Origin of the sequence: Pseudomonas sp. E45-MNA-CIBAN-0222 (assembly GCF_040310405.1) — a bacterium.
GTDB classification, from domain to species: Bacteria; Pseudomonadota; Gammaproteobacteria; order Pseudomonadales; family Pseudomonadaceae; genus Stutzerimonas; species Stutzerimonas stutzeri_AC.
This window is the reverse complement of the sequence record NZ_JBEOPU010000001.1, coordinates 1-115,011: the sequence shown is the minus strand read 5'-3', so window position 1 is coordinate 115,011 and position 115,011 is coordinate 1. Positions and strand designations below refer to the sequence as shown.

105 protein-coding genes and 2 pseudogenes (1 of these 107 only partly in view) are annotated in these 115,011 nt (G+C 60.3%); 40 read left to right on the top strand and 67 right to left on the bottom strand.

Annotation, left to right across the window (positions count from 1 at the left end):
- Both glgP and AAEZ08_RS00530 read left to right on the top strand, forming a co-directional pair.
- Nucleotides 1-371 carry the 3' portion of an alpha-glucan family phosphorylase gene (gene glgP, locus AAEZ08_RS00535; protein ID WP_500123521.1) on the top strand. It extends 2,155 nt beyond the left edge of the window, so the window shows 371 of its 2,526 coding nt (coding positions 2,156-2,526); the start codon falls outside the window, past its left edge; its stop codon occupies nt 369-371.
- Nucleotides 372-436: 65 nt separating this feature from the next.
- Complete coding sequence (locus AAEZ08_RS00530) at nt 437-790, top strand: YgaP family membrane protein (RefSeq protein ID WP_003300491.1); 354 nt, start codon at nt 437-439, stop codon at nt 788-790.
- Nucleotides 791-908: 118 nt separating this feature from the next.
- Here AAEZ08_RS00530 and AAEZ08_RS00525 read toward each other — a convergent pair whose 3' ends face one another.
- Nucleotides 909-1,799 carry a LysR family transcriptional regulator gene (locus AAEZ08_RS00525; RefSeq protein WP_500123520.1) on the bottom strand — a complete coding sequence of 297 codons (891 nt, stop codon included), beginning with the start codon at nt 1,797-1,799 and terminating at the stop codon, nt 909-911.
- Between the two features lie 157 nt (nt 1,800-1,956).
- On the opposite strand from AAEZ08_RS00525, the gene AAEZ08_RS00520 reads away from it, so the two are divergent.
- The 5 genes from AAEZ08_RS00520 to AAEZ08_RS00500 are packed head-to-tail and all read left to right on the top strand — an operon-like array spanning nt 1,957 to nt 7,503.
- On the top strand, nt 1,957-3,468 hold the full coding sequence (locus AAEZ08_RS00520) for a CoA-acylating methylmalonate-semialdehyde dehydrogenase (RefSeq protein ID WP_500123519.1): 1,512 nt from the start codon (nt 1,957-1,959) through the stop codon (nt 3,466-3,468).
- A gap of 47 nt (nt 3,469-3,515) precedes the next feature.
- Nucleotides 3,516-4,289 carry an enoyl-CoA hydratase gene (locus AAEZ08_RS00515; protein ID WP_200594117.1) on the top strand — a complete coding sequence of 258 codons (774 nt, stop codon included), beginning with the start codon at nt 3,516-3,518 and terminating at the stop codon, nt 4,287-4,289.
- A 36-nt stretch (nt 4,290-4,325) separates the two neighbouring features.
- Nucleotides 4,326-5,216 carry a 3-hydroxyisobutyrate dehydrogenase gene (mmsB, locus tag AAEZ08_RS00510; protein ID WP_020306202.1) on the top strand — a complete coding sequence of 297 codons (891 nt, stop codon included), beginning with the start codon at nt 4,326-4,328 and terminating at the stop codon, nt 5,214-5,216.
- A gap of 2 nt (nt 5,217-5,218) precedes the next feature.
- Nucleotides 5,219-6,313: an enoyl-CoA hydratase/isomerase family protein gene (locus AAEZ08_RS00505; protein ID WP_013982631.1), complete on the top strand. Its 1,095-nt coding sequence runs from the start codon at nt 5,219-5,221 to the stop codon at nt 6,311-6,313.
- Between the two features lie 38 nt (nt 6,314-6,351).
- Nucleotides 6,352-7,503 (top strand): acyl-CoA dehydrogenase family protein, encoded by a 1,152-nt coding sequence (locus AAEZ08_RS00500; protein ID WP_500123518.1) that lies wholly within the window; start codon nt 6,352-6,354, stop codon nt 7,501-7,503.
- 901 nt (nt 7,504-8,404) lie between these two features.
- Here AAEZ08_RS00500 and AAEZ08_RS00495 read toward each other — a convergent pair.
- From AAEZ08_RS00495 to AAEZ08_RS00455, 9 genes are all read right to left on the bottom strand, one after another.
- Entirely contained in the window at nt 8,405-8,623 is a 219-nt protein-coding gene (locus AAEZ08_RS00495) for a hypothetical protein (RefSeq protein WP_082332082.1), read from the bottom strand.
- Between the two features lie 311 nt (nt 8,624-8,934).
- Entirely contained in the window at nt 8,935-10,017 is a 1,083-nt protein-coding gene (locus AAEZ08_RS00490; RefSeq protein ID WP_500123517.1) for a CaiB/BaiF CoA transferase family protein, read from the bottom strand.
- 73 nt (nt 10,018-10,090) lie between these two features.
- Nucleotides 10,091-11,710, bottom strand: coding sequence for a long-chain fatty acid--CoA ligase (locus AAEZ08_RS00485; RefSeq protein ID WP_483032190.1), 1,620 nt, complete (start codon nt 11,708-11,710; stop codon nt 10,091-10,093).
- Between the two features lie 135 nt (nt 11,711-11,845).
- A complete protein-coding gene (locus tag AAEZ08_RS00480) occupies nt 11,846-12,985 on the bottom strand; it encodes an acyl-CoA dehydrogenase (RefSeq protein ID WP_312955105.1) in 1,140 nt (379 codons plus the stop codon).
- Between the two features lie 10 nt (nt 12,986-12,995).
- On the bottom strand, nt 12,996-14,180 hold the full coding sequence (locus AAEZ08_RS00475; protein WP_500123516.1) for an acetyl-CoA C-acyltransferase: 1,185 nt from the start codon (nt 14,178-14,180) through the stop codon (nt 12,996-12,998).
- Between the two features lie 11 nt (nt 14,181-14,191).
- Entirely contained in the window at nt 14,192-14,959 is a 768-nt protein-coding gene (locus AAEZ08_RS00470) for an SDR family NAD(P)-dependent oxidoreductase (RefSeq protein ID WP_500123515.1), read from the bottom strand.
- A 177-nt stretch (nt 14,960-15,136) separates the two neighbouring features.
- Entirely contained in the window at nt 15,137-16,204 is a 1,068-nt protein-coding gene (locus AAEZ08_RS00465) for an AraC family transcriptional regulator (RefSeq protein WP_500123514.1), read from the bottom strand.
- Between the two features lie 71 nt (nt 16,205-16,275).
- Nucleotides 16,276-16,713, bottom strand: a complete 438-nt coding sequence (locus tag AAEZ08_RS00460; protein WP_500123513.1) for a YqaA family protein — start codon at nt 16,711-16,713, stop codon at nt 16,276-16,278.
- A gap of 69 nt (nt 16,714-16,782) precedes the next feature.
- A complete protein-coding gene (locus tag AAEZ08_RS00455; protein ID WP_500123512.1) occupies nt 16,783-17,238 on the bottom strand; it encodes an ATPase in 456 nt (151 codons plus the stop codon).
- 415 nt (nt 17,239-17,653) lie between these two features.
- Between AAEZ08_RS00455 and AAEZ08_RS00450 the strand changes: the two genes are divergently transcribed.
- Nucleotides 17,654-18,199 carry a rhodanese-like domain-containing protein gene (locus AAEZ08_RS00450; RefSeq protein ID WP_058065982.1) on the top strand — a complete coding sequence of 182 codons (546 nt, stop codon included), beginning with the start codon at nt 17,654-17,656 and terminating at the stop codon, nt 18,197-18,199.
- A 91-nt stretch (nt 18,200-18,290) separates the two neighbouring features.
- Here AAEZ08_RS00450 and AAEZ08_RS00445 read toward each other — a convergent pair whose 3' ends face one another.
- The 7 genes from AAEZ08_RS00445 to selD form a co-directional block, all read right to left on the bottom strand.
- A complete protein-coding gene (locus tag AAEZ08_RS00445) occupies nt 18,291-19,088 on the bottom strand; it encodes an acyl-CoA thioesterase (RefSeq protein WP_058065981.1) in 798 nt (265 codons plus the stop codon).
- A gap of 120 nt (nt 19,089-19,208) precedes the next feature.
- Nucleotides 19,209-21,209: a transglutaminase TgpA family protein gene (locus tag AAEZ08_RS00440; RefSeq protein ID WP_500123511.1), complete on the bottom strand. Its 2,001-nt coding sequence runs from the start codon at nt 21,207-21,209 to the stop codon at nt 19,209-19,211.
- Entirely contained in the window at nt 21,206-22,168 is a 963-nt protein-coding gene (locus tag AAEZ08_RS00435; protein WP_427701830.1) for a DUF58 domain-containing protein, read from the bottom strand. The genes AAEZ08_RS00440 and AAEZ08_RS00435 overlap by 4 nt, the downstream gene beginning before the upstream one ends.
- A gap of 34 nt (nt 22,169-22,202) precedes the next feature.
- Nucleotides 22,203-23,120 carry an AAA family ATPase gene (locus AAEZ08_RS00430; RefSeq protein ID WP_500123510.1) on the bottom strand — a complete coding sequence of 306 codons (918 nt, stop codon included), beginning with the start codon at nt 23,118-23,120 and terminating at the stop codon, nt 22,203-22,205.
- Nucleotides 23,121-23,450: 330 nt separating this feature from the next.
- Nucleotides 23,451-23,729 (bottom strand): hypothetical protein, encoded by a 279-nt coding sequence (locus AAEZ08_RS00425; protein WP_003285403.1) that lies wholly within the window; start codon nt 23,727-23,729, stop codon nt 23,451-23,453.
- A 29-nt stretch (nt 23,730-23,758) separates the two neighbouring features.
- Entirely contained in the window at nt 23,759-24,865 is a 1,107-nt protein-coding gene (gene mnmH, locus AAEZ08_RS00420; protein WP_003285404.1) for a tRNA 2-selenouridine(34) synthase MnmH, read from the bottom strand.
- The gene (gene selD / locus AAEZ08_RS00415; RefSeq protein ID WP_003285405.1) at nt 24,865-25,899 is read right to left on the bottom strand and encodes a selenide, water dikinase SelD; all 1,035 of its coding nucleotides are present in this window, start codon (nt 25,897-25,899) and stop codon (nt 24,865-24,867) included. The genes mnmH and selD overlap by 1 nt, the downstream gene beginning before the upstream one ends.
- 178 nt (nt 25,900-26,077) lie before the next feature.
- On the opposite strand from selD, the gene AAEZ08_RS00410 reads away from it, so the two are divergent.
- Nucleotides 26,078-27,067, top strand: a complete 990-nt coding sequence (locus AAEZ08_RS00410) for a patatin-like phospholipase family protein (protein WP_003285406.1) — start codon at nt 26,078-26,080, stop codon at nt 27,065-27,067.
- Nucleotides 27,068-27,080: 13 nt separating this feature from the next.
- Here the strand turns inward: AAEZ08_RS00410 and AAEZ08_RS00405 are convergent, their stop codons facing one another.
- From AAEZ08_RS00405 to AAEZ08_RS00370, 8 genes are all read right to left on the bottom strand, one after another.
- A complete protein-coding gene (locus AAEZ08_RS00405; RefSeq protein WP_102819764.1) occupies nt 27,081-28,175 on the bottom strand; it encodes an AI-2E family transporter in 1,095 nt (364 codons plus the stop codon).
- Nucleotides 28,176-28,259: 84 nt separating this feature from the next.
- The gene (locus AAEZ08_RS00400) at nt 28,260-29,063 is read right to left on the bottom strand and encodes a DUF4892 domain-containing protein (RefSeq protein WP_003285408.1); all 804 of its coding nucleotides are present in this window, start codon (nt 29,061-29,063) and stop codon (nt 28,260-28,262) included.
- Nucleotides 29,064-29,290: 227 nt separating this feature from the next.
- Nucleotides 29,291-30,148: an alpha/beta fold hydrolase gene (locus AAEZ08_RS00395; RefSeq protein WP_003285409.1), complete on the bottom strand. Its 858-nt coding sequence runs from the start codon at nt 30,146-30,148 to the stop codon at nt 29,291-29,293.
- Complete coding sequence (locus tag AAEZ08_RS00390; protein ID WP_500123684.1) at nt 30,145-30,957, bottom strand: alpha/beta fold hydrolase; 813 nt, start codon at nt 30,955-30,957, stop codon at nt 30,145-30,147. Before AAEZ08_RS00390 ends, AAEZ08_RS00395 begins: the two co-directional genes overlap by 4 nt.
- Nucleotides 30,958-31,094: 137 nt before the next feature.
- Entirely contained in the window at nt 31,095-31,529 is a 435-nt protein-coding gene (locus AAEZ08_RS00385; protein WP_003285413.1) for a hotdog fold thioesterase, read from the bottom strand.
- A 77-nt stretch (nt 31,530-31,606) separates the two neighbouring features.
- Nucleotides 31,607-32,065 (bottom strand): phosphohistidine phosphatase SixA, encoded by a 459-nt coding sequence (gene sixA / locus AAEZ08_RS00380; protein ID WP_058065971.1) that lies wholly within the window; start codon nt 32,063-32,065, stop codon nt 31,607-31,609.
- The gene (locus AAEZ08_RS00375) at nt 32,062-32,418 is read right to left on the bottom strand and encodes a DUF4389 domain-containing protein (RefSeq protein ID WP_181066518.1); all 357 of its coding nucleotides are present in this window, start codon (nt 32,416-32,418) and stop codon (nt 32,062-32,064) included. Before AAEZ08_RS00375 ends, sixA begins: the two co-directional genes overlap by 4 nt.
- A gap of 22 nt (nt 32,419-32,440) precedes the next feature.
- A complete protein-coding gene (locus AAEZ08_RS00370; protein WP_058065969.1) occupies nt 32,441-33,463 on the bottom strand; it encodes an NAD(P)H-dependent glycerol-3-phosphate dehydrogenase in 1,023 nt (340 codons plus the stop codon).
- A gap of 430 nt (nt 33,464-33,893) precedes the next feature.
- On the opposite strand from AAEZ08_RS00370, the gene fabA reads away from it, so the two are divergent.
- On the top strand, nt 33,894-34,409 hold the full coding sequence (gene fabA / locus AAEZ08_RS00365; protein ID WP_038660800.1) for a 3-hydroxyacyl-[acyl-carrier-protein] dehydratase FabA: 516 nt from the start codon (nt 33,894-33,896) through the stop codon (nt 34,407-34,409).
- An 11-nt stretch (nt 34,410-34,420) separates the two neighbouring features.
- The gene (gene fabB / locus AAEZ08_RS00360; RefSeq protein WP_500123509.1) at nt 34,421-35,638 is read left to right on the top strand and encodes a beta-ketoacyl-ACP synthase I; all 1,218 of its coding nucleotides are present in this window, start codon (nt 34,421-34,423) and stop codon (nt 35,636-35,638) included.
- Between the two features lie 67 nt (nt 35,639-35,705).
- Here fabB and sstT read toward each other — a convergent pair whose 3' ends face one another.
- From sstT to AAEZ08_RS00335, 5 genes and pseudogenes are all read right to left on the bottom strand, one after another.
- Nucleotides 35,706-36,944, bottom strand: a complete 1,239-nt coding sequence (gene sstT, locus AAEZ08_RS00355; protein ID WP_500123508.1) for a serine/threonine transporter SstT — start codon at nt 36,942-36,944, stop codon at nt 35,706-35,708.
- A gap of 189 nt (nt 36,945-37,133) precedes the next feature.
- The gene (locus tag AAEZ08_RS00350) at nt 37,134-38,741 is read right to left on the bottom strand and encodes a methyl-accepting chemotaxis protein (RefSeq protein ID WP_500123507.1); all 1,608 of its coding nucleotides are present in this window, start codon (nt 38,739-38,741) and stop codon (nt 37,134-37,136) included.
- A gap of 141 nt (nt 38,742-38,882) precedes the next feature.
- Nucleotides 38,883-40,507, bottom strand: a pseudogene (locus tag AAEZ08_RS00345) (methyl-accepting chemotaxis protein).
- Between the two features lie 173 nt (nt 40,508-40,680).
- Entirely contained in the window at nt 40,681-41,148 is a 468-nt protein-coding gene (locus AAEZ08_RS00340) for a DUF3859 domain-containing protein (protein WP_003285423.1), read from the bottom strand.
- A gap of 66 nt (nt 41,149-41,214) precedes the next feature.
- Nucleotides 41,215-42,240, bottom strand: coding sequence for an amidohydrolase family protein (locus tag AAEZ08_RS00335; RefSeq protein ID WP_003285424.1), 1,026 nt, complete (start codon nt 42,238-42,240; stop codon nt 41,215-41,217).
- 239 nt (nt 42,241-42,479) lie between these two features.
- Between AAEZ08_RS00335 and AAEZ08_RS00330 the strand changes: the two genes are divergently transcribed.
- On the top strand, nt 42,480-42,914 hold the full coding sequence (locus tag AAEZ08_RS00330; RefSeq protein ID WP_500123506.1) for an OsmC family protein: 435 nt from the start codon (nt 42,480-42,482) through the stop codon (nt 42,912-42,914).
- Nucleotides 42,915-42,980: 66 nt separating this feature from the next.
- Here the strand turns inward: AAEZ08_RS00330 and htpG are convergent, their stop codons facing one another.
- From htpG to sdhC, 15 genes are all read right to left on the bottom strand, one after another.
- On the bottom strand, nt 42,981-44,885 hold the full coding sequence (gene htpG, locus AAEZ08_RS00325; protein ID WP_500123505.1) for a molecular chaperone HtpG: 1,905 nt from the start codon (nt 44,883-44,885) through the stop codon (nt 42,981-42,983).
- A 122-nt stretch (nt 44,886-45,007) separates the two neighbouring features.
- Nucleotides 45,008-46,249, bottom strand: a complete 1,242-nt coding sequence (locus tag AAEZ08_RS00320) for an MFS transporter (protein ID WP_500123504.1) — start codon at nt 46,247-46,249, stop codon at nt 45,008-45,010.
- A 69-nt stretch (nt 46,250-46,318) separates the two neighbouring features.
- Nucleotides 46,319-46,762: a PaaI family thioesterase gene (locus tag AAEZ08_RS00315; protein ID WP_058065963.1), complete on the bottom strand. Its 444-nt coding sequence runs from the start codon at nt 46,760-46,762 to the stop codon at nt 46,319-46,321.
- Nucleotides 46,759-47,211, bottom strand: a complete 453-nt coding sequence (locus AAEZ08_RS00310) for a PaaI family thioesterase (protein WP_058065962.1) — start codon at nt 47,209-47,211, stop codon at nt 46,759-46,761. The genes AAEZ08_RS00315 and AAEZ08_RS00310 overlap by 4 nt, the downstream gene beginning before the upstream one ends.
- 58 nt (nt 47,212-47,269) lie before the next feature.
- The gene (locus AAEZ08_RS00305; protein ID WP_003285433.1) at nt 47,270-47,995 is read right to left on the bottom strand and encodes a DUF599 domain-containing protein; all 726 of its coding nucleotides are present in this window, start codon (nt 47,993-47,995) and stop codon (nt 47,270-47,272) included.
- 117 nt (nt 47,996-48,112) lie between these two features.
- A complete protein-coding gene (brnQ, locus tag AAEZ08_RS00300; protein ID WP_003285435.1) occupies nt 48,113-49,432 on the bottom strand; it encodes a branched-chain amino acid transport system II carrier protein in 1,320 nt (439 codons plus the stop codon).
- A gap of 490 nt (nt 49,433-49,922) precedes the next feature.
- Nucleotides 49,923-50,807, bottom strand: coding sequence for a succinate--CoA ligase subunit alpha (gene sucD, locus AAEZ08_RS00295; protein WP_003285436.1), 885 nt, complete (start codon nt 50,805-50,807; stop codon nt 49,923-49,925).
- The gene (gene sucC / locus AAEZ08_RS00290) at nt 50,807-51,973 is read right to left on the bottom strand and encodes an ADP-forming succinate--CoA ligase subunit beta (RefSeq protein WP_003285437.1); all 1,167 of its coding nucleotides are present in this window, start codon (nt 51,971-51,973) and stop codon (nt 50,807-50,809) included. Before sucC ends, sucD begins: the two co-directional genes overlap by 1 nt.
- A gap of 192 nt (nt 51,974-52,165) precedes the next feature.
- Nucleotides 52,166-53,602, bottom strand: a complete 1,437-nt coding sequence (lpdA, locus tag AAEZ08_RS00285) for a dihydrolipoyl dehydrogenase (protein ID WP_058065961.1) — start codon at nt 53,600-53,602, stop codon at nt 52,166-52,168.
- A gap of 95 nt (nt 53,603-53,697) precedes the next feature.
- On the bottom strand, nt 53,698-54,924 hold the full coding sequence (odhB, locus tag AAEZ08_RS00280; RefSeq protein WP_181066523.1) for a 2-oxoglutarate dehydrogenase complex dihydrolipoyllysine-residue succinyltransferase: 1,227 nt from the start codon (nt 54,922-54,924) through the stop codon (nt 53,698-53,700).
- A gap of 70 nt (nt 54,925-54,994) precedes the next feature.
- The gene (locus tag AAEZ08_RS00275) at nt 54,995-57,826 is read right to left on the bottom strand and encodes a 2-oxoglutarate dehydrogenase E1 component (RefSeq protein WP_058065959.1); all 2,832 of its coding nucleotides are present in this window, start codon (nt 57,824-57,826) and stop codon (nt 54,995-54,997) included.
- A 291-nt stretch (nt 57,827-58,117) separates the two neighbouring features.
- The gene (locus AAEZ08_RS00270; RefSeq protein WP_003285442.1) at nt 58,118-58,822 is read right to left on the bottom strand and encodes a succinate dehydrogenase iron-sulfur subunit; all 705 of its coding nucleotides are present in this window, start codon (nt 58,820-58,822) and stop codon (nt 58,118-58,120) included.
- Between the two features lie 10 nt (nt 58,823-58,832).
- Entirely contained in the window at nt 58,833-60,605 is a 1,773-nt protein-coding gene (gene sdhA / locus AAEZ08_RS00265; RefSeq protein WP_058065957.1) for a succinate dehydrogenase flavoprotein subunit, read from the bottom strand.
- A 3-nt stretch (nt 60,606-60,608) separates the two neighbouring features.
- Complete coding sequence (gene sdhD, locus AAEZ08_RS00260) at nt 60,609-60,977, bottom strand: succinate dehydrogenase, hydrophobic membrane anchor protein (RefSeq protein ID WP_003285444.1); 369 nt, start codon at nt 60,975-60,977, stop codon at nt 60,609-60,611.
- The gene (sdhC, locus tag AAEZ08_RS00255) at nt 60,971-61,345 is read right to left on the bottom strand and encodes a succinate dehydrogenase, cytochrome b556 subunit (RefSeq protein ID WP_058065956.1); all 375 of its coding nucleotides are present in this window, start codon (nt 61,343-61,345) and stop codon (nt 60,971-60,973) included. Before sdhC ends, sdhD begins: the two co-directional genes overlap by 7 nt.
- Nucleotides 61,346-61,706: 361 nt before the next feature.
- On the opposite strand from sdhC, the gene gltA reads away from it, so the two are divergent.
- Nucleotides 61,707-62,978, top strand: a complete 1,272-nt coding sequence (gene gltA, locus AAEZ08_RS00250) for a citrate synthase (protein ID WP_090519742.1) — start codon at nt 61,707-61,709, stop codon at nt 62,976-62,978.
- A 460-nt stretch (nt 62,979-63,438) separates the two neighbouring features.
- Here gltA and AAEZ08_RS00245 read toward each other — a convergent pair whose 3' ends face one another.
- A complete protein-coding gene (locus tag AAEZ08_RS00245; RefSeq protein WP_500123503.1) occupies nt 63,439-63,690 on the bottom strand; it encodes a YkgJ family cysteine cluster protein in 252 nt (83 codons plus the stop codon).
- A 144-nt stretch (nt 63,691-63,834) separates the two neighbouring features.
- Between AAEZ08_RS00245 and AAEZ08_RS00240 the strand changes: the two genes are divergently transcribed.
- Nucleotides 63,835-64,176, top strand: coding sequence for a DMT family protein (locus AAEZ08_RS00240; RefSeq protein WP_090519739.1), 342 nt, complete (start codon nt 63,835-63,837; stop codon nt 64,174-64,176).
- A 118-nt stretch (nt 64,177-64,294) separates the two neighbouring features.
- A complete protein-coding gene (gene ppnP, locus AAEZ08_RS00235; RefSeq protein ID WP_090519737.1) occupies nt 64,295-64,576 on the top strand; it encodes a pyrimidine/purine nucleoside phosphorylase in 282 nt (93 codons plus the stop codon).
- 208 nt (nt 64,577-64,784) lie between these two features.
- Here the strand turns inward: ppnP and AAEZ08_RS00230 are convergent, their stop codons facing one another.
- The 9 genes from AAEZ08_RS00230 to moaA form a co-directional block, all read right to left on the bottom strand.
- Complete coding sequence (locus AAEZ08_RS00230; protein WP_500123502.1) at nt 64,785-65,078, bottom strand: flagellar protein FliT; 294 nt, start codon at nt 65,076-65,078, stop codon at nt 64,785-64,787.
- Nucleotides 65,079-65,146: 68 nt separating this feature from the next.
- Nucleotides 65,147-65,533, bottom strand: coding sequence for a flagellar export chaperone FliS (fliS, locus tag AAEZ08_RS00225; RefSeq protein WP_222908378.1), 387 nt, complete (start codon nt 65,531-65,533; stop codon nt 65,147-65,149).
- A gap of 400 nt (nt 65,534-65,933) precedes the next feature.
- Nucleotides 65,934-67,355, bottom strand: coding sequence for a flagellar filament capping protein FliD (fliD, locus tag AAEZ08_RS00220; protein ID WP_500123501.1), 1,422 nt, complete (start codon nt 67,353-67,355; stop codon nt 65,934-65,936).
- A 57-nt stretch (nt 67,356-67,412) separates the two neighbouring features.
- Nucleotides 67,413-67,772 (bottom strand): flagellar protein FlaG, encoded by a 360-nt coding sequence (locus AAEZ08_RS00215; RefSeq protein WP_500123500.1) that lies wholly within the window; start codon nt 67,770-67,772, stop codon nt 67,413-67,415.
- A gap of 69 nt (nt 67,773-67,841) precedes the next feature.
- The gene (locus AAEZ08_RS00210; RefSeq protein ID WP_500123499.1) at nt 67,842-68,675 is read right to left on the bottom strand and encodes a flagellin domain-containing protein; all 834 of its coding nucleotides are present in this window, start codon (nt 68,673-68,675) and stop codon (nt 67,842-67,844) included.
- A gap of 523 nt (nt 68,676-69,198) precedes the next feature.
- Nucleotides 69,199-71,565 carry an NAD-dependent DNA ligase LigA gene (gene ligA / locus AAEZ08_RS00205; RefSeq protein ID WP_500123498.1) on the bottom strand — a complete coding sequence of 789 codons (2,367 nt, stop codon included), beginning with the start codon at nt 71,563-71,565 and terminating at the stop codon, nt 69,199-69,201.
- Between the two features lie 518 nt (nt 71,566-72,083).
- The gene (gene zipA / locus AAEZ08_RS00200) at nt 72,084-72,905 is read right to left on the bottom strand and encodes a cell division protein ZipA (protein ID WP_003285469.1); all 822 of its coding nucleotides are present in this window, start codon (nt 72,903-72,905) and stop codon (nt 72,084-72,086) included.
- A gap of 182 nt (nt 72,906-73,087) precedes the next feature.
- Nucleotides 73,088-76,576, bottom strand: a complete 3,489-nt coding sequence (smc, locus tag AAEZ08_RS00195) for a chromosome segregation protein SMC (RefSeq protein WP_500123497.1) — start codon at nt 76,574-76,576, stop codon at nt 73,088-73,090.
- A gap of 227 nt (nt 76,577-76,803) precedes the next feature.
- Nucleotides 76,804-77,799, bottom strand: coding sequence for a GTP 3',8-cyclase MoaA (moaA, locus tag AAEZ08_RS00190; RefSeq protein WP_003285471.1), 996 nt, complete (start codon nt 77,797-77,799; stop codon nt 76,804-76,806).
- Nucleotides 77,800-77,979: 180 nt separating this feature from the next.
- Here moaA and AAEZ08_RS00185 point away from each other — a divergent pair, with 180 nt between their 5' ends.
- Nucleotides 77,980-78,822, top strand: coding sequence for an ion transporter (locus AAEZ08_RS00185; RefSeq protein ID WP_427701812.1), 843 nt, complete (start codon nt 77,980-77,982; stop codon nt 78,820-78,822).
- Between the two features lie 160 nt (nt 78,823-78,982).
- The gene (locus AAEZ08_RS00180) at nt 78,983-79,396 is read left to right on the top strand and encodes a CopD family protein (protein WP_102819778.1); all 414 of its coding nucleotides are present in this window, start codon (nt 78,983-78,985) and stop codon (nt 79,394-79,396) included.
- A 120-nt stretch (nt 79,397-79,516) separates the two neighbouring features.
- Here AAEZ08_RS00180 and AAEZ08_RS00175 read toward each other — a convergent pair whose 3' ends face one another.
- Nucleotides 79,517-79,993 (bottom strand): DUF2231 domain-containing protein, encoded by a 477-nt coding sequence (locus AAEZ08_RS00175; protein WP_058065945.1) that lies wholly within the window; start codon nt 79,991-79,993, stop codon nt 79,517-79,519.
- 138 nt (nt 79,994-80,131) lie between these two features.
- Here AAEZ08_RS00175 and coxB point away from each other — a divergent pair, with 138 nt between their 5' ends.
- The 4 genes from coxB to AAEZ08_RS00155 are packed head-to-tail and all read left to right on the top strand — an operon-like array spanning nt 80,132 to nt 84,745.
- Complete coding sequence (gene coxB / locus AAEZ08_RS00170; RefSeq protein WP_058065944.1) at nt 80,132-81,022, top strand: cytochrome c oxidase subunit II; 891 nt, start codon at nt 80,132-80,134, stop codon at nt 81,020-81,022.
- Nucleotides 81,019-83,547 (top strand): cytochrome c oxidase subunit I, encoded by a 2,529-nt coding sequence (gene ctaD, locus AAEZ08_RS00165; protein ID WP_500123496.1) that lies wholly within the window; start codon nt 81,019-81,021, stop codon nt 83,545-83,547. The genes coxB and ctaD overlap by 4 nt, the downstream gene beginning before the upstream one ends.
- Nucleotides 83,547-83,906: a hypothetical protein gene (locus tag AAEZ08_RS00160; RefSeq protein ID WP_500123495.1), complete on the top strand. Its 360-nt coding sequence runs from the start codon at nt 83,547-83,549 to the stop codon at nt 83,904-83,906. Before ctaD ends, AAEZ08_RS00160 begins: the two co-directional genes overlap by 1 nt.
- The gene (locus AAEZ08_RS00155; protein WP_003285479.1) at nt 83,897-84,745 is read left to right on the top strand and encodes a cytochrome c oxidase assembly protein; all 849 of its coding nucleotides are present in this window, start codon (nt 83,897-83,899) and stop codon (nt 84,743-84,745) included. Before AAEZ08_RS00160 ends, AAEZ08_RS00155 begins: the two co-directional genes overlap by 10 nt.
- A gap of 30 nt (nt 84,746-84,775) precedes the next feature.
- On the opposite strand, the gene tusA is transcribed toward AAEZ08_RS00155, so the two are convergent.
- Nucleotides 84,776-85,027 (bottom strand): sulfurtransferase TusA, encoded by a 252-nt coding sequence (tusA, locus tag AAEZ08_RS00150; protein ID WP_272710303.1) that lies wholly within the window; start codon nt 85,025-85,027, stop codon nt 84,776-84,778.
- A gap of 64 nt (nt 85,028-85,091) precedes the next feature.
- The gene (gene rlmM / locus AAEZ08_RS00145) at nt 85,092-86,141 is read right to left on the bottom strand and encodes a 23S rRNA (cytidine(2498)-2'-O)-methyltransferase RlmM (protein ID WP_003285482.1); all 1,050 of its coding nucleotides are present in this window, start codon (nt 86,139-86,141) and stop codon (nt 85,092-85,094) included.
- A 164-nt stretch (nt 86,142-86,305) separates the two neighbouring features.
- Here rlmM and acnA point away from each other — a divergent pair, with 164 nt between their 5' ends.
- From acnA to AAEZ08_RS00130, 3 genes and pseudogenes are all read left to right on the top strand, one after another.
- Nucleotides 86,306-88,981, top strand: coding sequence for an aconitate hydratase AcnA (acnA, locus tag AAEZ08_RS00140; RefSeq protein WP_500123494.1), 2,676 nt, complete (start codon nt 86,306-86,308; stop codon nt 88,979-88,981).
- A 343-nt stretch (nt 88,982-89,324) separates the two neighbouring features.
- Nucleotides 89,325-89,657, top strand: a pseudogene (locus AAEZ08_RS00135) (PAS domain-containing protein); the annotation flags it as partial.
- A 273-nt stretch (nt 89,658-89,930) separates the two neighbouring features.
- Nucleotides 89,931-90,893 (top strand): methyl-accepting chemotaxis protein, encoded by a 963-nt coding sequence (locus AAEZ08_RS00130; protein ID WP_500123683.1) that lies wholly within the window; start codon nt 89,931-89,933, stop codon nt 90,891-90,893.
- A 50-nt stretch (nt 90,894-90,943) separates the two neighbouring features.
- Here AAEZ08_RS00130 and AAEZ08_RS00125 read toward each other — a convergent pair whose 3' ends face one another.
- Nucleotides 90,944-91,633 (bottom strand): alpha/beta family hydrolase, encoded by a 690-nt coding sequence (locus tag AAEZ08_RS00125; protein WP_500123493.1) that lies wholly within the window; start codon nt 91,631-91,633, stop codon nt 90,944-90,946.
- 63 nt (nt 91,634-91,696) lie between these two features.
- Between AAEZ08_RS00125 and ccoN (AAEZ08_RS00120) the strand changes: the two genes are divergently transcribed.
- From ccoN (AAEZ08_RS00120) to AAEZ08_RS00065, 12 genes are all read left to right on the top strand, one after another.
- Nucleotides 91,697-93,121, top strand: a complete 1,425-nt coding sequence (ccoN, locus tag AAEZ08_RS00120; RefSeq protein ID WP_003285488.1) for a cytochrome-c oxidase, cbb3-type subunit I — start codon at nt 91,697-91,699, stop codon at nt 93,119-93,121.
- A gap of 13 nt (nt 93,122-93,134) precedes the next feature.
- Entirely contained in the window at nt 93,135-93,746 is a 612-nt protein-coding gene (gene ccoO / locus AAEZ08_RS00115; protein WP_013982574.1) for a cytochrome-c oxidase, cbb3-type subunit II, read from the top strand.
- A gap of 98 nt (nt 93,747-93,844) precedes the next feature.
- Nucleotides 93,845-94,780, top strand: coding sequence for a cytochrome-c oxidase, cbb3-type subunit III (ccoP, locus tag AAEZ08_RS00110; RefSeq protein ID WP_500123492.1), 936 nt, complete (start codon nt 93,845-93,847; stop codon nt 94,778-94,780).
- Nucleotides 94,781-95,132: 352 nt separating this feature from the next.
- Entirely contained in the window at nt 95,133-96,560 is a 1,428-nt protein-coding gene (gene ccoN / locus AAEZ08_RS00105) for a cytochrome-c oxidase, cbb3-type subunit I (protein ID WP_003285279.1), read from the top strand.
- 11 nt (nt 96,561-96,571) lie between these two features.
- Nucleotides 96,572-97,183, top strand: coding sequence for a cytochrome-c oxidase, cbb3-type subunit II (ccoO, locus tag AAEZ08_RS00100; protein ID WP_058065935.1), 612 nt, complete (start codon nt 96,572-96,574; stop codon nt 97,181-97,183).
- 6 nt (nt 97,184-97,189) lie between these two features.
- Entirely contained in the window at nt 97,190-97,375 is a 186-nt protein-coding gene (locus AAEZ08_RS00095; protein ID WP_003285368.1) for a CcoQ/FixQ family Cbb3-type cytochrome c oxidase assembly chaperone, read from the top strand.
- Nucleotides 97,376-98,293 carry a cytochrome-c oxidase, cbb3-type subunit III gene (gene ccoP / locus AAEZ08_RS00090; protein ID WP_003285367.1) on the top strand — a complete coding sequence of 306 codons (918 nt, stop codon included), beginning with the start codon at nt 97,376-97,378 and terminating at the stop codon, nt 98,291-98,293.
- 137 nt (nt 98,294-98,430) lie between these two features.
- Complete coding sequence (gene ccoG, locus AAEZ08_RS00085) at nt 98,431-99,843, top strand: cytochrome c oxidase accessory protein CcoG (protein ID WP_181067261.1); 1,413 nt, start codon at nt 98,431-98,433, stop codon at nt 99,841-99,843.
- 12 nt (nt 99,844-99,855) lie between these two features.
- Nucleotides 99,856-100,356 carry a FixH family protein gene (locus AAEZ08_RS00080; protein ID WP_003285363.1) on the top strand — a complete coding sequence of 167 codons (501 nt, stop codon included), beginning with the start codon at nt 99,856-99,858 and terminating at the stop codon, nt 100,354-100,356.
- A 7-nt stretch (nt 100,357-100,363) separates the two neighbouring features.
- On the top strand, nt 100,364-102,778 hold the full coding sequence (locus AAEZ08_RS00075; protein ID WP_181067262.1) for a heavy metal translocating P-type ATPase: 2,415 nt from the start codon (nt 100,364-100,366) through the stop codon (nt 102,776-102,778).
- A gap of 101 nt (nt 102,779-102,879) precedes the next feature.
- Nucleotides 102,880-103,092 (top strand): cbb3-type cytochrome oxidase assembly protein CcoS, encoded by a 213-nt coding sequence (gene ccoS, locus AAEZ08_RS00070; protein WP_003285359.1) that lies wholly within the window; start codon nt 102,880-102,882, stop codon nt 103,090-103,092.
- Entirely contained in the window at nt 103,085-103,804 is a 720-nt protein-coding gene (locus AAEZ08_RS00065; protein ID WP_003285358.1) for a sulfite exporter TauE/SafE family protein, read from the top strand. Before ccoS ends, AAEZ08_RS00065 begins: the two co-directional genes overlap by 8 nt.
- A gap of 14 nt (nt 103,805-103,818) precedes the next feature.
- Here AAEZ08_RS00065 and nadE read toward each other — a convergent pair whose 3' ends face one another.
- Nucleotides 103,819-104,646, bottom strand: coding sequence for an NAD(+) synthase (gene nadE, locus AAEZ08_RS00060; protein ID WP_482693265.1), 828 nt, complete (start codon nt 104,644-104,646; stop codon nt 103,819-103,821).
- 205 nt (nt 104,647-104,851) lie between these two features.
- Between nadE and hemN the strand changes: the two genes are divergently transcribed.
- The 4 genes from hemN (at nt 104,852) to AAEZ08_RS00040 (ending at nt 108,306) form a co-directional block, all read left to right on the top strand.
- Nucleotides 104,852-106,234, top strand: a complete 1,383-nt coding sequence (gene hemN, locus AAEZ08_RS00055; protein WP_500123491.1) for an oxygen-independent coproporphyrinogen III oxidase — start codon at nt 104,852-104,854, stop codon at nt 106,232-106,234.
- Nucleotides 106,235-106,347: 113 nt separating this feature from the next.
- The gene (fnr, locus tag AAEZ08_RS00050) at nt 106,348-107,082 is read left to right on the top strand and encodes a fumarate/nitrate reduction transcriptional regulator Fnr (RefSeq protein ID WP_003285353.1); all 735 of its coding nucleotides are present in this window, start codon (nt 106,348-106,350) and stop codon (nt 107,080-107,082) included.
- Nucleotides 107,083-107,105: 23 nt separating this feature from the next.
- The gene (locus AAEZ08_RS00045; protein WP_003285352.1) at nt 107,106-107,654 is read left to right on the top strand and encodes an adenine phosphoribosyltransferase; all 549 of its coding nucleotides are present in this window, start codon (nt 107,106-107,108) and stop codon (nt 107,652-107,654) included.
- A 37-nt stretch (nt 107,655-107,691) separates the two neighbouring features.
- Complete coding sequence (locus AAEZ08_RS00040; RefSeq protein WP_500123490.1) at nt 107,692-108,306, top strand: SCO family protein; 615 nt, start codon at nt 107,692-107,694, stop codon at nt 108,304-108,306.
- A 26-nt stretch (nt 108,307-108,332) separates the two neighbouring features.
- Here the strand turns inward: AAEZ08_RS00040 and AAEZ08_RS00035 are convergent, their stop codons facing one another.
- From AAEZ08_RS00035 to dnaX, 7 genes are all read right to left on the bottom strand, one after another.
- Nucleotides 108,333-109,034 carry a type 2 periplasmic-binding domain-containing protein gene (locus AAEZ08_RS00035; RefSeq protein ID WP_500123489.1) on the bottom strand — a complete coding sequence of 234 codons (702 nt, stop codon included), beginning with the start codon at nt 109,032-109,034 and terminating at the stop codon, nt 108,333-108,335.
- Nucleotides 109,035-109,044: 10 nt separating this feature from the next.
- Nucleotides 109,045-109,818 carry an ABC transporter permease gene (locus AAEZ08_RS00030; RefSeq protein ID WP_003285349.1) on the bottom strand — a complete coding sequence of 258 codons (774 nt, stop codon included), beginning with the start codon at nt 109,816-109,818 and terminating at the stop codon, nt 109,045-109,047.
- Complete coding sequence (locus AAEZ08_RS00025; protein ID WP_003285348.1) at nt 109,815-110,561, bottom strand: ABC transporter ATP-binding protein; 747 nt, start codon at nt 110,559-110,561, stop codon at nt 109,815-109,817. Before AAEZ08_RS00025 ends, AAEZ08_RS00030 begins: the two co-directional genes overlap by 4 nt.
- Before the next feature lie 102 nt (nt 110,562-110,663).
- Nucleotides 110,664-111,653 carry an ABC transporter substrate-binding protein gene (locus AAEZ08_RS00020; protein WP_427701798.1) on the bottom strand — a complete coding sequence of 330 codons (990 nt, stop codon included), beginning with the start codon at nt 111,651-111,653 and terminating at the stop codon, nt 110,664-110,666.
- 145 nt (nt 111,654-111,798) lie between these two features.
- Nucleotides 111,799-112,398, bottom strand: a complete 600-nt coding sequence (gene recR, locus AAEZ08_RS00015) for a recombination mediator RecR (RefSeq protein ID WP_500123488.1) — start codon at nt 112,396-112,398, stop codon at nt 111,799-111,801.
- Between the two features lie 156 nt (nt 112,399-112,554).
- Nucleotides 112,555-112,881, bottom strand: coding sequence for a YbaB/EbfC family nucleoid-associated protein (locus AAEZ08_RS00010; protein WP_003285344.1), 327 nt, complete (start codon nt 112,879-112,881; stop codon nt 112,555-112,557).
- A 19-nt stretch (nt 112,882-112,900) separates the two neighbouring features.
- Complete coding sequence (gene dnaX / locus AAEZ08_RS00005; RefSeq protein ID WP_500123487.1) at nt 112,901-114,910, bottom strand: DNA polymerase III subunit gamma/tau; 2,010 nt, start codon at nt 114,908-114,910, stop codon at nt 112,901-112,903.
- Between the last annotated feature and the right edge of the window lie 101 nt (nt 114,911-115,011).

The following is a 115,011-nucleotide window of genomic DNA, read 5'->3' as shown; positions in this document are numbered from 1 at the left end:
CGGATGGTTCTGCGTTGGCCACCGAGATGTCGCGCCGAATCACCAGCCTGCGCAGTTACTGGCACGAGCTGGCCTTCGAACAGCTTGAGTGGCGGCGCGAGGGCGATGCCCAGCACATCGAGGCTCGCCTGCACCTCGGCCGAATCGAACCGGAGCAGATAGCCGTACAGCTGTTCGCCGAATCGCAGGGAGCGGAGCCGGCCAACGTCCACACGTTGCAACTCCAGCACCACGAAGGCTCATACGCCACCTACCGGACCGAGCTGAGCACCCAGCGCCCTGAGGCCGACTACACCGCACGGGTCGTCCCCAGCCCCGCGCTGGGCCTGGCGGTGCCGCTGGAGCTGCCGCTCATTCTCTGGCAGCGATGAACAGCCGGAACGCTGCCCGCACGCCGCAGTCATCTATAAACCACCCCCATAGAGGATGCCGCGTCATGATCAAGCAAATGTTCGACAAAACCGCCCCACAGAACGTCCACGGCTGGGAGCGCGCCGCGTCGCTGGCGGGCGGCCTGGTGATGATGGGCAAGGGGCTACGCCGTGGCGGATTGATCGGGATCGCTGAGCTGGCCATGGGCGGTATGGCGCTGGCTCGTGGTATCAGCGGTCGCTGCGAGGCCAAGCGCATGCTCGCGGAGATGGAAAGCAAGCCGGCGCTGCCTAGCCAGCGCTACAGCCATATGCCGATGGATTCCGAAGTGCACAGTTCGGACTTCACCGATACCAGCGTACAAATGCCGGACTCCACCCCCATGGGCAACGAAAGCCGCACCACGCCGCGCGTCTGATCGACCGGGCAGCGCCTCGATGATGCGCTGCTCGCTAACAGCCCCTACAAGCGGCAAAAGTGCAAACCTCACGGCGCTCTAGCGGCGCCGTGGCTGCAATGCGGTCAATCATCGATAACTACTGACCCAACAATCGGTCCTGATTCTGCTGCGCCATTTCCTTCAGGTAATCCCAGGTCGTGCGCATGCGCGCCAGGTCCTTGAACTCGATCGGCATCAGCATCCAGAAGGTTCGGGTGAAGCTGACCTCCTCGGGCAGCAGCAGTCGCAACCGCGGATCGGCGTCGGCGGAAAACGCCGGCAGGATCGCGATCCCCGCCCCCATCGCCACGGCTTCCTGCTGCGCCAGCAGGCTGGTGCTGCGCAGGCCGACCGAGCGGGGATCGGCGATCCCATCGAGAAACAGCAGTTCCTTGCTGAACAGCAGATCATCCACGTAGCTGACGAAGCGATGCGCGGCCAGATCCTCGCGGCTGCGGATCGGCGGATGTTCATCGAGATACGCCGGCGACGCATACAACCGCAGCACGTAATCGGTGAGCCGGGTGATGATGAACGGACCGCGCTCCGGGCGTTCCAGGGTAATGACGATATCCGCCTCGTGACGCGACAGGCGCACCGCGCGCGGCAGTGCCAGCAGGTCGATGTTCAGATGCGGATAGCGCCGGCTGAGCCCGGTGAGCTGGCCGGCGAGCATCACCGTGCCGTAACCTTCCGTCGCGCCGATGCGCACCTGCCCGGAAAGGCCATCGGCCATGCTCGGCAACGAATGTTCGATGGCCACGCTGGCGCTTTCCATCGCTTCCACTCGCGGCAGCAGGTTGCGCCCGGCTTCGGTGAGCTTGTAGCCACCCGGCTCGCGCAGGAACAGCTGCAGGCCGATGCTTTTTTCCAGCGCCTGCAAACGACGGGACACGGTGGTGTGGTCCACGGCGAGCCGGCGCGCCGCGGTCGTCAGCCGCCCCGCTCGGGCGACCTCGAGGAAATAGCGCAGATTGTCCCAGTCCATGGTTGAAGCCTCCATCAGCCCGCTGTGCATTTATGCAGAACGACTCTGCAGTCGATCGCATTGTAATGTGGTTTTTTGCATTGCTACATTCGGTGCAACTGGTCGCAGCCGTCCGCGAGCCATAACAACAACAGTGCCTTCTCAGGCGGAGATCCTTATGACAACGTCCAGCTCCATTCCTACCGTCAAATTGCTGATCGACGGTGAATTTATCGAATCGACCACCCAGGACTGGCGCGATGTCGTCAACCCGGCGACCCAGGAAGTCCTGGCGCGCGTGCCGTTTGCGACCGGAGAGGAAATCGACCGCGCCGTCGCCAGCGCCCAGCAGGCCTTTAAGACCTGGCGCAAGACACCGATCGGCGCGCGGGCGCGCATCTTTCTCAAGTACCAGCAGCTGATTCGCGAAAACATGAAGGAGCTGGCGGCGATCCTCACCGCCGAACAGGGCAAGACCCTGGCCGATGCCGAGGGCGACGTGTTCCGCGGCCTGGAAGTGGTCGAGCACGCCGCCGGTATCGGCAACCTGCAGCTCGGCGAGCTGGCTAACAACGTCGCCGCCGGCGTCGATACCTATACCCTGCTGCAGCCGCTGGGCGTCTGCGCCGGCATCACCCCGTTCAACTTCCCGGCGATGATCCCGCTGTGGATGTTCCCGATGGCCATCGCCACCGGCAATACCTTCGTCCTCAAACCGTCCGAACAGGACCCGATGGTCACCATGCGCCTGTGCGAACTGGCACTGGAAGCCGGGGTGCCTCCGGGCGTGCTCAACGTGGTGCATGGCGGTGCGGACGCGGTAAATGCGATCTGCGACCACCCGGATATCAAGGCGGTTTCCTTCGTTGGCTCGACCAGGGTCGGCACCCATGTCTACAACCGCGCCAGCCAGGCCGGCAAGCGCGTGCAGTGCATGATGGGCGCGAAGAACCACGCCATCGTGCTGCCCGATGCGCACAAGGAACAGACCCTCAACAACCTCGCCGGTGCCGCCTTCGGTGCGGCCGGCCAGCGCTGCATGGCGCTGTCGGTGGTGGTGCTGGTGGGCGAGGCGCAGGCCTGGATTCCCGATCTGGTGGCCAAGGCGCAGACCCTCAAGGTCAACGCCGGTGTCGAGGCCGGCACCGATGTCGGTCCGCTGGTTTCCTGCGCGGCGCTGGATCGCGTCAGCGGGCTGATCGAACGCGGCGTACGCGAAGGCGCCAAGCTTGAGCTGGACGGCCGCAACCCGAGCGTCAGCGGCTACGAAAAGGGCAACTTCGTCGGCCCGACGATCTTCTCCGGCGTTACCCGCGAGATGAGCATCTATCAGGAAGAAATCTTCGGCCCGGTCCTCTGCGTCATGGCGGCGGCGACCATGGACGAAGCCATCGCGCTGATCAACGCCAACCCGAATGGCAACGGCACCGCCATCTTCACCCGCTCCGGCGCCGCGGCGCGGCACTTCCAGGAAGAGATCGACGTGGGTCAGGTGGGCATCAACGTACCGATCCCGGTGCCGGTGCCGATGTTCTCCTTCACCGGTTCGCGCGCTTCCAAGCTCGGCGACCTCGGCCCCTACGGCAAACAGGTGGTGCAGTTCTACACCCAGACCAAGACCATCACCGAGCGCTGGTTCGATGAAAACGAGGTCGGCGGCCCGGTCAACACCACCATCAACCTGAAGTGACATCACCCACCGGGCCGGCGGACGCGCCGGCCCTCAAGGACGCTGAAATGACATTCGAAACCCTGCTCGTCGACATCCAGGAGCGCGTTGCGCTGATCACCCTCAACCGGCCGCAGGCGCTCAATGCGCTCAATGCGCAGCTGATCAGCGAACTGAACCAGGCCCTGGGCCAGCTCGAGGCCGATCCGCAGATCGGCTGCATCGTGCTCACCGGCTCGGCCAAGGCGTTCGCCGCCGGCGCCGACATCAAGGAAATGGCCGAGCTGTCCTACCCGCAGGTCTATCTCGATGACCTCTTTGCCGAAGCCGACCGCATTGCCACGCGCCGCAAGCCGCTGATTGCCGCCGTCGCCGGTTACGCCCTGGGCGGCGGCTGCGAGCTGGCGTTGCTCTGCGACATGATCTTCGCCGCCGACAATGCGCGTTTCGGCCAGCCGGAAGTCAACCTCGGCGTGCTGCCAGGTATTGGCGGCACCCAACGCCTGACCCGCGCAGTGGGCAAGGCCAAGGCGATGGACATGTGCCTGACCGGTCGCCAGATGGACGCCGCCGAAGCCGAGCGCGCCGGCCTGGTCGCGCGCGTATTCCCGGCCGAAAGCCTGCTGGAGGAAACCCTCAAGGCCGCCCGGGTGATCGCCGAGAAATCCCTGCCGGCCACCATGATGATCAAGGAAAGCGTCAACCGCGCCTTCGAGACCACGCTGGCCGAAGGCATCCGCTTCGAGCGTCGTGTGTTCCACGCGGTGTTCGCCACTGCCGACCAGAAGGAAGGCATGGCCGCATTCAGCGAGAAGCGCAAGCCTGAGTTCACCCATCGCTAAGCCGCATCTGGCCATAACAACAAGAGGAATCACGCCATGCATATCGGATTCATCGGCCTGGGCAACATGGGCGCACCCATGGCCCACAACCTGCTCAAGGCAGGCCACCAGCTCAGCGTCTTCGACCTCAACGCCGCGGCCGTCGAAAACCTGGTCGGCGCCGGCGCGCTGCCGGTCGACTCCCCGACCGCCATCGCCCAGGGCAACGCCGAGCTGATCATCACCATGCTACCGGCCGCCGCCCATGTGAAGAGCGTGTACCTGGGCGAGAACGGCCTGATCGCCAGCAGCCGGGCCGGTGTGATGCTGATCGACTGTTCGACCATCGATCCGCACAGTGCCCGCGAAGTGGCCAAGGCCGCCGCCGAGCATGGCAACCCAATGCTCGACGCACCGGTTTCCGGCGGCACCGGCGGTGCAGCAGCCGGCACCCTGACCTTCATGGTCGGTGGCAGCGATGCGGACTTCGATCGTGCACAACCGATCCTCGCGGCCATGGGCAAGAACATCGTGCACTGCGGTGCAGCCGGCAACGGCCAGGTGGCCAAGGTCGCCAACAACATGCTCTTGGGCATTTCCATGATCGGCGTCGCCGAGGCGATGGCGCTGGGCGTCGCGCTGGGCATGGATGCCAAGACCCTGGCCGGGGTGATCAACACCTCCAGCGGCCGCTGCTGGAGCTCGGATACCTACAACCCCTTCCCCGGCGTGCTGGACAACGTACCGGCCTCCCGCGGCTACAGCGGCGGCTTCGGCAGCGACCTGATGCTCAAGGATCTGGGCCTGGCCACCGAGGCCGCCAAGCAGGTGCGTCAGCCGGTGATCCTCGGCGCGCTCGCCCAGCAGCTCTACCAGAGCTTCAGCGCCCAGGGTCATGGCGGCCTGGACTTCTCGGCGATCATCAATCAGTACCGCAAGGACACCTGACCATGAGTGCAACCGAACGCCCCGTGCTGGCCGCCGTACGCAACCACGTCGGCCACCTCACCCTCAACCGCCCGGCCGGGCTGAATGCGGTGACCCTGGAAATGGTCCGCCTGCTGCACCAGCAGCTCAGCGCCTGGGCTGCCGATCCGCAGATTCATGCCGTGGTACTGCGTGCCAATGGCGAAAAAGCCTTCTGCGCCGGCGGTGACATCCGTTCGCTGTACGACAGCTTCCAGCGCGGCGACACCGAGCACGAAACCTTCTTCGAGGAGGAATACGCCCTCGATCAGTACATCCATGCCTACCCGAAACCACTGCTGGCGCTGATGGACGGTTTCGTCCTCGGCGGCGGCATGGGCCTGGTTCAGGGCGCGTCGCTGCGGGTAGTCACCGAGCGCGTGCGCATGGGCATGCCGGAAGTCGGCATCGGCTATTTCCCGGATGTCGGCGGCAGCTATTTCCTCTCGCGCCTGCCGGGAGAGCTTGGCACCTACATGGGCATCACCGGCCTGCAGATCCGCGCCGCCGATGCGCTGCACGTGGGCCTGGCGGACTGGTGCGTCAGCCACGACCAGATTGCCGAGCTGGATCGCTGCCTGGACCGCATGAGCTGGTCGGTCCATCCCCAGGAGGCGCTACGCACCCTGGTGGCCACACTAGGCACCAACAGGCTGCCCGGTTCCGAACTCAAAGCGCTGCACCAGGCCATCGACGAGCATTTCGCCAAGCAGGACGTGGCATCGGTTCGTGCCTCGCTGGCAGCCGAGAACCGTCCCGAATTCAGCGACTGGGCCGCCGAAACCCTCAAGGTGCTCGACAGCCGCTCACCCCTGGCGATGTGCGTCACCCTGGAGATGCTGCGGCGCGGCCGCAATCTGCCCCTGGCCGACTGCTTCGCCCTGGAGTTACATCTGGACCGTCAATGGTTCGCCAAGGGCGACATCATGGAAGGCGTGCGCGCGCTGATCATCGACAAGGACAAGTCCCCACGCTGGAATCCGCCGACGCTGGCAGAGGTCACGCCGGAGCGCGTCCAGGCGTTCTTCGACGGCTTCAAGGCCACCACCGGCAAGACACGCCGCAGCGCCACGGCCTGAACCTCTTTTGCAGCACAACAACAAGAAGAGACCGCGCAATGCATGACCTCGAACTCAACGAAGACCAACGCATGATCCGCGACATGGCGCGCGACTTTGCCCGCCGCGAGATCGCCCCCCATGCACAGGCCTGGGAAAAAGCCGGCTGGATCGACGACGCCCTGGTCGCCCAGATGGGCGAGCTTGGCCTGCTCGGCATGGTCGTCCCGGAAGAATGGGGCGGCAGCTATATCGACTACGTCGCCTACGCCCTGGCCGTGGAGGAAATCTCCGCCGGCGACGGCGCCACCGGCGCGCTGATGAGCATCCATAACTCGGTAGGCTGCGGCCCGGTGCTGAACTACGGCTCGCAGGCGCAGAAGGACGAGTGGCTGGCCGAACTGGCCAGCGGTCGCGCCATCGGCTGCTTCGCCCTCACCGAACCGCAGGCCGGCTCCGAGGCGCACAACCTGCGCACCCGCGCCGAGCTGGTGGACGGCCAGTGGGTGCTCAACGGCAGCAAGCAGTTCTGCAGCAATGCCAAGCGGGCGAAGTTGGCCATCGTCTTCGCGGTGACCGATCCAGACCTCGGCAAGAAGGGTCTTTCCGCGTTTCTGGTGCCCACCGACACGCCCGGCTTCGCGGTGGAACGCAGCGAACACAAGATGGGCATCCGCGCCTCGGATACCTGCGCGGTCTCGCTCAGCGACAGCCGAATCCCAGAGGCCAACCTGCTTGGCGAGCGCGGCAAGGGCCTGGCGATTGCGCTGTCGAACCTCGAAGGCGGCCGTATCGGCATCGGTGCGCAGGCCCTGGGTATCGCCCGTGCGGCCTTCGAAGCGGCCCTGCTCTACGCCCGCGAGCGCGTACAGTTCGGCAAGCCGATCGCCGAGCACCAGAGCATCGCCAACATGCTCGCCGACATGCAGACCCAGCTGAATGCGGCGCGTCTGCTGATTCTGCATGCCGCGCGGCTGAAGAGCGCCGGCCTGCCGTGCCTGTCCGAAGCCTCGCAGGCCAAGCTGTTCGCATCGGAAATGGCGGAGAAGGTCTGTTCGCAGGCGGTGCAGATCCAAGGCGGCTACGGCTATCTCGAGGACTATCCGGTGGAGCGCTACTACCGCGATGCCCGTATCACGCAGATCTACGAGGGCTCGAGCGAAATCCAGCGGCTGTTGATCGCGCGGGAGCTGGCGAACTACGCCCTTTAGTAGGCACGCCGCGAGGCTGGGGGCGTGAAGCTGCTGGGATCAGCTGCGCTTGGTCTTCGCAGCGTTTGTTGGTGGGCTGAAGCCCACCCTACGGTGCATACACCAATGCAACGCCGGGTTCCCACCTAAGCGCCTACGGACTTGTAGGGCGGGCGTCAGCCCACCAATCCCGCCTCCGCCCCGCCGGTAATTCGCAACAACCGTAAACTGCGGCAAATAAAAAGGGGAGCCATAAGGCTCCCCTTCAGTGCGTGTTGCTTTGTTCTTCTTCTGCTGACGGGCTTGTTGTTCTTGTTGGCAGCCCGGTCGGACAACGTCCGCATAGCAGTCCCATAAGGGACATAAAGAACAAACGGATTATTTTGGTCGCTGATGTTGCCACTGCCCTCGCGGGCTCAACCGGTTCTGGAGCTGCCTTGAGGCAGTTTTATTGTTCTCGGTCCGGTCGACAGGAAATCTGTCGGGCAATTCCTCTCCAAAAGAATCAGTTTGCTACGCCTCCACATGCTTATTTTTATTGTGTTGGAGTCGCTACGTGTTGTTTTTGTTATTGGGTGTGCTTTCTTGTTCTTGTTATGCCAATAACAAAGCATTCGTCGTGCCAGTTTTTATAAATCGTTATTTTTCAATGGCTTGTGATTTTTTCCTGTCAGGCGGAGCGTAGAACTCGCGCCAGATTCGTTACCGCGCACCTCAGCGGCCGTTACGCTGTACGAAAGGAGTAACACCTTTGGGTAACCCCTCTGTGGTGGGCCACACGCGAAGCGCGATGGGTGCGGTGACCGGCAGACTGCCAACTCGCGGCTACACAATGCAGGACACCCCGGCAGTGGTCACTGTCAGGGTGTCTATCGCTCGATGGGCATAAGAAGGTTCTTCGGCTGGTTAGCGCCTGAATCGTTCAGGCGTCTGCTGTCTGTACAGCAGTTTCCTTGCGTCTTGCTAGATAATCGCACGCCATGATGGCGAGCAATGGAACGACCCCAACACTCAGGGCAGCATGCCAGGATCCGACAAGGGCCACGAAGAGCATCCCCACGACAACGATCGCGGCAACGCAGTGGGCCAGGAAACGGCACAGTTCAAGTGCAACTACTTGTTGTTCGGCATTAATGTTCATGACGTCTGACTCCCCGTTTTTGTTGTAATAAGCAGCCTCTCTTTCATAGTAGCCAGCTGGCGCCAAGTCGCAACCTTAACCGACGTGCGGCACGTCTAGCCCGCGGATTACAGGCTATACACACTACTTTGGTCGATACCAGATGATTACTTTGGACGGTGTTGCGACATAAGCGTTATATATTGTGGAATCGATTTCCTGACTACATGTCCAATAAAAAACGCGCTTTTAGGCAGCGGTAAGCGAACAGTTCTAACCGTCGCCGTATGGCGGTTTCCTGGAATCGCAGGCAGCCCAATGGCTGGGCCGGCTCAATCCCATCCCTCACCCCGGCTGCAGCGTAACGTACGCCTCGCTTTGCCAGGTGTGCGTGAAAAGCGCGGTGCAGGCGCCGCCTGCAGCATCCCATCCAACTCCTGATAAACACCTCGTTGGCGCATATGTGCATGTTGCGATGCCTCGGCCAGCTCAAGCACCGGCGCGAAACAGGCATCACTGCCCTCCAACAAGGCACACCACTCGGCTTGCGTACGGGTCAGGAACAGGCGCTCCAACAGTTCGGCCTGTTCAGGCCATCCCGCTGGATCCTCACAACCCGCCCACAGGGCTTCAGGGGCATCGAGGCGCTCCAGCAATTCCCGCCAGAACTGGGGCTCCAGCGGCCCGATTGAAATCTCGCGGCCATCGGCACAGCGATAGCACCGGTAGTTCGGTGCTGCACCGGCCAGCGGATTGCGCTCGCGCTGCATATCGATCTGTCCACTTGGCAGCAAGCCGGCAAAGAAGGTCATCAGCGATGACACGCCATCGACGATCGCCGCATCGATCACCTGGCCCTGCCCCGAACGTTCACGCTCCCACAACGCGGCGAGAATGCCGACCGCAAGATAGAGCGAACCACCACCGAAATCGCCGATCAGGTTCAACGGCGGTATCGCCGTTCCGCTCTCGCCGCGGATTGCCGCCAGCGCGCCGGTCAAGGCGATGTAGTTGATATCGTGCCCGGCGGCCCTGGCCAGCGGGCCGGTCTGGCCCCAACCGGTCACGCGTCCGTAGATCAGTTTCGGATTACGTTGCAGCAGTTCATCCGGGCCCAGCTCCAGCCGTTCCATCACCCCAGGCCGAAAACCCTCGATCAGCACGTCGGCGGTCTGCGCCAGCTCAAGGCAGCGCGCACGCCCTGCTTCGCTGCGGATATCCAGTATCAGCGTCTTGCGCCCACGATCGACCACCGGATTGGGCCAGCCATTGCCACCCTCGCGCTCGATGCGCAGCACTTCGGCGCCCATGTCCGCCAGCAACATTGCGCAGTGCGGGCCTGGACCGATCCCTGCGAATTCCAGCACGCGTAGCCCTTTCAACGGGCCCTGCCTTACTTCGACGCCCTCACTCATCTTGCTTCTCCTGATTCGCACGCACGGGCACGCACCGCGCCGCTGGGCACGGGGCGTACTTTCCAGCAAACGGTTACTGATTCGCGGCGGTCAGCTGGTTCTCGACCAGATGGTTGCGATAGCGCTCGCGAAGCACCTTCTTGTCGATCTTGCCCGTAGCGGTCAGCGGCACCGCGTCGAAGATCACCGCATCCGGCATCCACCACTTGACGATGTTCGGCTCCAGATGAGCGAGGATCTTCTCCACGGTGACTTCGGCATCGGCATGCGGCTCGATCACCAGTACCGGACGTTCTTCCCATTTGGGGTGGAACACGCCGACCACGGCTGCCACCTTCACACCGGGACAGGCCGCCGCGACGTTCTCGATATCGATGGAGCTGACCCATTCGCCGCCGGACTTGATCACGTCCTTACTGCGGTCGGTGATACGCATGAAGCCGTCAGCGTCCAGCGTGGCGATGTCTCCGGTGTCGAACCAGCCATCCTCATCCAGTGCGCTCACTTCGCTGCGGTAGTAGCGCTCCACCGTCCAGGGTCCGCGCACCTTGAGGCTGCCGGAACTGACGCCGTCGCATGGCAGCTCACGCCCCTCCTCGTCGACGATCTTGAGTTCGATGCCGAATTGCAGGCGCCCCTGGCGCGTCCAGATGGTGTCGTTGGTGGCCTGCTGGCCACGTTCGGCCAGTTTCGGCGTCGGCGTCGCCACCACGCCCAGGGGACTGGTTTCGGTCATGCCCCACAGCTGGCAGACCGCGACGCCGTACTTGGTCTGGAAGGTCTCGGCCATGGCCCGCGGCACGGCGGACCCACCAATCACCAGCCGTGCCAGGCTGCCGGAATCCTCACCACTGCGTTCCAGATGGGCGAGGTACATGGTCCAGATGGTCGGCACGCCGCCGGACAGGGTCACGCCCTCGGTCTTGATCAGTTCCTGCAGGCTTGCGCCATCCATCTTGTCGCACGGCAGCACGAACTTGCAGCCATTGATCGCCGCGGCAAATGGAATGCCCCAGGCGGTGCCGTGATAGAGCGACGAGCACGGCATGATGCAGTCGAAGGCGGACAGCCCGAACGCGCCGGACAACCCGGCGGCCATCGCATGCAGCACGACCGAACGGTGGCTGTAGAGCACGCCCTTGGGATCGCCGGTGGTGCCGGAGGTGTAGCAGAGCACCGCGCCGGCGTTCTCGTCGAACTGCGGCCACTCCAGCGGCTGCTCGGCAGCGATCAGCTGTTCGTAACTCAGCACACCTTCAAGGCCGGAACTTGGCTGCGCGGCCAGTTCGATGAAATGGCGGATATTGCCCAGCCGCGGCCGCAGCCGCGCGACGCAGGCGGCAAAGCTGCTATCGAACAGCAGCACCTGGCTGCCGGCGTGGTTGATGGTGTAGACGATCTGTTCGTCCGACAGCCGCGGGTTGGCCGTGTGCAGCACCGCGCCGATGCCGGGCACGGCGAAGAACAGCTCGTAATGGCGGTGGGTATTCCAGGCCAGTGACGACACGCAGTCGCCGGGGCCGACGCCGAGCTTGCCCAGCATGCTGGCGGCCTGCGCCGAACGGGCGGCGAGCCCGGCATAGTCATAGCGCCAGAGGGGTTCGTCGACCAGCCGCGAGACGATTTCGCGATCACCGTGAGCACGGGCGGCGTGGGTGACGATGCTGCTGATCAACAGGGGGGCGTTCTGCATCAATCCTGGTTGCATGTTTCCTACCTCTATCTTGTTTTTATTGTGCAAGTACCGGTCGAGGAAACGGCGTTCTACCGGCACCACTTGAAATCACGTATCGATGCGCCGCAGGGCACGCAGGCGCAGCTGCTTCGGTCAGGCCGGCCCTCCGAGGTTGCGCGCGATGACCAGGCGCTGAATATCGCTGGTGCCTTCGTAGATCTGGCAGACCCGCACGTCACGGTAGATACGCTCCACCGGGAAGTCGGACAGGTAGCCATAGCCGCCCAGGGTCTGTATCGCTGCCGAGCAGACCTTTTCCGCCATCTCCGAGGCGAACAGCTTGGCCATCGAGGCCTCCACCAAAGCCGGCCGTCCGGCCTCTCGCAGCGCCGCAGCGTGATGGACCATCTGCCGTGCCACAGCGATCTGCGTGGCCATGTCGGCCAGACGGAACGCCACGGCCTGATGCTCGATGATCGGCTTGCCGAAGGTCTCGCGGTCGCGGGCATAATCACGCGCCGCTTCGAACGCCGCGCGGGCCATGCCCACCGCCTGGGCGGCGATGCCGATGCGTCCCCCTTCCAGGTTTGCCAGGGCAATGCGGTAGCCTTCGCCCTCCTCGCCCAGACGGTTGGCCACCGGCACGCGCAGGTCCTCGAAGGCGATCTGGCAGGTATCCGAGGCGTGCTGGCCGAGCTTGTCCTCGACCCGCACCACCTGATAGCCGGGGCTGTCGGTAGGTACGATGAAGGCACTGATGCCGCGCTTGCCGGCATCCGGGTCGGTCACCGCAAAGACGATCACCGTGCCGGCATGCTTGCCCGACGTGATGAACTGCTTGGCGCCATTGAGCACGTAATGATCACCCTCGCGCCGGGCGCGGGTACGCAGGCTGCTGGCATCGGAACCGGCCTGCGGCTCGGTGAGGGCGAAGGCGCCGATCTGCTCGCCGCGTGCCAGTGGAGCAAGGAAGTCGCGCTTCTGCTGATCGTTGCCGAAACGCAGGATCGGCACGCAGCCCACCGAGTTGTGCACGCTCATGATGGTCGAGCAAGCGCCGTCACCGGCGGCAATCTCTTCCAGTGCCATGGCATAGGCCAGGTAGCCGGTGTCGCTGCCGCCCCACTGCTCCGGCACCAGCATGCCGAAGAAGCCAAGCGCGGCCATTTCGCCGATTGCCTCGGCGGGATAGCGATGCTCGCGGCTCCACTGTTCGGCGAACGGCTTCAGGCGTTCCTGAGCGAACTGGCGAGCCATCTCGGCGATCGCGTTTTGATCTTCATTGGGCAGCATGGACGCCTCCTCAGATCAGTTCGACGGCCATGGCGGTGGCTTCGCCGCCGCCGATGCAGATCGCCGCCACGCCACGGCGCAGACCGCGGGCACGAAGGGCCGAAAGCAGCGTCACCAGAATCCGCGCACCGGACGCACCGATCGGATGACCGAGCGCACAGGCGCCACCGTTGACGTTGACCTTGGCGTGGTCCAGGCCCAGCTCGCGGATGCTGGCCATGGCGACGACCGCGAAGGCTTCGTTGATCTCGAACAGATCCACGTCTCCGGTGGACCAGCCGGTGCGTTCCATCAGCTTGCGGATCGCGCCGATTGGCGCCGTGGTGAACAGATTCGGCGCATCGGCGTAGGCCGCGTGGCCGTGGATCACCGCCTGCGGCTGCAGGCCCCAGCGCTCGGCTTCGGAGCGGCGCATTAGCAGCAGCGCGGCGGCGCCGTCGGAGATCGAACTGGAGTTGGCCGCAGTCACCGTGCCGCCTTCGCGGAACGCCGGTTTCAGACTGGGAATCTTCTCCGGCATCGCCTTGGGCGGCTGCTCGTCATCGCGAATCTGCCGCTGCTGTTTGCCCTGGGTAACCTCCAGGGCAACGATCTCATCGGTGAAGCGCCCTTCGCTGATCGCCACCTGAGCGCGGCGCAGGGACTCGAGAGCGTATGCGTCTTGGGCTTCACGGCTGAAGCTGAACGCGTCGGCGCATTCTTCGGCGAAGGTGCCCATCAGCCGGCCTTTGTCGAACGAGTCTTCCAGGCCATCGAGGAACATGTGGTCGAGCACCCGCCCATGGCCCATGCGGTAGCCGCCACGGGCGCGGTCGAGCAGATAAGGCGCGTTGGACATGCTTTCCATGCCGCCGGCGACGACGATCTCCGCGCTGCCCGCCAGCAGCTGGTCGTGCGCCATGATCACCGTCTGCATGCCCGAGCCGCACATCTTGTTCACGGTGGTACAAGTGGTGGCGCGGGTCAGCCCGGCGCTCAACGCCGCCTGCCGTGCCGGTGCCTGGCCCTGGCCGGCGGGCAACACGCAGCCCATCAGCACGTCCTGCACGTTCTCGGCCGGCAGGCCGCTGCGTTCCACGGTGGCGCGGATGGCGGCAGCGCCGAGCTGCCATGCGGTCATGCCCTGCAGGTCGCCCTGAAAACCGCCCATGGGCGTGCGCGCGCTGCTGACGATTACGATCGGATCATCTTTCATCTCTGCTTCCTTCACTTGGCGGCCATGCGCAAGGCGCCGTCGAGGCGGATCACCTCACCGTTGAGCATGCTGTTCTCGAAGATGTGCCGCACCAGCGCGGCGTATTCGGCCGGGTGGCCCAGGCGTGGCGGAAACGGCACGCCGGCGGCCAGCGAGTCGCGGATTTCCTGGGTCATGCCGGCCATCATCGGCGTTTCGAACACGCCGGGGGCGATGGTCATCACGCGGATGCCGAAGCGCGCCAGCTCACGGGCGGCCGGCAGGGTCATGCTGACCACACCGCCCTTGGACGCGGCATAGGCCGCCTGGCCGATCTGCCCGTCGAAGGCGGCAATTGATGCCGTATTGATGATCGCGCCGCGCTCGCCGCCTTCGTCAGGTGTGTTCTCGGCCATGGCTTCGGCGGCCAGGCGCAGCATGTTGAAACTGCCGATCAGGTTGATACCAACGACGCGGCTGAAGCCGTCCAAACTGTGCGGGCCGTTGCGACCGAGGACCTTCTCGCCGCCGGCGACGCCGGCACAGTTGACCAGTCCGTGCAGCGCGCCGAAATGTTCGCGGGCGGTGACGACGGCATGCCGTGCGGCCTGTTCGTCACGAATGTCGGCAACGACGCCCAGCGCATTGGGGCCCAGCCCCTCGGCAGTGGCAATGGCCGCCGCTTCGTCCAGGTCGGCCAGCACAACCTTGCCACCCGCCTCGACCAGCGCCTGGGCCGCTGCAGCGCCAAGGCCGGAAGCGCCGCCCGTAATGAGGAATACCTTGTCGCGAATCTGCATGGCTCTCTCCCGTGCTTGTTGTTATTCGGTGCGAAGCCGGGGTTATCTTTGGACAGCCACACGGGCGCGGCAATGGTCGATGTTCTCAACCTGCCTGACCGTTTTGGCCAATGGCAAAACGCGACTACGCCAACGCCGCGGTGTGCGTCAGCGGGCTGAAGCTGCGAGGCGAGGGAATCAGCGCCGTGCCGGCGCCAGAATCAGATTGCGGTAGTGGCCCGGATTGATCCCTGTCCACTTGCGGAACGCCTTGTAGAACGAGCTGACATCGGCAAACCCAAGGCGCTCGGCGATTTCCCCGTAGCTGATGGCGGCATCGGCCAGCCACTCGGTCGCCATTTCCTGGCGCAAGCCGTCCTTGATCGCCTGATAAGGCTGCCCCGCCTCCGCCAGCCGGCGACGGAACGTCGAGGCCGAGATGCACAGCGTCTGTGCCAGCGTCTCGCTGTCCGGCCAGCGTTCGGCAGGCAGGCTGCGCAGATGCTGCTTGATGCGACTCGCGAGACTGGAATGATCACGGTAGCGCACCAGAATGTTCGCCGGGGCCTCGGCGAGAAACGCACGCAACTCCGCTTCGCTGCGACGGATCGGCAGGTCGAGCACTTCGGCAGCGAAAATGATCCGCGTCGAGGGTCTGCGGAAACGCAGGTTGTCGGAAAACATCACCCGGTAATCGTCCGTGTAGTCCGGCTCGGCACAACGCAACTCGACCGCCAGCAGCGGGATGCGCCGCCCTACCAGCCAGCAGGCCAGACCGTGCAGCAGCATCCAGAAGGTGAAGTAGCAGAAGGCTCGCGCCGGCTCGGCGTTGCGCTCGCGCAGCACCACCTCTGCCAGGCTCTGGCTGCGGATCAGCTTGCCGCGCAGGTTCTCCAGCCCCAGGCCGAGAAACTCCAGCGCGTGAGCCAGCGCTTTCTCCAGCGTGGGCTGTTGCAGGCAGCTGCGGCTGAGAAAAACGAAGCTGCCCGAGCGCAGCCGGCGCGGGTCCATGCCGAAGAATTCGTCGTCGAAGCGCCGCGCCAGACGCAGCCAGAGTTGCGAGTAGTCGCGCACGTCCATGCGGCCGTCGGGATCTTGCAGGCAGGCGGGGTCGAGACCGATTTCCTCCAGCAGTTGCTCGGCGCTCAGCCGCGGCCCGACGAAACTGAGCAGTGCCTCGGCCACCAAACGGACGCTGATGCTGTCACGGCTGGCACTGGCCGTGCCAACCGCTGCGTCTGCTGTCGTTTGTGCCTCGATGATCATGCCGCTCGGATTCCTGCCGGTTGTCGATGATGCATGATCAACCAGGCATAGTCGCGCTGTCAGCCCTTGCGTCACATCCAGCCGAGCGTCAGGCCCATCACGATCAGATAGCGTGCGGTCTTGGCCAAGGTAACGATCAGCAGAAAGCTCCATAGCGGCTCACGCATGACACCCGCGACCAGCGTAAGCGGGTCACCGATGATCGGCACCCAGCTGAGCAGCAAGGTCCAGCGACCGTAGCGATGGTAGCTGTGCTGCGCCTTCGCCAGCTGGCGTTCGTTGACTGGAAACCAGCGCTTGTGGCGAAAATGCTCGACGTAACGCCCGAGCAGCCAGTTCACCAGTGACCCCAGCACATTGCCCAGGCTGGCCACGGTGACCAGCGCCCAGACCGCGTAACGCTCCGAAAGCAGAAGACCGGCAAGCACCGCTTCGGACTGCATAGGCAATAGCGTAGCGGCGCCAAATGCCGCAATGAAAAGGCCGAGATAGCCGGAAAGCGCGAACATCCACCGCCCCGCGAGCAGCATCCTGATTGGTGCGGCAGTATGCTCGAAATGACCTGCCCACGCCTGTGCTTACATCTCGTGGATACGGGTCACCTGCCGCGCCAGCCGCATCGTTTCGTGCTCTTCAAGGTGCAAAAGGTCTTCTGCCAGGTTGCGCGCGCCGTCAATTTCGGCGCGACGGGCCAGCGATCGATACAGATCGATGACCTGATTGTGGATGGTGAAGATATCCAGCGAGATCTCCTCCACGGTCATGGTGTCGTACGCCTTGCATGCCTGATTGCGCAACACCGGATTGCGTGTCAGATAGTCATAGATCCAGGTGTGCAACGCCTTCGGATCGGCGTGTTTTTCGATCTTGTCGATCGTCTCAGCCAGGGCACGCTCGTGATCGGCTACATAGACCAGCAGCCATTTGGCTCGCGTTTCATCGTGCTTGTCGGAGCACCGCGCCATGCAACGCGCCAGCATGGCGTGGGTGTCGCGTGTCCAGTCGATCAGGTCTTCGAATCGTTCGATCTTCATCGCCAAATCTCCGCTGTACGCCAGCGTGCAGGAAGCCAGCCAGTTTGTTTTCACAACGCTCGATTCTGTCGCCGCTGACGTTTTTTTCCATGACTCCGGTTAAGAGACTAGTTCACGCTGCCTGGCTGTACCGCGAGACCACCGCTCGACCTTGCTACAGATCATTACCATCCAATCAGGCCGCCAGGCACGACACTTAACTGGCATGCCCCGACGCCACACCGTCAGTGCCATTTCGCGTTGCTGATGCTACTGATCAGGCGTATGCGCCTGATGACCGCGAACATGCCTACCAGAACGCAGCCCTCCAGTGCTGCAGGCATAAGAAACACACTAAAATTGACGACTGAATAAATACCCCCATGGGTATATGATGAACCCGCCTACTTTTACGCATAGATGCTGGAGCATTCCGATGAAATCACTGTTGATCGCTGCCTCCTTCGGCCTGCTAGCCGCCACCGCTCAGGCTGTGGAACTCGAAATATCGCCCCAAGACGCCTACGCCCGTTCTCAAGCGGAGAACGCGCAAGTTCTATTCGTCGATGTACGCGACCCGGTGGAAATCATGTTCGTCGGTTTCACCGATGCAGTGGACGTCAACGTTCCGTTCCTGCTGGTTGACCGCAATACCTGGAACGATGAGCGAGGAGTGTTCCAGACCAATCGCAATCCTCAGTTCATTGCACAGATTCGGGCCGAGCTGGACACGCGTGGGCTGAGCAATGATGCCGAGATCATCACCATGTGTCGCTCCGGTAGCGAGCGTGGCAAGCCAAGTGCTGATTTTCTGCGCGATAACGGCTTCCCCAACGCCCGCTACGTTGTCGACGGATTCCAGGGCTCAGCGATAAAGGAAGGGCCGCAAGCGGGTTTGCGTCTGCAGAACGGCTGGCAGAACGCCAACCTGCCGTGGAGCCCGAAGATGAATCCGGAGAAGATCTACCGCACTGACCGATAATGACGATTCAGCCGCGTGGCAGAGCGGACGCCCTGCCGCGCGCGCATTACGGCGCATTGATATGCGCGTACTGCCGAACCAGATCCAGTGGTTAGCCGAACACCGTTACTGTCTGCCGACTCAGGGCGATCAGCTCGCCTGATGGCGTCCACAATGCGGCAGAGCAATGTCCATAACCGTCGCGCGCATGCTCGATCAGCGCGCGGTACATGCACCAGTCGTGCGTGTCGAGGCTGGGAAGCGGCTGGATGAACTCAATGGTCCACGTCAGCGAACTACCGGGGGCGAAGTTTTGCAGATGCGGCAGCACGGCAGGAGGCCAGGCATCGACCAACGCCAGCAGGTGTGCCTCGGTCATTGGCTCACGAGGTAAATCCCCACGCTGGCGGACCCAGCCGCCCATCTCGCGAGATGTGTTACCAGAGAACGGCAACCCGCCCATCCCCCAACGCATAGACAGGTACCGAGTGAATTCCGGCGTCACTCCCGGTACATAGGGTAGCTCCTGGCAGGCTTCCACTGGCGGCATCGCCGGCGCCGGTTCGGCCACAACATCTACTACCGAGCTCCGTGGCGCACCGAAACTACCCTGGACGATGGTGACAACCTGGCCATCCTGCACTGCGCGGCCGAGCATCTGACTAACGGCCTTGCCTTCGCGCAGCACTTCGGCCTCGAAACTCGCTGGCTTATCCAGTGCCAGCGGTCCGACGAAAGTGATTGCCAGCGAGCGCAGCGGCCTGCCCTCCGGCACCTTGGCGCGCATGCTTTCGAAGACCAGCGCAGCAACCAGGCCACCGAAGCCGGCACGGCCCTGCCCCCAACTGGCAGGCACTACCACGTTTTCGGGATTGTCACGTACCGCTTGCAGCAGCTCGCAAAGCTCCATATCCACCTCTTTATCGTCGTTATAACGAGCGATGTTATAGACGCGGTGGCACGGGTGCGAGCCCGTCAGGCGTGAGGCGAAGAATCAAATGCCGGATCATCCACGCCGGCAATGAAGCGCTCAGGAGCGATCAACGGAGCGTGACAGACGCCAGGGCAACGCTCGACGAACCTGGCGCAAGGCACCTGAGAGATCATCTGCCGTGCCCGCTTGTTGGGCATAGCGTTGTGCCTCGTAGATCCTGACGAACGCCAGGATGGCTGGCGCCTGCTCGGGCAGCATCATGGCTGCGCGTTCAGCGAAGTTTCGCGCACCCTCACCTTTGTGGCGCCTGGCACCATGGCGCGCCAGCAGGCGCTCGAAGCGGCGGAACAGTCGCTGTTGCACGTCGGTATCACGACGCCAGGGCTTGAACAGCACAAGCGCCAGCACCGCTATCAGAACACCCAACGTCGCCACCAGCCCCAAGCCGAGCGTCTGCCCATCAAGCTTGCCAAACCAGCGACGCAGCATCTCCGACTGCTGATCACCCTGGTAATTGAGCACCCAGCGTTGCCAGCCATAGTTAACGCTGTCCCAGCGCAGCCGCAACGCATTCAGCCAGCCAATATCCCGATAGCGCAGCAGCGACATCGGCTTATCGGCAAGAAAACTCTGCTCCCGAGCCAGCGCCTGCTCCAGCCCCTGCTCGACCCGCTCTGGTGCCACCTGGAACGTTGGATCGACACTGACCCAACCGCGATCGGCAACCCAGTATTCGACCCAGGCATGAGCATCGAACTGATGAACCGAAAGGTAGTTGCCTGCCGGATTGACTTCGCCGCCTTGATAACCCGCCACCACGCGGGCCGGAATGCCAGCTGCGCGCAGCACGAACGTCATGGCGCCAGCGTAGTGCGCACAGAAGCCGCTAAGCGTCTCGAACAGGAAATCGTCGACTATATCGCTCCCCACCGGTGGGGGCTCCAGGGTGTAGTAATAGGGCTGGCGGTTGAAGTGTTTCAACAGTGCATCCACCATGGCCTGCGGTTCCTGCGCGGTGCGCCTTAACTCAGTAGCCCATGCGCGGCTGCGCGGGTTGCCCTGCTCTGGCAGCTGCAGCGCACGACCTAGACTCTCAGGCGCGCTGGTTGCCTCACGGCGAGCGTCCAACCAGGACGTCACCTGATACATCAGTGGCTGGTTCACCGGCTGGCGGCGCTGCAGGTGGAAATCCGACATCATCTGCGCCTGTCCCGTAGCAACCTGCGGGACGTCCAGTGCAAACAGCCAGGGCTGCCCGCTGGGCTGCATCACGACGCTATAACTGAGTGGCTCACCGACCTTCTGCCACTCCGGCACCTGCGGCAGGTGGGACGCATAGGATTGCGACCAGCGCCGACCATCGAATCGTTCGAACGTCACCGCACGCCAATACAGCTGGCTCCGTGGAGGAATGTCGCCATCGAAGCTGGCGCGAAAGGCCAGCTCTGGCGAGCGGCTCAGACGCGCAATATCACCAGGCGCCATATGGTCCGCCAATCCGGTAACGCCTTGACCACCGGCTTGCGGCAACGACCAGAGCGGTGGCAAGCGGGGGAAGAACAGAAACAGCACCAGCATGAGAGGAACCGCCTGCAACAGCAGCGAAACGGCTAGGCGCACAGTCGGCCATGGCCGCGTCACCAGGCTGCTCTGCTGCAGTCCGATCATCGCGGCCAACAGCGCCGTGACAGGCAGCAGGCTATAGAGACCGGCGACCAGGCTGTCCTCGAACAAATAGCTGGTCACCACCGCAAAGAAGCCAAGAAAGATCAGCACCAGTGCATCGCGGCGGGTGCTCATCTCCACCAGCTTTAGAATGAACGCCGCAATCAACAGCACCACGCCAGCTTGGAGGCCAACCAGACTGCCGCGCGAGAAATACACACCGAAGCCGGCCCCGATCATCAGCAGCGCTTTGAGCCAGCTGCGCGGATAACGGGCCCGCATACGGAAGATCTGGATCCGCCAGCTGGCGCAACCCAACCACAGACCGATGATCCATAGCGGTAGGTGAGTGAGGTGCGGCAGGATCACCAGCACCTGCGCCACCAGCAGCCAGATCAGACTGTTGCGCGGAATCCCGGGCTTCGCGCTCACTTCGCGCCCTCCTCGTTCAAGCCATGCAGCGCCAGCGCACGCAGGCAGGCATCCCTATGAGCCTGGCCACTATCCGGGCCGACCAGCTCACCAGGCAGTTGCAGCGCAAACGGTTGCTGCTTGTCACTGAGGTCGACGACACAGTGGCAGAGCATCGAAAGTCGCTGTTCGGTATCGCCTTCGAGCGCATCGAAATCGAGCAGTGGATCATTGCCGAGCAGGCTGGCGAAATCCTTCACCAGCAGGCCCTGGCCACGGGAATATGCTTTCCAATGCAGACGGCGTCGCGGATCGCCCGGCTGCCAGGCCCGGAGCCCTTGATAATCATCAACACCGGCGCCCCGCGTCAGCGTGCCCTCATCCTCGCTTTCCGGCGCGCTACCGCCGGGCGGGCGTTCAGCGATCAATGGCTGTGGATAGACCAGGGCTGCCAACTCCAGATCAACCCAGCTCCAGGCCACCAGTAGCCCCAGCGGAAAGCGGCTCTCGACCCTTACGCGCCCGGGTCGCAACCAGCCACGGCGTTGGGTTGGCAGGCTCAATTCGAGTTCGACGGTGCCCCCTGCCGGCACATCGACCAGCCGCAAGCCACTGGCAGGCCAGCCCAGCGCCACGGCCTGATAGCCGCGTCCGGGGCTTTCCAAGCGTATCCGCAACAGCGCGTGCTCACCGACGAACGCGGCGGTGGAACCACCAGCCTGCAAAACCAGCCCGGCCAGATTGCGCCAGGTATGCAGGATGGTGACGAGATACAACGACCCGAGCAGAAAGGTCAGCCCGTAGGCCAGGCTGTTCTGGTAGTTGATCGCCGTGAGCAGCATCAACAGCAGCGCCACGAGAAACGCCAGCCCAACTGCCGTAGGCATGATGAAGATACGTCGTTGATTCAGACGAACGCTGGATGCCGGCGGTATGCGCCGCAACAGCCAGCGATCACGAAAGCGCGGCAGCACCCTCACCGCAGGCGCTCGCAACAACCAATGGGCGGGCGTATCACAGCGCTGGCACCTCGCGCAGCAACCACTGCACCAGCGCACCACCGCCATGGCCGGTAGCATCGGCACGCTCGCGCAGCCGGTGGCCAACCACAGTTGGCAGCACGGCCTGAACGTCTTCGGGGATCACGTAATCACGCCCGTCGAGAAACCCCCAGGCGCGCGCGGCCGCGAGCAGGGCCAAACTGCCACGCGGCGATAGGCCCCAGGCGAACTGCGGTTGCGTGCGCGTAGCTTCCACCAGCCGCAAGACGTAGTCCACCAGCGCATCGCTAACCCGCACTTGGCTTACGGCGCTCTGGATGGCACGTAATTCGTCGTGCTCGAGCAGCGGCTCAAGGCGAGTTAGCAGATCCCGGCGGGACTCACCCAAAAGCAGCGCTTTCTCTGCCGCCTTGGCTGGGTAGCCCAGCGAAACACGCATAAGGAAGCGATCCAGCTGCGATTCCGGCAGCGCAAAGGTGCCGCCCGAGCTCACCGGATTCTGCGTGGCGATAACGAAAAATGGCTCGGGCAGCGGGCGCGTCGCCCCTTCAATGGTGACCTGGCCCTCCTCCATAGCCTCAAGCAGGGCGCTTTGGCTTTTTGGTGTGGCGCGATTGATTTCGTCGGCCAGCACCAGCTCGGCGAAGATCGGTCCCGGATGAAAGACGAACTGGCTGCTGTCCTTGTCAAAGACCGACGTGCCAAGAATGTCGCCGGGAAGCAGATCGGAAGTGAACTGGATACGCTGAAACTCCAGACCCAGCACTTTGGCCAACGCATGGCTCAGTGTTGTTTTGCCCATTCCGGGCATGTCCTCGACCAGCAAGTGGCCGCGGGCCAACAGACAGGCCAAGGCCAGCCGGACCTGGGCTTCCTTGCCAAGCAGTACTTCATTGACTGCTCGCAGGCAGGCGTCCAATCGGGTGCGCATTAAACTCTCCTCTGTTCTTCCACCCGATGCTACTGGTCAGCCGCAGCCAGGCATAGCAAAGGAAATGCGCGGTGACGAGTTTGTGATCGGCGCCTTGATCTGCCGCGGACAGTCGCGTGCCAGCAACGAGCAAACCAGATTCAGCGAGGGTTAGGCGGGGCGATCGGAGACGGAGAGGACTGCCGTGACATGCGCAATTAAAGTCAGAGAGGCAAGAGCGGAGCGCGAGGACTACGAGAAGCACGAGGCGAGCTAAACAGAATGCTGCGCCATGATGAAAACACCGGCCCGTGAGCATGTGCACGGGCCGGATAATCAAGTCGCCTCAGCTCAACGCCCGGCACGCGACTCGCGCAGATAGAAACGCGCTTTCTGCGCCTTCTGCGTGCAACCGCGGAACGCCTCGAACTGCTGCTGAGTCTTGGCGCCGGTCAGCAAGGCCATGGCCTTGGAATAGCTCACTGTTCCGGCAAAGCCCTCGGCTTCCGCCAGGCTTTGCTCCTTCCACGCAGCATCCAGTTCCGCGGCGCAGCTGTCACGGTATGCAGTCTTGCCGGCACAACCGGCCAGCAGCAGAACAAGCAGAGGCAAAGATAGCCAGGTTTTCATCGCATCATCCCTCATGTGCCATTTATAGATTAAAGCGCTGTTTGCGCCCGACGGTGCTGCAGATACTCGACCACGGACGGCTGGTCGCCAGCGAATTCGATACGCGCCGCTTTGCTTTCGCGCTGATAGGCGTACATCGGATCGTAATATTCGCCTAGCAACGCTTCAATCCAGGCACGATGCAGGTCAACCAAACCACTACGGACCTGCTCGGCCAGGGCTTGATCCATCAACAAAGCGAGGCGCTGGTAGCGCTCGCCGCCGAGTCGCTTGCTGATATTGACCAGACTTTGCTGCAGACGCCCAGCGAATGCAGCGAAACCGCTCTCACCTTGCTCAGCGATAAATTCAGCGCACAGATCAATCACATAATCCTTGAGGATCCGCTCGACGCGACCCGACAGGCTGTCTTCCAACCAGATCAGCGGAAACTCCTGCATGCCATTGAACAGCGGTAATGGAATCGAGCAGCGACCTACAAGACGCGCCTCATCCTCGATCACGAACGTTTCCATGCCAGCGGCGCGCATTTTCAGCAAGCGGATAGCCAGCGCATTCTCGAAGTCGATCTGCGCCGGCTGCGGTGTAGCGCGCTTGCCGAAACTGGAACCGCGGTGGTTGGCCAACCCTTCAAGATCCAGGCTGTTATCCAGCTGAGCAAGTACCTCAGTCTTGCCGGTACCGGTCATGCCGCCCACGATGACGAAACCACACTGCTCGACCGCCTGATCGATGGTGTCCAGCAGGAAGTGGCGCATTGCCTTGTAGCCACCGACGACCCGCGGATAGTCGATGCCTACCTCGTCTTTCAACCATTGCTGGACGATTTTCGAACGCAGGCCACCGCGGAAACAGTACAGATAACCGTCCGGATGGGCCCGGGCGAAGTCGGCCCAGGCCTGCAAGCGCTCGGCCTTGACCTTGCCGGAAACCAGTTGCTGGCCGAGTTCGATTGCCGCCTTTTGGCCGTGCAGCTTGTAGCAGGTGCCAACCTTCTGCCGTTCGATGTCGTTCATCAGCGGCAGGTTGACCACGCCGGGAAACGCGCCCTTGTCGAATTCCACCGGTGCACGGGCATCCATCATCGGAATGTCGTTCAGAAACAACGCACGGAAATCTTCGGTATCGCTGCGCATCAACGCACCTCGACCGCATGGCCGCGCGCTTCGACCAGTTGGCCGATCGGCTCCAGAGCGAGGCCGAGCTCGGCGCACACAGCGAGAAAATCCGCTTCGCCTTCAGGCGCTACGGCCACCAGTAATCCACCACTGGTCTGCGGATCGCAGAGCAGCTGCTTGTGGCGCTCGTCGAGCGCTGCGATGCGCTCACCGTAGCTGTCGAAATTGCGCTGTGTGCCGCCCGGCACGCAGCCCTGATCCAGGTAGTACTCAATGCCCGGCAGTCGCGGCACGCGGGCGTAGTCGATCTCCGCAGTCAGGCCACTGCCGTCGGCCATCTCCACCAGATGGCCGAGCAGGCCGAAGCCCGTAACGTCAGTCATGGCGCGCACGCCCGCAAGCTTGCCGAAGCGGCTGCCGGGCGTGTTCAGGGTGCACATCCAGTCGCGCGCCAGACCAACGTCTTCGGCACGCAGCTTGGCTTTCTTCTCGGCCGTGGTGAGGATGCCGATACCCAATGGTTTGGTCAGGTACAGCCGGCAGCCAGCAGTGGCAGTGTCGTTGCGTTTCATCTGCTGCTTGTTCACCAAACCGGTGACGGCAAGGCCGAAGATCGGTTCGGGCGCATCGATCGAATGGCCACCAGCCAGCGGGATGCCTGCTGCGTCGCACACCGCGCGACCACCGGCGATGACTTCGCGGGCGACTTCCGGCGGCAGCACGTTAACAGGCCAACCAAGGATGGCGATGGCCATGAGCGGGTCGCCACCCATGGCATAGATGTCGCTGATGGCATTGGTGGCGGCAATGCGACCGAAATCGTAGGGATCGTCGACGATGGGCATGAAGAAGTCGGTGGTCGATACCACCCCGCGTTCCTCGTCGATACCGTACACCGCCGCATCGTCACGCGAAGCGTTGCCGACCCACAGACGCGGATCGAGGTTCTGTGCGCCACTGCCGGCAAGAATCACGTCCAGCACCTTGGGCGATATCTTGCAGCCGCAGCCGGCGCCGTGACTGTACTGGGTGAGGCGGATCGGTTCGCTCATCGGGCTCTCTCGTGACACGTGCACAAACGGGCGGCGATTGTAGCAAAGGCGCCCGTGCATTCCCCATTTGGGCATCGCTTGGCAGGACGCGATGAGGTTCATCGCAGTGGATGCCGATCAACCCTTGCAGGCTCAGCGGCCAGGCACGAAGCTAGGGGAGTGCCACAGGGAGAAATACATGAGTAAGAAGGTTGCACTGGTTTTAGGGTCCGGTGGCGCACGGGGTTACGCGCACATCGGTGTAATCGAAGAGCTGGAGGCACGTGGCTACGAAATCGCCTGCATCGCAGGTTGCTCCATGGGTGCGGTGGTCGGCGGCATCTACGCGGCGGGGAAGCTGGACGAATACCGTAGCTGGATCGAAAGCTTGGACTATCTGGATCTGCTGCGCTTGGTCGACCCAAGCTTCAGCCTGGGAGCCATTCGCGGGGAAAAGGTTTTCGGCCGCATACGCGACATGGTTGGCAAGATCTGTATCGAGGATCTACCAATCCCCTTCACTGCCGTAGCCACAGACCTGACCAACCAGCAGGAGATCTGGTTTCAGGAGGGTAGCCTGGAGCTGGCTATGCGTGCCTCCGCGGCCATACCGAGCCTGTTCACGCCGGTCATGCAGGGCAACCGCATGCTGGTCGACGGTGGCCTGCTCAACCCATTGCCAATCGTCCCGGTTGTATCATCACACTGCGACATGATCATCGCGGTCAACCTAAACGCCAACAATCACAAGCAATACCCGCTGCCGGAGATCGAACGCCCGGGGCGCTTCGACTCGCTCATGACATCGATCAGCTCGCACATCCCGTTCTGGCGCAAGGACGAAGCCGAACTGGCCGAGCAGATCGACGACATCCGTGCCGGCGAAATGCTACGCGGTGACCAGCCACCGGCCGCGCCGACCAGTCTCAGTGCGCCGAAATCGGCTGAAGGTGCGACGGTAATTGACGTCACCGGCCCGGCATCGCTGCTGGAGCTGATCAACCAGAGCTTCGATGTCATGCAGTCATCATTGGCGCAATACAAGATTGCCGGTTACCCGCCCAACGTACTGGTCAACATTCCCAAGCGGGCCTGTCGCTTCTACGAGTTCTACAAGGCACCCGAGCTGATCGCCCTAGGCCGCATCGTCGCCCACGATGCCCTGGTGCGCTACGAAGAAGAACAGTGAGCGACCGGAACGCTCACTGGCCAACTGACTCCCGCGGCTCGTTCGTAACCTGCGGCGCCCCATGCGGCGGCATCTCCGGAACCTCCTTGACCAACCAGTCGCCCAGCAGGCTGTAGGCCACGGCCAACAAGGTCGGACCAAGGAACAGCCCCATAAAACCGAAAGCGAGGATGCCGCCGAACACGCCGAGCAACACGACCACCAACGGCAGATTGCCCCCGCGGCTGATCAGGTATGGCTTAAGCACGTTATCCACGCCGCTGATGACGAACATGCCCCAGATGCCGAGAAAGATCGCCATACCGTAGTCGCCCTGCCACGCCAGCCAGGCGACCGCGGGGCCCCAGATAAGCGGTGGCACCATGATGAAACTGAAGGCGAAGGTCAGCAACCCAAGCACCAAGGCACCCGGTACTCCCGCAATGAGAAAGCCGATGTAAGCAAGAATGGCCTGTGCTGCTGCAGTGCCAATCACGCCGTTGACCACACGCTGTACAGTCCCAGCGACGAGCTCGAGATAGTGGTCCGAACGATCGCCAATCAACCTGTGCAACAGGCTATGCACGAACGCCGACAAACGCGGCCCATCGCGGTAGAAGAAGAACACCAACACCAGGCTCAACGCCAACTCGAGCATGCCGCCACCGATTCGCGCGCTGCGCACCAGCATCCAGTTGGCGACCTGACCGATATAAGGACGAATGTTGGCAATCAACGCTGTGCCCTGCTCGTCCACCGTATCCCAAAACGTCACCAGGGCATCGCCGACCAATGGCAACTCGACCAGCCATTCAGGTGCAGCCGGCAGGCCTTCGACCTGCAGGTCGTGCAGGAGCACGTTCGCGTCGCGGATGTGATCGGCGATATTGAAGCCCAGCCAAACCAGCGGCACCGCCACCAGCACCATCCAGCTGAACGTGAGCAGGCCGGCCGCAAGGGTCGCGTTGCCATTCAGCCAGCGCGTTAGCCAGCGCATCACGGGCCAGCTGGCGAAAGCCAGAACCGCCGCCCAGAACAACGCAGAAGCGAACGGGGCCAGTACCCAGAGACAGGCAGCGAGCAAGCCAAGGAGCAGGATCTGCACCAGCAGGCGATCGTTATTGAGCATGCGCAATTACTCTAAGGAGAAGAGCCCACGCACCTGTCGACAAGATGCGTGAGTGAAAGCGGCTATTGCAGCCGCAGCGCTTAGTTAACGCAATAGCCTGATGAGCAGACCCGGTTCCTGAGAATCATCCACTTCCAGCCGTCCACCGCGGATGCGCTCGGCGATCAGCGCTTCGCGCCAAGCTACGGCACCGCGACCAGCAAGGCTGACACGCGTGGTACTGTCCAGGCTCAGCACATTGGCCAGCAAGGCACCCCACTCCGCTGTCGGCTCATCCGCGAGCCGTGGCAGGCGCAGTTCGCCCGTATCGCGTAACTGGCGCAGCAATGTGGCTGCGGTCGGAAGCACCTCATCCAGTGGCTGTTCCGAACGCATATGTTCTACGTGCAAATAAGGTCGGCCGTTACCACGAGTAACGCCGTACAAGGCGATCAAATCACCTTCTGCCTCGGGGAGGCGTGCCAATAGATAAGCCTGCTGCGCCTCTGGGCCATAGAGCATGGCTTTCCCGAAAATGGCGTTGGCCCACAGGCTGCTGGAGCCGCACTCACGACCTTCACACCAGAACAGCAACTCGGCGCCCTGGCGAAGCAGTTCGATGCGAGCCTGGGTAAACGCCTCAATCCGTGTGTGCGAGGCAGGCAATTCGTAGGTGAGCGCCGTAAGATCACCGGACACGACCACCTGGGAAGCCATACGCAGGTTGCCGCTGATGCGGCGAATCGAGTCCTGGGGATACACGCGCTCCCGCACCTCGGACTGCCGATAGTCGATGATCTGCGCCTGCGCGTAACGAGGTAGTCGCTCAAGATCGGCGCTTCCGGGAACGTCAGCAGCCACCGCAGCAACGGATACCAAAACCGATGCTGCAATCCATGCACTTCGCATAAAACTCCTCAACGGATCACCTTCGACTGCCTTTCGAAGCTCAATCGACGCACTGGGTTGCACGAACCCGGTTTCTTCAGAATAGAAACAGACCCGCAGGGCGTTACGGCATTGTAGCGGTCAATCATCAGGCAGGCTCTGCTGGAACATTGCTCCCAGCCTCACCAGTTGGCAAAAGCAAGTCAAGCGAGGCTTTGCGAGAGAGTATTGCAAACACCTGGCAAGGCTCAGCCTTGGAAGAACGCGTTGAACACTGCGGCCACAGCGTCCGCACCCGCATCATCATCAAGATGGAGATGGTGCCCGCCAGGCAGACGCTGCACCGCGAACGGTAGGCTATCGGCAAATTCGAGCAGTTCTGGCTGGGCCAGTAGTCCCTGCTCGGCGAGCACCAGACTGGCCGGGCAGGTGATCTGCTCGACGAATGCCCGAGCGTGAGCACCTGTCAGCCGCATCGACGATGGCAACATCAGGCGCGCGTCGGTGCGCCAAGTGTAGCCGCCCGGCACCGGCATCAGGCCGCGCTGAGCAAGCCGCTCGGCAGCCTCACGACTGACCGCGCCAACTCCGTTCATACGCGCCTCCACGGCCTGATCGAAGGCGGCATAGACTGGCTTGCGTTTGTCGTCGACCGACAACATCGCCTTGAGCGCCGCACCCAACTTCTGCGGCGCAGTATCGGCCTCACCGGTGTAGGGAATCACCCCATCGATCAAAGCCAACCGCTTGACGCGCTCGGGCAGCGCGCCAGCGAGCAATACTGAAACAATCGCGCCCATGGAGTGCCCGAGCAATGAGAAGCGCTGCCAGCCGAACTGTTCGGCCACTTGCAGTACATCGTGAGCATAGTCCCAGATGTTGTAGCCGGCACCCGCCGGACGATGATCGGAATGACCATGCCCGGGCAAATCCAGCGCAACGATGCGCAGTCCGTGCAGCCGCGGCGCCAAGCGACTGAAGGTCGCGGCATTGTCCAGCCAGCCATGCAGAGCGATCACCGGCTGACCGTCTTCCGCTCCGTAAAGATGAGCCGCCACCTCGAGGTGCGGCAGGCTCAAACGGACTTCTTCAAACAGGATACTCATGCTGCCCCCTTGGAACGCTCATCCTGGACACTCCAGCGGCCAAGCAGTCCGTGCAGCATCTCTGCCGTCTCGAGGGGCCGCTCGAATGGAAACATGTGCCCACCTGGCAGCGTGTGCGCTTCACCGCGCGACATCAACCGCAGCAGATAGCCGTGATGGGGCAGCACCACGCGGCTGTCGCGCCCGCGCACCATGGCCAGGGGGATCTTCAGCGCCGGCGGCCAACCGGGAGTGAGATGCGGCACGCTGCGATAGATGCTGATTTCGGTTTGCGGATCGAAGCGTAGGCGCATCCCCTGCCCTACGGGCTCCAGACCATGTTCAATATACGCTTCAAGGCATTCTGGGTCGAAGCTGCTGAACAGCGCCTTGCCAGCGAAATAAGCGCGCGCTTCTTCGATGCTGGAAAATTGCTCGCGGCGCCCCAGCGTGCGGCCTGCCGGCGTCAGCCGGTCGATGAAACCAAGACGCTTGGCCGCCCAGATAACGGATTGATCGAACCAGGTGGGGATTGGCGAATCGAGCATAACGACCCCGAGATACAGCTCGGGCCGCAGCAGGGCCGCGCGATAATGCAGCATGCCGCCGAGTGAATGCCCTACCCCCCAAACCGGCTCGGGCAGCCCCTCCAACTGCTCGATGAGCTCATCGAGCAAATTGTTCCAGTTGTCATCCACCGGGAAACGCGGGTCGTGCCCATGACGATCCATATGGGTGACCTGATATTCCGGCGCCAGAGCGTCGAACAACTTGCGATAGGTTGCTGAAGGGAAGCCGTTGGCGTGGGCGAAGAAGATGCGTTGCGACATGGTGGCTTTGCCGGACAGACTGGAGTTCCATTGTCTGGCAGGCCTGGGCATGCGGCAATCGCCATAGCCCTGCCGAATGAAGGGCATTCAGGCCAATCAGCAGGCCGCAATGTCGACCTGCCTTTGCAGCTGCCTGTCTAGGCGCCTTTTTCCAACGGCACTATTGCCACGGTCAGACGAGAAATGCAGCTTGGCTTGCCATCCTCACCGCTCAAGCGGATATCCCAGACATGCGTCGAGCGCCCCAGATGCACCGGCCGGCAGACGCCCGTCACTCGTCCGCTACGCAGTCCGCGCAGGTGATTCGCGTTCACCTCCAGTCCTACGCAGTAGAATTTGCTGGTGTCGATGCAGTGATAGCTGGCAATGGAACCGAGGGTTTCAGCAAGTACCACCGAGGCCCCGCCATGCAGCAAGCCATAGGGCTGATGAGTGCGGGCATCGACCGGCATACTGGCGGTAATTGAGGCCCCATCGAAGGATTCGAAACGGATATCCAGCAATTCGCTGATGGTGTTCTTGCGGGTGTCGTGAAGGTCGTCCAGATCGGGCTGACGATGCCAAATACTCAAGGCGGATACTCCTTACAGATGCTGTTTTTATAGGTTGCACGCCCACCATGACAGAAACCGGAAAGGCTCGCCCAACCCTAACTAACGTGACGCAAGGAAACCAGCCGCATCAACCCTCCGGCAATCGCATCGCCCTCCAGCTCTGCGAGCGAAGCAGTTGCCATCGGCACGGGCTCTGCGTGATCGCCATTCACCAGCCAGCCGGCGAGGCTGCCAACGAATGGCTGATGGGTGACCAAAAGTAGATCATCCTCGTGGCGCAAATCCAGCTCACGCAACGCTTCGACCAGATCTGCCTCCGGTGTCAGCCAGTCCACGGTTTCAAATTTCCCACCGAAACCCAGTGCTTTACGCACCTCTTCGGCGGTTTGTTGGGCGCGATGAAACGGGCTTACCAGAATCGTCTGCAGGGGCTTGCCGCGAAGAAAGGTGGCGCTGCGCCGCACATCACGGCGACCACCTTCAGTCAGATTGCGCTCTGCATCGGTACGAGCGCGGGGCTCGGCCTCGCCATGCCGTAGCAACCATAGCCTCATGCCGTTGGGCCCTGTTGTGGGTCTTTCGGTTCGGTCGGCGCAGCTGGCCAGACCGGATTAACCAGCTCTACATCGGCCGGACGCGGTGCCGGCCAGTCCGACAGCGGCCAGGGCTTGCGCTCGGTATTGAAGGTGGCGAAACGACCGATCTGGGCGATGTATTGGCTCAGACTGTCGCCGAAGCCCTGCAAGCCGGAGTCCGCATGCCCCTTGGTCAACCGCATCACCAATTGCAGCACCACGACTACAAGCAAAGCGAGTTCTGCCAGCTGCCAGACGAAAAAGAAGATCAGCATCCATACGGCTCGCAAGATCAGCGATTCTCGGTCGGTTGCCTGGTTTGATTGGTTCATCGAAGTGCCCCCTGAGATCGACTCAGAATCCGTCGGTTGAAATGAAATCCACATCGGTCTTGGGCTCGCCACGCATCAGCACACCGATGATCTGATCGAGCGTACGCCCCTCGAACAGGATGGCATGCAGGCCCGCGACAAGCGGCATGTAGACCTGCAACTCCTCGGCCTTGCACTTGAGTACCTTGATGGTATTGACCCCCTCCGCGACTTCGCCCAGCCGCGATACCGCCTCTTCCAGGCTGAGCCCTTCGCCAAGCGCATAGCCCACCTGGAAATTGCGGCTCTTGGACGAGGTGCAGGTCACGATCAGATCACCAACTCCTGCCAGGCCGAGGAACGTCATAGGGTTGGCACCCAGCTTCACGGCAAAACGGGTCATTTCTGCGAGGGCACGGGTGATCAGCATGCTGCGAGTGTTCTCACCCATGCCGAGGGCTGCGGCCATGCCCGCCATGATGGCGTAGACGTTCTTCAGCGCCCCGCCCAACTCCACACCAAAACGATCAGCGCTCGCATAGACGCGGAAAGTGCGGCCGTGCAGTACCTGCTGCACGCTACGGCACAAGGCTTCGTCCTGGCTCGCCACGACCGTCGCGGTCAGCGCATGCTCAGCCACTTCACGCGCCAGATTCGGTCCAGATATCACGCCAATGCGCGCTTGTGGGGCGATCTCCTCGAGAATCTGACTCATCAGCATGAAGCCGTCAGCCTCGATGCCCTTGGTAGTACTGACCAGCATCTTGCCGCCGAGCTGGGCCGCAAACGGCTGCAGCGCCTGGCGCAGTGCACTGGACGGAAGCGCGACGAAAGCCAGCTCACAGGCCCCGAGTGCATAAGACAGATCGGTCGTCGGCTCCACTTGCGCAAGAATCTCGACGCCTTTGAGATAGCGCGGGTTCTGTCGCAGCGTCCGGATGCTCTCGGCTTGCTCCGCATCGCGCATCCAGAGCAGGACGTGGTGACCGTTCTCGGCCAGCAGATTGGCGATAGCTGTACCGAAACTGCCGCCGCCGAGTACGGCGATGGGTTGCTGTCGTGTCATGTGCGTTCCGTTATGAGCCATCCGAGATGGCAGTGCTCGGCATTATACGTTTCATGCTTACAGCAGTCAGCGCAACCGCCCTACCCCATGAAAATCATTCGGTTACAGTTACATCAAATGCCGAGACAGTCACTGGTCACCCCCCTGAAACGGGCATTTATTTAACCAATGCAACCGTCACTGCAACGATTGTCTATAGAGGACACGCTGTCGCAAGGTCCTCGTAATTGGTTAAGGAGTGTTAAAGTAGCCGCCCGATTCTGTCTTTGCGCCTTCAGCCGCAGATATGGGTTGAACGGCGCCGCTGTTGCCAGGCTGTGACTTTAGCCACAACACGGCAGTCTATGACTAGTCTTGATGATCAGGCCTCGAATTCTGGCCCGGTATGTAAGCAGCAAAGCCCTTCGCAGGGGCCCATTGAGGAATACGCATGACCAAACAACACGCCTTTACTCGGGAAGACCTGCTTCGTTGCAGCCGCGGCGAACTCTTCGGTCCCGGTAATGCGCAACTGCCCGCGCCGAACATGCTCATGGTCGATCGTATCGTTCACATCAGCGAAGTGGGCGGCAAGTATGGCAAAGGCGAGCTGGTTGCCGAACTGGATATCAACCCTGATCTCTGGTTCTTCGCTTGTCATTTCGAAGGCGATCCGGTCATGCCCGGCTGCCTGGGCCTTGATGCCATGTGGCAACTGGTCGGCTTTTACCTTGGCTGGCAGGGCAATCCCGGCCGTGGCCGCGCGCTAGGCTCCGGCGAAGTGAAGTTTTTCGGCCAGGTTTTGCCAACCGCCAAGAAAGTCACCTACAACATCCATATCAAGCGCACCATCAGTCGCTCACTGATCCTCGGCATCGCCGATGGCACCGTCAGTGTTGATGGCCGCGAGATCTACAGTGCCGAAGGCTTGCGCGTCGGCCTGTTCACCTCTACCGACAGCTTTTGAAGGACATCCGCATGCGTCGCGTCGTGATCACTGGCCTGGGTATCGTTTCCTGCCTGGGCAATGACAAAGAGACCGTCTCCGGCAACCTGCGCGCCGGGCGCCCCGGCATTCGCTTCAACCAGTCCTATGCGGACATGGGGCTGCGCAGCCAGGTCTCGGGCTCCGTCAACCTGAACCTCGAAGAGCTGATCGACCGCAAGGTCCTGCGCTTCATGGGTGACGCCGCCGCCTACGCCTACCTTGCGATGGAGCAGGCCGTGAAGGACGCCGGTTTCAGCCTGGATGACATTTCCAATCCGCGTATCGGCCTGGTGGCCGGCTCGGGTGGTGCATCGACCATCAATCAGATGGAAGCCATCGACATCCTGCGCGACAAGGGCGTCAAGCGCATCGGCCCATACCGCGTTCCGCGCACCATGAGCAGTACCGTCTCGGCCTGCCTCGCGACCCCGTTCCGCATCAAGGGCATCAACTACTCCATCGCCTCGGCTTGCGCCACCAGCGCACATTGCATCGGCCATGCCATGGAGCAGATCCAGATGGGCAAGCAGGACGTCGTCTTCGCCGGTGGCGGTGAAGAGGAACACTGGAGCCAGAGCTGCCTGTTCGACGCCATGGGCGCCCTGTCCAGCCAGTACAACGAAACTCCGGAAAAGGCCTCCCGCGCCTACGATGCCAAGCGTGACGGTTTCGTCATCGCCGGCGGTGGCGGCATGGTCGTGGTCGAAGAGCTGGAGCACGCCCTCAAGCGCGGCGCCAAGATCTACGCGGAAATCGTCGGTTATGGCGCTACATCCGATGGCTACGACATGGTCGCCCCGAGCGGCGAAGGCGCCCTGCGCTGCATGCAGCAGGCGATGTCCACCGTCGAAGGCTCGATCGACTACCTGAACACCCATGGCACGTCCACCCCGGTGGGCGATGTGGCCGAGATCAAGGCCGTGCGCAACATGTTCGGCGACAAGATCCCGACCATCAGCTCGACCAAGAGCCTGTCCGGCCACTCGCTGGGCGCCGCCGGCGTTCACGAAGCGATCTACTCGATGCTGATGATGGAAGGCAACTTCATCGCCGGCTCGGCCAACATCGACGAGCTGGACCCGGAAGTCGCCGACATGCCGATCCTTCGCGAAACCCGCGAGAACGCTCAGATCGACACGATCATGAGCAACAGCTTCGGCTTCGGCGGCACCAATGCCACGCTGGTACTGCGCCGCTACAAGGCCTGAGCCAGCAGCAAGCGACACATGAGAACGGCGCCCTAGGGCGCCGTTCTTGTTTCCGCGATCAGTTGATTCAGACGCGCCGCTCAGCACCCTCGTCGATATCGCCATGGGCGATACAGGAGGCCGCAGTGAACAGCACGTCAGTCGACGAGTTCAGCGCGGTTTCTGCCGAGTCCTGCACCACGCCGATGATGAAGCCGACCGCCACCACCTGCATCGCCAGGTCGTTGGAGATGCCAAACAGACTGCAGGCCAGCGGAATCAGCAGTAACGAGCCACCGGCCACACCCGAGGCACCGCAAGCGCAGACCGCCGCCAACAGGCTCAGCAGCACCGCCGTGGCGATATCCACCTGAATGCCGAGGGTATTGACCGCAGCCAGGGTCAGCACCGTGATGGTGATCGCCGCACCGCCCATGTTGATGGTCGCGCCCAGCGGGATGGAAACCGAGTAGGTGTCCTTGTGCAGCCCGAGACGCTGACACAGCTGCATGTTCACCGGAATGTTGGCGGCCGAACTGCGGGTGAAGAAGGCCGTTATGCCGCTCTCGCGCAAGCAGGTGAACACCAGCGGATAGGGATTGCGGCGAATCTGCCAGAACACGATCAGCGGGTTCATCACCAGCGCCATGAACAGCATGGCGCCCACCAGTACCAGCAGCAGCCGCGCATAGCCCAGCAGCACATCAAAACCTGAATCGGCAAGGGTGCCGGCCACCAATCCGAAAACGCCCAACGGAGCGAAGCGGATTACCACCTTAACGATCAAGGTGACACCGTCGGACAGGTCACTTATCAAGTGCCGAGTGCTTTCCCGTGCGTGTCGAAAGGCAAAGCCAAGTCCGATGGCCCACGCCAGGATGCCGATGAAGTTACCGTTCAGTAGTGCCCGGACCGGATTGTCAGCGATATTGAACAATAGCGTCTGCAATACCGCCCCCACGCCGGAAGGCGGAGTTACATCGGCAGCGCCACTGACCAGCGTAAGCGTGGTTGGAAACATGAAGCTCGCCAGCACCGCAACGGCCGCAGCACTCAGTGTGCCAAGCGCGTAAAGCAGGATGATGGGCCGGATGTGGGTTGGCTGTCCGCGCTTGTGATTGGCCAGCGAAGAGGTCACAAGGACGAATACCAGAATTGGCGCCACCGCCTTGAGTGCCTGCACGAACAGATCGCCCAGAAGCGCGACCGATTTGGCTGCGGCGGGTAGGAGCAGAGCCAACAATGCCCCGGCGACCAGGCCGACGACGATCTGGGCAACGAGGCTGGTGCGGCTGATGAAGCGGATGAATCGAGGCACATCGGACATAGGCGCATCTCGCAGCTTGGAAAGAACGGCCCTATACAGGCCGTTCCTGCCATGGAAAAACGCCGGATGGTACGCCGCTCGCTCGCCCATGCCCAGCGCCGCACTGTCACGGCAAGGCGAAAAGATGGCGGTTAGTCGCAGCGTTCCCCTGCAATAAGACGCCTTTGCGGCGCCTCTGCGATCAAAAAATCAGACCTGGAAGCGCGCTACGAGGCTGTTCAGGTCAATCGCGAGCCGAGCCAGTTCCTGGCTCGCCGCGCTGGTCTGGTTAGCGCCAGCCGACGATTGCAGCGACAGATCACGAATATTGACCAGGTTACGATCCACCTCACGCGCGACTTGCGCCTGCTCCTCCGACGCACTGGCGATTACCAGGTTGCGTTCGCTGATCTGGCTGATCGCCGTGGCAATTCCATCGAGCGCCTCTCCAGCAGCGCGCGCCAGTTCCAGCGTGCTCCTGGCGCGCTCGTTGCTCAGCTGCATGGCATGTACGGCCTTGTCGGTCCCCAGGTGTACATCACCAATCATCTGCTCAATCTCCTGGGTCGACTGCTGGGTTCGGTGCGCCAGTGCCCGCACCTCGTCGGCTACTACCGCAAAACCACGCCCTGCATCCCCTGCCCGCGCGGCCTCGATGGCGGCATTCAGTGCCAGCAGGTTAGTTTGCTCAGCAATCGAGCGGATCACGTCCAGCACCTTGCTGATATCGCGCACTTGGCCAGCCAGTCTCTCGACCTCCGAGGCAGTCTGGGTCACATCTCCTGCGAGCAGCCCGATCGAATCCACTGTCCTAATAACCTGCTGACGACCATGTTGGGCCGTCTCGTCAGATTCTCGTGAGGCCTCGGAAGTCGCGACCGCGTTGCGCGCAACCTCGTCTACGGCCGTGGTCATCTCATTGACTGCCGTAGCGGCCTGCTCGATCTCATGATTCTGCTGATGCAGACCCCGCGTCGAGTCTTCTGTGACGACATTGAGCTCTTCTGCCGCAGAAGCAAGCTGATTGGAAGAGTCGGAGATACCCTGGATAGTTTCACGGAGACTCTGCTGCATAGCTTGCAGCGCCGTGAGGAGGCGAGCAGGCTCGTCACTGCCTATCACGTGAATATTCCTAGTAAGGTCGCCACCAGCAATGACTTCCGCGACACCTACAGCTTCTGCCAGTGGCTGCACTATGCTGCGTGTAAGCAACATCGCCAAAACGATAGTGGCGACAAATGCCAGGACCATCGCAACGACGACACCCTGAAATGCTCCGGCGGCCACCTCCAGGGCGTGATCGCTAGCAGCATCTGCGGCTTTGCGGTTCAAGTCGATAAGGCTATGTATCGATTGCGAAGTGCTACTCGCATGCCCGTTCAACTCGCCTTTGGTAATTTCGATCGCGTCATTAACGCGCCCCTGCAGGGCAAGCTCGATGATTTGTTGCTGGTAGTTTTCATAGCGTGTCAGTGACTGATCAAAACTTGCCAGTAGCGCTTTACCTTCGGCACCGTCGATCAGACGATCCAGCTCCTGGCGCTCCCGTGCTAGCGCTTTTCGGAGACCGCCAAGCGTATCCGCCCCCTTACGGATCTCGGCTGGCTCACTGATCAGCAAGCGCAAGGTTGCCGCACGGATCGTTAAAAATTCTTGATTGACCTGACCAAGCAGCTGAATCGTTGGCAACAATTGCTGATCAACTTTCTCGGCATCGTCCTCCATCGCGGAAACCTGGATCAGAGCGTACGCGCCTAGTAAAAAGACCAGCATAGCCACTAACCCAAAACCCAAACCGGCTCTTAACGCGATTCTCATTTGCCTGAAGATAAATGACCTCACATGACTACGGGATATAACCGTATATCGGGTGAGGTCATTAAAGACTTGACAGACAACCTTAAATATATTTATCGCAAACGAAAATCTATCCGATTCAGGCTATTAGTGCCGACCACTCTAAACCTGAAACTTGCCGACCAACTCATTCAGCCCGATCGCCAGTCGCGCCAGCTCCTGGCTCGCCGCACTGGTCTGGTTAGCGCCAGCCGACGATTGCAGCGACAGATCACGAATATTGACCAGGTTACGATCCACCTCACGCGCGACTTGCGCCTGCTCCTCCGACGCGCTGGCGATTACCAGGTTGCGTTCGCTGATCTGGCTGATGGCCGATGTAATGCCGTCAAGCGCATCCCCAGCGGCGCGGGCCATTTCCAGCGTCGTACGGGCACGTTCATTGCTGATATGCATCGCACTCACGGCCTTGTCGGTGCCCTGGTGAACACTACCGATCATCTGCTCGATCTCGCCTGTAGAGTGCTGAGTACGATGCGCCAAGGCACGTACCTCATCCGCCACCACCGCAAATCCTCGCCGGCATCGCCTGCCCGCGCGGCTTCGATTGCCGCATTCAGCGCCAGTAAGTTGGTTTGTTCGGCAATGGAGCGAATTACTTCCAGTACCTTACTGATGTCCCGCACCTGGCCTGCCAGATGCTCCACCTCACTGGCGGTATTGGTCACGTCGCTAGCCAGCAAGTTGATGGACTCAACCGTCTGCATCACCTGCTTGCGCCCGCGCAGGGCGGTGTCGTTGGAATCCTGCGAAGCTTCCGAGGTTGCAACCGCGTTACGCGCCACTTCGTCCACTGCTGCGGTCATCTCGTTTACGGCAGCTGCAGCTTGCTCGATCTCGTTGCTTTGCTGATGTAGCCCACGCGTTGAGTCCTCGGTGACCGCATTAAGCTCTTCGGCTGCCGAGGCTAGCTGATTTGACGACTCAGCGATGCTCTGAATGGTCCCTCGCAAGCTGCCCTGCATGACTTTGAGTGAGGTCAACAGGCGAGCAGGCTCGTCCTTGCCTTCGATGGCGAAATCACCGGTCAGATCGCCGCCTGCGATGCGCTCGGCTACAGACACCGCCATCCCCAGCGGACCGACGACGCTTCGGGTGAACACCCAAGCAAGCGTTACCGTGGTAGCGGCTGCAAACACCAAGGTCGCCATCACCCACCCAAAGGCGGTGTCGTACTGGCTTGATGCACGATCGGCAGCCCGACCTGCCTCGTCGCTATTGATGCGCTGAAGCTCGTTCAAGGAACCAGTGACGTTGTCGGCGTGCTCATTGATCGCGCCGTTGATGATCGCAACCGCTTGATCACGCTCCCCCCTGCCTACATGCTCGGCGACTCTCTGCTGCAGCGGCAGATACTGGTCGAATGCCTGTTTGTAACGTTGATAGGTCGCTTTCTCTTCTGCGGTGGTCAACAGCTTCGCATATTGGGCGTCGCGTTCGGCCACAGCGGCGCGCAGCTGAGTCAGGCGCTCGGTGGTGCTTCGTACAATCTGTGGGTCTTCGGCCAGAGCCATGCGCAAGGTAAGCGCGCGGATACGCATCACGGACACATTTAGATCGCTGACTGCCATGATACTTGGCAGCCAGTTCTCGTCGACTTCCCTGCTCTCTTTGCGCATGTTAGCCATTTGGCTCAGGGCGAACAGGCCAAGGAAGAGTACGAGCAGGCCAATCAGGCCGAAGCCGACTGCGGAACGTTTACCGATGGTGATTGTACGAATAGCCATGGGACTACCTTCTCCATGAAAAAATGAAACGGCGCCACAAACCGTGACTTGTTCCGTTATCGGAAGGTCTGTCCTCTCACTTGAACGCTGGCGTCAAGTAATTGCCCTACTCGCAGCTTTCACCGACTAACGGCCCGAATGGCCATCACAGCGCGCGAAAGTGGCCATCATTTTTATCTCACCTCAAAAGTTTGCTCAGCCAACTTGCGGTCACCCTGAAAGACCATCAGACGCCACTCGCCCGCGACCACCTCATGAGGCTCAGTGAACTCGAACGCCATCACGTCGCTTTCCACGCCCGGCATCAGACTCTGCACGACTTCGAATTTGTCATGGCGCTGCCCATCAGGAGTCACCACCCCTGGCGTCAGGTACAAGAGAGTAAGGGGTGTGTCCACTTCCCGTTTCCCGGCCAGGCGATAGCGTAAGCCGAACTTACTACCAAGTCGCGCCGGCACCTCGGTGGTCTGCCGCATTGGCTGATCGCGCCGCGAGAGCACGCGCTCGCCAGGTTGAAAGTCCTCTTTCAGCGTTTCGAACACACCGTATTCCACCGCGCCGACGACTTCGACCTGGGCATGCACCAAGGGCGCACTCATTCCGAACACAAAGGCGACCAAGACAAAACGAGGTAACGACATGGAACCTGCTCCTTAAAGCTTGAGAAGCCGGCAGGTTATGACTCGACCATGACAAAACCGTGACGATCAGCGCACAACAGCCTGGCGCTTGGCTGGCAACAGTGCGAGGAAATTGTCCCGTGCCACGCCGCGCGCGACCGCCTCGGGAAGCGCATCGAGGAAGGGCTCGAACGCCTTCATCCCAACCGCGAGATTATTGAAGCGCCCCACGACATCGGAACCGATCACAAAGCGCGTCGGATGCCGCGCCACAAGCGCCACCCACTTGGAGTCAGGACGGCCCTGCTCGTCCAGTAGATAGGGCTTGAGCATCGTCCACGATAAGTCGATGTACAGATTGGGATAATCGTCTAGCAACCGGCTAACCGTCTCGTGCAGGAAGGTCAGCTTCTCCTGGTGCCGATGCAATTCCATGCTGGTACCGGCGTGAGCCCAGATGAAACGCGTATGCGGATGGTTGCGCAGCGGCTCTTCCAGCTCGACCAGATAAAGCGGATTGCGCTCACGTTTGGAGGTGATGTTCGAGTGCAGCATCACCGGCAGATCGAATTCAGCCGCCAGGTGATAGACCCTCGCCAGCGCTTCGTTGTTGGCTCGCGGCGTGTCACCTTCGGTCAGCGCTGTAACGTCGTCATGGCGCGTGAATATCTCGCCCAAGCCTTGCCAAAGACCAGGATGCAGCTCGAGCATGCGGCGGATATGCGCATCGGCATTCTTGTCATTGGGGTTGAATCCGGAAAGGAACGGATGGAACCGCTTGCGCTGCTCCTCATCCAGCTCTTCCAGCGCCGCAGCGACCAGCACGTCGGTAGCGCTATACCAATAGACCGGCGCATCGTCACCCGCGTAGTAACGCGGGCGCTTGGGCTCGTTCTCGTGCCATTTCTTCGCGACGGGGATGCCACTGATCATCACATGATCGATACCACCAGCGTCCATCGCATCGAGCAACTTCTGCATGCCGTCGGTTTCCTGGAAAAAATCCACGTAATGCAGATGCGCATCGCTATAGCGGTAATCGCGTCCTTCAGCTGCAGCAAACTGCGACAGCACCAAGAGCACGGATAGGGAAAGCAATTTCGGAATGTACAAAGCAGGTCCTCCTGACGGCCAGCGGAATAGACCCCTGCTACGGATGACCGTTCATCTTTAGTAAGCATGGGGTCAATGGAGCGCAGCTGACAGTCGGCAACGCTCAACATACTCCCCACTGTATTTTGATTAGAGTCAAAGCCTCTAGGTGGGCGCGCCTCTAGTATCGGCGCAACACGATCACGCCGAGTTACCAGCCACGCTTCGAAAGCGCTCTGCCCCAGCAAAGGAAGAACCACATGACAATGAAAACCATCAGCGCATGCGGAAAGATGAACGCAGGGATGACTATCGAAGTCGAGTGCGGCAATCATCGCCTGGTCATGGATCAACCAAAGAGCGCTGCAGGTCAGGACCTTGGCCCCACCCCGCTGGAGGCCATTCTGGCCGCCGTAGCCGGCTGCTTCGGAACTATCGGCCGCTTCATCGCCCACCAACAGAAGATCGAACTACGTGGCATGCGTTTCGAGATCGAAGCAGATTACGACCCGGCGGGCTTGCTCGGTCGCGATCCTGCTGTACGACCAGGCTTTCAGGAGTTGCGCATAAAGGTGGACATAGACGCCGATTTGGATCGAGCCGGCAAGCAGGCGATGCTGGCGCTGATCGAGCAGCGCTGTCCTGTGGCTGACAATCTCACCCATGGCACTCGGCTCGTCAGCGTGTTGCTTTGAGACACACCGAAACGCAAACGGCCCGTCACTGACGGGCCGTTTGCGTTTGCGCATTGCAGCTATGGATCAGGCCGATAGCTCAACCAAAAGCTTGTTTAGCCGCTGCACGTAAGCTGCCGGGTCCTTCAGGCTGTCGCCGGCGGCCAGTGCGGCCTGGTCAAACAGGATGTGCGAAAGATCCGTGAAGCGATCTTCATCCGGCTCAGCATCCAGCTTCTCGATCAACGGGTGCTGCGGGTTGATTTCGAAAATCGGCTTGGACTCCGGCACCTTCTGCCCGCTTGCCTCCAGTATCTGCCGCATCTGTAGGCCCAGGTCCTGCTCGCCGATTGCGAGGATGGCCGGCGAATCAGTCAGACGATGGGACACCCGAACCTCGGCGACCTCGTCACCCAGGGCACCCTTCAGGCGCTCCACCAGCCCTTCCTTGGCCTTGGCGACCTCCTCCTGAGCCTTCTTGTCCTCTTCGGAGTCCAGCTTGCCCAGATCCAGATCGCCACGAGCAACGTCGGCGAGCTGCTTGCCATCGAAATCAGTGAGGTAGCTCATCAGCCACTCATCGATGCGGTCGGTGAGCAGCAGTACCTCGATGCCCTTCTTGCGGAACACCTCCAGGTGCGGGCTGTTCTTGACCTGCGCGTAGCTTTCGCCCGTGAGGTAGTAAACCTTGTCCTGCCCTTCCTTCATGCGCGACAGGTAGTCGGCCAGCGATACCGACTGCTCACCGGACGCATCGCTGGTGGATGCGAAACGCAGCAAGCCAGCAATCTTCTCCTTGTTGGCGAAATCTTCCGCCGGACCTTCCTTGAGTACCTGACCAAACTGCGACCAGAACTTCTTGTAGTCCTCGGGCTTGTCCTTGGCCAGCTTCTCCAGCATATCCAGCACGCGCTTGGTCAACGCCGACTTCATCGAGTCGATGACCGGATCCTTCTGCAGGATTTCACGGGATACGTTGAGCGACAGGTCGTTGGAATCCACCACACCCTTGATAAAGCGCAGGTAAAGCGGCAGGAATTCGTCGGCCTGATCCATGATGAATACACGCTGCACGTAGAGCTTGAGCCCCTTCGGTGCCTCGCGGTGATACAGATCGAACGGCGCACGGCCTGGCACATAGAGCAGCGAGGTGTACTCGAGCTTGCCTTCGACCTTGTTGTGGCTCCAGGACAGCGGATTGTCGAAGTCGTGGGCGACGTGCTTGTAGAACTCCTGATACTCCTCGTCCTTCACCTCGGTACGCGGACGAGTCCACAAGGCGCTGGCGCGGTTGACCGTTTCCCACTCCTGCTCGGCCGGCTGATCCGCTTCCTCACCGTGGGCCTCTTTCGGCAGTTCGATCGGCAGCGCGATGTGGTCAGAGTATTTTTTGACGATATTGCGCAGGCGCCAACCATCGGCGAATTCTTCCTCATCGCTCTTCAAGTGCAGAACGATACGGGTGCCACGTTCAGCTTTTTCAATGGTAGCGACTTCGAATTCGCCTTCGCCCTTGGAGGACCAGTGAACGCCCTCATTGACCGGCGTACCGGCGCGGCGGCTGTAGACATCGACTTTGTCCGCGACGATGAAAGCTGAATAGAAGCCCACACCAAACTGACCGATCAGGTGCGAATCCTTCTTCTGATCACCAGAGAGATTCTTCAGGAAATCTGCGGTGCCGGACTTGGCGATGGTTCCGAGATGCGCGATCACGTCGTCGCGGTTCATGCCGATGCCGTTGTCTTCGAGCGTAACGGTCTTGGCGTCCTTGTCGAAGCTGAGGCGAATCTTCAGGTCCGCACCACCTTCAAGCAGCTGCGGATTGGCCAGCGCTTCGAAACGCAGTTTGTCGGCTGCATCGGAGGCATTGGAAATCAGCTCCCGCAGGAAGATTTCCTTGTTGGAATACAGCGAATGAATCATCAGGTGAAGCAGCTGCTTCACTTCGGTCTGGAAGCCCAGGGTTTCTTTTTGAGTCTCCACACTCATCGTCTACTAACTCCACATCAGCGTAATGGCACGGACCGCGACTGCGGCGATGTCTGGCAGATGGGGGCACGACCATGAATTTCAAGGGCGGCCAACGCAAGCACTGCCTCGGCCGGAGCGACTCAGGGTTCGATTAGTTCGAGCAGCACGATCTCGCCCGGAGCCAGATTGTAGGTAGCTTCGCCGGGGCCGCGGATGACCCGCCTGATGATCAGGTTGCCTTCACTATCGAGGCCAGCAAAACGTCCTTGTGCGACACCGCCGCGCTCGGTATGCGCACGCATCAGCAGTTGCTGGTAACGCTCCGGGTTACGCAGCACCTGCTCCATCGAAAAGCGCAAACGCCGATCGAGCGTGCTCTGAGGCACTTTTGCAGCTGCAGCCTCCACGGTGTCGCTCGGGGCGATCGGCTCCGCATCCTGTGTGGCAAGTTGTGGATACTCGTCACCTATGACGTGCCAGCCCTGCTCGCTCTTTTCTAGGCGCAAGATGAAGGTTTGCAGCTCGCCCTTAACCTGCGCTTGGACTTCTACCTCCAGCTCGTCAGCAGGCAGCGTTACTGGGGGCATCGAGTGCAGGGCGACATTACGATTGGCATGTCTGCGCTGTAAGTAATCCTCGATCACGTAGGCCACGGTGTCCCGCGAGTCGTGCCGGCGATCAACATCACCACCGAGATAGCGCAGCCGATCGGTATAGAGCTCGATGACGCCAGTGAGGCTGGTCTCATACTGCGGCGGCAAGACAAGATGGAAATCGCCTCGCAGCTTATTTGGCGCAACGGGTTGCAGGTCCAGATGCAAGGTGTACCCACGATCGAGGCGACGCGTCTCGGGCAATTCCTGATCGTGGCTCAGCCAGGCGATTTCAACCTCAGGCAAGGCTCCAGCGTCATCCTCGGGAAGTACATCCACACGCAGCGCGCCCTCCGAGGGCTGTCGCAGACGGATAGTCACTTCCTGACGGGCAAAAAAACCCTGGCCTTCGCGCAACGTGAGCACACCGTTGATCACCTCGCCTTGTTGCGGTGCAAACCTGCGCCCATTTAGCTTTCCGCGAACGCCCATCGCCAGGTCCGGTTGCACCTGAGTCGGCAGCCAACCCAGGCTGAAAATTGCTTCCAGCCGCTCTGCGTCGCGGCTGGCCAGCAACGACAGACCCACAATGAGAGGAATGACACCCAGACAGGAGAGAATCAGCGCCTTGCGTGCCGTACGCCAATGGCTGAACACGAATGCCAGTGTCAGCGGTGGCAGCAAACTGCCCAGCCCCCATAGCAAGCTGGTGGAAAATGCCTGGCTGATCAGCCAGATCAAACCGGCAAAGATCAGCAGCAAGCCGCCGAGGATCAACAGTGCTTCCATTCGAGTTCCTTAACGCTATCGCACAGGGCCGCCGGCGCGCATCGCTACGCGGCCGCCCGGACGAATGCATCAGGGCTCGTCGATCTTGAAATGGCAGCGGGCAGTAGCGATGGGCTCGGCCTGATGGGTCTGCCAGGCGGTAATCGCCACATTGGCGACCCTACGACCCTGGCGCCAGACCTGACAGGCGGCAAAGGTGTCACGATAGTGACCGGCGCGTAGATAATCTATCGAGAAGTCGATGATTTTGGGCAAATGTGGGGCCCCCATGAACATCAGCAGGTGTAAAAGGGCTGCGTGCTCCATGAAGCCCGCAATCACGCCACCATGAATGGCCGGTAACGGATTGCCGATGTTGTCCTCGTTCTGTGGCAGACGAAACACCATTTCGTCACCGAGGCGCAGGCACTCAATTCCGATCAGTTTGGCATATGGCACCAGCTTGATCAGCGAGTCGTAATCGTTGCTGGCATGGGCTTGTTGGACCAGGTCATTCAGGTTGAGGTCGCTCATACTCCGCCCTCCCTACCAGGACCGCTCTTGCCCATGCGCATGAAGGTACCCACTACGTGAGCGATGGGTTCATTGATGTCGCGCTGATATGCAACGCCGCGAGTGAATATGACAGTCGGCGTGACGCGGTAACACTCGGCGAAGCCAAAGATATCGTGTCCAGCCTCGGCTGGGTGCATGTAATCAATACGCAGATCGAGCGTCGGACAAACTTCAAGTTCCGGCAAGGCGCATGCGGTAGAGATGCCACACGTGGTGTCCATGAGCGTAGTGATCGCGCCGCCATGTACGCCGCCCGTTTCCGGGTTGCCGACTATTTTCTCGCTGTACGGAAGGCGCAATGTGAGCCCCCGGCTATCCGCGTGCTCCACACTCAAACCAAGCACCTGGCAATGCCGCAGGAAAGACAGGAAACGCTGGGTGCGCTCGAGTATCTGGCTATCGCTCATTCGATTTCTCGGGGGACTGAATCAAGCCGGGCATGATACCGCTTTGCCATGTACGCCCCTACTCTTTGGGCGCCTCGACCGGAGAAGTTGGCGTGAATACCATCACCTCAAGCACGTCGGAGTGGAATTCGCGGCGATAGAGAATCAACACCACGCCAGTGGTGACAACCATGAAGAACCAGGGATGCACGAACCAGGACAGCGTCGCCATCCCGAAATAATAAGCACGCAGGCCGAAGTTGAACTGGTTTGCCGCCATGGAGATGACTTGCGCAGCGCGCTCAGCGAAGGCTCTGCGCTCCTGATCACTGACGTTGCGCTCTCCTACCATCGGTGCAGACGCAACCAGTACTGCGGCAAAGTTGTATTGGCGCATGCACCAGCTGAATGTGAAGAACGCGTACACGAAGACGACAGCCAGACACAGCAGTTTGACTTCAGAAAGACCGCGACTGACCGGTTGCGCGAACGGCAGGTCAGCAAGAAGTGAAACCGCCCGGTCAGACGCGCCCAAGGCAGTCAGAATACCGGCGAGAATGATCAGCGTGCTGGACGCAAAGAACGATGCATTTCGCTCCAGATTGCCGATCACGTTAGCGTCGGCAATGCGGTTGTCACGCATCAGCAGGCGCTGCATCCAATCCTGGCGATACAGGTGCAGCACACTCGCCAGACAGGCTGTGTCACGCCCGCGCCAGCTGGCATAGCGGGTGTAGCCGGCCCAGCAGACAACGAACCAGAATACGGCGATCAAATGCGGCAAGGTTGGGTCGGATAACGTCATGGCACGCCCTCGGAAAACTCGCGAGATTATAGCCAGCGCCGTGCTGCCATGACTGTCGCACGACAATAGCGCTGCGCCGAAGATCAATCATCTACCTCGACGCAGCGCAATGGTTCCTCAAGCCTGCCGCTGCATATGCTCGGCGCGACCTAGCAGGCGATCCGTGGCGACGGCCAAGACCAGCATCACCAAAACGGGGACCAGCCAGCCCATGCTCTGATCCGCCAACGGCAATTGCGTGAACAATGTAGGAACCCAATCACTGAAGCCCGCGGCAGCAAGGCCATCGACAACTCCGAAGATCAGCGTAACCGCCATCACCGGCATGAACACCCGCGACGGCGATACCCAGAAGCGATCCAGCAAGCTCAGCGCAACCAGTACGATTGCCAGCGGGTACAGACCAACCAATACCGGCACCGACACGCTGATCAACTGAGTAAGGCCCTGATTGGCGACCAACAGGCTGAACAGCGCAAAAACGATCACGACGGTGCGATACGAAACCGGCAGCAGCCCGCTGAAGAACTCGCCACAGGCGGTCGTCAGACCTACCGCGGTCGTCAAACAGGCCAGCGTGATGACCACTGCCAGCAGCAGACTGCCCGGTGTGCCGAACGTGTGCTGCACATAAGTAGTCAGAATCTGCACGCCGTTCTCGGCACCGGCAGCAATGCCCTGGCTGCTTGCACCGAGGTAGAACAACGCCAGATAAACCAGCGACAACCCGATAGCAGCGATTACGCCGGCAATCATCGAGTAGCGGGTCACCAGGGCTGGTTCGGTTACGCCGCGGTCACGGATTGCCGTGGCGATCACGATCCCGAAGACCAGCGCACCGAGGGTGTCCATAGTCAAATAGCCTTCTAGGAAGCCCTTGATCAATGGAGAAGCGCGATAGCCCTCGGTGGCAACCCCTACCTCGCCCGCGGGTGCGAAGATTGCCGCGCCACCAAGCACCAACAGTGCAGCCAACAACACCGGGGTAATGAACTTGCCGATACGATTGACCAACTGCCCCGGATTCAGTACCAGAAACAACATGGCCGCGAAGAACACCAGCGTGTAGATGAACAGTGGCGTTCCAGAATTGCCACTGAACGGCGCGATGCCCATTTCGAACGAAACGACGGCCGTACGCGGAGTAGCGAATAGCGGGCCGATAGCCAGATAGACTGCGACCGCCAACCCCGTGCCTGCAACTTTGCCAAGCGGTGCGGTGAGGCGATCCATCCCGCCACCAACCCGCGCTAACGCAACCACCGTCAGCAGCGGCAGACCAACACCGGTCAGCAAGAAGCCGAGCGCCGCATGCCATACAAGCTCGCCGGCTGCCATTCCGGCGCTGGGTGGAAAAATGATATTGCCCGCGCCGAGAAACAGCGCAAACGTCATGAAGCCAAGGGCTAGCAGGTCAAAACCTTTCAAACGATTCATGCGGGGAAAACTACCAAATGGATAACGGCATAAATGAATGCGACGCACACGTCAGGAGCACGACGGGTCAGCAGTTCACACGGGCCTGAATGATGGGAATACGGGTTTCCTTCGGGGATAAGGGGAAACGTCATTCAGCCGGTTGGGCCGAATCCTTCGTTGCACGTCATCGATCTTTTGGACCGAACAAACGTATGAATGAGCGGCAATGATGCCACGATGCAGTCATGGATGCCGATTGGAACGTCGGCTTAATCTGCGAAAAGTGTCGCTCTGGATGTTCAGGGCAACTATCACGCGACTAACGATGTAGAGCGCATGCTGCAAGTCGGTTCGTTAACGCTACAAGGGCGTAACGCCAAAGCGCCCCCGCCGACACGGCTGACCGGATCTGCGAGGCCGTCTTGCAACAAGACCAGGTAGGCGCCCACATAACAAGGTGGGCGCCCGAAAAGCCCGGAGGTTACCGGGCCTCTCTCAGGCAGGCTGATTAGGCCTTTGCCTCCCAGCCAGTCACTTCCGCCAAGGCCTTACCGATATCGGCTAGGGAGCGAACGGTCTTCACGCCAGCGTCCTGCAGGGCTGCGAATTTCTCATCCGCAGTGCCTTTTCCGCCAGAAATGATCGCGCCCGCGTGCCCCATCCGCTTGCCCGCCGGGGCGGTAACGCCCGCGATATAGGAAACCACCGGCTTGGTGACGTTGGCCTTGATGAAGGCAGCAGCCTCCTCTTCCGCCGAGCCGCCGATTTCGCCGATCATCACGATGGCCTCGGTCTGCGGGTCGTCCTGGAACAGCTTGAGGATGTCGATGAAGGTCGAACCCGGGATCGGATCGCCACCGATGCCGACGCACGTCGACTGACCGAAACCCGCATCGGTCGTCTGCTTGACGGCCTCATAGGTCAGGGTGCCGGAGCGGGAAACGATACCGACTTTGCCTGGCAGATGAATGTGACCAGGCTGAATCCCAATCTTGCACTCGCCTGGTGTGATCACGCCTGGGCAGTTAGGCCCGATCAGACGCACACCCAGCTCATCACACTTGATTTTCACCTCAAGCATATCCAGCGTCGGGATACCTTCGGTGATGCAGACGATCAGCTTGATACCACCAAAGGCCGCTTCGAGAATGGAGTCCTTGCAGAACGGCGCTGGTACGTAGATTACCGATGCATCGGCACCGGTAGTCTCAACCGCCTCACGGACGGTATTGAATACCGGCAGACCCAGGTGCATGGTGCCACCCTTGCCTGGCGTAACGCCGCCGACCATCTTGGTGCCATAGGCAATGGCCTGCTCGGAGTGGAAGGTGCCCTGCGAGCCTGTGAATCCTTGGCAGATTACCTTGGTGTCCTTGTTGATCAATACGCTCATTACTTGCCCTCCGCGGCTTTGACAACCTGAATGGCCGCATCGGTCAGGCTGCTCGCGCCGATGATGTTCAGACCGCTTTCGCTCAGCATCTTGGCGCCCAGATCGGCGTTGTTGCCTTCCAGACGGACAACCACGGGTACTTTTACGCCCACTTCGCGCACTGCCCCGATGATGCCCTCGGCAATCATGTCGCAACGCACGATGCCGCCGAAGATGTTCACCAGAACAGCGGCAACGTTACTATCGGAAAGAATGATCTTGAACGCTTCGGTCACTCGTTCCTCGGTGGCGCCACCGCCCACATCGAGGAAGTTTGCCGGCGCGCCGCCATGCAGGTTGACGATATCCATCGTGCCCATCGCCAGGCCGGCACCATTGACCATGCAGCCAATATTGCCGTCGAGCGCTACGTAGTTCAGCTCCCACTTAGCCGCGTGGGCCTCGCGCGGGTCATCCTGGGACGGGTCAGCCATGTCGCGAAGCTTGGGCTGGCGGTAGATCGCGTTACTGTCGATATTGATCTTGGCATCCAGGCAGTGCAGGTTGCCGTCGGTCTTGATCACCAGCGGGTTCACCTCCAGCAACGCCAGATCGTAGTCCTGGAACAGCTGGGCAAGGCCGACGAAGATATGGACGAACTGCTTGACCTGATCGCCCTTCAGACCCAGCTGGAATGCCAGCTCGCGCGCCTGGAAGGGCTGAGCCCCCACTAGCGGATCGATGGTGGCCTTGAGGATTTTCTCGGGGGTGTCGTGAGCGACCTTCTCGATGTCCACGCCACCCTCGGTGGAGGCCATGAACACCACTCGCTGACTGGCGCGATCAACGACGGCGCCCAGATAGAGCTCCTTCTCGATATCGGTGCACGCCTCGACGAGAATCTTGCTAACCGGCTGACCATTAGCATCCGTCTGGTATGTGACCAGACGCTTGTCGAGCCACTGCTGGGCAAACGCCCGGGCTTCATCCTTGCTGCGGACCAGCTTGACGCCACCGGCCTTGCCGCGACCACCGGCGTGAACCTGGGCTTTGACGACCCATTGGGTTCCGCCAATCTTGTCGCAGGCTTCCGCTGCCTCTTTCGGGCTGTCTACGGCGTAACCCTTGGAAACGGGCAGACCGTATTCAGCGAACAGTTGTTTACCTTGGTACTCGTGAAGATTCATGCTTTCTACCGTCTGGTTTGGTATTGGCGCATTTACGGCACGACGGATCGCCGTGCCCCCTCACAAGTCGCTGAAAACTATCCGCGAATTCACGATACCTCTCAGCGACCTGCAATCCCTTTCGAATCTGCAGTTTGCAAAAGGCCCGGCGTATCCGCAGATACGTCGGGCCCGGGTACAGCACGATTCCGATTAGCGCTTCTTGCGATTGGCGATGTGAATGGCGTGGCCATTCACTGCCAGAGCCGCTTCATGCAGCGCTTCGGACATCGTCGGGTGCGAGAACACCATCATGCCCAGGTCTTCGGCACTGGTACCGAACTCCATACCGATGGCGCCCTGCTGAACCAACTCGGCTGCGCTTGGGCCCATTACATGCACACCCAGCACGCGGTCGGTCTTGGCATCGGCGATAACCTTGACCAAGCCGGCAGTATCGTTGGCAGCCATGGCGCGACCACTGGCCGCGAACGGGAAGGTACCGACGTTGATCTCAACGCCTTCAGCCTTCAGTGCCTGCTCGGACTTGCCGACCCATGCAATTTCCGGGTGAGTGTAAATGACCGAAGGAATCAGGTCATAGTTCATCTGGCTCTTGTGGCCGGCGATACGCTCGGCAACCATCACGCCCTCTTCCGAGGCCTTGTGGGCCAGCATTGCGCCACGAACCACATCACCGATGGCATAAACGCCCGGCACGCTGGTCGCGCAATAATCATCGACGAAGATGAAACCGCGCTCGTCCATGTCGACGCCGGTATCCGCAGCCAGCAGCTCGGAAGTGACCGGGCGACGACCGACAGCAACGATCAGCTTGTCGAAGGTCATCTGCTGATCGCCTTCAGCGCTGGTGAAGTTGACGGTCACTTGATCGCCCTTCACTTCCGAGCCGGTCAGACGTGCCCCCAGCAGGATCTTCAGGCCCTGCTTGGAAAGAATCTTGAACGCTTCCTTGGAGATCTGCTCATCGGCAGCCGGCAGGAACTTGTCCATGGCTTCGATGACAGTCACTTCAGCGCCCAGACGTGCCCAGACCGAGCCTAGCTCCAGACCGATCACGCCAGCACCGATAACGCCCAGCTTGCCCGGAACGCTTTGGAAATCCAAAGCTCCAGTAGAGTCGACGATCACATTCTGATCGACTGGCGCCGGCGGGATGTTCACCGGGGTGGAACCGGAGGCCAGGATCACGTTCTCGGCAGCCAATGTCTGAACATTGCCGTCCAGACCGGTCACTTCGACCTGCTTGCCAGCGAGCAGCTTGCCGTGACCTTCGAAGACGGTCACACCGTTGGCCTTCAGCAGTGCCGAGACACCGCCGGTAAGGTTCTTAACGATCTGGTCCTTGCGCGCAACCATGGTCGGAACGTCCATAGCCACTTCGCCAGTGCTGATGCCATGGACCTTGAAGCTCTCATGGGCTTCGTGGAACTTGTAGGAGCTGTCCAGCAGCGCCTTGGAAGGAATGCAACCTACGTTGAGGCAGGTGCCGCCAAGCGCGGTCTTACCATCCTTGCCCTGGTACTTTTCGATACACGCGGTCTTCAGACCCAGCTGGGCTGCACGAATGGCGGCTACATAGCCGCCAGGGCCGGCACCGATGACGACGACGTCGAATTTCTGGCTCATTACGAATCCTCTTTAAAAGCAGCTAAAAGCCAAAAGCTGCAGGCAGCACGGCCGGCTTTCGCCTGACCTGCCAGCTGCAGCTTGTGGCGTTTCTATCAGATATCCAGCAGCAGACGGGCCGGGTCTTCCAGCAGGTCCTTCATGGTAACCAGGAAGGTTACTGCTTCCTTGCCGTCGATCAAGCGATGGTCATAGGACAATGCCAGGTACATCATCGGCAGGATGACCACTTGACCGTTAACGGCCATCGGACGTTCCTGAATCTTGTGCATACCGAGGATGGCGGTCTGCGGCGGGTTGACGATCGGAGTCGACAGCAGCGAACCGAATACACCACCGTTGGAAATAGTGAAGGTACCGCCAGTCATTTCCTCGATGGTCAGCTTGCCGGCTTTGGCCTTCTTGCCGTACTCGTTGATACCACCTTCGATTTCGGCGAGGCTCATGTGCTCGGCATTGCGCAGCACAGGGACCACCAGGCCACGGTCGCTGGACACGGCTACGCCGATATCCTGATAACCGTGGTAAACGATGTCATTGCCATCGATGGAAGCATTGACACCTGGCTGGCGCTTGAGCGCTTCGACCGCGGCCTTGACGAAGAAGGACATGAAGCCCAGACGGACACCATTGTGGGTCTTCTCGAACAGATCCTTGTACTTGGCACGCAGCTCCATGATCGGCTTCATGTTGACTTCGTTGAACGTAGTCAGCATGGCCATGGACGATTGGGCTTCGACCAGACGCTCGGCAACCTTGGTGCGCAGGCGAGTCATCGGGACGCGCTTCTCGACGCGATCACCTTCGGCAAAAATCGGTGCAGCGGCAGCCGGTGCGGCAGGCTTGGCCGCAGCAGCCGGAGCGGACTTCTTGGCCTCGATGGCAGCTACCACGTCTTCCTTGGTTACGCGGCCATCTTTACCGGTGCCAGCGATGCTGTTCGGATTGATACCGTTCTCTTCAGCCATCTTGCGAGCAGCCGGAGCCAGAATCGGCTCTTCGCCAGCTGCGCTTGCAGCAGTGGCCGGTGCAGCGGCTTGAGCCGGTGCAGCAGCAGCCTGGGCAGGCGCGGCGGCTGCAGTGGCGCCGGCTTCCAGCTTACCGAGCAGCTCGCCGCTCAGTACGGTGTCGCCTTCGTTCTTGACGATCTCAGTCAGTACGCCATCAGCTTCGGCGAGCACTTCCATGACCACCTTGTCGGTTTCGATGTCGACAATCAGCTCATCGCGCTTAACCGCATCGCCCGGCTGCTTGTGCCAGGTAGCAACGGTGCCGTCGGCAACCGATTCCGGGAATGTAGGGGCTTTGATCTCGATAGCCATTATTCAGGGGTCCTATTGATTCGGTTTCTACATCGAGGCCGCGGATTTCGCGGCCTCTTGCACGAATGGGTTAAACAGTGAAGGCGTCCTGCAGCAGTTTTTCCTGCTGTTCGGCATGCATTGAAGCGTAACCGACCGCCGGCGCCGCTGATGCATCACGACCTGCGTACTGAAGGAACAGTTCCTTCTTGAACGCGGTCGCCACACGACGCATGTGATGCTGGCTGCAATACCAGGCGCCCTGGTTCATCGGCTCTTCCTGACACCAGACGATGTGCTTGAGGTTCTGGTAAGGCGCGAGCGCCTCTGCCAGATCCTCTTCCGGGAACGGATAGAGCTGTTCGATACGCACGATGGCTATATCTTCACGACCCTCGGCACGGCGCTTGTCCAGCAGGTCATAGTAGACCTTGCCGCTACACATGATCACTCGCTCGACCTTCGCCGGATCGACGGAATCGACTTCCGGGATAACGGTCTGGAAGGAACCCTGGGTGAGCTCTTCCAGTGTCGAGGTCGCCAGCTTGTGACGCAACAGCGACTTGGGCGTCAGCGCAACCAGCGGCTTGCGCAGCGGGCGAATCGCCTGGCGACGCAGCATATGGTAGACCTGCGCCGGAGTCGTCGGCACGCAAACCTGAATGTTGTGCTCGGCGCACAGCTGAAGGTAACGCTCCAGGCGAGCGGACGAGTGCTCCGGGCCTTGCCCCTCGTAGCCATGCGGCAACAGCATCGTCAAGCCGCACAGGCGACCCCACTTATGCTCACCGCTGGTGATGAACTGGTCGATCACCACCTGGGCGCCGTTGGCGAAGTCACCGAACTGCGCTTCCCACACGACGAGCGCGTTGGGCATGGTGGTGGCATAGCCGTACTCGAAGGCCAGCACCGCCTCCTCGGAGAGGAAGGAGTCGTACAGATCGAAGCGCGGCTGACCCTCATAGAGGTGCTGCAGCGGGATGTAGGTGTTGCCGTCCTTCTGGTTATGCAGCGCAGCATGGCGATGCGAGAAGGTACCGCGACCTACGTCCTGACCAGAGATACGCACAGGATGGCCTTCGAAGAGCAAGGTGGCGTACGCCATGACTTCTGCGTAGCCCCAGTTGATGGCCAGCGCGCCTGCGCCCATCTTCTGGCGATCTTCGAGAATCTTCGAGACCTGGCGCTGCACAACAAAGCCATCCGGCGTCTGCAGCAGCTTGTTGGACAGGTCCTGCAGCGTTTTCAGATCAAAGCTGGTGTCATGACGGGCAGTCCAGGCATGGCCCAGATAGGGACGCCAGTCGACGAAGAGCTCCTTGTTCGGCTCTTTCACCAGACTCTTGACCACGTGCAGGCCGTTGTCGAGTGCAGTGCGGTACTCATCGATCTTCGCCTGAACGCGCTCGTCGTCAAGCACACTGGTTTGAATCAGAGAATCCGCATACAGCTCACGGGTAGTGCGCTGCTTAGCGATTTTCTGATACATCAGCGGCTGGGTACCACTCGGCTCGTCCGCCTCGTTGTGGCCACGACGGCGGTAGCAGATCAGATCGATTACGATGTCGCGCTTGAACTGCATCCGATAGTCGACGGCAAGCTGGGTGACGAACAGCACCGCCTCGGGATCGTCTGCGTTCACATGGAAGATCGGCGCCTGGATCATCTTCGCCACATCGGTCGCATACTCGGTAGAACGAGCATCTTCCTGCTTGTTGGTAGTGAAGCCGACCTGGTTGTTGACCACGATACGGATGGTGCCACCCGTGCGGTACGCACGAGTCTGCGACATCTGGAAGGTTTCCATCACCACGCCCTGACCGGCGACAGCAGCATCACCGTGGATGGTTACTGGAAGCACCTTGTCGCCAATCGGATCGCAACGACGATCCTGACGGGCACGTACCGAACCCTCGACCACCGGCGAAACGATCTCGAGGTGAGACGGGTTGAACGCCATGGCCAGGTGAATTTCGCCACCCGGAGTCATCACGTTAGAGGAGAAGCCCTGGTGATACTTGACGTCACCCGAACTCAGGCCTTCGACCTTCTTGCCTTCGAACTCGTCGAAAAGGTCGCGCGGATTCTTGCCGAAGGTGTTGACCAGCACGTTCAGACGGCCACGGTGGGCCATGCCGATGACGATTTCCTTGGTGCCGTAGGAGCCGGAACGCTGAATGATCTCGTCGAGCAGCGGAATCAAGCTCTCGCCACCTTCCAGACCAAAACGCTTGGTACCCGGGTACTTGGTGCCCAAGTACTTTTCCAGACCTTCGGCAGCGGTAAGACGCTCGAGCAGGTGGCTCTTGATCTCAGGTGAGAAATCGGGACGACCACGCACGCTTTCCAAGCGCTGGACGAACCAGCTGCGCTGCTCGGAGTCGACGATGTGCATGTACTCAGCGCCAATGGTGCGGCAATAGGTTTCTTGCAGCGCCTTAACGATTTCGCGCAAAGTGGCCTGGCCGTTGACCATGGCCAGGTCAGCCGTACGGAACACAGTGTCGAGATCGGCGTCGGTCAGACCGTAGTTGTTGATCGCCAGATCAGCGGGGATCGCACGCTGCTGCAGACCAAGCGGATCGAGCTGTGCTGCCTGATGGCCGCGCACTCGGTAGGCCTGAATCAGGCGCAGAACTTCGATCTGCTTCTTCTCGTGCTCACTGCTGACGCTACCTGCGGAAACAGGCTGGGCACGACGCTGGTTCTTGGCCAGCAGGACGAAGTGGTCGCGAATCGTCGAATGCGATACATCGGCTGAAGCGCTGCCACCGGAGGGCAACTTCTGGAAATAAGTGCGCCACTCTTCGGGCACAGCGTTGGGATCGTGCAGGTAGAGCTCAAAAAGCTCTTCCACATAGGCAGCGTTACCACCGGATAGGTGGGCACTGTCCCACATGCGCTGCATTACGCTTTCTTGCATGTCTGGTCACCTTCGATAAGGAGACACCACCAGCGTGGAAACCGCAGCATGACTTCCCAAGTTCTGAAGCAGCGACTCAGGTAAAGCCACTACGGACCGCGCAGATAGTTTCCGGGCACAACCCGGATGCTCCTGCTGGTCATCAAATTTTCAGAGTGAAATCCCGGCTTTGTGAGCTGGATTCCTACTAAAACTACGGCGCCGAGCTTCAACTTCGGCGCCGTAGGTGTAACGGGTAAAGCGATCCGGCCGTTCCAGGCTAGCGCATAACCTTTCGCAACCGGGGTGTCATCAAGTACCGCTCTGCAGCAGCATGTTGCGTATGTGACCAATTGCCTTGGTCGGGTTCAACCCTTTCGGACAAACGTCAACGCAGTTCATGATACCGCGGCAGCGGAACACACTGAACGGATCGTCCAAACCGGCAAGACGATTCTCGGTTTCGGTGTCGCGGCTGTCGGCCAGGAAGCGATAGGCCTGCAGCGACGCAGCCGGACCGAGGAACTTGTCCGGATTCCACCAGAAGGACGGGCAACTGGTCGAGCAGCAAGCACACAGAATGCACTCATACAGACCGTCCAGCTTCTCGCGCTCTTCCGGGCTCTGCAGACGTTCGATCGCCGGAGGAGGCGTATCGTTCATCAGATACGGACGCACCTTCTCATACTGCTTGTAGAAGATGCTCATATCGACCGCCAGGTCACGAATTACCGGCAGACCTGGCAACGGACGGACGACAAGCTTGTTGCCCTTGACCACAGCGGACAGCGGAGTGATGCAAGCCAGACCATTCTTGCCGTTGATATTCATCCCATCGGAACCACACACGCCTTCACGGCAGGAGCGACGATAGGAGAAACCCTGATCCTGTTCCTTGATCAGAGCCAAGACGTCGAGAACCATCAGGTCTTTACCATCGGTATTGACCTGAAAATCCTGCATGAACGGCTTTTCGTCCTGATCGGGGTTGTAGCGATAAACACTCACTTGCAACATATCGGCGACCTCAATAAGTCCGAACCTTGGGCTCGAATGCCGGAACGGTCTTCGGAGCGAAGTTCACGGCACGCTTGGTAACGCGCTTGTCACCCGGGAAGTACAGGGTGTGGCACAACCAATTTTCGTCATCACGCTCTTCGAAATCTTCGCGAGCATGCGCACCACGGGATTCCTTGCGGTTTTCCGCAGCAATCGCTGTGGCCTCGGCAACTTCCAGCAGGTTCTGCAGCTCGAGCGCTTCGATGCGCGCGGTGTTGAACGCCTGGCTCTTGTCCGAGATCTTGACGTTGGCGATGCGCTGACGCAGATCCTGCAACTGAGCGATGCCCTTCTGCATGTATTCACCAGTACGGAATACACCGAAGTAGTTTTGCATGCAGCTCTGCAGTTCTTTGCGCAGCGGCGCAACATCTTCACCAGTGGTGCGCTCATTGAGACCGGCAAGGCGGCTCAGGGCGACATCCAGATCGGTTTCGCTAGCGCCACGATGCTCGACACCTTCTTTGAGCGCCTTCTCCAGGTGCAGACCGGCAGCACGGCCGAACACGACCAGGTCGAGCAACGAATTACCGCCCAGGCGGTTGGCACCATGCACGGATACGCAAGCCACCTCGCCTACGGCGAACAGACCGTCGATGATTGTGTCGTTGCCGTTGGCATCCTGAGTGATGGCCTGACCATGGATGTTGGTGGCAATGCCGCCCATCATGTAATGGCAGGTCGGCACTACAGGGACCGGTGCGACGACCGGGTCGACGTGCGCAAAAGTCTTCGACAGCTCACAGATACCCGGCAGGCGGCTGTGCAGCACTTCCTCACCAAGGTGATCCAGCTTCAGCATCACGTGATCGCCATCCGGACCACAACCGTTACCGGCCAGGATCTCTTTGACCATCGAACGTGCAACGACGTCACGACCCGCCAGATCCTTCGCATTAGGAGCATAACGCTCCATGAAACGCTCGCCGTGCTTGTTGATCAGGTAACCACCTTCACCACGGCAACCTTCGGTTACCAGAACGCCAGCGCCGGCAATACCAGTCGGGTGGAACTGCCACATTTCGATATCTTGGACCGGCACACCAGCACGCAACGCCATGCCAACACCATCGCCGGTGTTGATCAGCGCGTTAGTAGTGGACGCATAGATGCGACCGGCACCGCCAGTAGCGAGAACGGTAGCCTTGGAGCGGATGTAGACGGTTTCACCGGTTTCGATGCAAATGGCAATTACGCCAACAACTGCACCATCCTGATTCTTCACCAGATCAACCGCGTACCACTCGTTGAGGAATACGGTGTTGTTCTTCAGGTTGCCTTGATAAAGGGTATGCAGCAGAGCATGACCGGTGCGGTCTGCCGCGGCACAGGTACGAGCTGCCTGACCACCCTTGCCAAAGTCCTTGGACTGGCCGCCGAACGGACGCTGATAGATGCGACCCTGCTCAGTACGGGAGAACGGCAAGCCCATGTGCTCAAGCTCGAACACCGCTTCCGGACCTACGGAACACATGTACTCGATAGCATCTTGGTCACCGATGTAATCGGAGCCCTTGACGGTATCGTACATATGCCAGCGCCAATCATCGTTCGGGTCAGCCGAAGCGATTGCGCAAGTGATGCCACCCTGAGCGGAAACGGTATGCGAACGAGTCGGGAAGACCTTGGTGACTACTGCGGTCTTGTGGCCACCCTGAGCCAGCTGCAGCGCAGCACGCATGCCGGCACCACCGCCACCAACAATGATGGCATCGAAGGAAAGCGTACGAATATTAGCCATGAATCAGATACCCCAAAGAATCTGCACGCCCCAGACGAAGAAGATGAACATGGCAATGCCACACACCGTCTGGAACAGAAAACGAACGCCGGTAGCCCACTTACCGATCGCCATGTTGGTCAGGTAGTCGGTGGAAATCGTCCACATGCCTACCCACGCGTGCACACTCAAGGCGACCAGAGCCAACAGGCTGAAGATACGCATCCAGTTAGCCGAGAACAGCTCGTGCCACTGGGCGTACTCCAGACCCGGGTTCGCAATCAGGTACCCAAGCAGGAACAGAAAATAAGCCGCAAGAACTACCGCAGAAACGCGCTGCGCCATCCAGTCATACAGACCCGAGCGCGAAAAGTTGGTGACATTAGTTACCATATCCACACCCCCGCCAGAACGATCAGCACCACCGAAACGGCGATTACGATTTTCGCGCCCAGCTTGCCGCCTTCCAGCGTCTCGCCATGGCCAGTGTCCATGATCAGGTGACGAGCGCCCGCCACCAGGTGATACAGCAGTGCGGACAGCAACGCCCAGCTCACCAGCTTAGCCAGGGGACTGCTCAAATAAGCACGAACATCCTCGAAACCTTCTGGCGAAGACAGCGAGGTATCGAGCGCGAGCAGCAACAAGGCGATACCGACGAACAGGATGACACCGGATACACGGTGGAGAATCGACGTGTAAGCGGTGATGGGAAGTTTTATTGTCCTAAGATCTAGGTTTACAGGTCGTTGGCTTTTCACGGCTTTTTTTCACACTTGAGAGCCCCAAAACACAGGGCAAAGTTGTTGGGAAGAGCACTCAGCAGTACCCGCTACCCACGAGTGACAACCTACAGAATACTGCCTGCAAGGCCCCTGCCGGTCGGTTTCCGAGTATAAACAGTTAGGTTACTAATGACAATGTGGTGAAGTGCCACTAAAGGCTGATAGCAGCCCCTATATAAATGCCGTAAACAGTGCACCCAAGCTGTACGCATCCCCCCTGCAGAGCCCTCTACGGCATGGGTTCGCGCAAATTGACTTTGCGATTTATCACACTATAGTGATGCGGGCCCTGCGTGGGGGGCCATGATGATTCCAAGCACAAAACAGGAGGCCATACATGGCTGACAAGAAAGCGCAGTTGATCATCGAGGGCGCTGCCCCCGTCGAACTGCCCGTTTTAACCGGTACCGTAGGGCCTGATGTAATAGACGTACGAAGCCTGACCTCCACGGGTCACTTCACCTTCGATCCCGGCTTCATGTCGACCGCCTCTTGCGAGTCCAAGATCACCTACATCGATGGCGACAAGGGCATCCTGCTGCATCGTGGCTACCCAATCGAGCAACTGGCGGAAAAATCCGACTACCTCGAAACCTGCTACCTGCTGCTGAACGGCGAATTGCCGACCACCGAGCAGAAAGCCAAGTTCGTCGACACCATCAAGAACCACACCATCGTTCACGAGCAGCTGAAGTCGTTCCTTCACGGTTTCCGTCGCGACGCTCACCCGATGGCTGTGATGTGCGGCATCGTCGGCGCCCTGTCCGCCTTCTACCATGACTCGCTGGACATCAATAACCCCCAGCATCGTGAAATTTCCGCACACCGCCTGGTCGCGAAGATGCCGACCATCGCGGCCATGGTCTACAAGTATTCGATGGGCCAGCCGTTGATGTATCCGCGCAACGACCTGAACTACTCGGAAAACTTCCTGCACATGATGTTCAACACACCGGCCGAGATCAAACCGATCAGCCCGGTGCTGGCCAAGGCAATGGATCGCATCTTCATCCTGCACGCCGACCATGAGCAGAACGCCTCCACCTCTACCGTCCGCCTGGCAGGCTCCACCGGCGCCAACCCGTTCGCTTGTATCGCAGCCGGCATCGCTGCACTGTGGGGGCCGGCACACGGCGGCGCGAACGAAGCCGTGCTGACCATGCTGGACGAGATCGGCGACGTCTCGAATGTCGAGAAATTCCTGGCCAAGGCCAAGGACAAGAACGATCCGTTCAAGCTCATGGGCTTCGGTCACCGCGTCTACAAAAACTTCGATCCGCGCGCCAAGGTGATGAAGCAGACTTGCGACGAAGTGCTCGGCGAGCTGGGTATCAATGACCCACAGCTGGAGCTGGCAATGAAGCTGGAAGAGATCGCACTGAATGATCCCTACTTCGCTGAGCGCAACCTGTACCCGAACGTCGACTTCTACTCCGGCATCATCCTCAAGGCGATCGGTATTCCGACCAGCATGTTCACCGTGATCTTCGCCCTGGCGCGGACGGTTGGCTGGATTTCGCACTGGAAGGAAATGATAGCCTCAGGCCAGAAAATTGGCCGTCCGCGTCAGCTGTACACCGGCCATCCGCAGCGCGACCTGCCACGCTGAGCTTTAGCTGAAACGAAGAAGGCTGCCCAAGAGGCAGCCTTTTTTTTATGTCTAACGCCACGACCTGAATAAACCCTCCGAAACCTCGACCAGGATAGCGCCGTGGCAGCGTCGAGCGTCCAAGACCGCCACTTGGCAATAAACCGTTTTGCTGCGCTACCGGCTCCATGTTGCTGGCCGACCTCGGGACGAAGCTTGTCCCAGGTGAACAACATTCCATTCGCCAACCACAGTTTGCGTAAGATCAGCCAAACCCAACAACGATTACTGAGTGGGTGAAAGTTGTCGAAAATGCGGTCGGTACAGCGCAGCGGAACTACCTACCGTCCAATACGCCACGCCACGACCCAGAGAGCGCCATCAGGCTGCATCGCATCGACTCAGGTTTGCCGCCAAAAAAAACCATGTGCATCTATGACTGCTACCGCCGTCCGGCCGTGCCTACACGCCAATCCCGACATCACGCGGTCGCTTGCTCCAACCACCCGAGCAATCGAATCGCATCCTGCCGGCTATCACCACAGACCAAGTGATCCGCCTCGAACGCGGTACAGACAGCGGGCCGCGAGGGTTGGCCAAACAATCCGCATAGATTGCGTTCCGAAAGATGCAAGCAACGCTCACCCGCCGGCTTGCCATAAGGCATGCCTGGAATCGGCGAGCTGATCGAAGGGGCAATACAACAGGCACCGCAACCGGGACGGCAACTCATTTCCAATCGTCCGAAATGAAAAACGGGGCGGCGATAATAATGAGTGTTCGCGCAAAAGGCACTAGCGCCAACGGGCGCCTTTCGGGCACTTGCGAGGCAGGCGACGAATCAATAGGATCCGCCATCGCCCCGGAGTATCGCCCCATGCCCATCTGGCTACAGACCGCTGCCCTGCTCTGCTTTTCGAACCTGTTCATGACCTTCGCCTGGTACGGCCATCTCAAAACGCTTAATGGCAAGCCTTGGGTAATAGCGGCACTAATCAGCTGGGGCATCGCGCTTTTCGAGTACCTGATCATGGTGCCTGCCAACCGCATCGGCTACACCGAGCTATCGATCGGTCAGCTGAAGATCATGCAGGAGGTGATTACTCTGATGATCTTCGTGCCGTTTAGCGTGCTGTACATGCAGCAGCCGCTAAAACTCGACTACCTGTGGGCCGGGCTGTGCCTGCTGGGTGCGGTGTATTTCATCTTCCGCTCATGAGCGTGGCCGCTTCAGCACTCGGAGCTAGCAGCCTCACTCGATACGCCAGCGACCTGATGACGCCACTGAGCCGCTTCGGCATACTGGCCGCCCTTTTCCGTACCCTTAGAGGTTTCGAATGTTCAAGGTCAACGAGTACTTCGACGGCACCGTCAAATCCATCGCATTCGACATGGCCGCCGGACCGGCGACGATCGGCGTCATGGCGCCAGGCGACTATGAGTTCGGCACCAACCAGTTGGAAGTCATGCACGTGGTCGCCGGTAGCCTGGACGTGAAATTGCCCGGAAACGAAAGTTACGAAACGTTCGGCGCTGGCACCCAGTTCACCGTGCCGGCGAATAGCAAGTTTCAGCTGAAAGTGGCGGAGGCGACTGCCTACCTGTGCGAGTATCGATAAGCGGTTTGGTACCAGGCAATCAGAACCGTTGTCATGGTGGATGGATAAAGCGTCATCCACCCTACGTATCGACGACACCCGTAGGGTGGGCTTCAGCCCACCAACTCACCAGCAACCTGTTCAGCCATGCTCCGGCGCCCGAGCCCAAAAGCGCTTCCGACCGAGGCGTGCTTAAACGTCCAACCGAGGACGTCGCTGTAACCCCACCTCACCCTAACGGTTTATAGGCTTGGCTAACCTGCTTCGACTGATTCAACCGAGTCAGTTCACCCGCCAAGCGCTCTCGTTCCGCGCGGCCGACTTGCTGAAGGTCGTCGTACAAAAGCGACAGCTTCGCGAGTTGCTCGCGTAAGCCAGCATCAAACGCATCTTCATCGCGCAAGGTGGCTACGAGGGTGCGGCACTCTTCATCCAGCACCGCAATGGTTTCCCAGTCACCTGCCGCCAGTGCATCGCGCAGCTTGCCAGCCAGCGTAGCGAACGCCTGTTTGCGTGACTGCATGAGTACCCTCAAAACTATTCAAATCGTGCAAAAAACAACGAACTCACTGTACCCGTCGCTTCAAAGATTTATACCTTCGGCGCGATCTGATCCCAGGCCAGCTTGATCTCGCCCAGCAGTTTGCCAACTTCGTTCAGCTTGTCGATATCGTTGTGCCGGCTCGCCTCGAACAGGCGCATCGTCATGTATTCGTAGAGTCGGTCGAGGTTCTCTGCCAACTCACCGCCGACACTCTTGTCGAGCCCGTCGCGCAAGCCACCTATGATATTAATGGCCTTGCCAACAAGCACGCCCTTTTCGGCGAAGGCTTCACGCTCCATGGCGCCTTTAGCCTGCGCGATGCGATCCAGGCCACCCTGCATCAGCATCTGGATCAAGCGGTGCGGATCAGCTTCGTTGACCTGAACCTTAACGCCAACCTGCTGATACTGCTTCATTGCTGTCATTGCATTCATTTGGATAAGCCCCTTGCCACATCAAGTTTGCATGTACAGCTTATCGGTCGAGTTCGCTCAAGCTTGATAGCAGTTGGATAAATCACAGTAATAAAAAAACCGCCTCGGCGGCGGATTGAAATTAATGGAGAGTTTTACCAGCTCGGCGGACCGGACCATTCTTCGCTGATCATCGGAGCAAGGATTGGCAATTCCGTGCGCCGCTGGCTGCGTTTCCGAGGTATGCGCACCGAGACCAGAACGGTAAGCGTCACGCTTCAAGAGTTCGTTATCGGAGACCAGCGCTAGCCGTTTGAGCCGGGTAATGTGGCGCTCCGCTGGTGGGCTGAAGCCCACCCTACAGGCGGGGTGTCATCAAACGTAGGGTGGGCTTCAGCCCACCAATTCCGACCAACGCAACTTATCTTTTGGAGTTACCCGCCGCCCACGGTAGGTTTTCCAGCGAAGCAATCAGGCTGCTTGACGTGTTGGCCAGCTGCCCAACCAGCAGATCCATTGCGTTGAACTGCTTGTAGAGCCGGTCCTGCAGAGAGGTGATGCGCCGGGTGAGATCTTCTTTCTGCTTGTCGATACCGGAAATAGTCTCCGCCATCTGTTTATTGCGTTGCTCGAGAATGCCCCCGGTTTCGGTATAGGGCTTTAGCTTCGCATCCAGACGGGTCGCAAGGCCTGTTTCGCCCGCAAATAACGCAGCCAACTCCTCAAATCCGCTTTCCATAGCGGTGTCGAGCTTATCGGTGTCGACTTTCAGGGTGCCGTCTTTCTGCGTGGTGACCCCTATATCAGTTAGCGCCCGGATAGCACCTGAGCCCTGAACATTAACCAGCTCGTTTCGGATGGTACCGAGCAAAGTGCGTGCGGTTGCGTCCCCGACCAAGGCACCTGTCACAGGCACATTGCCATCGCCCGCAGACGTCACTTTGGTCTGCGCATTGATGACGCCAATGAGCTTGTTATAAGCGTCGACGAATGATTGAACCTGTTTTTTGACCCCTGCTTCATCCAGCGTGACGCCTACCGTAATCGGCTTACCTGTTTCCGTCAGGCCTTTGAGGTCGAGCGTGACACCCTCAATGGCGGTATCGATCTTGTTGGTAGCGCTGCTGATGCTCAGGCCATCGATGGTCAGTTTGGCATTGGCGGCTTTGGAAACGACCCCCGCCGAACCATCAGTGCCTGGAATAGCCGTCCCGCCCGTGAACGCAAGCTTGGACAAATCGCCCGTCGAACCGCTGCCTACCGCAACGGTAATATCGTTACCATCACCGGTTTTCGAACTGCTGAGCACTAACCGCGAGCCCGACGTATCGGTGACGATGGTTGCACTCAACCCCTTTTCAGCGCCCGCCTTGTTGATCGCATCGCGGATACCAGCCAGCGTGTTATTGCTTTCATCCACAGTGATCGCCGGCAACGACTCATCGCCCACACTGACCGTCAACGTTCCACTACCGAGCGTTACAGGAGCTGTGGAATTATCCTTGATTGCTTGAAGCGCCACCTTGCTACCAGCGGCAAGCTGAGTAACATCGACTTTATAGCTGCCGGCGCCAGCAGTCACGCCAGCAGTTACTGAGAGTAGATCAGCATTAGAGGAAGTAGCTGCGCGAGCCTGGAACAGCTCCGGCTTGTTCAACCCGCCGAGCGCCGTTTGGAAATCGCTAATGGCGCTTTTTAATGCGCCAACAGCTGTAATTTGGGTGGTGGTCTTCTTTTCGAGGTTGGCGAGCTGCGACTCCTTTGGTGCGCGCTCGGCAGCGACCATGCTCTTTACGATGCTGTCGATGTCGATGCCTGAACCAATACCTGTTAAGCCAGCCATAGCCTTTACCTCGTCAAGAAATTGTTAGCCGGAAAGCACGATACAAAAAGCGTACCGTCACGCTTTGGCTTTAAATAACAAACTACGCATTTCATCCAGCCGCTCGGTTAAACGAAGAATCTCCTCCGACGGTATCTGCCGGACGATCTTGCCTGACTCGCCATCAATCACACGAACCACCACGTCGCCGGTGGAATCATCGACGCTGAAGCTCAGATCCCGCTGGATGTGCTGCATCTGCGACCGAAACTTTTCGACAAGGTCAGCGGTGTTTTCCTGGTCTTTCGCTTCCGCTGGAGATGTCGCGGGGTGAATTTTATCGGACGCAGAAAACCCAGCCTCTTTCAGGAGACTGGGTGGCGATCCAGCTGTCATCTGCTGCGCTGCGGCTCCGCCAGATAATTTCCCGACGTCCATTGATTCACCTCTCATGAATCAATGAGGGTAGAGCACAGCCCTACCCTCATCATTAACGCCTTCTGCTTATTACTGCAGCAGACTCAGAACAGCCTGCGGCAGCTGCTTGGCCTGGGCCAGGATCGCGGTACCTGCCTGTTGCAGGATTTGGTTCTTGCTCAGATTCGCGGTCTCGGCTGCGAAGTCAGTGTCCTGGATACGGCCTCGAGCAGCGCTAGCGTTTTCGGCAATACTCCCCAAGTTAGCAATCGTACTACCCATACGATTCTGGAACGCACCAAGAGTAGCTCGCTGCGTATCTACAGCCTCCAATGCCAAATCAATCTTTGCAATTTCAGCTTGCGCAGTACCAAAAGTTTTAATATCTGCTGCTGCACCACCCATTATGGTTGCGCTGTCCATCTTACTAAAAGTTACAGCTATCGTTTCTGCGGCTTGAGCGCCAATCTGGAAAGTGACCGTACCAGTAGTTCCTGCGGTTCCGTCTAGCAATTTCAGGCCGTTACCAAAGGTAGTCTTCGCGGAAATCCGGTCTATTTCCTCTACTAGCGTCTGATATTCCAGATCGAGCGAAGCCTGATCCTTCACACTGTTACTGCCGTTTGAAGATTGAAGAGCCAAATCTCGCATACGTTGGAGGAGATTTGTAGTTTCTTGCAAAGCCCCTTCCGCTGTTTGCGCCATGGATATCCCATCGTTCGCGTTGCGAGCAGCAACATTCAAACCATTTACCTGACTAGTGAGTCGGTTTGAAATTTGCAGACCAGCAGCATCGTCTTTAGCACTATTGATGCGGCTACCGGTGGAGAGACGCTGCATGGAAGTCTGCAGAGCATTGGAAGAGTTGTTGAGGTTGCGCTGTGTATTGAGCGACGCAATGTTGGTGTTGACTGTAAGAGCCATGATGTGCCTCCAAGGGCGCTAGTTACTTTGGTTGCCTGAGCTTGCGACTCCGGGCCGGCTTTTGCCCAGGCACCCATTGAGTTCGCATTCGATTAGCTTATCGGCGTCGTTTCGGTGAGCTTTAGGAGGCGGTTGAAAATAATTTTGCAAGCCCCGAGAACAACCTGTACGACACCGGCGAACCCGCAAACAAGCGAGCCCGCCTGCAAGGTTTTCGGACGTTGGGTGGAAATCTTTAATGTATGAACAGAATGCCGCGAGGTGGAGGCAGGCCCGTGCGGGCGAGTTTGGTTTTTGGAGGGGCCTGGTAGGCCTTTTCGCCGCGAGGGCGCGCCTCCCACAGGACTGGAGTCACGCCGCTACTATTGATAGGAGGGCTACCCTCGGCGCGAAGCTTTGCTTTGCGCTGGCAGGATGAATCCTTCGCCGCGGGACGCGCCTCCCACAAAAGCGGGTCGTAGCCGGCTTTGCTCTGGAATGAGTGAATTGCCTTCGGCACGAAGCCGACTAGCTGATGTTTGAGTTAATGCTCAAGTTCAGCGAGCCGTTCCAGGAAGGCATCCTCGTCATTGACCGCCAAGCCCAGCTCATTAGCCTTTGCCAGCTTCGATCCAGCTCCTGGTCCAGCTACCACTACGCTGGTCTTGGCTGAAACGGAACCCGAAACCTTTGCCCCTAACGCCTCCAACCTTGCCTTCGCCTCATCGCGGCTCATGCTTTCCAGCGTGCCAGTGAGTACCCAGGTCTGGCCCGCCAAGGGAAGCCCTTCCGCCGCCTTTCGCTCGCTTTGCCAATGCATGCCGAACTCGCGCAGCTGGGCCTCGATGGCGCGGGCGCGTTCAGCATTCGCCGGCTCGTCGAAATAGTCGCGCAATGCCCGAGCGGCCTTTTCGTTGAGGCGCTCGACCTGACGCAGATCCAGCCAGTCAGCTTCGATGATGCCTTCAAGACTGCCGAAACGGTCGGCGAGGCGTTGGGCACCGGTGGTGGCGATGAAGGGAATGTTCAGCTTGTCGAGCAGCTCAGCCAATGTTGCGCAGGCGGCGAACTCAGGATGAACGTCACCCTCCTCTTGCAGCTGCACGCCACGCTCGCGCAGCTGCTGGATGACGAGTTGGTTATGGTCATCTTCGAAGAAGCTATGGATTTCGTAAGCGACCTCCAATCCGATATCAGGCAGGTAAACCAGCACATCTGGCAAAGCCCGGCTAATATGATCGAGCGAACCCAACGCACGCGCGAGCAGCTTCGCAGTGCCCTCCCCGACGTCCGGAATGCCCAGCGCATAAATGAAGCGCGCCAAGGACGGTGTGCGGCTAGCGTCGATGGATTTCAGGAGGTTGCGACTGGACACTTCGGCGAAGCCTTCGAGCGCCAGTACCTGCTCGAACGTCAGGCTATACAGATCGGCCGGCGAACCGACCAATCCGGTATCCACCAACTGCTCGACGATCTTGTCGCCCAGGCCGTCAATATCCATAGCCCGGCGCGAGACGAAATGGATGATCGCCTGTTTGAGCTGAGCCTGGCAGGCCAGACGGCCGACACAACGGTAGATGGAGCCTTCGCTGATCGACTCCCGCCCCTTGCTGCGCTTGATCAATTGGGTGCGTTCAACGTCCGAGCCACAGACCGGGCAATGCTCAGGCACTTGGACGTTCCGTACGTTCTCGGGGCGGCGCTCAGGGATGACGCCAAGAATCTGCGGAATAACGTCGCCGGCGCGGCGAACAATAACCGTATCGCCGATCATCACGCCTAGGCGCGCGACCTCATCCATGTTATGCAGCGTGGCGTTCGAAACCGTCACGCCGGCGACCTGAACGGGTTTCAGCCGTGCGACCGGCGTAATAGCGCCAGTGCGCCCCACCTGAAACTCCACGTCCAGCAGCTCGGTCACTTCTTCGCGGGCCGGAAATTTATGGGCGATGGCCCAGCGCGGCTCACGGGCGCGGAAGCCAAGCTCCCGCTGCTGCGCGGTGGAGTTGACTTTGAACACGACGCCGTCGATTTCGTAAGGCAGCGCGTCGCGCTTTTCGCCAATCGCGTGATAGTAGTCGCGGCACTCCTGCACGCCCTTCGCCAGCTTGAGCTCGCGACTGATAGGCAGGCCCCACGTTTTAAGCGCTTCGAGGATGCCGATGTGAGTGCCCGGTAGATCACCGTCACTGCGGCCAACGCCGTAGGCACAGAGCTCCAGCGGTCGGCTGGCGGTTATCTTCGAATCCAGCTGGCGCAGGCTGCCGGCAGCGGCGTTGCGCGGATTGGCGAAGGGCTTGCCGCCGCTTTCCAGCTGTCGCGCGTTGAGCGCTTCGAAGCCGGCCTTCGGCATGTAGATCTCGCCGCGCACCTCGAGTACCGCAGGCCAGCCACTGCCATGCAGCTTCAATGGAATGTTGCGTACGGTGCGCACGTTGGCGCTGATGTCCTCGCCTGTGCTGCCATCGCCCCGAGTGGCGCCGCGCACCAGATGACCGTTCTCATAAAGCAGACTGACCGCCAATCCGTCGAGCTTGGGCTCGCAGCTGTACTCGATCATCGCGCCCTGACCAAATAGATCCCCGACGGGCAGGTCCAACCCCACGCGCACGCGGCGATCAAAGTCCAGCAGATCCTGTTCTTCGAATGCGTTGCCCAGGCTCAGCATTGGCACTTCATGACGCACCTGGCCAAACGCCGCAAGCGCTGCACCGCCGACGCGCTGAGTTGGCGACTCAGGAGTCACGAGTTCAGGGTGCTCAGCCTCCAGCGCCTTCAGCTCATTGAAAAGGCGATCGTACTCGGCGTCGGGGACACTCGGCTCATCGAGCACGTAGTAACGGTAGTTGTGGGCGTCGATTTCGCTGCGCAGTTCGGCGATGCGCTCGGCAGCGTTTTGGGCGGAAGGCATAGGATGGAGCCATTGCTGGGGCTGTGCTGACTCAGACCGCTTCAACACGCCTTGGTTGATATGAAAGCGTCGGATTTTAGCCGATTAGGAACGTGACGGAAGGTTTGCGGATTGAGGTAGCCGGAGAACCCTGGATGCCACTGTATGGTGGCTTCAGCCCGCCTTGTGATGCATTCGAAAAAGCATCGGCTTCGCGGCATTTTTCCGAAGGCATCGCTGGGCTAAAGCCCACCGTAGGGCGTCGCGGCACAGTTTGGTAACTCGCTGGGGCTGGGCTGGAGGAGTGCGCTGTGGCTCGGGTATGCCGATTCAGGCTCGCGCAGAGCGCTTGGGGATATGAATGCGTGGAATCTAAGTCGGTTAATAATCCGACGGTAAATTGGGGCTTTCATAGCCGAAGGGCTCAGGGGCAAGACGATTGCAGGGTGGGCTTCAGCCTAGCTTGCGAACTTACCGGGGAAGCATTGGTGGGCTAAAGCCCACCCTACAGTGTTGAGGCGAGGCGGTGAGTTCGTGACTCAGCGCTGTTTGACAGTCATCTGACGGCGCTCGAATTCGACGATGCGCTGACGGTAGTGCTCGATGGTCTGCGCGGTCAGTACGCTGCGCTGGTCGTCTTTCAGCTCGCCGTTGAGCTCTTGGGACAACTTACGAGCAGCGGCGACCATGACATCGAATGCCTGCTTTGGATGGCGCGGACCCGGCAGGCCGAGGAAGAAGCTCACGGCCGGCGTGGTGAAGTGGTCGATATCGTCAAGGTCGAATGTACCGGGTTTGACCGCATTGGCCATGGAGAACAGGACCTCGCCATTGCCGGCCATGCTTTCATGACGATGGAAGATGTCCATTTCGCCGAAACGCAGACCGCTCTCGAGAATGTTCTGCAGCAGCGCTGGGCCACGGAACCCGTGGGGATCCCGGCAAATAACGTTGATGACCAGTACTTCCTCGACCGGCGCGAGCTCCTTCTGTGGCTGGTCATTTTCGTCTTCGTCGTCACCGACTACCGGGTCAAGCAATGTCGGTACTGGCTCGTCACTATTGAGCTGGAGATCACCTTGAAAAGGTTCGTCCTGCCGACGCTTCTTACCGGACTCACGGGCGCTCATAGGCGGCATATCGCCTTCGTCCAGAGAGGGCTCGTGGTCACGATTCACTACACGAGCCGGGCCGAGAACCTCGGCAGAATCTTCAGCACCAGGAAGGTTGGAGAGGCTACGGTCCAGCTTGAATTTCAGCTTGCCCTTGCCACCGCGCATACGACGCCAACCGTCAAACAGGATGCCGCCGATAACAATGATGCCGATGACGATCAGCCATTCGCGCAGACCGATATCCATTAATGCATTAACCTCTGACTTCGATGATAAAGACGCAACAAGTGGCCGCTTCTGACCACTTCAAGCGCATCGTAAAAATTGTGCTCTAAGCTAGCACGACGAACGGTAACTTTGCACCGTGCGGTAGTTCTCTTTTTATTGCCTTCCGTGTATCAAAAACGCTCAAACACGCGGCTTAATCCTCAGGATTCGACCAATGCGACGGCCTGTTCTACGTCGACCGTCACCAGCCGCGAACAGCCCGGCTCATGCATGGTCACACCCATCAGCTGATCGGCCATTTCCATGGCGATCTTGTTGTGAGTGATGTAGATGAACTGCACTTTCTCCGACATCTCCTTCACCAAGCGCGCGTAACGGCCGACGTTCGCATCATCCAGTGGCGCATCAACTTCATCGAGCATGCAGAATGGCGCGGGATTGAGCTGGAAGATGGCAAATACCAGCGCCAATGCCGTCAATGCCTTTTCGCCACCGGAAAGCAGGTGAATGGTGCTGTTCTTCTTTCCAGGCGGGCGCGCCATGATCGCCACCCCGGTATCGAGTAAATCTTCTCCGGTAAGTTCCAGATAAGCGTTGCCGCCGCCAAACACTTTTGGGAAAAGCGCCTGCAGACCGCTGTTGATCTGATCGAAGGTCTCCTTGAAGCGGTTACGGGTTTCCCGGTCGATCTTGCGGATGACATTTTCCAGCGTATCCAGCGCCTCGACGAGGTCGTCGTTCTGCGCATCGAGGTAACGTTTGCGTTCCGATTGCTGTTGGTATTCATCGATCGCCGCCAGGTTGATCGGCCCCAGGCGCTGAATGCGTTGGGCAAGGCGCTCCAGCTCCGCTTCCCAGCCAGCCTCGGTCGCCTCGGCTGGCAAGGTGGCGAGCACCCCGTGCAGGTCATATCCGTCCTCGTGCAGCTGATCCTGCAGCGCCTTGCGCCTGACGCTCAGCCCCTGCCAGTCCAGCCGCTGCTGCTCCAACTGGCCGCGCAGCAACTGCGCCTGCTGTTCGGCCTGGGTACGCCGTTTCTCCGCGTCGCGCAGCTCTCGATCAGCATCTTCCAGTGCAAGCCGCGCGTGTTTGAGCTCTTCTTCGACGCCCATGCGCCGCTCCAAGAGCTCCTCAAGCTTCATACGCAGCTCTTCCAGCGGAGCCTCGCCTTCTTCCAGGTTGAGCGTGAGCTGCTCACGGCGTTCGATAGCTCGCTCGAACTGTTGCTCCAAACGATCCAGCGCCTGTCGGGTTGACTCATGCTGCGCCTTGAGCGAGCCAACCCGCAGCGCCAACTGGTGCGCGTGATCCTTTTGCTGGCGCGCCTCCTGGCGAATACGATCGAGCTGTTCGCGAATTCCGTCCCTGTCAGCCAGCAGAGTTTCACGCTGCTCGGTGTCCTGGGCCATAGCATCTAACGCGTCCTGCAGCTGCAGGCGCGCTTCGCCGAGTTGCTCGGTCTCGATCTCGCGCTGTTCATGTTGTTCAATCAGCTCTTCATCCAGCCGCCGGCGGCGCAGCGCCAGTTGCTCCAGTCGAACCTGCCCAGCGGACAATTGCGCCTTGAGATCACTGTGAGAGCGCGCTTCCTCTTGTTGCCGCCGGCGCTGTTGCTCGCGCTCCTCTTCGAGGCGGGATTGATCGCCGCGCAATTGGGCGATGCGCTCTTCGACTGACGCCACGCTGGCTTCACGCTCATCGCGTTCTGCGTTCAGGCGCTCCAGCTCCTGGCCCCGTGCGAGCACACCGGACTCGGCCTCGCTGGCGCGTCGCACCCGCAGAAAATGCCGGCCAACCCAATAGCCGTCGCGACTTACCAGGCTTTCACCTTCATGCAGCCCAGAGCGTGCGGCCAGCGCCTGCTCCAGCGAGTCGACCGGCCGCACGTTGCCCAGCCAGTGCGACAGGTCCACTGCAGACTCGACCAGATCGAGCAAGCTACCAGGGCGGCGCGCACCGCTATTCGCCGGGATGACCAGCCGCAGGTCGCCCTGCTCGAAGTCCTCGAGCGCAATCGCCGCAAAATCGTCCAGCAGCACGGCGTGCAGATCGGCACCGAGCACAGTTTCAACTGCCAGCTCCCAGCCGGGCTCGACGCGCAGCCCCTCGGCGAGACGCGGGCTTTGCTCCAACCCTTGCTCCTGCAGCCATTCGCCAACACCCTTGCCCGGGTCCATAGCCGCTTGCTGCAACGCCTCCAACGAGGCGATGCGGCCGTTCAGACGCTGCAGATCGCCCTGCAGCTGCTGTTGCGTTTGAGTCGCCTGCTGCAGCGTCTCACGCAGTTGCTCCAGGCGTTCATTGAGGGTTTCGCCATCTGCCGCAAGCGTCTCAAGGTTCACCTCACTGGCTGCAAGCTGCTCACCGAGCTCGAGGATCGCAACATCCTCAGGATCCGTAGCCAGCAGCGCACGCTCGTCATCCAGCCGTCGCTGACGTTCGGCCAGCCGCTCCAGACTCTGCTCCAGCTGCTGAATGCGCGATTGCTGAACTTCGGCAGCACGGCGCGGCTCGGCGCTGTGCTGATTGAAGCGCTCCCACTGTTCCTGCCAGACCTGCATGGCCGCTTCGGCCTCTTCCAGCTGGGCGGACGATTCCTCGGCGGCGGCGCTGGATAGCTCCTGTTCCGGCTCGAGCATGGCCAGCTCCTCGCCCAGCGTAGCGAGCAGGGTGCGATCGTGGCCGAGGTGCGATTCGGTTTCGAGGCGCGCCTGCTCAGCCTCGCGCAGATCGACCTGCAACTGGCGTAGGCGCTGCTGGCCATGCTGGATACTCTGCTCGACGCGGGCGATATCGCCGCCGACAGAATAGAGCCGCCCCTGCACCTGATTGAAACGCTCGGACAGCTCATGATGACCGTCACGCAGGCGCTCGATGCTTGCATCGGCGTTGCGCTGCTCGGCGACCAGTGCCTCGAAGGCCACTTCCTGATCGCCGATCACCTGCTCGCGCTGGCCCACCTGGTCATTCAAAGCCTGCCAACGGAGGGCCGACAGCTGCGCCTTGAGCTGCCGCTCCTCGGCCTTGTATTCCTGATACTTCTCTGCCGATTGCGCCTGACGGTGCAAACGTTCGAGCTGTCGCTCCAGCTCTTCGCGCAGATCTGTCAGTCGCGCGAGATTCTCATGGGTTCGACGAATACGATTCTCGGTTTCGCGCCGGCGCTCCTTGTACTTGGAGATGCCGGCGGCTTCCTCGATGAAGTTGCGCAGGTCTTCGGGCTTGGCCTCAATCAGCTTGGAGATCATCCCCTGCTCGATGATCGAATAGCTGCGTGGCCCGAGGCCGGTACCAAGGAAGATATCGGTGATGTCGCGTCGACGGCATTTCACGCCGTTGAGAAAGTAGGTGTTCTGCGAGTCGCGGGTGACGCGGCGGCGGATGGAAATTTCGGCAAAGGCCGCGTACTCGCCAGTCAGCGTACCGTCGGAGTTGTCGAAGATCAGCTCGATGCTTGCCTGGGTGACCGGCTTGCGCGTGTTGGAGCCATTGAAGATGACGTCCGTCATCGACTCGCCGCGCAGGTTCTTAGCTGAGCTTTCGCCCATAACCCAGCGCACGGCATCGATGATGTTGGATTTGCCGCAGCCATTGGGCCCGACTACGGCTGCCATGTTGCTTGGAAAGCTGACCGTGGTGGGATCGACGAAAGATTTGAAGCCGGCAAGTTTGATGCTTTTCAGTCGCATGCAGCCTATCCGTGGCAGTCAGCGTGGAAACGAATAAGCGTAGTCGCCGTGAACATCGGAAATCCTGGCATCGAATGGGTACTGGCAAGAAGCCAGGGAGTTTATCACGCAGCCTAGCTCTGCTCGCAGCGTGGCGGCGCACAGAACCGCGAACGCAGCAGCCAAAAGCGGCAGGATGCCGGAGGAATTAAAGAGGTTTTTGATTGACGGGCAACTCCCTCGGAACACTAACCGCCCGTCATGCTCATGAAACGCACCACCTGAACCTGCTCATCGGTGCGGAAGTGGTGCTTCTCCGGCTTGAGCTGCAACGCGTTCACCAGAGCATTGCGCAGCCTCTCGCTGTCACCGGGATAACGGCGCATCAGGCTTTTAAGGTCAAGCGCACCCTCATGCCCCAGGCAGAGCACCAGCTTGCCCTCCGCGGTCACACGTACGCGGTTGCAGCTGCCACAGAAGTTATTGCTGTGCGGCGAAATGAAGCCGACCTGGGTGTCGGTTCCCGCGACCTGCCAATAGCGTGAAGGTCCGCCGGTGGTGTGGCTGCTGCGCACCAGCTGATGGCCTGCTTCTATACGCTCGCGCACCTCTTCGCTGGAGCAAAAGGTAATTTCACGCTCGTGACTGGAAACGTTGCCCAGCGGCATTTCTTCGATGAAGCTGATGTCCAGCCCTCGCTCGACGGCGAAATTCACCAAATCCAGCACCTCGTCATCATTCCGGCCTTTCTGGATCACGCTGTTTAGCTTGATCCGACTGAAACCGGCATCGATTGCCGCATCGATGCCTTGGACGACCTGATGGAGCATGTCGCGGCGCGTCAGTTCGGCGAACCGTTCACGCTTGAGTGAATCCAGGCTGATGTTCAGCCGATTCACGCCAGCATCATGCAAAGCAGCTGCCAGTACCGGCAGCTGTGAGCCGTTGGTGGTAATGGCCAGGTCTTCCAGTTCGCTACGTGCGCCTAATCGCGCCAACAGCCCGGTGAGGCCCTTGCGCACCAGCGGCTCGCCGCCGGTTACGCGGATACGTTTAACGCCGAGACTGATGAAGGCATCGGCTACCGCATAAAGCTCTTCGAGGGTAAGGATCTGCGCGCGGGGAGCGAAGACCATGTCTTCGCTCATGCAATAAGTGCAGCGGAAATCACAGCGATCGGTTACCGACAACCTCAGGTAGGTGATGCGCCGGCCGAACGGGTCGACCAACTGGGAATCGGGCATTGCACTCTCCAACTGCTGGCTGCGCCTGTATTCAGACTATGCGCTAAGCGCCAATCAGGCAAAGCGACGTTACCAACGGTGAGCAGCCGGCACCATAGCGCGACATGCAGCGAGGCGATCGCAGTGTTTTAATGGGCCGCTTCAACAGCGATCTGCCACTCATGTGAGAGACCACGGCGAATGGATAACGACTCCTTGAAAGCGATGGACTGGCGAGAGCGGCTATACGTCATCATTTTTTTCACCAATACACCGGCCGGCAAGCGCTTCGACACCTGGCTTTTGGTGATCATCATGACCAGCCTGGTGGTGGTGATGCTCGACAGCATCGCCTCGTTCAATGAGCGGCATGGCCAGTTGCTGACCAATCTAGAGTGGGCCTTCACGGCAATATTTGCCCTGGAATACGTAGTGCGGATTTACACGCACCCCGAACCACGCAAGTACATTTTCAGCTTTTACGGTGCCATCGATTTACTGTCGGTGCTGCCCGCTTTCATTGCCCTGATGCTGCCTGACGCGCAGTACTTGCTGGTGGTGCGCATCGTCCGCATGCTGCGAATATTTCGCGTACTCAAGCTCACTCCGTACCTGAGCCAAGCCAACTTCCTGCTAGTAGCACTGCAGGGCAGTCGGCAGAAAATCATCGTTTTCTTGCTTAGCGTTACCACACTGATCATCGTCTACGGCACGCTGATGTACGTAATCGAAGGGCCTAGCAACGGCTTTACCAGCATTCCAATGAGCATCTACTGGGCGGTGGTCACCCTGACCACCGTCGGGTTCGGCGACATGGTCCCGCATACGCCTCTAGGCAAAGCATTGGCGACGGTGGTGATGATCACCGGTTACTCGATCATCGCGGTGCCGACCGGCATCTTCACCGCGGAATTGGCTAACGCCATGCGCCAGGACAGTTTGCGGCACAGCTGTCCGACCTGCGACAAGCTTACCCACGAACCCAATGCGGCCTTCTGCAGCCGCTGCGGCAGTCAATTGTTCGAGCGTCGAGAGCAAAGCTAGCACCCTCCTCATGCGCCGACGCCAGATACTCGCCGGCCTCGGCACCTCCGTCGCCCTCGGCACCTCCGTCGCCCTCGGCGCTTCGTCCGCGCTATGACGAACTGCCCGGGAGCAGGACTGTCACATCCTCAGATTCGCATCAGGCAGGATGGAGACCGGCATGCCTTTGCTCAAACTGCTGCACTTTGCCGCCCTACTCTGCTGGTGCGGCTCGCTGCTCTATCTGCCGGCAATGATCGCGGCTGGCACCAAGCGTAGCGATCAGCTGTTCTACCGAGACCATGCCCACCTTACCCGCATGGTTTTCACCCTCATCAGCACCCCTGCGGCGCTCATCGCAATCGGCTCCGGAACGGCGCTTTTCCTGCGCGACGGCACGCTGGCCGGCTGGCTGATCGTGAAGCTGACGGTGGTAACGGCCATGGCGCTTTGCCATGCACTGTGTGGCGTTCTGGTGTTGCGCATCGAACGTGAGCCGGACCGAGGCGTCACATACCAGTGCATGGGGCTGGGTGTGCTGGTCCCCGTTCTGATCGCCCTGACCCTCTGGCTGGTGCTCGCCAAGCCCTTCTGAATCAAGGAACGACCGCCCCGCATGACTGACCGTACGGCTCGATTCGACTATTTTTCCCGTCCTCGCCCGGCCCACGGGCGAGCATGGATCACCGCCTCTTCCAATCGGCTCAGCGCTCAGTCACGGACCGTCACCCTCGATATCCACACCAACAGCATGCTCGTAGACCAGCCGTCCGCCGAGGAAGGCTGCGAGCGAGATCAACACGGCAGTCAGCAGCGAAAGATACAGCCCCCACATGACATCGCCGTCTCCACGATCCATGCCCTGGTAGCGCAACAGCCAGTTCAGCGAAGCCAGCGAGAGCATCATCACTGCAAGGATCGCGTGGCACCAGGCAGTGATTTTTCGGCGAATCTGTTGCACCGAGACCAGGTCGATCACGCCGGCGATACTGGCTATCCAGCCGCCGATCGCGCCTACGCCAGAGAGCCAGAGGCCGGCGCGCCACCAGAATTCGTCCAGCGTCCACAAATAGGCAAGGTCCGCCGGCACCAGGGCTATCAGCGCGGCGACCGGAAAATGGATCATCATCGGATGCAGCGGATGGCCGGCAATCGCGGCGTTACTACTAATGGACTCGCGTTCTGTGGCCATCCGGCCCTCCCAGGCACTGAATTGAAACCGGCCGCCCAACGAGGCGGCAACCCTTTCAAATGGACCACACTGGCGCTGGCAGTTCCTTTACTCGTTGGCTGCGATGGCCCGCAGTCGGCACTTTCGCCGGCTGGGCCGATGGCGCGAGATGTAGCGAACGTCTGGTGGGCGATGTTCGGCTTTTCCGTACTGGTGCTGGTGGTAGTGAGCGCGCTGTGGATCTACGCCATGCTGCGACGCCCGCAGACCCACACAGCAGAAGAAGCCAAACGCATCAACCGGCGCTGGATTATCGGCGGCGGCATCATCCTGCCCACCGTTAGCATCATCGCGCTGCTGGCGTTCGGCATTCCTACCGGACGCGGCATGCTGCCGTTACCGGTCGAAGGCGAGCAACCATTGCGCATCCAGGTCATCGGCCATCAATGGTGGTGGGAGGTGCGCTACCCGGAAAGCGGCGTGGTAACGGCCAACCAGTTCATTCTGCCGGTCGACCGACCGGTAGACGTCGAAGTCACCAGCGCCGACGTGATTCACTCGTTCTGGGTGCCGCGTCTGGGCGGCAAGCTGGACATGGTTCCCGGCCGGACGAACACCCTGCGCCTACAGGCATCGCAGACCGGCGTGTTCCGCGGGCAGTGCTCGGAATTCTGCGGCAGCCAGCACGCCCATATGATTCTGCACGTGGAGGCTTTGGAATCCGAGGCGTTTGCGGGCTGGATCGAAAGCCGTACAGACCTCCAACACCAACCACCGACAGGCCCCGCAGGCCAGATTTTCAATGAGCGCTGCAGCCAATGCCACCGCGTGAGTGGCGTCAGTGAGGGCAACCGCGCCCCAGACCTGAGCGATCTCGCGACCCGCCCCACATTGGGTGCAGGTGTGATCGCCAACGACAGTGAAGGCCTGCGGCGCTGGCTGAGCGATCACCAGAGCCTCAAACACGGCAACGCGATGCCCCGCCACGACGACATTCCCGAAGAAACCCTCGGCCAGCTTGCCGACTGGCTGGAGACGCTCGCTCCATGACCCCGACTCATAACACTGGCGCCCCCGCCACCGACCCTGACCAGCTGCACGACCAGTTCAACGAGGTGTGGGGCAACCCGCGCGGCTGGCGCGCGCTGACCATCGTCAACCACACCAGCATCGGCCTTCGATTCCTGGTGACCGGCGCCTTCTTCTTCCTCGTCGGCGGTCTGCTGGCGATGCTGATCCGCACGCAGCTCGCCCTGCCCGGCTACGAGCTGATGGAGCCGGACGTCTACAACCAGGTCTTCACCATGCATGGCACGGTGATGATGTTCCTCTTCGCCGTGCCGATGATGGAAGGGCTGGCGGTCTACCTGATCCCGAAGATGATCGGCGCCCGCGACCTGGTATTCCCGCGACTGTCCGCGCTGGGCTATTACTGCTACCTGTTCGGCGGGCTGATCCTGCTGTCGAGCATCTTCCTCGACATCGCGCCGAAGGCCGGCTGGTTCATGTACACGCCGCTGTCCAGTTCAGCGCATACGCCGGGGATGAACTCGGATTTCTGGCTGCTCGGCATCACCTTCGTGGAGATTTCCGCGGTGTCGGCGGGGGTCGAGCTGGTGGTGTCGATCCTGCGCACCCGTACCAACGGCATGGCGCTGCACAAGATGCCGCTGTACGCCTGGTACATCCTGGTGATGGCCATGATGATCGTGGTCGGCTTCCCGCCATTGATTCTCGGCTCCATTCTGCTGGAGCTGGAGCGCGCGGCCGGCATGCCATTCTTCGATGTCGCCCGGGGCGGCGACCCGGTGCTCTGGCAGCACCTGTTCTGGCTGTTCGGCCACCCCGAGGTGTACATCATCTTCCTGCCGGGCGCGGGAATCGTCTCGACGCTGATCCCGGTGTTCTGCCAGCGTCCGCTGGTGGGCTACCGCTGGGTCGTGCTCGGCGTACTGACCACAGGCTTCATCAGTTTCGGGCTGTGGGTACACCACATGTTCACGGTCGGCATACCACAGCTAGCCACGGCGTTCTTCTCGGCGGCCAGCATGTTGGTTGCAATTCCCACCGGGGTGCAGATCTTCGCCTGGCTGGCGACGCTTTGGCTGGGCAAGCCGGTGTACAAGGTGCCGATGCTCTGGCTGGTGGGCTTTCTCATCGTCTTCGTCGCCGGCGGCCTGACCGGTGTGATGCTGGCACTCGTGCCGTTCGATTGGCAGGTACACGACACCCACTTCGTGGTCGCACACATGCACTACGTGCTGGTGGGCGGCATGGTCTTTCCACTGATGGCCGGCTTGTATTACTGGTTGCCGCACTTCTCAGGACGCATGCCATCGGAAAAGCTCGGGCGCTGGGGCTTCTGGCTGTTCTTCATCGGGTTCAACGTGACCTTCCTGATCATGCACTGGACCGGCCTGATCGGCATGCCGCGCAGGGTCTACACCTATGACACGGGCCTGGGCTGGGACATGCCCAACCTGGTTTCCTCCATCGGCAGCTTCATCATGGCGGTGGGTGTCGCCACCATTCTGCTGGACATCATCCTGCACTTCCGCTTCGGCGTCCGCGCACCGAAAAATCCCTGGAACGCCGATACACTCGAGTGGGCCACCAGTCTGCCGCCCAGCGCCTACAACTTCGTCAGCCTGCCTGATGTGACGGACCGTCATCCGCTGTGGAAAGACCCGGACCTGCCCGACAGCATCGCCCGCGGCGAACATGCGTTGACGGTAATCGACCATGGCCGACGGGAGACCTGGGGCAGTGATCCGCTGACAGGCAAGGTGCGCGAGATCATCCACCTCCCAGGCAATAGCTGGCTGCCGTTCATCGCCTCGGTGTTCCTCGCTGCGCTTTGCCTGAGCCTGCTGAACAAGGCCTATATCATCGCGATCATCGCGACCGTCGCCACATTGATCGTGCTGCTGCGCTGGTCCTGGGAAAACGGCGCTCATCCGGCCGCCGCACCGGACGCTCATACACAGCCTGGAGAGCCACCGCTGCACTCACGTACCTTTGACGGCCCGGGCCTGTGGGGTATGGGCGTAACACTGCTGGCCAACGGTGCGCTGTATCTGTCGCTGCTATTCGGCTGGTTCTATCTGTGGACCGTTTCGCCGCAATGGAAAGTGCCGGACAGCGGCCTGAACGGTTGGCTGATGCTGGCCAGCGCGCTGCTGCTCAGTGCCGGCACGCTCTGGCTGCACCGTTTGATCAAACACCTGCGGGCAGGCACGCACAGTGGGCTGATGCAGCAGCTCGCGCTGTTGGGGTGCATCGCGCTGACGCAGTCGGCCATGTTGCTTTGGCTGATGTTGACGGCAGGGCTGGCCCCGACCGAAACGGCCCACGATGCGGTGATCTTCGTGATGCTGGCGTACAACCTGATCCACTGCACGCTGGCAGCAGTGCTCACCGGCCTGCAGGCATGGCGGGTGAGCCTTGGTTACGTGGGTGACAAAGCACCATACGAGCCCGTCGTGGTGGAGCAACTCTGGTACTACAACCTTGGGGTGCTCTGGATCAGCTATGCGGCGATTGTGCTGTTTCCAGCAACTTGGGGAGGCGCCTGATGGCATACGCTCGCACTTCACCCTTCCACCCGGTACAGATCCCGATCGGGCTGATCATCTGGAGCCTGTGGTTCGTGGCGATGTATGGTGGCCAGGCGGTGATCTGCAAGCACAGCGCGCCGGATCCTGCTCAAGGCGTGTGGAACTGGCTGAACGGCAGCCTAGGCGTGCTCACGCTGCTGACGCTGGCACTTTTGTTCTGGCTGGCGCGTTACTTCTGGCGCCTGTCGCGACCGCCGCATGAGTTGAACGAACGACAGTTGTTCGTCACCAAGCTCACTGCGGGCATTCACTTCATCGCGGCGCTGGCGACGCTGTTTGTTGGTATCCCGCTATTGCAGATTCCGCCATGCCTGTAAGCCCGCTGCAGATCCGCTTCTCACCGACCTTGGCGCTGGCGGCAATTCTCACTCCCGCACCGGCTCATGCCCATGGTTTGTTCGACGCCCACATTCTCGAGCGCGCGCCTTTGCTGCTCACTGCGATTCTGGTCGCAGCTGCCTGGCTGCTGTATGTACTAGGCGCCCGCAAGGTACCGCCACGGCGCAGCGAAGCCCTCTGCTTTCACAGTGCCATGCTGTTGGTCGTGCTAGCCGTCTTCGGCCCCATCGACGACTGGGCGGAAAACAGCACCAGCTGGCACATGACCCAGCACATGCTGTTCATCATTGTGATCGCTCCGTTATGGGCGCTGGCTCGCCCGCTGCCGCAATGGCGTGGGATCACCGGGCGTTTCGCCCAACCGGTGTGGACCGGCATCCTGCGTGCAGGACGCTATCCGACCCTGCTGGCATTGCTGCACGGAGCGATCATCTGGATCTGGCACACACCGAAACTCTACGTGCTGGCGCTGGACAACCTCTGGTGGCATGCCTTCGAGCACGCCTGTTTCCTGTTCACCGGTTGGCTGTTCTGGTGGTCGGCACTACGCGCCAATCCAAAGCAGGTACCGCAGGCGCTGATGGCCGTATTGCTGACGCTGATGCACACCGGTCTGCTGGGCGCCCTGCTCACCTTCGGCACCGTCTCGTTCTACGGCGAAGGTCGCTCGGTGGAGGACCAGCAACTGGCCGGGCTGATAATGTGGGTGCCGGGCGGGCTGATCTACCTGATTGGCGGCGGCTGGATCGCCTGGCGCTGGCTGACCCGCATGTGGCGGCGCCAGCAAACGGGCGACGTGCGAAAGGAGTTGAGCTAAGGCTAACGACCGGATCGCAACTTCCGCCGGTCACCCGCTCTTCTTGCGAATCCAGTAGAGGTAAGTGCCCGCAGTTTCCTGCTGTTCGACCAGGTCGTGGCCAAGGAAAATGCAGAACTTGGGAATATCGCGCTGGGTCGAGGGGTCGGTAGCGATAACCTTGAGCAACGCGCCACCGGCAAGATCACGCACTTTGTTGTGCAGCATCATCACCGGCTCGGGGCAATTCAGGCCGCTGGCATCGAGTACGGCATCGACAGACATTTCAGCTGATTGAGTCATCTTGGGCTCCGGAAAACAGGTCGGCATTGTCGCGCAAGCGCACGGACAGGTCATCCGTTCGGCGTCAGAGGCGTCGCAGATGACAGGTCACCTCCTCCCGATCGTGATACAGCTGCTTGCAGCCAATACTCGCCTTGACGCCACGCGCAGCCAGCCCATCGGCGATGCGCTCAAGCAACCGTTTCACCTCCGCATAACGCTGCTTCATCGGCAGCTTGAGGTTTACCACCGCTTCGCGGCACAGGCCTTCGCCGATCCAGGTTTCCAGCAAAGCCGCATTGCGCGCCGGCTTTTCTACGATATCGCAGACCATCCAGTTCACCGGTTTGCGCGGCCGAAACGTGAAACCATCCGCACGGAAATGCTCCACCAGACCGGAATCCATCAGCTCGGGATTCATCGGGCCGTTGTCCACTGCGCTGACCTTTATGTGCCGGTTGACCAGCTGCCAGGTCCAGCCGCCGGGAGCCGCACCGAGATCGACCCCGGTCATGCCCGCAGCCAATCGCGCATCCCATTGATCGCGCGGGATGAAATGGTGCCAGGCCTCCTCCAGCTTGAGCGTGGAGCGGCTTGGCGCCTGGCGCGGAAATTTCAGCCGCGGTATGCCCATAGGCCACAGCGCGCTGTTATGGGCCTCGGCGATGCCGACGAATACCTCACGGCCGCTCTTGAAGGTCAGTAGCAGTCGCGGGCCTTTGCCCTGCTCATCGAGCCGACCGGCCTTGAGCAGCGCCTTGCGCAGCGGCGCCTCGAATTTGCGGCAAAAGTTGGATAGCTCCTTGCCGTCGTTGGTATCCAGCACTTCCAGCCACAGCCCGCTGCAGACCGGGTAATTCCCCAGGTACTCCAGCAATACGCTGATGCGATCCGTTTCAGGAAGTTGCAGGTATTCACCGCGTGCCCATTGCCGGGGAAAGATAAGCTCAGCAAACCGTAGCTTGCGCATCAAGCGCTCGGCGCCCCCGCTTTCGCTGCATACGAACTCGGCGCAGGCGCTCTCCGGACGCGCCTTGGCGTAGCCGGCGACTTCGAGCACGGCGGCGTGTTCGCTGATTTCCGAGCAGACCTCGCCCTCGAAGCCGGGTCGGCAATGCAGCAGCAATGTGTTCATCTTCGAATCCTGTCAGCGATCGGGCATGCGCCAAAGCCGCGCATCATAGCCGACCGCGGGAACCCTCGCCCGCATGACCCGGTCCAGTGCAGTAGCGAAGCCCTTCCGGCTTCACCGCTCATTCATCAGCCAGCCCTTACCGTGTGGGCACAAGGAGATGAGGAATGCCTTCCCTGGATAGCCTGAATTGCCGTCGCAGCCTCGAAGTTGCCGGCAAGACTTATCACTACTACAGCCTGCCCGATGCGGCAGCTCAATTGGGCGACATCAGCCGCCTGCCAACTTCTCTCAAGGTGCTGCTGGAGAATCTGCTGCGCTGGGAAGACAACCAGACGGTGCGCGCCGACGACCTGAAATCCCTGGTGCGCTGGCTGGACACGCGCAGCTCCACGATGGAGATCCAGTACCGCCCTGCCCGCGTACTGATGCAGGACTTCACCGGCGTCCCGGCAGTCGTCGATCTTGCAGCCATGCGCGACGCCGTGGCCAAGGCCGGCGGCGATCCGCAGAAGATCAACCCGCTGTCGCCGGTGGACCTGGTCATCGACCACTCGGTGATGGTCGACCGTTTCGGCAACGATCAGGCATTCGAGCAGAACGTCGCGATCGAGATGCAGCGCAACGGCGAGCGCTACGAGTTCCTGCGCTGGGGCCAGCAGGCATTCGACAACTTCGCCGTGGTGCCACCGGGCACCGGCATCTGCCACCAGGTGAATCTGGAATACCTCGGCCAGGTGGTCTGGACCCGGGACGAGAACGGCGAAACCTATGCCTACCCGGATACCCTGGTCGGCACCGACTCGCACACCACCATGATCAATGGCCTCGGCGTGCTGGGCTGGGGTGTCGGCGGCATCGAGGCCGAGGCGGCAATGCTCGGCCAGCCGGTGTCGATGCTGATCCCGGAAGTGATCGGCTTCCGCCTGACCGGCAAGCTCAATGAAGGTGTCACCGCCACCGACCTGGTGCTGACCGTCACGCAGATGCTGCGCAAGCACGGAGTGGTCGGAAAGTTCGTCGAGTTCTTCGGCCCCGGCCTGGATCACCTGCCGCTGGCCGACCGCGCCACCATCGGCAACATGGCCCCGGAATACGGCGCCACGTGCGGCTTCTTCCCGGTCGACCAGGTGACCATCGATTACCTGCGCCTGACAGGCCGCAATGACGAGCGCATCGCGCTGGTCGAGGCCTACAGCAAGGCGCAGGGCATGTGGCGCGACACCAACTCGCCCGACCCGGAGTTCACCGCCACTCTGGAACTCGATCTCAGCCAGGTGCGCCCGTCCGTGGCCGGACCGAAACGTCCGCAGGATCGTGTGACCCTTGGCGATATCGGCGCGAACTTCGACCTGCTGCTTGAAACCAGCGGGCGCAAGCAGCAGACCGATACCGAGTTTGCGGTCGCCGGTGAACAGTTCCAGCTCAAGCACGGCGCGGTGGTGATCGCAGCCATCACCTCCTGCACCAATACCTCGAACCCGAACGTGCTGATGGCCGCCGGCCTGGTTGCGAAGAAGGCCATCGAGCGCGGCCTGCAACGCCAACCCTGGGTCAAAACCTCTCTGGCGCCCGGCTCGAAGGTGGTGACCGACTACCTCAAGCGCGCCGGCCTGACCCGCTATCTCGACGAACTCGGCTTCAACCTGGTGGGCTACGGCTGCACCACCTGCATCGGCAACTCCGGGCCGCTGCCGGATGCCATCGGCCAGGCGATCACCGATAACGATCTGATCGTTTCTTCCGTACTGTCTGGCAACCGTAACTTCGAAGGGCGCGTACATCCGTTGGTCAAGGCCAACTGGCTGGCCTCGCCGCCGCTGGTGGTCGCCTTTGCACTGGCCGGCACCACACGCATCGACATGGACCGCGAACCGCTGGGCTATGACGCGCAAAACCAGCCGGTGTACCTGAAGGACATCTGGCCAAGCAGCGCGGAAATCGCCGAAGCGGTGGCGAGCATCGATGGCCAGATGTTCCGCAGCCGTTATGCCGACGTGTTCAGCGGCGACGAGCACTGGCAGAAGATTCCGGTCAGCGCCGGAGATACCTACGCGTGGGACGCTGGCTCCAGCTACGTGCAGAACCCGCCCTACTTCGAGGATATCGGCCAGCCTCCGACCCCACCGGCAGACGTCGAGAACGCTCGCGTGCTGGCCTTGTTCGGCGACTCGATAACCACCGACCACATCTCACCGGCCGGCAATATCAAGGCCAGCTCACCGGCCGGCACCTATCTGCAGTCGCTGGGCGTGGCGCCGGAGGACTTCAACTCCTATGGTTCGCGGCGCGGCAACCACGAGGTGATGATGCGCGGCACCTTCGCCAATATCCGCATCAAGAACGAGATGCTCGGCGGGGAGGAAGGTGGCAACACGCTCTATCAGCCGAGTGGCGAGAAGCTCTCGATCTACGACGCCGCCATGCGCTACCAGGCCGAGGGCGTACCGCTGGTGGTGATCGCCGGCAAGGAATATGGCACCGGCTCCAGTCGTGACTGGGCAGCCAAGGGCACCAACCTGCTGGGGGTGAAAGCGGTGATCGCGGAGAGCTTCGAGCGCATCCATCGCTCCAATCTGATTGGCATGGGCGTGCTGGCCTTGCAGTTCGTCGACGATCAGACGCGTCAGTCACTGGGACTGAACGGCACGGAAAAACTGTCGATTCGCGGACTCGACGCCGATATCAAGCCACGTCAAATGCTGACTGTGGATGTGGAGCGCGCCGATGGCTCGCGTGCCTCGTTTCAGGTGCTGAGCCGCATCGACACACTCAACGAGGTGCAGTACTTCAAGGCCGGCGGCATTCTGCATTACGTGTTGCGTCAACTCATCGCAAGCTGAGAAAACAGAAAGCGCCGGTGCGTGTCCCTTCGCACCGGCGCCTGTTGATCCCTCAACACCTGTTCTCCAGCTGCCCTAAGCGTCCATGCCCTATATCCGGCTCCATCATTTGCATCGCCCATAGCGCGAAGCCCCCGAATACCATTCAAAAATGAATCAACGACGTTGCAAACAGATTAAGCATCGTCCGCCGCTGGTCGTCTGTATCCCGAAGCTGATCCACGAATCAGGTTTTCCTCAAGAACGCCTCGCTGCGGCCGACCCATAAGTCAGCCTGAGACTTAAAAAAACCAGAAGCCAGGCTCGCTACCTTACAAACACCTTTTGCCAGGCGTGATTGTCGATGCGTAATAACCAGCCCGTAACTCAACGTGAATACGCCTTCCCAGACCAGAAACGACTCGTCTCAACCACCGACCTGAAGGGCCAGATTACCTACTGCAACAGCATCTTCGCCGAGGTCAGTGGTTTTGATCGCGAAGAACTGATTCGCGCCCCGCATAACCTTGTTCGTCATCCCGATGTGCCTCCGGCCGTGTTCGAGCACATGTGGTCGACCCTCAAGCAGGGCAAGCCTTGGATGGGTATCGTCAAAAACCGCCGCAAGACTGGCGATCATTACTGGGTCAATGCTTACGTCACCCCCATTCTCGATCAACAACGGCAAGTCACGGGCTACGAGTCCGTGCGGACCAAGCCGACCCGCGAGCAGGTCCAGCGGGCGGAAGCGCTCTATGCGCGCATCAACTCCGGTAAAAGCGGGGTGCCCCGCCGCGACACCTGGCTACCGATCCTGAGCAAGTGGATACCGTTCATTGTCATCAGCCAGATCGGCTTTTTCGTCGGCGCTGGATTCGATCATCCGCTGGCATTCTTTGCGGCAGCGCTGCTGTCCGTGCCGCTGGGCCTGGCGGGGCTACAGTGGCAGCAGAGAGGGCTGAAACGTCTGATGCAGCTGGCACGTGAGACCACCAGTGACCCGCTTATCGCATGCATGTACACCGATAGCCGAGGTGTCGAGGCGCAACTGGAGATGGCGATGCTCAGCCAGCAGGCTCACCTGAAGACCTGTCTGACTCGCTTGCAAGACACCGCTATCCATCTTCAGGGCCAAGCCAAGCAGGCCGACTCCCTGGCACAGAACTGCGCCAATGGTCTTGTGCAGCAGCATCAGGAGACCGAGCAGGTTGCAACAGCCATCAACGAAATGGCTGCCACCACACAGGAGGTGGCAAGCAACGTCGCGCTAGCGGCCGAGGCAACCAGAGAAGCGAGTCGCCTGACTGTTCATGGCCGTGAGGTTACCGCCGAAACACGTATCGCGATCCAGCAGCTTTCCGACTCGGTAGCCAAGACGGGTGAAGCGGTCAATCAACTGGCGAACGACAGCGACGCGATTGGCGGTGTGGTCGACGTGATCAAGAGCATTGCCGACCAGACCAACCTGCTGGCGCTCAACGCAGCCATCGAGGCCGCACGGGCAGGCGAAAGCGGGCGCGGATTCGCTGTGGTGGCAGATGAAGTACGCCAGCTCGCCCAGCGCACGACTTCAGCCACCGGCGAGATTCATCAGCTGATCGAGAGATTGCAGTCTCAGGCGCGTCATGCAGTGCAGACAACCGAAGATGGCCACGTGCATGCCGCCCGTGGCGTCGATCAGGTGGCCCAGGCCGACCAGGCCCTCGCCGGCATCAATGAAGCGATGGGCAATATCATCGACATGACCACACAGATCGCGTCTGCTACGGAGCAGCAAAGCGCGGTCGCTGATGAGATCAGCCACAACGTCAGTACCATTGCCCGCCTCGCCGACCAGACCTCGGGGGATGCCCGCAGCTCGGCATTGCTCAGCGAAGAACTCACTGCGACCGCGGAAGGTCAGTACTCGCTGGTGGAGCGGTTCAACCGCTGAGGGCGATCCACGGCCGTTGTCGTGAGGCGTCGGCCGTGGATAGCAGCTCATTACCTCACCAAACCACGCAGGAAAGCCGCCACTGCATCGGCGGCGCTATTCAGGTGCTGATCATGGGTCAGCCCCGAGCGCTTCAACGGCTCTAGGTCGTGATTTGCCGCCGCGAGCCAGTGCACATTGATCGCTGGTGACAACCTGTACTGCTCAACCGTCTCGCGACTGCCCAGTGCATCGCGCTCGCCTTGTACGACCAGCGTCGGCGTTTGCAGCGCTGCGAGATGGGCAACCCGAGGCTTGTCCTGCTTGCCAGCAGGATGGAACGGATAGCCCAGGCAGACCAGCGCATCCACCCCTGTTTCATCGGCCAAAAGGCTGGCCATGCGGCCGCCCATCGACTTGCCGCCAACGGCCAAAAGCCCTGTGGCCTGCTGTCGCACCAGAGCATGGATTTCGCGCCATTGCGCAAGCAGATGCGCCTGTGGGCTGGGCGGCCGCTTACGGCCTTCCGTACGACGCGCAGCCATGTAGGAGAACTCGAAGCGACACACCGCAATACCACGCCCCGCAAGGCGCTCAGCCATTTCGTTCATGAACGGACTGTCCATTGGCGCACCCGCACCATGGGCCAGGATCAGGCTGGCCCAGGTATCTCCCTGCGGTTGGTTCCAGCTGACGAGATGTCCTTTGTCACTTTGTGTGTATTGATCCGTGTCAATACCGGCAGATTGCCCTTTCCCCATCCTTGCCTCGCTTTCTATTAGAAAGAAAAAAACTGCTCATTACCCGTGGATGGAAGCCCATACATGAACACAGCAACCAGTACCGCCTACAGTTACAAGGTGGTCCGCCAATTCGCCATCATGACGGTGGTGTGGGGAATCGTCGGGATGGGGCTCGGCGTTTTCATCGCAGCACAATTGGCCTGGCCATTTCTGAACTTCGACCTCCCGTGGACCAGTTTCGGTCGACTACGTCCATTGCACACCAACGCGGTGATCTTCGCCTTTGGCGGCTGTGCACTGTTCGCAACGTCCTACTACTCGGTTCAGCGCACCTGCCAGACCACCCTGTTCGCGCCGAAGCTGGCCGCGTTCACCTTCTGGGGTTGGCAGTTGGTCATCCTGCTCGCCGCAATATCCCTGCCGCTGGGTTTCACCAGCTCCAAGGAGTATGCGGAACTGGAGTGGCCGATCGACATCCTGATCACCATCGTCTGGGTGGCCTATGCGGTCGTCTTTTTCGGGACGCTGGCTAAGCGCAAGGTCAAGCACATCTACGTCGGTAACTGGTTCTTCGGTGCCTTCATCCTGACCGTAGCGATCCTGCATGTCGTCAACAACCTGGAAATCCCGGTTACCGCGATGAAGTCCTATTCGCTGTATGCCGGTGCGACCGATGCGATGGTGCAATGGTGGTACGGCCACAACGCCGTGGGCTTCTTCCTCACCGCCGGCTTCCTCGGGATCATGTACTACTTCGTGCCTAAGCAGGCCGAGCGCCCGGTGTATTCGTATCGCCTGTCGATCGTTCACTTCTGGGCACTGATCACCGTCTACATCTGGGCCGGCCCGCACCACCTGCACTACACCGCGCTGCCAGATTGGGCACAGAGCCTGGGCATGGTGATGTCGCTGATTCTGCTGGCTCCGAGCTGGGGCGGCATGATCAACGGCATGATGACGCTGTCGGGTGCCTGGCACAAACTGCGTAGCGACCCGATCCTGCGCTTCCTGGTGGTTTCGCTGGCGTTCTACGGCATGTCGACCTTCGAAGGTCCGATGATGGCGATCAAGACCGTCAACGCCCTGTCCCACTACACCGACTGGACCATCGGCCACGTACACGCTGGCGCCCTCGGCTGGGTTGCAATGGTCTCCATCGGCGCGCTGTATCACCTGGTCCCGAAAGTGTTCGGCCGCGAGCAGATGCACAGTATCGGTCTGATCAACACCCACTTCTGGCTAGCCACCATCGGCACCGTGCTCTACATCGCTTCGATGTGGGTCAACGGTATCGCGCAGGGCCTGATGTGGCGTGCGATCAACGACGACGGCACGCTGACCTACTCCTTCGTCGAATCGCTGGAAGCCAGCCACCCCGGCTTCGTAGTACGGATGATCGGTGGTGCGATCTTCTTCGCCGGCATGCTGGTGATGGCCTACAACACCTGGCGCACCGTGCAGGCTGCCAAGCCCGCCGAGTACGACGCTGCCGCGCAGATCGCCTGAGGAGCCTAGGTAAATGAAATCGCACGAGAAACTAGAAAAGAACGTAGGTCTGTTGACCCTGTTCATGATCCTGGCGGTAAGCATCGGCGGTCTGACCCAGATCGTCCCGCTGTTCTTCCAGGACTCCGTCAACGAGCCGGTTGAAGGCATGAAGCCTTACACCGCGCTGCAGCTCGAAGGCCGGGACCTGTACATCCGCGAGGGCTGCGTTGGCTGCCACTCGCAGATGATCCGCCCCTTCCGCGCTGAGACCGAGCGCTACGGCCACTACTCCGTGGCCGGTGAAAGCGTCTACGACCATCCGTTCCTGTGGGGCTCCAAGCGTACCGGACCGGATCTGGCCCGTGTCGGCGGCCGCTACTCCGATGACTGGCACCGTGCGCACCTGTACAACCCGCGCAACGTAGTTCCTGAGTCGAAGATGCCGTCCTATCCGTGGCTGGTCGAGAACACCCTCGACGGCAAGGACACTGCCAAGAAGATGTCGGCTCTGCGCATGCTTGGCGTTCCTTACACCGAAGAGGACATCGCCGGCGCTCGGGACTCCGTCAACGGCAAAACCGAGATGGATGCGATGGTGGCTTACCTGCAGGTACTCGGCACAGCTCTGACCAATAAGCGCTGAGTCGTACTGACCAAGAAAAAATGACCGGCTGGCAAATCAGCCGTCAGGGACTTCAATCGCGGACAGCCAGAGTTGCTCGGGCTGTCCAGGAGTAGCACATGAGCACTTTCTGGAGTGGATACATCGCCCTGCTGACGCTGGGCACCATCGTCGCTCTGTTCTGGTTGATCTTCGCCACCCGCAAGGGCGAATCCGCCGGCACTACGGATCAAACGATGGGACATGCCTTCGATGGCATCGAGGAATACGACAACCCGCTGCCGCGCTGGTGGTTCCTGCTCTTCATTGGCACCCTGGTGTTCGGCATCCTGTACTTGGTGCTCTACCCCGGCCTGGGTAACTGGAAGGGCGTTCTGCCAGGCTACGAGGGTGGCTGGACTCAAGAGAAGCAGTGGGAACGCGAAGTTGCTCATGCCGATGAAAAGTACGGTCCGATTTTCGCCAAGTACGCTGCCATGTCGGTGGAAGAAGTTGCACAGGACCCGCAAGCCGTGAAAATGGGCGCTCGCCTGTTCGCCAACTACTGCTCCATCTGCCACGGTTCCGATGCCAAGGGTTCGCTAGGTTTCCCGAACCTCGCCGACCAAGACTGGCGCTGGGGTGGTGATGCCGCTTCGATCAAAACCAGCATCCTCAACGGACGTATCGCAGCAATGCCGGCCTGGGGCCAAGCCATCGGCGAAGAGGGCGTGAAGAACGTCGCAGCGTTCGTCCGCAAGGACCTCGCGGGCTTGCCGCTGCCGGAAGGCACCGATGCCGACCTCAGCGCAGGCAAGAACGTCTACGCACAGACCTGCGCCGTCTGCCACGGTCAGGGTGGCGAAGGTATGGCCGCGCTGGGTGCGCCTAAGCTCAACAGCGCTGCCGGCTGGATCTATGGCTCGAGCCTCGGCCAACTGCAACAGACCATTCGCCATGGTCGCAATGGCCAGATGCCTGCTCAGCAGCAATATCTGGGCGACGACAAGGTTCACCTGCTCGCCGCCTATGTTTACAGCCTGTCGCAAAAACCGGAACAACTCCCTAACCAGTGAGCCCCAAAAGGGCGGTACACTCGTACCGCCCTTCTCGCCTTGTCCCCAGGCAACTTCCGCTACTCTGCGACTATCTGTCGCATCGCAAACTGACCAACGTCCTTCCCCCTCCGCGCTAGCACTTCTAAGCTGTGCTTCCGATTCGCCATCCCGCCTAGAACCATAAGGCGCAATCGTAATTTCCTACGCACCGGCGTGGTGCGATATCTCCCTGCACAGCACACGGAAAACGCTTTAAATCAGGGTTTTGGCCAGCAAAGACAGCCTGGGCGCGGTTTGCATTGCCCCCCTGCTTTCTCCATACTTGCCGCCGTTTTTGCCTTCGAAAATGCTATTAGCGTGGAAGCCTTGCATGAGCACAGCAATCAGTGAGACTGCTTATAACTATAAGGTGGTTCGCCAATTCGCCATCATGACGGTGGTGTGGGGAATCATTGGGATGGGCCTGGGTGTTTTCATCGCCGCGCAATTGGTGTGGCCCTCGCTCAATTTGGACCTGCCGTGGACGAGCTTCGGCCGTCTGCGCCCATTGCACACCAATGCGGTGATCTTCGCGTTCGGTGGTTGCGCACTGTTTGCCACGTCCTACTACGTGGTTCAGCGCACCTGCCAGGCGCGACTGTTTTCCGACGGACTCGCGGCCTTCACCTTCTGGGGTTGGCAGGCTGTGATCGTGCTTGCGGTCATCACGCTTCCGATGGGCTACACCAGCTCCAAGGAGTATGCGGAACTGGAGTGGCCGATTGATATCCTGATCACCCTGGTCTGGGTGTCGTATATCGCCGTGTTCTTCGGCACCATCATGAAGCGCAAGGCCAAGCACATCTATGTAGGTAACTGGTTCTTCGGTGCCTTCATCCTGGTGACGGCGATGCTGCACATCGTTAACAACCTGGAAATTCCGGTCAGCCTGTTCAAGTCCTACTCGATCTACGCAGGCGCTACCGATGCGATGGTGCAATGGTGGTACGGCCACAACGCCGTGGGCTTCTTCCTGACCACCGGCTTCCTCGGCATGATGTACTACTTCGTGCCTAAGCAGGCCGAGCGTCCGGTGTACTCCTATCGCCTGTCGATCGTCCACTTCTGGGCACTGATCACCCTCTATATCTGGGCCGGCCCGCACCACCTGCACTACACCGCCCTGCCAGATTGGGCGCAGAGCCTGGGCATGGTGATGTCGATCATCCTGCTGGCTCCGAGCTGGGGCGGCATGATCAACGGCATGATGACCCTGTCGGGTGCCTGGCATAAGCTGCGCACCGATCCGATCCTGCGCTTCCTGGTGGTATCGCTGGCGTTCTACGGCATGTCGACCTTCGAAGGTCCGATGATGGCGATCAAGACCGTCAACGCACTGTCCCACTACACCGACTGGACTATCGGCCACGTACACGCCGGAGCCCTCGGTTGGGTAGCGATGATCACTATCGGCTCGATGTACCACCTGATTCCGAAAGTGTTCGGGCGCGAGCAGATGCACAGCGTCGGCCTGATCAATGCGCACTTCTGGCTGGCCACCATCGGCACCGTGCTTTACATCGCCTCGATGTGGGTCAACGGCATCACCCAAGGCCTGATGTGGCGCGCGATCAACGAAGACGGCACCCTGACCTACTCCTTCGTCGAAGCGCTGGAAGCCAGTCATCCCGGCTTCATCGTCCGCGCAGTCGGCGGCGCGTTCTTCCTCGCTGGCATGCTGTTGATGGCATACAACACCTGGCGCACCGTACGGGCCGCCAAGTCAGCCCAGTACGACACTGCCGCGCAGATCGCTTGAGGAACGGATAGATGAAGAACCACGAAATACTCGAAAAGAACATTGGTCTGCTGACCCTGTTCATGATCCTGGCAGTGAGCATCGGCGGTCTGACCCAGATCGTCCCCCTGTTCTTTCAGGACGCAGTGAACGAGCCGGTTGAAGGCATGAAGCCTTACACCGCGCTGCAGCTCGAAGGCCGGGACCTGTACATCCGCGAGGGCTGCGTTGGCTGCCACTCGCAGATGATCCGCCCCTTCCGCGCTGAGACCGAGCGCTACGGCCACTACTCCGTGGCCGGTGAAAGCGTCTACGACCATCCGTTCCTGTGGGGCTCCAAACGTACCGGACCGGATCTGGCCCGTGTCGGCGGCCGCTACTCCGATGACTGGCACCGCGCGCACCTGTACAACCCGCGCAACGTAGTTCCTGAGTCGAAGATGCCGTCCTATCCGTGGCTGGTCGAGAACACCCTCGACGGCAAGGACACTGCCAAGAAGATGTCGGCTCTGCGCATGCTTGGCGTTCCGTACACCGAAGAAGACATCGCCGGCGCCCGTGATGCCGTCCGTGGCAAGACCGAGATGGATGCCATGGTGGCCTACCTGCAAGTGCTCGGCACTGCTCTAACCAACAAACGGTAACGCATGATGGAAATCGGTACTCTTCGCGGCCTGGGCACAATTCTGGTAGTCGTCGCCTTCATCGGCGTAGTGCTCTGGGCCTACAGCAGCAAACGCAAGCAAAGCTTCGACGAAGCAGCCAACCTGCCCTTCGCAGACGACGAGACCGACGCCAAGAAGCGTGAAGAAGAAGCTTCCAGGAGTAAGAAATAAATGACCTCGTTTTGGAGTTGGTACGTCACCCTGCTGAGCCTGGGCACAATTGCCGCGCTGGTATGGCTGCTACTGGCAACGCGCAAGGGACAACGCCCCGACAGCACCGAAGAAACCGTCGGGCATTCCTATGACGGCATCGAGGAGTACGACAACCCGCTACCGCGCTGGTGGTTCATGCTGTTCGTGGGTACCGTGATCTTTGCTCTTGGATACCTGGTGCTGTATCCCGGCCTAGGCAACTGGAAGGGCATTCTGCCCGGTTACGAAGGTGGCTGGACCCAGGTCAAGGAATGGCAGCGTGAGATGGACAAGGCCAATGAGCAATACGGCCCGCTGTATGCCAAGTACGCTGCCATGCCGGTAGAAGAGGTTGCCAAGGATCCGCAAGCCCTGAAGATGGGTGGACGTCTGTTCGCATCCAACTGCTCGGTCTGCCATGGCTCTGATGCCAAAGGCGCCTATGGCTTCCCGAATCTGACCGACGACGACTGGCTGTGGGGCGGCGAGCCTGAAACCATCAAGACCACCATCCTGCACGGCCGCCAGGCCGTGATGCCTGGCTGGAAAGACGTGATCGGCGAAGAAGGCATCCGCAACGTAGCTGGCTATGTTCGCAGCCTGTCCGGACGTGATACCCCAGAGGGTATTAGCGTCGACATTGAGCAGGGTCAAAAAATCTTCGCGGCCAACTGTGTAGTCTGCCATGGACCGGAAGCCAAGGGCGTTACAGCCATGGGCGCGCCGAACCTGACCGACAATGTCTGGCTGTATGGTTCGAGCTTCGCTCAGATTCAGCAAACCCTGCGCTACGGTCGCAATGGCCGCATGCCTGCTCAGGAAGCGATCCTTGGTAATGACAAGGTTCACCTGCTGGCGGCCTACGTCTACAGCCTGTCGCAGCAACCGGAGCAGTGATTGCTCGAGGTCGGGGGTGACGTCCTGTCGCACCCGACCTCAAAACTCCGGGCGTACCATTCGCAGCTGGACAGAAAATTGATCCTGGTTGGCACGTATCGGCCGGGGCACCCACCTTCCGCCGTGGTACGCACTCGATGACTGAGCAGATTCCCGTTCGTGATGTAACCCCCCCGTCCAAGGCCGGAGCGTCAGCTGACCTCTACGCCGCGCGTGAAAAAATTTACACCCGAGCCTTCAGCGGCTTGTTTCGTAATCTGCGACGCGTAGGCGGCGCGGTACTCTTCATCCTCTTCTTCGGAACCGTCTGGCTCAACTGGAACGGCCGTCAGGCTGTCTGGTGGGACCTGCCGGATCGCAAGTTCCACATCTTCGGGGCGACGTTCTGGCCCCAGGATTTCATGCTGCTGTCGTGGCTGCTAATCATCTGCGCCTTCGGCCTGTTCTTCATCACCGTCTTCGCTGGCCGCGTCTGGTGCGGCTACACGTGCCCGCAGAGCGTGTTCACTTGGGTGTTCATGTGGGCGGAGAAGATCACCGAGGGTGATCGCAACCAGCGAATGAAGCTCGACAAGGCGCCAATGAGCGCCAACAAGTTCCTTCGCAAACTGGCCAAGCACGCCATCTGGCTCGCGGTTGGCATCCTCGTGGCAATCACCTTCGTCGGCTACTTCACGCCCATTCGCGAGCTGGTTCCCGACCTGCTCACCTTGAACGTCAACGGCTGGGCGGCGTTCTGGATCGGCTTCTTTACCCTCGCCACCTACGGCAGTGCTGGCTACCTGCGTGAGCAGGTGTGCATCTACATGTGCCCGTACGCGCGCTTCCAGAGCGTGATGTTCGACAAGGACACGCTGATCGTTTCCTACGACCCGCGCCGTGGCGAGAAGCGCGGCCCGCGGAAGAAAGATGCCGACTACAAGGCCATGGGGCTTGGCGACTGTATCGACTGCACCATGTGCGTCCAGGTCTGCCCAACCGGTATCGACATCCGCGACGGTCTGCAGATCGAGTGCATTGGCTGCGCAGCCTGCATCGATGCCTGCGATGCGATCATGGACAAGATGAACTATCCACGCGGGTTGATCAGCTACACCACCGAGCACAACCTGTCTGGCCAGAAGACGCACCTGATGCGTCCCCGCCTGATCGGTTATGCCGTCGCCCTGGCGGCCATGATGGGTCTGTTCGCGTACGCCGTTTACGATCGCCCGCTGGTCAAGCTGGACGTACTCAAGGACCGCGTGCTCTATCGCGAGAACGAGCAGGGCAACATCGAGAACGTTTATACGTTGAAGGTCATGAACAAGGCTCAGCACGAGCGCACCTTCGTGATCGAGGCATCCGGCCTCGATGGCCTGGTCTACGAAGGCCGCAGTGAGATTCGCGCCGAAGCCGGCGAGCTCGTTACCATCCCGGTCGAGCTGTCCATCGCGCCTGAAAAGCTTCCCTCAAGCACCAACGAAATCGTCTTCCACGTTCGCTCGGTAGACGACGATTCAATTAACGATGATGCAGACAGCCGTTTCATCGGCCCAAGCATTCGCTAAGCAAGGTAATACATGCGCTCTGATAACGAACAAACGCGTTGGTACACCCAGTTCTGGGCCTGGTTTGTCATTGCAATCCTGTTGAGCTCGGTGGTTCTGGGGCTGTCACTGTTGACCATCGCGATTCGAAACTCCGACTCGCTGGTTGCGGACAACTACTACGACGCCGGCAAGGGCATCAACCAGTCACTGGAACGTGAGAAGCTAGCCGAAAGCCTGGAAATGCGCGCTCAGCTCGTGCTCAACGACGAGCGCGGCCTGGCCGAAGTGCAGCTGAGCGGTGCCAGTCGCCCCCAGCAGCTGGTGCTCAACCTGCTCTCTCCCACCCAACCTGAGCGTGACCGCCGCGTCATTCTGCAGCCTCAGGGCGACGGCTTGTATCAGGGACAAATGCAAGAGCCGGTCAGTGGCCGGCGCTTCATTGAACTGATCGGTCGCGAGGGCGAACAGGACTGGCGTCTGTACGAAGAAAAAACCATCGAAACCGGCCATGCGCTCGAACTGACGCCTTGACCCCCTGATGGCAAAGCCCCTTCCCTGCTACCACTGTGGCCTGCCGGTACCTGCCGGCAGCCCCTTTCAGGCCCGCGTGCTGGGTGAGGCGCGGGCTTTGTGCTGTCCGGGCTGCCAGGCGGTCGCGGAGGCGATCGTCAACGGCGGGCTGGAAAGTTACTACCTGCACCGCAGCGACACGGCAATCAATCCTCAGGCGCTCCCCCAGGAGCTCGGCGAGGAGATGGCCCTTTACGATCGTAAGGACGTACAGGAGCCCTTCGTCCAGCATCAAGGGGAGCTGGCGAGCACATCGCTGATGATCGAGGGCATCAGCTGCGCGGCCTGTGGCTGGCTGATCGAACGTCATCTGCGCAACCTCAGCGGTGTCGCCGAGGCCAGCCTGAACCTATCCAACCACCGCCTGAATGTGCGCTGGAGCGACGCCCAGCTACCGCTGAGCGAGCTGCTAGCTGAGCTGCGGCGGATTGGCTATGCAGCACACCCCTATCAAGCCGATCAGGCAGCCGAGCGCCTGGCCAGCGAGAACCGGCGCTCGCTGCGCCAACTAGGCGTAGCCGGGCTCCTGTGGATGCAGGTGATGATGGCCACCATGGCGACTTGGCCCGAGTTCAACCTGGATTTGTCGGAGAGCTTCTTCGTTACCCTGCGCTGGACTGCCTTGTTGCTGACCACGCCAATCGTCTTCTACTCCTGCACGGACTTCTTCAAAGGGGCGCTACGCGATTTGCGCACACGCCACCTGACCATGGACGTGTCGGTGTCGCTGGCGATTGGTGGTGCCTATGTCGCCGGCATCTGGTCTACGATCACCGGTCAGGGTGAGCTGTACTTCGATGCGGTAGGCATGTTCGCCCTTTTCCTGCTGGCCGGTCGTTATCTGGAACGAAGGGCGCGAGAGCGTACTGCGGCTGCCACAGCGCAACTGGTCAATCTGCTCCCCGCCTCCTGCCTGAAGCTCGACGCAGAGGGCCACAGCAACCGTATTCTGCTCAGCGAGCTGCAGCTAGCCGACCGCGTGCTTGTCCAGCCCGGCGGATTGATTCCTGCAGATGGCGTCATCATCAGCGGCCAATCCAGCGTCGACGAGTCAGTGCTTACCGGGGAGTACATGCCTTTGCCTCGCGGCGTCGGCGATGCCGTCACTGCCGGCACACTGAACGTGGAAGGTCCCTTGACGCTTGAAGTGCAAGCCCTGGGTGACGAAACTCGTCTGTCGGCCATCGTCCGGCTGCTCGAGCGCGCGCAGGCGGACAAACCAAAGCTGGCCGAGCTGGCTGACCGGGTCGCGCAGTGGTTTTTGCTGATAGTTCTGGTGGTGGCCGCTATCGTTGGCCTGGTCTGGTGGCAGATCGACCCGCAACGCGCGTTCTGGATCGTCCTGGCCTTGCTGGTCGCCACCTGCCCCTGCGCCCTGTCCTTGGCGACCCCTACCGCGCTCACGACAGCGACAGGCACGCTGCACAAGCTCGGGCTGTTGCTGACCCGAGGACACGTGCTGGAAGGTCTCAATCAGATCGACACCGTAGTATTCGACAAGACCGGCACCCTGACCGAGGGTCGACTGACGCTCAGCGCCGTGCATCCGCTGGGCGCGCTCGATGCCGATACCTGCCTGGCGCTGGCGGCAGCCCTCGAAAACCGCTCCGAGCACCCGATCGCGCGTGCTTTCGGCCGGGCGCCACAAGCTGCTGAATCGGTCGAGACCGTTCCAGGCCTTGGGCTTCATGGCAGGGTCGACGGGCGCAACCTGCGAATCGGCCAACCCAATTTCGTTGCGGAGGGTTTCTCCCAACCAGCCCCTACCATTCCCGGCGAACAGGGGCAGTGGCTGTTGCTGGGTGACGAACAGGGCCCGCTGGCCTGGCTGGTGCTGGACGACCGTCTTCGTGACGACGCCCCGGCCCTGCTCGACGCCTGTCGCCGTCGCGGCTGGCAGACACTTCTACTGTCTGGCGATAGCTCACCCATGGTCAGCCAGATCGCCAACGAACTGGGCATCGATCAGGCTGAGGGCGGTATGACGCCTGCGGCTAAACTATCCAGACTGCAGGCCTTGCAGGCTCAGGGGCATCGCGTTCTGATGCTTGGAGATGGCGTCAACGACGTTCCGGTGCTTGCCGTGGCCGACATCAGTGTCGCGATGGGCTCTGCGACGGATCTCGCCAAGACCAGTGCAGATGCAGTGCTGCTGTCCAATCGACTGGCCAGTCTTGCGCAGGCATTCGATGTTGCACGCCGCAGCCGGCGCATCATCATCGAAAACCTGACTTGGGCAAGCCTGTACAATGGCCTCATTCTTCCCTTTGCTGCGATTGGTTGGGTCACGCCGCTTTGGGCCGCACTCGGGATGTCTATCAGCTCGCTGCTCGTGGTATTGAATGCGCTGCGACTGACCCGCCAACCAAGCAGCCGCAACTGAATGCTTCGCCGCAATGCCGCACGTTGTGGCTCCGCTCCGTTTGCGCATGGCCACGAAACAATGGCAGCTGAAGCTTCTTGCTTCAGACCCTGGAGGTCCTGATGGCCGCTCTGTATATCCTGATTCCTGTCGCTGTAGTGCTGGTGGCCCTGGCTATATGGGTTTTTTTCTGGGCAGTGGATAGCGGTCAATTCGATGACCTGGACGGCCCGGCACACAGCATCCTGTTCGACGACGACGAGCCGCAGCGCCCGGCAGAAGACAAGCAACCGGAGAAAATTGAAGAGCCGCAGGAGCAGCGCAAAGGTGATTGAGCTGTTGCCCCTCCTGGTGTCTGCCTTCGTGTTGGGCCTACTCGGTGGCGGTCATTGCCTGGGCATGTGTGGCGGCTTGATGGGCGCATTGACCATGGCAATCCCGCCAGACCAGCGCGCCAAGCGCCTTCGCCTGTTGATCGCCTATAACCTGGGCCGGGTGCTGAGCTACGCAGCCGCTGGCTTCCTGATCGGCTTGGCCGGGTGGGCAGTGGCGAACAGCCCTGCTGCGATGGCAATGCGGATCCTTGCCGGACTCCTGTTGATCACCATGGGGCTGTATTTGGCCGGCTGGTGGAGCGGCCTGACCCGCGTAGAAGGCCTTGGACGGGGGCTTTGGCGGCAAATCCAACCCATTGCGAGCAGACTGATGCCGGTCACCAGTCTGCAACGCGCGTTGATCCTGGGCGCACTCTGGGGCTGGTTGCCATGCGGGCTTGTCTATAGCACCTTGCTCTGGTCGGCCAGCCAAGGCGATGCACTGGATAGCGCATTGCTGATGCTTGCGTTCGGGATCGGTACTTGGCCGGTCCTGCTGGCCACCGGCCTCGCTGCCGAGCGCCTGACAGCCTTGCTGCGCAAACGCGGCGTACGGGTCATCGGCGGAGTCATGGTGATCCTCTTCGGCATCTGGACCCTGCCAGGCCCTCATCAGCAATGGCTCATGGGACATGGCTCAGCGGCGAGCCAGCACGACTCGCATAATCACTGAGCTCAAACCAGCGCTTACGGCTCCTTAGGCAGCTGACGCTTGTGTGCGGTCTTGTCATAGGTATCAACGATTATCTGCGCCGCCTCGTCCGGCACCGGCTTACCCTGCAAGAAATCGTCAATATTGCGATAGCTGACTCCATGGGCGGCCTCATCCGGCTTACCAGGCGAAAGCTCTTCGAGATCAGCCGTGGGCACCTTGTGCACCAATTGCTCCGGGGCGCCCAATGCCGCCGCTATCTGGCGGACCTGATCTTTTACTAAACCGGCCAGCGGCGTCAGGTCGCATGCACCGTCACCGAACTTGGTGAAGAACCCCATCACCGCCTCTGCCGCATGATCGGTGCCAATGACGAGCCCCTGGCGTGCGTTGGCAATGGTGTATTGCGCCACCATCCTCATCCGCGCCTTGGTGTTACCCAGCACGAAGTCGCGCTGCTCAGCGCTCAAAGGATCGAGTGCCTGTGTTGCAGCGGCCAAACCAAGCACCGCGGTGCCGATGTTCACCGTGTGACATTCGTCTGGCTTGATCGTCTCCACTGCCAGTTGCGCCTCGTGCTCGTCGTGTTGCACCTGATAAGGCAGGCGCACAGCGATGAAGCGATAGTCGTCCCCCCCGCCCGCTTCGCGCATCCCGGCGACGGCACGCTGAGCCAAAAGCCCTGCCGTGGTCGAATCGACCCCACCGCTGATCCCCAGCACCAGCGTCTTCAATCCCGACTCGCGCAGACAGGTTTGGATGAAGCTCACTCGGCGATCAATCTCGGCCTGAACCGACTCGGGCCCCGTGAATGGGGCGCAGACATTGAGCGCGGTTGCGATTTCCTGCTGACGACGGTGCATGAAACTCTCCTCTGGCCATATGAGGCCCTGCTGAATCAAAAAACATGAGCGTCTTCGTCGGACCACACCTGAAGAGCAAAATCTCCGCGGTTCAGCCGCCGAACCGCCCCAACGGCTAGCGTCGGACCAAGTTTGATACAGGTCAAGTCCGCAGCACGGCCCTGCACCTAGAATCCAGCGACCGCTGCCATGACTGGGAACGCACATGCTCGACTCCATTCGCTGGGACTCCGACCTGATCCGTCGTTACGATCAGGCTGGCCCGCGCTATACGTCGTACCCTACTGCAGCCCAATTCAACGACAAGATCGGTTCGTTCGACCTGCTGCACGCATTACGCGCCAGCCGCCTGGCTGCTCGTCCGCTCTCCCTGTACGTTCATCTACCGTTTTGCGCCAACGCCTGCTATTGCTGCGGACGCCACAAAGTGGTCACCAAGGATCGCGGTCGCGCCCTGCCCTATCTGGAACGTCTGGAAAAGGAAATCGAACTGATTGCCTGCCATCTGGGCCAAGACCAGATAGTCGAACAGCTGCATTTCGGCGGCGGCACGCCTACCTTTCTCAGCCATGACGAACTGCGCCGCTTGATGAACCAGCTGCGCAGGCACTTCAACCTGCAGGACGACGATCATGGCGACTTCAGCATCGATGTCGACCCCCGGGAAGCGGATTGGCCGACCATAGGTCTACTGCGCGAGCTGGGTTTCAACCGTATCAGCATCGGCGTACAGGACCTCGACCCGGACGTCCAGCGTGCAATCAATCGCATGCAGACCTTGGAACAGACCCGCACCATCATTGAAGCGGCACGCACACTGCAATACCGGTCACTGAACGTTAACCTGATCTATGGCCTGCCTTTACAGACACCCGCGCGTTTCGCCCGAACAGTAGAAGCCGTCATTGAGCTGCAGCCCGATCGCCTCTCGCTCTTCAACTATGCCCATTTGCCGGGTCAGCCCACGCCGCAGGCGCGTAGCAATGCAGCTGACCTGCCTGCCCCTGCCGATAAGCTGGCCATGCTGGAACAAAGCATTCACCTGCTCACCGATGCCGGTTATCGCTATATCGGCATGGACCATTTCGCACTGCCGGACGACGAACTCGCGATGGCCCAGGAAGACGGCAGCCTGCAACGAAACTTCCAGGGTTACACCACACATGGACATTGCGATCTGATAGGCCTCGGTACTTCTGCCATCAGCCAAGTCGGTGATCTTTACTGCCAGAGTCAAATCGATATAACCGATTACCAGCGCCAGCTGGACCAGAACCAGCTGCCCACGGCTAGAGGGTTACGCTGCAATCAAGACGACCGTATCCGGCGCGCCATCATTCAGGCTCTCATCTGCGATTTCGAGCTCTGCTTTGAACGGATCGAGAGCGATTTCCGCATCGAATTCAGGGACTATTTCGCCGAAAGCTGGTCGATTCTGGAGCAGATGGCTGCAGATGGTCTTATCGAATTGACCGACTCTCACTTAATCGTCCAGTCAGCGGGGCGTCTACTGGTGCGCTCCATATGCATGCTGTTCGATCACTATCTTCCCGAACGCGCAGGCCAGAGCTATTCCCACGTTATCTAGCATTTCTCTAACAATCTCTGCATTGCTGCCCCTGCGACCCTCGAGCCGATTGGCCATAGTCCACATCCTGAGTTAACCTTGCGCGCTATATTCAAGTCTCCAGGAAGTCCTCTATGTCGGAATCGATCAAGGTCCGTGCGCAGCGGCAAGCACATTGCAAGGATTGCAGCCTGTCCGGGCTGTGCCTGCCCCTGTCGCTGAACATGCAGGACATGGACGCTTTGGACGATATCGTCAAACGCGGCCGGCCGCTAAAGAAGGGCGAGACGCTATTCCGCCAGGGCGATACCTTCAGCTCGGTCTTCGCCGTGCGTTCCGGTGCGCTTCGAACATTCAGCGTGACCGATGGCGGTGAAGAGCAGATCACCGGCTTCCACCTGCCCAGCGAGCTGGTCGGTCTTTCCGGCATGGACACCGAAATGTATCCGGTCACGGCCCAGGCGCTGGAAACCACATCGGTCTGCGAAATTCCCTTCGAGCGTCTCGACGAGCTGAGCGTGCTGCTGCCACAACTGCGCCGCCAACTGATGCGCATCATGAGCCGCGAAATCCGCGACGATCAGCAAATGATGCTGTTGCTGTCCAAGAAGACCGCTGACGAGCGTATTGCCACCTTTCTGATCAACCTTTCTGCGCGTTTCAGTGCGCGAGGCTTCTCGGCCAACCAGTTCCGTCTGCCCATGTCGCGCAACGAGATTGGTAATTACCTGGGCCTAGCGGTCGAAACCGTCTCCCGCGTGTTCACCCGCTTTCAGCAGAACGGCTTGCTTGAAGCCGAGGGCAAGGAAGTACGCATCCTAGATTCCATTGGACTATGCGCCCTTGCAGGCGGCGCCATGGACGCCTGAGTGACCGTGTTTGGAGTAGTTCGATGATCTTTGACGAGTTCAGCATCAAAACCCTGATCCGACCGGTGCAGGATTTCCCCCGTCCGGGAGTGGTGTTTCGCGACATCACCCCGCTGTTTCAGTCGCCCAAGGCGCTGCGCATGGTCGCCGACAGCCTCATCCAACGCTATGTAGAGGCCGATTTCACCCACATCGGAGCGCTCGATGCGCGTGGCTTTCTAGTTGGCTCCATCCTCGCCTACGAGTTGAACAAGCCGCTGGTGCTCTTCCGCAAGCAGGGCAAGCTGCCCGCAGATGTGTTGTCGCAGGCCTATAGCACCGAGTACGGCGAAGCCCATCTGGAGATCCATGCCGACAGCCTCTGCGAAGGTGATTCGGTGCTGCTGTTCGATGACCTTATAGCCACCGGCGGCACCCTGCTCGCCGCTGCGCAACTAGTGCGACGCATGCGTGCGAACATCCATGAGGCCGCAGCAATCATCGACTTGCCCGAGCTCGGTGGGTCGCAGAAGTTGCAAGACATCGGCATTCCCACCTTCACACTCACCGCCTTTGCCTTGAGCGACCGCTGACGGCATTCGTCTGGGCGCCGCGATTCAAACTGAGGGAATGCCCGTGCTTAACACGCTTCGGCGCAGCCTGCTGATCCTGGCACTGGCTTGCACTCTCCCCTCGCTCGCACTGGATCGCAATGCGCTGCTGGATCAGGCCAATGTCCTGCTGCTGCCCCGCGAGCGCGCCATCCCACAGCTGGAACTCGTCGATCAGAACGACCAGCCCTTCAGCACAGAAACACTGAAGGGCCGCTGGCATATCCTCTTCTTCGGCTTCACCGCTTGCCCCGACATTTGTCCGACTACCCTGAGCGAGATGCGTCGGCTGTTCGGTCAATTGCCCGCTGAAACACGTGAGCAGCTGCAGCTGGTATTGATCACTGCCGATCCTGCCCGCGATACACCGCAACAACTGAAGACTTACCTGAGCTACTACCGAGCGGGCTTCATCGGTTTAACCGGGGATATGGAGCAACTGCAAAGGCTATCCAAGGCGCTCGGCCTGCCGTTCGTTCCGGCAACCGAGACGGAGGGTGACTACAGTGTCAGTCACAGCGGAAACTTGGCTTTGGTGGGACCGGATGGCAGCCTGCGCGGGCATATTCGCGCCCCGCTGAAACTGGACGGGCTGCAGCGGGTATTGCCTCAGATACTCGACAACGAACGTTGATACGGACCACTCGGGGCCAACGCCAATCAGTGGCAATCCAATGTATCGGCTAGCACGTAAGCCTGAAACGCCACCTCATCGATCCAGTGCCGGGTCAGCTCCTCCAACCGCCCATCCGCCGACCACTGCGCCAGCAAATCGTTGGTCTGCTGCTGCAGGCCTTCGTCATCGAAGTTCAGGCTCATCTGCCGCTCAGAATCCGCAAGCCTCGGCAATAGATGCTTATAGCGCTGCCACTCCGGCAGGCTGGCAATTTCCATAAGCAGCACGTCGTCATCGACGACGGCGACGCACTCACCGAGCTTGAGCCCGATCAGCGCATGCGCGGCGCTCGGGTACTCCCGAGGGACGGCAGCAAAATGCTCGCTTAGCAGTATTGCGTATGGGCTCGCGCTACCGATGCAAACTGTCTGCCCCCGAAGGTCAGCCCAGGCGGCCAGCCCACCTTCCGTCGCGCTGAGCGCGGCAGGCGCAGCACGATAGTAAACCGCAGCGCCTGGCTGGTCGTCTGGCAGCAACCGCAGATCGGCATCCTTAGAACGGGCGACGAATAGCGCAGGCCGGCCCAGCGTTTCCGCCAACTGTTCGATTAGTGCCGGCTCGAAGCTCTCCTTTTCGCTGCTCGATAGCACCCGGTGCTCAGGCAAATGGACCTGCAGCGGCGCTGCAAACGATGCCACAGGCATCAACAGAGCAAACCCTATGGCCCGACGCAACGGAGCACGCATGTGAGCAGTCTCAGACGTACTGGTAACGCAGCATACGCTGCTTGAATTTCTCCAGCACAACCTGATCGATCAGCGTGGCGAGAATGGCAATGACCAGAATGTTCATCATCACCCCAACCATATCGGCGATTTCACCGGAATACGCCAGCGAACGACCGAGTCCCTGACCGAAGCCGATCAGCATTTCGGCGGAGATGAGCGCGCGCCAGGCGTTACCGAACGCCAACTGAGCGCCCGTGATCAGTTCCGGCATGACCGCTGGTAGATAAACACGGCGCAGCAACTGCCAGCGCGATGCGCCCATCACCCGAGCGGCGGCTACATGCACCGGTTGCACACTCTCGGTGGCATTCATCACCGACAGCGCCATAGGGAAAAAGGCCGCTAGCGCAACCACAACGATGATCGGCAGATTGCCGAACCCCATCACGATCAGGAACAGCGGGACCCAGGCGATCGACGGGATCGACTGGAGAATGACGATGGCCGAGCGAAGGATTTCGCGAAAGAAGAACAGCACGCCACCGACCAGACCGAAGCCGATACCGAACAGCAACGCAAAGCTGTAGCCACTGCCGAGACGACTCATGCTGCCGTAAAGCCCCTCGCGGAACTCCGGTTGCTGGACGGTTGTGAATAGGCGTTCGAAAACGGTTGGAATACCCGGCATCAGAAACGCCGGCAGGCTCCATGCCGCAGCTTGCCAGATCAACAGGATGAACAGGATTGCCAGAACCACGGCAAGGTACTTCTTCGGGCCGGTAAGACGACGTGCCTGACTCATGGATGCGCTACCTCCGTCTTGATACCTAGCAGGCTGAGAATTTCCTTGCGTTCGGCAGCGAAGTCGGACAGGTCGTGGCTTTTCTCGCAATGAGTGAAGTTGAAGGTTTTCAGCACTCGCGTCGGGCGCGCGCTGAATACGAGCACGTGATCGGCGAGGTAAAGCGCCTCATCAACATCATGAGTGACCAGCAGCACGGTTGGCTGATGCTCCTCAATCAACTCGCGCAGCACATCCTGCAGCGCCATTCGGGTCAAGGCATCGAGAGCACCAAATGGCTCGTCAAGCAACAACACCTCGGGCTTGGCGATAAAGGCGCGGGCCAGAGCCGTACGCTGGCGCATTCCACCAGATACCTGATGCGGATAGTAGTGTTCGAAGCCATTTAGCCCGACCCGCTCGAGCCAGCCCTGCGCCTGTTCGAATGCGCTGGTCTTGGCCACGCCCTGCAACTCCAGCGCCATAGCTACGTTGCCTTGCAAGCTGAGCCAGGGATACAACGCGTGCTCTTGAAACACCAATGTGCGTCGTGGACTTGGTTCGGTGATCGGTTTTCCGTCTGCAAGCACGCGACCCGCGCTAGGCTTTTCCAGCCCGGCCACAAGATGTAAAAGGGTGGACTTTCCGCAGCCGGAAGGTCCGACCAGAGCCACCAGCTCACCCTGGGCAAATTCGCCGCTAAAGCCCTTGATGACTTCGAGCTGCCCGAAGCGCTTGTCTACTTCTTCAAACCTGAGCTGCATAAAAATCCGCAAATCCAGAAACGAAATTGCCCGGCAATGCGGGCGATACAAACGGCCCGACGCGAAGCCGGGCGCATGTGATACCGAGCCAACGGGAAGCGATCAGAGCTCGCGAGCTTCCTGCCAGGACAGATCGAGGATGGCGCTGGTGTCGAACGGCTTGCCATCGCGGGTCTTCAGCGAGCCGAGCTCCTGCAGAATGTCCGCGAGCTCCTGAATGCGCGCGAGATCGTCCTCGCCAAGCTTGGCGCTGAAGGTTTGGGTGCCGATAGCCTCCTCAATAACGACTTCACGGGCGAGTTCGCCACGCTTTAGCGTCTTCAGTGTCGGCTCCGCGATGAAGTAATCGGCGATCAGCTTGGCCGCTTCGGCTGGCTGCTTGTCGAGCATTTCGATGGCATCGCGCTGGGCATCCAGGGATTTCCAGACGGCATCCTTGCGCTTGGCCAAAGTATCGCCGGATGTGATGACCACCATGCACGGGAACGGCCACACTTCTCCGATCTCGTAGACCTGGCGAACTGGCGCGACCAGCTGCGCGATGCGGTCATACGGCTCGAACAGGAAAGCCGCGTCAACACGCCCAGATACAAGTGACTGCACCGCAACGGCAGGGCTGACACCCATGATATTGACTTCACTCGGCTTCAGGCCGGCGTTCTTCAACGTCACACCCCGCAGGACCGCGTCGGCAGTGCTGCCTTCACGCTGGGAAGCCAACGTACGATCCTTGAGCCCGGCTACATCTTTGATGTCGGTTTCTTCACGCACGAGGATCGAGTGATAACCCTGCTGCGCGCCGCCCACAACCTTCAGATCAGCCCCTTTGGAGGCCCAGGCGACGGCATTGGTGAAGCCAAGCACGCCGGTATCCAGCTGACCGCCAACAATGGCTTTGATCAAGTCGGTGCCGGAGCTGAATTCGATCAGCTCAACATCGAGCCCATGTTTCTTGTACAGCCCGGCTTCATGCGCAACCATCGCCTGGGCATCATCCATAACGCGGATGTAGCCGACCTTGAACTTCTCCTGTGCCTGGGCAAACGCACTCAGCAGTAGAAGAGCTGGAACCAGCCAATGCTTCGCTTTCATTTCGACCTCGATTCGGATAGCCAGCGCATATAACCAAAATGAAGATTTATATTCTTTTTGGTTATCTAACTTTTGTGGTTTAGAACTTTACCCGAATCACACAGCAAACGGCACTACCGAGGTGGCATAACGTCATTACTTCGGGTTATAGGCTGATCGTCTTACGCCCCGCCAGGGCATGAGCCAAAGTGCCGCCATCGACCAGATCCAGCTCACCACCAAGAGGTACGCCGTGCGCGATTCGGCTGATGGTCAACCCCTTGGGAATCAACATTTGGGCGATATAATGTGCCGTCGCTTCGCCTTCCACTGTTGGATTAGTAGCAAGAATGACCTCGCTGAACGCCCCATCTGCAACACGTACAAGCAGTTCCGGAATGCCAATGGCTTCGGGCCCTAGGCCATCGAGCGGCGACAGATGGCCCTTGAGCACAAAATAGCGCCCGCGAAAGCCGGTCTGCTCGACGGCGAACACGTCCACCGGGCTCTGCACCACGCATAACAGCGAGTCGTCGCGCCGCGGATCGGCGCATTGCGGGCACAGATCATCTTCAGTCAACGTACGGCACTGACGGCAGTAGCCGACCCCTTCCATCGCTTTTGCCAGCGTCTGAGACAGACGCAAACCGCCACTCCGATCACGCTCCAGCATTTGTAAAGCCATGCGCTGCGCAGTCTTCTGCCCGACACCGGGAAGAATGCGCAGCGCGTCGATGAGTTGGCGAATCAGGGGGCTGAAGCTCATAGGTAATGTGTCGCTATAGAAAAAGGTAGCACCGAGCAGACGCGTTCAGACGCCATGCAGGGCAAGGCGCGAGAAGGCGTGGGCACCGGAACTTGCTGCTCTTAGGATGCCCGCGCCCTCGGACGACGCGGCATGTACGTCGACTGGATGACCCAGTTAGAAGGGCATCTTGAAGCCCGGGGGAAGCTGCATGCCAGCCGTCATGCCAGACATCTTTTCCTGGCTGTTCTGCTCGATCTTGCGCACCGCGTCATTGACCGCCGCGGCAATCAGGTCTTCCAGGATCTCTTTGTCTTCCTGCATGAGGCTGTCGTCAAGGCTGACGCGCTTGACGTCATGGCGCCCGTTCATCACGACGCTGACTAGACCAGCGCCGGACTGGCCCGTGACCTCGGCATTCGCCAGCTCTTCCTGCATCTTCTGCATTTTTTCTTGCATCTGCTGCGCCTGCTTCATCAGGCCGGCCATGCCACCTTTCATCATGGGTATCACCTCAATTCGATCAGGGTTCTGAATGTTCTACGGGTTCGATGGTGCCTTCGCGGATCACCGCAGCGAACTGCTGCATGAGTTGCTGGACCAGAGGGTCCGAATGAATCGATTGTTCCGCTGCGCGCTGCCGCTCGGCCCGGCGGCGATGTGCAGCCTGCGCTGGTGTTTCCTGCTCAGGCTTCTGCAACAGGATATCCAGCTGCAATGTGCGTCCATGGTACTGGTTCAGCGCGTCGTTCAGCCGTCGCTGTTGCGTGGGGTTGAACAGCGCGCTCTGCGCCGGATCGAGATGCATCAACCAACGATCCCCCTCCACAGCGATCAAGGTACAGTTGGCGGCGATGCTGCCGGTGAGACCGGACAAACCGAGTTTGAGATAAAGCTCAAGCCATTCCGCAGCGAGTCCAGTGGCCGGTTCCACCGCCGGCAGCGGCTCTGCCGTCTCCGGCTCGTCGCTCGCCTGGCTCAGCTCATCCAGATAGGCCTCGGCCTGATTCTCGGCCTCGAAGTAGTCCTCGTCAGTCAGAGGCGGCTCGTCATCGTCCGGCTCTTCGACCTGTACCACGGAGGCTACATGATCGCCTACGCCATCGGACGTCAAAGGCTCGGGCGGAACGGCACCAGCCTCGATCGCAACCGGCGGCACATCAGGAGGCTCGTTCCACGGCACATCGATGACAGGCGCGGTGTTTGGCTCTTCCACCACCTGAGTGGAAGGCACAGCTGAGGGCTCGGCGACAGGCGACTGCACCGGTGCGGAAACGGCAGGCGCAGCGGCAACAGGCTCCGGTACCGTTGCTGCAACCGTAGCCTCTGCGGATGGAGTAGACGACCCGACAATTGCTGCCGTATCGGCCACCGCTGCGGGCTTGGAATCAGCTGTGGCCGGGCTGATTCCCAGGGTCTTTAGCGGTGTTCGCGGCGCATCATCACTACCCGCAGGACGAAACGCCAACATCCGCAGCAGCACCATTTCAAAGCCGCTGCGCGGGTCTGGCGCCAGCGGCAGATCGCGCCGACCGATCAGCCCCATCTGATAATAGAACTGCACGTCTTCGGCTGGCAGCGCCTGGGCCAAAGCCAGCACGCGATCGCGATCGCCCTGGCCATTGTCCACGGCCTCCGGCAGCGCTTGGGCAATGGCGACGCGGTGCAACACATTGAGGATTTCGGCGAGTACACCAGCCCAGTCCGGACCCTGCTCGGCCAGGTGACGAACCGCCTCGAGCAACGCCCGAGCGTCGCCTTCGAGCAATGCCTGCAACACGCCGTAGACCTGGCCGTGATCGAGGGTGCCGAGCATCGCGCGTACATCGGCGGCCAGCACCTTGCCCTCACCGAAAGCGATCGCCTGATCGGTCAGGCTCATCGCATCGCGCATCGAGCCATCCGCGGCACGACCCAGCAGCCATAGCGCATCGTCTTCAAAAGGTACGTTCTCGACGCCCAACACATGAGTGAGGTGCTCGACCACTCGCTCCGGCGGCATGTTCTTCAGGGAGAACTGCAGACAGCGCGAAAGAATGGTGACCGGCAGCTTTTGCGGATCGGTGGTCGCCAGCAGGAACTTGACGTGGGGTGGCGGCTCCTCAAGGGTCTTGAGCAGCGCATTGAATGAGTGCGACGAGAGCATGTGCACTTCGTCGATCAGGTAAACCTTGTAACGCCCGCGACTCGGCGCGTATTGCACGTTGTCGAGCAGTTCGCGGGTGTCTTCGACCTTGGTGCGACTCGCAGCATCGACCTCAATCAGATCGACGAAGCGTCCCTCATCGATCTCGCGACATACCGAGCACTCGCCACAGGGCGTCGAACTGACCCCGGTTTCACAGTTCAGGCATTTGGCGATGATCCGCGCGATGGTCGTCTTGCCAACGCCTCGCGTGCCGGTGAACAGGTAGGCATGGTGCAGGCGCTGATTGTCGAGCGCATTGATCAAGGCCTTGAGCACATGGGTCTGGCCGACCATTTCGCGGAACGAGCGCGGACGCCATTTACGTGCAAGAACCTGATAACTCATAACACCATCGCGGGGGACAAGGCAGGTCGGGTAGGGACAAGCCATTACTGGCCCGTCCCCCCCTAAGAACCGTACGTGCGGCTTTCACCGCATACGGCTCA

Bases quoted from the DNA above. Each gene is read 5' to 3' on its own strand.
- AAEZ08_RS00530 (WP_003300491.1), top strand. From the start codon at position 437: ATGATCAAGCAAATGTTCGACAAAACCGCCCCACAGAACGTCCACGGC.
- AAEZ08_RS00525 (WP_500123520.1), bottom strand. From the start codon at position 1,799: ATGGACTGGGACAATCTGCGCTATTTCCTCGAGGTCGCCCGAGCGGGG.
- AAEZ08_RS00520 (WP_500123519.1), top strand. From the start codon at position 1,957: ATGACAACGTCCAGCTCCATTCCTACCGTCAAATTGCTGATCGACGGT.
- AAEZ08_RS00515 (WP_200594117.1), top strand. From the start codon at position 3,516: ATGACATTCGAAACCCTGCTCGTCGACATCCAGGAGCGCGTTGCGCTG.
- mmsB (WP_020306202.1), top strand. From the start codon at position 4,326: ATGCATATCGGATTCATCGGCCTGGGCAACATGGGCGCACCCATGGCC.
- AAEZ08_RS00505 (WP_013982631.1), top strand. From the start codon at position 5,219: ATGAGTGCAACCGAACGCCCCGTGCTGGCCGCCGTACGCAACCACGTC.
- AAEZ08_RS00500 (WP_500123518.1), top strand. From the start codon at position 6,352: ATGCATGACCTCGAACTCAACGAAGACCAACGCATGATCCGCGACATG.
- AAEZ08_RS00495 (WP_082332082.1), bottom strand. From the start codon at position 8,623: ATGAACATTAATGCCGAACAACAAGTAGTTGCACTTGAACTGTGCCGT.
- AAEZ08_RS00490 (WP_500123517.1), bottom strand. From the start codon at position 10,017: ATGAGTGAGGGCGTCGAAGTAAGGCAGGGCCCGTTGAAAGGGCTACGC.
- AAEZ08_RS00485 (WP_483032190.1), bottom strand. From the start codon at position 11,710: ATGCAGAACGCCCCCCTGTTGATCAGCAGCATCGTCACCCACGCCGCC.
- AAEZ08_RS00480 (WP_312955105.1), bottom strand. From the start codon at position 12,985: ATGCTGCCCAATGAAGATCAAAACGCGATCGCCGAGATGGCTCGCCAG.
- AAEZ08_RS00475 (WP_500123516.1), bottom strand. From the start codon at position 14,180: ATGAAAGATGATCCGATCGTAATCGTCAGCAGCGCGCGCACGCCCATG.
- AAEZ08_RS00470 (WP_500123515.1), bottom strand. From the start codon at position 14,959: ATGCAGATTCGCGACAAGGTATTCCTCATTACGGGCGGCGCTTCCGGC.
- AAEZ08_RS00465 (WP_500123514.1), bottom strand. From the start codon at position 16,204: ATGATCATCGAGGCACAAACGACAGCAGACGCAGCGGTTGGCACGGCC.
- AAEZ08_RS00460 (WP_500123513.1), bottom strand. From the start codon at position 16,713: ATGTTCGCGCTTTCCGGCTATCTCGGCCTTTTCATTGCGGCATTTGGC.
- AAEZ08_RS00455 (WP_500123512.1), bottom strand. From the start codon at position 17,238: ATGAAGATCGAACGATTCGAAGACCTGATCGACTGGACACGCGACACC.
- AAEZ08_RS00450 (WP_058065982.1), top strand. From the start codon at position 17,654: ATGAAATCACTGTTGATCGCTGCCTCCTTCGGCCTGCTAGCCGCCACC.
- AAEZ08_RS00445 (WP_058065981.1), bottom strand. From the start codon at position 19,088: ATGGAGCTTTGCGAGCTGCTGCAAGCGGTACGTGACAATCCCGAAAAC.
- AAEZ08_RS00430 (WP_500123510.1), bottom strand. From the start codon at position 23,120: ATGCGCACCCGATTGGACGCCTGCCTGCGAGCAGTCAATGAAGTACTG.
- AAEZ08_RS00425 (WP_003285403.1), bottom strand. From the start codon at position 23,729: ATGAAAACCTGGCTATCTTTGCCTCTGCTTGTTCTGCTGCTGGCCGGT.
- mnmH (WP_003285404.1), bottom strand. From the start codon at position 24,865: ATGCGCAGCGATACCGAAGATTTCCGTGCGTTGTTTCTGAACGACATT.
- selD (WP_003285405.1), bottom strand. From the start codon at position 25,899: ATGAGCGAACCGATCCGCCTCACCCAGTACAGTCACGGCGCCGGCTGC.
- AAEZ08_RS00410 (WP_003285406.1), top strand. From the start codon at position 26,078: ATGAGTAAGAAGGTTGCACTGGTTTTAGGGTCCGGTGGCGCACGGGGT.
- AAEZ08_RS00405 (WP_102819764.1), bottom strand. From the start codon at position 28,175: ATGCTCAATAACGATCGCCTGCTGGTGCAGATCCTGCTCCTTGGCTTG.
- AAEZ08_RS00400 (WP_003285408.1), bottom strand. From the start codon at position 29,063: ATGCGAAGTGCATGGATTGCAGCATCGGTTTTGGTATCCGTTGCTGCG.
- AAEZ08_RS00395 (WP_003285409.1), bottom strand. From the start codon at position 30,148: ATGAGTATCCTGTTTGAAGAAGTCCGTTTGAGCCTGCCGCACCTCGAG.
- AAEZ08_RS00390 (WP_500123684.1), bottom strand. From the start codon at position 30,957: ATGTCGCAACGCATCTTCTTCGCCCACGCCAACGGCTTCCCTTCAGCA.
- sixA (WP_058065971.1), bottom strand. From the start codon at position 32,065: ATGAGGCTATGGTTGCTACGGCATGGCGAGGCCGAGCCCCGCGCTCGT.
- AAEZ08_RS00375 (WP_181066518.1), bottom strand. From the start codon at position 32,418: ATGAACCAATCAAACCAGGCAACCGACCGAGAATCGCTGATCTTGCGA.
- AAEZ08_RS00370 (WP_058065969.1), bottom strand. From the start codon at position 33,463: ATGACACGACAGCAACCCATCGCCGTACTCGGCGGCGGCAGTTTCGGT.
- fabA (WP_038660800.1), top strand. From the start codon at position 33,894: ATGACCAAACAACACGCCTTTACTCGGGAAGACCTGCTTCGTTGCAGC.
- fabB (WP_500123509.1), top strand. From the start codon at position 34,421: ATGCGTCGCGTCGTGATCACTGGCCTGGGTATCGTTTCCTGCCTGGGC.
- sstT (WP_500123508.1), bottom strand. From the start codon at position 36,944: ATGTCCGATGTGCCTCGATTCATCCGCTTCATCAGCCGCACCAGCCTC.
- AAEZ08_RS00350 (WP_500123507.1), bottom strand. From the start codon at position 38,741: ATGAGAATCGCGTTAAGAGCCGGTTTGGGTTTTGGGTTAGTGGCTATG.
- AAEZ08_RS00340 (WP_003285423.1), bottom strand. From the start codon at position 41,148: ATGTCGTTACCTCGTTTTGTCTTGGTCGCCTTTGTGTTCGGAATGAGT.
- AAEZ08_RS00330 (WP_500123506.1), top strand. From the start codon at position 42,480: ATGACAATGAAAACCATCAGCGCATGCGGAAAGATGAACGCAGGGATG.
- htpG (WP_500123505.1), bottom strand. From the start codon at position 44,885: ATGAGTGTGGAGACTCAAAAAGAAACCCTGGGCTTCCAGACCGAAGTG.
- AAEZ08_RS00320 (WP_500123504.1), bottom strand. From the start codon at position 46,249: ATGGAAGCACTGTTGATCCTCGGCGGCTTGCTGCTGATCTTTGCCGGT.
- AAEZ08_RS00315 (WP_058065963.1), bottom strand. From the start codon at position 46,762: ATGAGCGACCTCAACCTGAATGACCTGGTCCAACAAGCCCATGCCAGC.
- AAEZ08_RS00310 (WP_058065962.1), bottom strand. From the start codon at position 47,211: ATGAGCGATAGCCAGATACTCGAGCGCACCCAGCGTTTCCTGTCTTTC.
- AAEZ08_RS00305 (WP_003285433.1), bottom strand. From the start codon at position 47,995: ATGACGTTATCCGACCCAACCTTGCCGCATTTGATCGCCGTATTCTGG.
- brnQ (WP_003285435.1), bottom strand. From the start codon at position 49,432: ATGAATCGTTTGAAAGGTTTTGACCTGCTAGCCCTTGGCTTCATGACG.
- sucD (WP_003285436.1), bottom strand. From the start codon at position 50,807: ATGAGCGTATTGATCAACAAGGACACCAAGGTAATCTGCCAAGGATTC.
- sucC (WP_003285437.1), bottom strand. From the start codon at position 51,973: ATGAATCTTCACGAGTACCAAGGTAAACAACTGTTCGCTGAATACGGT.
- lpdA (WP_058065961.1), bottom strand. From the start codon at position 53,602: ATGAGCCAGAAATTCGACGTCGTCGTCATCGGTGCCGGCCCTGGCGGC.
- odhB (WP_181066523.1), bottom strand. From the start codon at position 54,924: ATGGCTATCGAGATCAAAGCCCCTACATTCCCGGAATCGGTTGCCGAC.
- AAEZ08_RS00275 (WP_058065959.1), bottom strand. From the start codon at position 57,826: ATGCAAGAAAGCGTAATGCAGCGCATGTGGGACAGTGCCCACCTATCC.
- AAEZ08_RS00270 (WP_003285442.1), bottom strand. From the start codon at position 58,822: ATGTTGCAAGTGAGTGTTTATCGCTACAACCCCGATCAGGACGAAAAG.
- sdhA (WP_058065957.1), bottom strand. From the start codon at position 60,605: ATGGCTAATATTCGTACGCTTTCCTTCGATGCCATCATTGTTGGTGGC.
- sdhD (WP_003285444.1), bottom strand. From the start codon at position 60,977: ATGGTAACTAATGTCACCAACTTTTCGCGCTCGGGTCTGTATGACTGG.
- gltA (WP_090519742.1), top strand. From the start codon at position 61,707: ATGGCTGACAAGAAAGCGCAGTTGATCATCGAGGGCGCTGCCCCCGTC.
- AAEZ08_RS00245 (WP_500123503.1), bottom strand. From the start codon at position 63,690: ATGAGTTGCCGTCCCGGTTGCGGTGCCTGTTGTATTGCCCCTTCGATC.
- AAEZ08_RS00240 (WP_090519739.1), top strand. From the start codon at position 63,835: ATGCCCATCTGGCTACAGACCGCTGCCCTGCTCTGCTTTTCGAACCTG.
- ppnP (WP_090519737.1), top strand. From the start codon at position 64,295: ATGTTCAAGGTCAACGAGTACTTCGACGGCACCGTCAAATCCATCGCA.
- AAEZ08_RS00230 (WP_500123502.1), bottom strand. From the start codon at position 65,078: ATGCAGTCACGCAAACAGGCGTTCGCTACGCTGGCTGGCAAGCTGCGC.
- fliS (WP_222908378.1), bottom strand. From the start codon at position 65,533: ATGAATGCAATGACAGCAATGAAGCAGTATCAGCAGGTTGGCGTTAAG.
- fliD (WP_500123501.1), bottom strand. From the start codon at position 67,355: ATGGCTGGCTTAACAGGTATTGGTTCAGGCATCGACATCGACAGCATC.
- AAEZ08_RS00215 (WP_500123500.1), bottom strand. From the start codon at position 67,772: ATGGACGTCGGGAAATTATCTGGCGGAGCCGCAGCGCAGCAGATGACA.
- AAEZ08_RS00210 (WP_500123499.1), bottom strand. From the start codon at position 68,675: ATGGCTCTTACAGTCAACACCAACATTGCGTCGCTCAATACACAGCGC.
- ligA (WP_500123498.1), bottom strand. From the start codon at position 71,565: ATGCCTTCCGCCCAAAACGCTGCCGAGCGCATCGCCGAACTGCGCAGC.
- zipA (WP_003285469.1), bottom strand. From the start codon at position 72,905: ATGGATATCGGTCTGCGCGAATGGCTGATCGTCATCGGCATCATTGTT.
- smc (WP_500123497.1), bottom strand. From the start codon at position 76,576: ATGCGACTGAAAAGCATCAAACTTGCCGGCTTCAAATCTTTCGTCGAT.
- moaA (WP_003285471.1), bottom strand. From the start codon at position 77,799: ATGCCCGATTCCCAGTTGGTCGACCCGTTCGGCCGGCGCATCACCTAC.
- AAEZ08_RS00185 (WP_427701812.1), top strand. From the start codon at position 77,980: ATGGATAACGACTCCTTGAAAGCGATGGACTGGCGAGAGCGGCTATAC.
- AAEZ08_RS00180 (WP_102819778.1), top strand. From the start codon at position 78,983: ATGCCTTTGCTCAAACTGCTGCACTTTGCCGCCCTACTCTGCTGGTGC.
- AAEZ08_RS00175 (WP_058065945.1), bottom strand. From the start codon at position 79,993: ATGGCCACAGAACGCGAGTCCATTAGTAGTAACGCCGCGATTGCCGGC.
- coxB (WP_058065944.1), top strand. From the start codon at position 80,132: ATGGCGCGAGATGTAGCGAACGTCTGGTGGGCGATGTTCGGCTTTTCC.
- ctaD (WP_500123496.1), top strand. From the start codon at position 81,019: ATGACCCCGACTCATAACACTGGCGCCCCCGCCACCGACCCTGACCAG.
- AAEZ08_RS00160 (WP_500123495.1), top strand. From the start codon at position 83,547: ATGGCATACGCTCGCACTTCACCCTTCCACCCGGTACAGATCCCGATC.
- AAEZ08_RS00155 (WP_003285479.1), top strand. From the start codon at position 83,897: ATGCCTGTAAGCCCGCTGCAGATCCGCTTCTCACCGACCTTGGCGCTG.
- tusA (WP_272710303.1), bottom strand. From the start codon at position 85,027: ATGACTCAATCAGCTGAAATGTCTGTCGATGCCGTACTCGATGCCAGC.
- rlmM (WP_003285482.1), bottom strand. From the start codon at position 86,141: ATGAACACATTGCTGCTGCATTGCCGACCCGGCTTCGAGGGCGAGGTC.
- acnA (WP_500123494.1), top strand. From the start codon at position 86,306: ATGCCTTCCCTGGATAGCCTGAATTGCCGTCGCAGCCTCGAAGTTGCC.
- AAEZ08_RS00130 (WP_500123683.1), top strand. From the start codon at position 89,931: ATGCAGCTGGCACGTGAGACCACCAGTGACCCGCTTATCGCATGCATG.
- AAEZ08_RS00125 (WP_500123493.1), bottom strand. From the start codon at position 91,633: ATGGGGAAAGGGCAATCTGCCGGTATTGACACGGATCAATACACACAA.
- ccoN (WP_003285488.1), top strand. From the start codon at position 91,697: ATGAACACAGCAACCAGTACCGCCTACAGTTACAAGGTGGTCCGCCAA.
- ccoO (WP_013982574.1), top strand. From the start codon at position 93,135: ATGAAATCGCACGAGAAACTAGAAAAGAACGTAGGTCTGTTGACCCTG.
- ccoP (WP_500123492.1), top strand. From the start codon at position 93,845: ATGAGCACTTTCTGGAGTGGATACATCGCCCTGCTGACGCTGGGCACC.
- ccoN (WP_003285279.1), top strand. From the start codon at position 95,133: ATGAGCACAGCAATCAGTGAGACTGCTTATAACTATAAGGTGGTTCGC.
- ccoO (WP_058065935.1), top strand. From the start codon at position 96,572: ATGAAGAACCACGAAATACTCGAAAAGAACATTGGTCTGCTGACCCTG.
- AAEZ08_RS00095 (WP_003285368.1), top strand. From the start codon at position 97,190: ATGGAAATCGGTACTCTTCGCGGCCTGGGCACAATTCTGGTAGTCGTC.
- ccoP (WP_003285367.1), top strand. From the start codon at position 97,376: ATGACCTCGTTTTGGAGTTGGTACGTCACCCTGCTGAGCCTGGGCACA.
- ccoG (WP_181067261.1), top strand. From the start codon at position 98,431: ATGACTGAGCAGATTCCCGTTCGTGATGTAACCCCCCCGTCCAAGGCC.
- AAEZ08_RS00080 (WP_003285363.1), top strand. From the start codon at position 99,856: ATGCGCTCTGATAACGAACAAACGCGTTGGTACACCCAGTTCTGGGCC.
- AAEZ08_RS00075 (WP_181067262.1), top strand. From the start codon at position 100,364: ATGGCAAAGCCCCTTCCCTGCTACCACTGTGGCCTGCCGGTACCTGCC.
- ccoS (WP_003285359.1), top strand. From the start codon at position 102,880: ATGGCCGCTCTGTATATCCTGATTCCTGTCGCTGTAGTGCTGGTGGCC.
- nadE (WP_482693265.1), bottom strand. From the start codon at position 104,646: ATGCACCGTCGTCAGCAGGAAATCGCAACCGCGCTCAATGTCTGCGCC.
- hemN (WP_500123491.1), top strand. From the start codon at position 104,852: ATGCTCGACTCCATTCGCTGGGACTCCGACCTGATCCGTCGTTACGAT.
- fnr (WP_003285353.1), top strand. From the start codon at position 106,348: ATGTCGGAATCGATCAAGGTCCGTGCGCAGCGGCAAGCACATTGCAAG.
- AAEZ08_RS00045 (WP_003285352.1), top strand. From the start codon at position 107,106: ATGATCTTTGACGAGTTCAGCATCAAAACCCTGATCCGACCGGTGCAG.
- AAEZ08_RS00040 (WP_500123490.1), top strand. From the start codon at position 107,692: ATGCCCGTGCTTAACACGCTTCGGCGCAGCCTGCTGATCCTGGCACTG.
- AAEZ08_RS00035 (WP_500123489.1), bottom strand. From the start codon at position 109,034: ATGCGTGCTCCGTTGCGTCGGGCCATAGGGTTTGCTCTGTTGATGCCT.
- AAEZ08_RS00030 (WP_003285349.1), bottom strand. From the start codon at position 109,818: ATGAGTCAGGCACGTCGTCTTACCGGCCCGAAGAAGTACCTTGCCGTG.
- AAEZ08_RS00025 (WP_003285348.1), bottom strand. From the start codon at position 110,561: ATGCAGCTCAGGTTTGAAGAAGTAGACAAGCGCTTCGGGCAGCTCGAA.
- AAEZ08_RS00020 (WP_427701798.1), bottom strand. From the start codon at position 111,653: ATGAAAGCGAAGCATTGGCTGGTTCCAGCTCTTCTACTGCTGAGTGCG.
- recR (WP_500123488.1), bottom strand. From the start codon at position 112,398: ATGAGCTTCAGCCCCCTGATTCGCCAACTCATCGACGCGCTGCGCATT.
- AAEZ08_RS00010 (WP_003285344.1), bottom strand. From the start codon at position 112,881: ATGATGAAAGGTGGCATGGCCGGCCTGATGAAGCAGGCGCAGCAGATG.
- dnaX (WP_500123487.1), bottom strand. From the start codon at position 114,910: ATGAGTTATCAGGTTCTTGCACGTAAATGGCGTCCGCGCTCGTTCCGC.